The following is a 115,343-nucleotide window of genomic DNA, read 5'->3' on the forward strand; positions in this document are numbered from 1 at the left end:
CGCGCCGCTCGCGCCAGCCCCTCCAGCACTTCAAGGGAGTCGAGCGCCACGGTGAGCCTCATGCGCGAGGGCAGGGCCATCAGCCGCGCCAGCTTGCGCGCGCCCACCGGCGGATACGCGAGCAACACGTCGTCGGACACGGACGCCATGACCTCGGCTTCCAGGAGGGTGGCCACCGTGACGCCGGAGGCTCCCGCCGCGACCTGCATCGCGCCCAGCTCCGCCGTCTTGTGCGTCTTCGTGTGGGGACGCCAGCGCAGGCCGTGCTCGCGCGCATAGGTCGCGACGCGCTGGAGGTTCCGCTCCACGCGGTCCAGGTCCACGATGGCGGCGGGCGTGTCGAGGGAGTCGAAGAGGGGCGAGGACATACGGCGCATGCTGGCACTGCGCTCCTCGCCCCGTCATCCGAATCGCCGGCCTTGCGTTCGCGGGGCTACGCCGCCGGTTCGAAGCTCACCGTGGGCCGCTGCCAGCTCCAGCCGCCGCCCTTCAACGCTTCCGTCGCCTGCGCATCCAGCACGCGCAGCGCAGCGAGCACGTCCGCGGGCGGGCGGGGCGCTCCCGGCGCGCTCTCCACCTCGAAGCGCGGGGGGATGCCGGCGGCGTCACGGCCGCCCATCACCACGCGGATGCGGCAGTTCTGCGGGGACAGCTCCGTCTCCCCGGACCAGGACACGTCCTGGACGAAGAGGTCCACCGCGCCCGGGGCCTTCTGCCCGCGCAGCCGCGTCACCACCGCGTCCAGCGACCCCTTCGCGCGCGCGTTCCGCTTCTTGCCAAGGCGGGTGAGCGACCACCAGACCAGGCCGCCCGCGACGATGGGCGACAGAACGAAGTAGGGGATGAGCGGGCTCATGGGGCGGCAGGCTGCCACGAAACGCGGAAGAAGAAACGCCCGTCTCCAGGCCTCGGGGCTCCGGAGACGGGCGTGAAGAGAAGCACGGCTACTGCGGCGAGGGCGCGGAGACCTTCTTCGTCGCGTTGGGCTTGTACGTCATGCCCAGCTCGTTGAAGACGAAGGAGTAGACGTCCACCTCCTCCTCGATGCGCGCGGACAGCGGCGTGCCCATGCCGTGGCCCGTCTCCGCGTTGGCGCGCAGCAGGATGGGCTTGGGGGACGCCGACGCCGCCTGCATCCGGGCCACCATCTTGCGCGAGTGGAACGGATCCACGCGCGGGTCATTGGCCCCGGAGGTGAAGAGCACCGGCGGGTACTTCGTCCCGTCCTTCACGCGGTGCACCGGCGAATAGCCATACAGCGCCTTGAACTGCTCCGGGTCCTTCACCGAGCCGTACTCCGTGACGTTGAACTGGCCGTTGGGCGTCAGCTCCGTGCGCAGCATGTCGTAGATGCCCACGCGCGCCACCACCGCGCCGTACTGCTCCGGGTGCTGCGTCAGGGCCGCGCCCATCAGCAGGCCGCCGTTGCTGCCGCCCTGGATGGCCAGCTTCTTCGGCTGCGTGTACTTCTGGGCCACCAGCAGCTTCGCGCACGCGTAGAAGTCGTCGAACACGTTCTGCTTGTTCGTGAGCGAGCCGGCCTTGTGCCACTCCTCGCCGAACTCGGAACCGCCGCGCAGGTTCGCCACCGCGAACACGCCGCCCTGCTCCAGCCACATGCCCGTCAGCGGGCTGTAGCCCGGGTTGATGGACACGTTGAAGCCGCCGTAGCCGGTGAGCAGCGTGGGGTTGTTCCCGTTCAGCTTCGTGCCCTTCTTCTTCAGGATGGTGAGCGGCACCTTGGTGCCGTCCTTCGAAGTGGCCTCCGTGCGCACCACCTCCACGTCGCTCATGTCGATGGGCGCCGTGCGCGCCAGCGCCGTCTTCGTGAGCTTGTTGTCCGCCGCCGAGTAGCGGAACCACGCGGCCGGCTGGGTGAAGCTCCCGTTGACGATGAGCAGGTCGTCCGCGCCCTGGCGCACCAGGCCGCCCACCGCCGACACCGGCAGCGTGGGCACCAGCCCCAGCTCCTTGCCCGTCAGGTCCACCATGCGCAACTGCGAGGGGCCCCCCAACTGCTCCAGCAGGTACAGGCGGCTCTTCGTCGGCACCACGGCCTGCACCGTCGCCTTGCCCTCGGGGACGACCACGGTCGCCTTGTCCAGCGTGGGCGTGGCCAGCGGCAGGCGCAGCACCTTGCCGCGCGACGCGTCCTTGCGGCTGAGCAGGTACGCCGCGCCGTCGCTGCCGAAGCGCGCCGCCACCACCTTGTCCGCGTACTTCGCCACCTGCGTCCACGTGCCCTTGGGGCCGTGCAGGTACAGGTCGAACTCGCCGCCGTCGCCGTTGGCCACGCGCGCGAAGGTGTACTGACCGTCGTCGCTGGACTCCAGGTCCGTCATCGCGATGCGCGGGAAGTCCTTGCCCAGCGCGTACGTGTCCTTCTCCGTGGGCGTGCCCAGCGCGTGGAAGTACACCTGCTGGTACACCTCGCGGTCCACCGGTGGGCGCTCCTCGCCGCGCGGATAGCGCGTGTAGAAGAAGCCCGTGCCCTGCGCGTTCCACGCCAGGCTGCCGCCCGCCGTGCCGCCGTTGACGCGGGGGACCAGCTCGTTGGGCATCGCCTTCGCGGACGCCACGTCCCACACCGTCACGTCACCGCTCTCCGTGCCGCCCTTGGACATGGACACGGCGACCTTCTTGCCGTCGTGCGACAACTGGAACCAGTCGATGGTCGTCTTGCCGGACGTGTCCACGACCGTGGGGTCCACCAGCACGCGCTCCTTCGACGTGTCGTCCAGCGAACCCACCACGATGAGCGTGGGCTGCTGCTTGGGCGGCTGGAACTTCAGCCCCAGGAGCGTGCCGCCCTGTTCGTCCAGGCCGCCGTAGGAGGGCGACTTCCAGGACAGGAGCTCCGTGATGCGCTGGCGCAGGGGCTCGCGGCCCGGGAGCTTGTCCAGGTACGCGCGCGTGAACGCGTTCTGCGCGTCGGTCCACTGCTGCACCTGGGGGTCGGTCGCGGACTCCATCCACTGGTACGGGTCCGTCACGGTGGTGCCGTGGTAGGTGGCCTCCACGGGCTTCTTCTCCGCGGCGGCGGGCTTCGCGGGCGCCTTGCCCGCCGCTCCGGACACGAGCGGCAACAGCAGCGCGGCGGTCGTCACTGCGATTCTGGACTTCATGGTTCACCTCGCATGCGGGTGGTTCCCTGCGGGACGCTCAGCGCAGGGGCAGCTCCACCAGGGCGGTGGAGAAGGTGTCGAAGGTCTCGTTGGCGTTGGGCTTGGTGCCCTCGTCCATGTTGCCGAGCATCAGCGCGAAGACGACGCGCGGGTGCTCCGTGTCGTTCGGCCGCTCCGCCACGCCCACGAAGCACTTCTGGCCCGTGAGCGTGCCCGTCTTCGCGCGGAGGCGGCCCGCGGTGGACGCCGTCGTCTTGCGGCCCGCCAGCGTCCCGTCCACGCCCAGCACCGGCAGGCTGTCCACCAGCGCGGCGCCATACGGCTCCTGGAGGCTGGTGAGCAGCACGCGCGCCATGCCCCGGGGCGTGGCCAGGTTGTAGCGGGACAGGCCGCTGCCATCCACCGGACGCAGGTCCTTGGTGGGCACGCCCCGGCGCGCCAGCTCCGCCACCAGGGCCGTGCGCAGCGCGGTGTAGCCCTCCTGGCCGGTGCGCTCGCGGGCGAAGCGCATGCCCAGCCGCTCCGCGTACAGGTTGAGGCTCTCCTTGTTGGTCGCGCGCACCAGCTCCGACAGGGGCGGGCTGATCAGCTCCACCAGCGGTGACGGCATGGGGGGCAGGGGCGGGGTGGGGGCCTCCAGGGACAGCGGCAGCCGCGTGACTCCGTGCCGCGCCAGCGCGTCGTCCACGCACGCGGCGAAGAGGGCCTCCGGCGCGTCCACGGACAGCTTCACGGCGGCGGACTGCGGGCAGGGCCCGCCCGTGGGGGAACGCCACGTGCAGCGCACGCCGCCGCCTCCGCGCACGCAGGCCAGGTTCGCGCGCTCGGCGTTGACGTCCACGTTCACCACCGCGGACAGCGTGGCGAAGGCGGGGGTCCACTGCACGGAGGGCGCGTCCGCGCAGGTGGCGCCGGGGGCGCGCGCCAGCGCCAGGTCCACCACGTTCTCGCGGAAGACGAAGGGCGTGGGCGGCGCGCTGTAGGCGTACGCCGCGTCATCCCAGGCCCAGCCCGGCCCCATGCCGCCGTCCAGGCCGTCCGTGCCGGAGATGCGCACGTTGCCGCGCCACTGGTGGATGCCGCGCGCCTGGAAGGCCTCCGCGATGCGGTCGCACGCGAGCGCCGTCTCCGGGAAGCGCCACGAGCCCAGCGACGGGTCCCCGGACGCCTGCGCCACCACGTCGCCCAGGAACAGGCCTCCTGTCTGCGAGCCCTCCAGGAACACCGGCGTCGTGAAGCGGAAGTCCGCCCCCAGCGCGGACAGCGCGGCGGAGGTGGACACCACCTTCATGGTGGACGCGGGCAGAAGCCGCACGTTCTCGCGGTGGGTGAAGAGGGGCTCGCCGGTGCGCGCGTCCACCACGTACGCGCCCGCGAGCGCGCCGTCCGCCTCCAGGGTCTCCAGCAGGGCCTTCGTCACCCCGGGCAGGGTGTCGCGCGGGGCGCCGCCCGGCGTGGCGGGCGTGTGGGTGCAGGCGGACAGGAGGAGGGCAACGACGCTGGCGGGCAGGAGGGCGCGGCGCATGGCGGCGGCCACCGTATGTCGCGTGCCAGGGAGTGTCATGGATTCCCGCCAGCGGGGTGGGGCGGAAGAAGTGCACGGTTGGACGGCGCCCGGGCAAACGGCTTCTGGCGCGGCCTATTCCCGGCGCTTCGCGTCCAGCCACACCGAGTGCCTTGACGCGGCGTCACAGGCCCCCCATCCTGCCGCGCCCCATGCCTGTCCTACGTGGTGCCGTGACCTTTTCGCGCTTCCGGACCGAGCCGGCCAAGGATGCGCCGTCCGACGTCAAGCGCTGGATGACCAAGGGACTCAAGTCCCATGCGTTCGAGCCCATCGACCGCCGCTCCGAGGAGGAGCGCGCCGCGGGGTTTGTCGAGCTGGAGAACCCGGAGTCCTCCGAGTTCGCCACCGGCAACCTCTTCTATGGCGAGTACGCCCTCTTCGCCTTCCGCATCGACACGCTGAAGGTGCCCGCGTCGATGATGAAGTCGGAGCTGGACAAGTGGTCCGCCGCCTTCGCCAAGGAGAACGGCCGGCCGCCCGCGCGCGCGGAGAAGAACAAGCAGCGCGCGGAGCTCAAGCAGCTCCTGCGTCAGCGCGCGGTGCCGCGCACCAGCACGCTGGACGTGACGTGGAACCTGAAGACGCACACGGTGCAGGTCTGGGCCGCGTCGCGCAAGACGGTGGATGAGATCTGCGTGGCGCTGGAAGGCGCCCTGGCGGTGAAGGTGATTGGCATCACGCCCGCGTCCATGGCGCAGCGCGCGGGCATCGACGAGAAGGCCCTGGGCCCCACGGCGGAGCTCATTGGCATGGACCTGCCGGCGACGGCTTCGGTGGAGGGCGCCCATGGCGAGGCGTGAGCAGGCGAGGGAAGAGGCGGCGTTCGCGCGGGGCGATGTCGGCGTGGACGGCGCCGCCACGGAAGAGGAGAAGGACGAAGCCGAAGTCGAAAAAGGCAAGGCGCGCGAACAGCTCCTGCGCGGCCGGGCCTACCTGGGCCGCGAGTTCATGACGTGGCTGTTGTGGCGCTCGGAGTCGGGCGACCCGCTGGTCGAGCACGACGGCGCGGGCGTCGTCGTCCTCTTCCTGGGCAAGGTGGTGCTGCGGGGCGTGGCGGGCGACGTCACGGAGATGAGCGCCAAGGGAACGCTGGCGCCGTATTCGGAGAACGTGCGCCACTCGCTGGACCGGGGCCTGCTGGTATCGCAGGCGCGGCTGCGCCTGTCGCACGGCGAGCGCGAGTACGAAGTCACGCTGGATTCGGAGTTCCTGGACATCCGCGCCGCCAAGCTGCCCGCGCTCATGACGGAGGAAGAGGATGATCAGCTCTCCGAGCGTCTGGAGTTGACCGAGCAGCTCTCCGCCATCGTGGACGCGCTGGTGCAGGACTTCCTGGCCGTGCGCGCCGGCCGCGCCTGGAGCAAGCAGGTGGTGCCCGCGATGAAGGAATGGATGAAGGGCGAGGAGAAGGGGAGCGACCTGCTCTCCAAGGCCGCCCGAGCCCGGGGCCGTGACGCCCGCGCCGCCCGGGGCTGAGCGCCTCCTGTTTGTCCTGTGCTCCTTTCCCTGAAGGAGCACAGTGCGGCATTCGCGGTTCAACAGGGGGGCGCACACGACGCCCTCCGACCCAGATTCAGCCGCGCAATACCCCTTCTCCGCTGATGACGCTTCTGGTCGGGCACACTCAGCGTGCGGCCTGCCATGGCTCGAATCCAGTCTTCTGCATTTGACTGCTGGGCGGCCTTCATGGCGAGCGATAGCCTCCAGGGGCTCTTGAGGGGAGACTGGGACGCATGGACGTTTTCGCGCTGCGGGACAGCGTCATCGGCGAGTACGAGCGGTTCGCCACATCATTCACCACGATTCGCGCCGCGGACCTGCGCACGAAGCTCAAGGCCTTCTATGCGGCAGGGACCTACTGGCCGGAGCCCCTGATCCAGCTGAACCCGCACTACCAGGAAGGCCGCACGCAGGCTGAACTGGTCAAGGGCGATGTCCTGCACCCGAAGTGCCCCGACCTGTTCCGCTCGACTGCGGGCCATCCTCTTCCGCTGCACAAGCACCAGGAACTCGCGGCGATCCTGGCCACGACGGGGGCGAGCTACGTCGTCACCACCGGCACAGGCTCAGGTAAATCCCTGTGCTTCTTCGTGCCCATCGTCAGCGCCGTGCTGAAGGAGCGTGACGCCGGGGCTCCTCGCAGAACACGCGCCATCATCATCTACCCGATGAACGCCCTGGCCAACTCGCAGCTCGAGGAACTTGAGAAGTATCTGGGCAAGTCCGGCGATGCGCCGGTCACCTACGCTCGCTATACCGGCACGGAAAAGCAGCAGGAGCGGGAAGCCATTGCGCGCAATCCACCCGATATCCTCCTGACGAACTTCATGATGCTTGAGCTGCTGATGACGCGGCAGGATCCCGTCGATCGGCAGGTGATGGCGAACTGCGAGGGGTTGCGCTTTCTCGTCCTCGATGAACTCCATACCTACCGTGGACGCCAGGGGGCGGATGTGGCGCTCCTCGTTCGACGCGTTCGGGAACGCCTCGCTCCGCAAGGGCTTCAGTGCATCGGTACGTCAGCCACGATGGCGAGCGCGGACTCCCTGCAGCAGGGCAGGAGTACCAGCTCCGTCGTGAGCCGAGTCGCCTCACAGCTCTTCGGCGCGCAGGTGCCGGAGACGCACGTCATCACCGAGTGGCTGCGTCGCCAGACGACGGGCCCCCATCAGGTGGCAGCGCTGATGCCCTCACTCGCGAAGGCGCTCGAGCAGCCACTCGCGCGTGACGTGCGTGACTCGGTGTTGACCTCCCATCCGCTCTCCATCTGGGTGGAGACCCGCCTTGGCATTACAGTCAACCCCGACGACCAGACATGGCGCCGCGCGAGGCCCCTCTCCGTCAGCGCCGCGGTCCAGCTCCTGGCCCAGGAGTCAGGCTGCCCGGAGAGCCTCTGTCGCGAGCGCCTGCGCCACTTCCTCCTCCTGAGCAGTCAGCCGGAGAAGGATCGTCGCGGCGACAAGACGGGGGCGACGAATCCCTTCTTCGCCTTCAAACTCCACCAGTTCATCTCAGGTGCCTCGAACGCATACGCGACCCTTGAGCCGCCTGGCGCCCGGGCAGTAACGGTCGATGCGCAGAAGTTCCTCCCTGGGGCGGAGCAGAAGCGGCTCTATGCGGTCCATTTCTGCCGCCAGTGCGGCCATGAGTATCACCCGGTAAAGCTCAAGACGGACGGGCTGGCGCTCGAGTTCATCGACCGCTCCATCGATGATGCTCCTCCTGGCCGTGACGACGACGAGGAAGAGGAGACGTCCGCCGCCGAAAATGAAGAAGGAGAGCGGTTCGGATTCCTGACACGGGATGCGACGGAAGACCCCGAGTGGGACTTCAAGGGCAAGGATGAGACCTATCCAGAGTCGTGGCTGGATGGCAAGAACGCGCTCAAGGCTTCTCGTCGGCATCGGAGGCTTGAGCTCCATCGCGTCACGCCTACCGGCAAGACGGGATCCGAAGGGCAGCCCATGTGGTTCCTCCCCGGCCGCTTCGGCTTCTGCGTCGTGTGCAAGGAGGTCCATGGGGGTACCTCGCGCGACCGCACGCGGCTGGCATCGCTGACAGCGGAAGGGCGCAGCTCCGCGACGACGGTGTTGACGTTGAGCTCCCTGCGATGGATGCACGGAGCTGGATCGGGCCTGGATGTATTTACCCGGAAGATGCTCGGCTTCTCTGATAACCGGCAGGACGCCGCGCTACAGGCAGGCCATTTCAACGACTTCCTCTTCGTCTGCATCTTGCGCGCGGGCTTTCTCGGTGCGCTCGCAGCCGCAGGCGAAAAGGGCCTCTCGAGCGCGGAACTCGGGGAGGCGCAGCAGCGCGCGCTGGGCTTCCATCGCCTCGACGACAGAGGGTTGCGCGGCGAATGGATGAAGGATCCTGAAGCGAAGCCTTTCGCCCGGCTGTCGGCGGAGAAGTCCCTGCGCGAGGTCCTCGCCTACCGTGTGTGGTTCGACCAACGGCGCGGCTGGCGGTACACCAATCCCAACCTCGAGCAGCTCCGCCTGGTTGAAGTCGAATACGAGCACCTGGATGAGATCGTCTCGGACGAGTCTGCCTTCGCCCATGCGCCGGCCTTGCTCCGCGAGGCCACGCCCGACGTGCGCCGAGGCGTCTACCGTGTGCTGTTTGATCACATGCGTCAGTGGATGGCCGTCGAATCGTCGGTGCTGAACGCCACCTCGGTGGAGCAGCTTCGGGCCAATGCATTCTCCCAGCTCCGGACTCCCTGGGCCTTCGGGAGCGACGAGAAGACGCGGCCCTCCCGCTGGCTGATGGTGTCCGCACCATCCCGCAAAGGGCTGACCATGCGCGACGAGGACCTCGTCGTACGTGGTGGCAGCCGCAGCGCGTTGGGAAAGGCGCTCCGGTCGAGCCGGCATTGGGGGGGAGATGCGCGTGCCCGCACGCAGAGCGCCGCCGACCTGGAGCAGATCATCCAGGTACTGCTCGTCGCCGCCCGTGGCCTGGTCATTGAAGAGCCTACGCCCTTCGATGGGCACATGGGTTGGCGGCTGAAGGACGCCCACGTGCGTTTCAAGCTGGGCAGCGGGGAGGACCCGGAACGGCCTGATCGGATCAACCGCTTTTTCCGCGACCTCTACCGGTCCCTGGCGAAGCTGCTCGCATCCCCCTCGCACCCGCTGTTCGGGTTCGAAGCGCGCGAACACACCGCCCAGGTCGAGGACGCCCGCCGGATCATCCGGGAGAAACGCTTTCGTTACGGTGACAAGGAGCGGCAGGAGCTTGCCGCCGACGCCGTGACGCTTGCCCAGCTCGACGAACCGAAGGAATTCCTTCCCGTCCTCTTCTGCAGCCCGACGATGGAGCTGGGGGTCGACATCTCGCAGTTGAACACCGTCTATCTGCGCAACGTGCCGCCGACGCCTGCCAATTACGCCCAGCGCAGCGGTCGCGCCGGGCGCAGCGGGCAGGCGGCCCTGGTGCTCACCTACTGTGCGGCCCAGAGCCCACATGACCAGTACTTCTTCCGGGACCCGCCGGGCATGGTGCATGGCGTCGTGCGGCCCCCGATGCTGGAGCTGGCGAACCAGGACCTTGTCGAAAGCCACCTGCACGCCATCTGGCTCGCCAACACGGCGCGTCCGCTTGATGACTCCATTGCGAAGCTCGTGAGGCTCGAACAGCGCCCGGAGTGGCCGCTCCAGGCCGACCTGACCCAGGCCCTCTCCGCGCCCGAAGTGACGGCGCGAAGCGCGGAGGCCATGACGCGCTTCTTGTCCATGCTGGAGGACGAACTCACCCCCGAAGCCGCGCCCTGGTTCGACGGTATCGAAGCGCTGGCCCGGCGCACGGCGTCGAACGCGTTCAAGCGCTTCGACGAGGCCTTCCGCCGCTGGAGGGGCCTCTACGAGGCGGCACACCTCCAGAAAGAGGAGTCACGCCGCGTCATTGATGCGCATACCAGCCGGGCGACAGAGAGGCGGGCCGCCGAACGAAGACACGGCGAGGCCGTCAACCAGCTCAACCTGTTGGATCAGGGGACGGACTCCGGACGCAGCGACTTCTACACGTACCGCTACCTCGCGACGGAGGGTTTCCTTCCCGGGTACAACTTCCCGCGATTGCCGCTCATGGCGTACGTGCCGGCGACCGAAGATGGGCGGGGCCGGCAGACCTATCTCCAGAGACCGCGCTTCCTGGCGCTGTCGGAGTTCGGTCCCCGCAGCCTCATCTACCACGAGGGGCGTGCCTATCGTGTCGTGCGGGCGCTGCTCTCGCTCTCCCATCCGACGGGTGGTGCGGACGCCAGGTTGCCCACGCTGTCGGTAAGGCTCTGCCGCGGCTGTGGGGCAGGGCACTTCTCCGTGGACCCATCGGTCTGCCATGCGTGCCGTCAGCCGTTGGGGGACGCCCTTCACGTGCGCGAGGTCTTCCGTATCGACAATGTCGGTACGAAGCGCGCTGAACGCATCACCGCCAATGACGAGGAGCGGCAGCGGCAAGGGTTCGATTTGCAGACCACCTTCGCCTGGGCCGACCGTGAGGGGCGCCCGGACGTGCGCGAGGGCGTGGCCAGGCATGCGTCCGGCGGGTTGCTGTGGCTGACGTACGGCCCCAGCGCCACCATCACCCGGTTGAACCTCGGGCTGCGCCGGCGTGCTCGGCGCAGCGAGCACGGCTTCACCATCGATCCCGTGAGCGGTGATTGGGAGAAGGGGGGGGACGAAGAGAAGGATGGAAACGACGTCGGCAACCCCCGCCAGCGCATCGTGCCAATGGTGCAGGACCGGAAGAACGCGCTGCTCGTGCGGCCCGCCGCCGCGCTGGACGAGCGGTCGATGGCGACGCTCCAGTACGCGCTCCTCCGTGGCTTGCAGGCGCACTTCCAACTTGAGGAGGCGGAGGTGCTCGGCGAGCCCATGCCAAACCGTGACGACCGGCGCGGCATCTTCTTCTACGAGGCGACCGAGGGCGGGGCAGGCGTGCTGACGCAGGTGCTCGCCCAGCCCGAGGCGCTCGCAGTGGTGGCCCGGCGAGCGCTGGAGGTCATGCACTTCGACCTTGAGCAGGGGGTTCCGGCGGCGGCGGCGGAGCTGAAGGACAAGGCGGGCACGCACTGCGTCGCGGCCTGCTATCGCTGTCTCATGTCCTATTACAACCAGCCGGACCATGAGCAGATCGACCGCCGTGACGTTCCCGTCCGAGAGCTGCTCCTGCGTCTGGCCCGTGGCGTGACCGAGCTTCGCGAGCCGATTCCGGTCACGCCCGCCGAACTCCTCGGCGGGGGCCCCCGCGTGCGGTTCCTGCATCGCCTCGACAGGAAGGGGCTGCCGCGGCCCGAGGCCACGGACTGGGAGGGCGCCGATTTCGTATGGAAACAGGATCGGGTCGTCGTGTGTCTTGGAGCACCAGCACCCTCCTTGTTGGAGCGCTTTGATGCCCTGTCATTGACGTCCCTGGTCTTCGGCGATGAGGAGCAAGAGTGGGCGGGGCGCTTCGTCGAGCTGTCGAAGGCACTGGGCAAGGGCTGACCGGCGGGGTACCACCACACCATGAACACCATCACCTGGAGCCCGGGGAGCCTCGTACGGGCTCGTGGCCGGGAGTGGATCGTCCTCAACGGCGGCAGTGCGGAGACCCTCCGGGTCCGGCCGGTGGCTGGCAGCGAGGACGACGCCATCCTCATTCACCTCCCGCTGGAGGCGGAGCCGGTGTCGGACGCCGCCTTCCCCCCGCCGACGCTGGCCCAGCGCGCGAGCCAGGATGGGGCGCAGTTGCTGCGTGACGCGCTCACGCTCTCGATGCGACGGGGCGCGGGTCCCTTCCGCGGCTTCGGGCAGATCTCCATCCAGCCCCGCGCCTACCAGCTCGTGCCGCTGATGATGGCCTTGCGGCAGGAGACGGTGCGCCTGCTGGTGGCTGACGACGTTGGTGTTGGCAAGACCATCGAGGCGGCGCTCATCGTCCGCGAACTGCTGGACCGCGGCGACGTGGACCGGTTCAGCGTGCTGTGTCCGCCACACCTCGTGGAGCAGTGGGTGCATGAGCTGGACGTGGGCTTCCACCTGCGTGCGGTCGCCGTCACGGCGGCCAATGCGTCGCGCCTGGAAAAGGCAATCCCCCAGACGACGAGCCTCTTCGAGGTACATCCCTTCACCGTCGTCAGCCTCGACTACATCAAGAGCCAGAACCGCCGGGACGAGTTCCTCCGCAGTTGCCCCGGCTTCGTCATCGTGGACGAGGCGCACACCTGCGCGGCGACGGGTCAGGGACGGCATCAGCGCTATGAGCTTCTGCGCGCCCTCTCGCAGCGCGCGGACCGTCACCTCGTGCTGTTGACGGCCACGCCCCACAGCGGTGACGAGGCGGGCTTCTACCGGCTGCTCGGCTTGCTCGACCCTGCGTTCCAACGGCTGGAAGTGGTGCAGGGGGACGAGCGCAACGCATTGCGCGAGCGCCTGGCCCGGCACTTCGTGCAGCGGCGACGCCCGGATCTCGACGAGTGGCGAGAGGGAGAACTCTTCCCGGACCGGCAGACCCGGGAGCTGACGTACACCCTCTCTGGCGCCTGGGAGCGCTTCTTCGACGCGGTGCTCGACTACTGCGCCACCGTCATCGAGTCGGCCAGCGGGGATGCCCGGCGCCAGCGCCTGAATTTCTGGGGCACGCTGGCCCTCATGCGCTGCGTGGCGTCGAGCCCACGGGCCGCGGTGCAGGCCCTGCGGACCCACGCGACGCCAGGAGAAGAGGCTGAAGCGGAGCTGGAGGAGCGGCTCTTCGACGGAGGCGACGACGCCCTCCCGGAGGATGATCTTGAGCCCCCGGCGGCGACTGGAGACGCGGACCTCCAGAAGCTCATCGCCCAGGCCGAGGAGCTCAGCGGGCAGTCGGGAGATCCGAAGCTCAAGACCCTCGTGGGGCATGTGAAGGAGCTGCTCGGGGAGGACTTCGCGCCCGTCGTCTTCTGCCGCTACATCGCCACGGCGCATTACCTGGGCGCCCACCTCGCGAAGCAGTTCCCGGACGTGATGATCAAGGTGGTGACGGGCGAGCTGACGCAGGACGAGCGCAGGGAGGCCGTGGCGGCGCTGCGGGCTGAGGAAGGCAAGGTCCTCCTCATCGCGACCGATTGCCTCTCCGAGGGCGTCAACCTGCAGGAGTCCTTCAACGCGGTCATCCACTACGACCTCTCGTGGAATCCGATGCGGCATGAGCAGCGGGAAGGCCGCGTGGACCGCTACCTCCAGAGCCGGCCAGTCGTCCGGGCGACGCTCCTCTACGGTCAGAACAACCCCGTCGATGGCGCGGTGCTCGAGGTCATCCTGCGAAAGGCAGAGCGGATCCGCCGGGAACTCGGGGTGCCGGTGCCGCTCCCCGACGAGGGCCACTCGTTGACGCAGACGCTGATGCGCGCGGTGCTGCTGAAGCATCGGAAGCCTGGCAGACAGGCGATGCTCGACTTCGGGGGAGACGCGGCGGCCACCATCGAGGCCACGTGGCAGAGCGCGGCCGAACGGGCCCAGAAGAACCGCACCGTCTTCGCGCAGAAGCGCCTGCGGCCCGGCGACGTCCTGCCCGAGTACGAGCGCGTGCGTCAGGCCATCGGCGGGCGGGAGGACGTCGAGCGCTTCGTCTCACGGGCCATGGCCCGGCTTGGCGCCGCGCCGGAGCGCCTCAAGCGCGGCGTGCGTCTACAGCTCGCCGCGCTTCCGGCCGAGGTTCGCGAGCGGCTGGAGAATGAAGGGCTGGCAGGCTCGCTGCTGGTGGATTTCGAGCCTCCCGGTGGCGAGCACCGCCGACTTGTTCAGCGGGCCCATCCCCTCGTGGCGGTGCTGGCCGAGACCTTGCTCGAGCGGACCCTGACCTCCGCCGGAGACGGCACCTCGACCGACCCTTCCGTCCTGGGCCGCCTCGGGTGCTGGGAGTCCTCCGGCGTCACGGAGCGCACGACGGTGGTGCTCCTGCATCCGCGTCACCAGCTCACCACGGTGAAGGGCTCGCGGACCCACACGCTGCTGGTCGAGGAGTCGACGGCCGTCTCATGGGGCGCGAGCGGCCCGCCTCGTGAAGGGGCGGAGGCGTTGGCGCTCCTTGCGCTCCCTCCCGCAGGGGATCCCCCTGCGCACGTGCGTGACCGCGAGCTCACCCGGGCGCTCGCGTTGGTGGAGTCGTCGCGAGAGCAGCTCGCCGCCGTGGCGGAGGGCCGGGCCCAGGCCCTGCTCGCGGACCACCGGCGCGTCCGGGAGGCGGCAGGCGACCGGGGAAGCTACTCGGTCAAGGCGCTGCTCCCGGTGGATGTCATCGGTGTCTTCGTGCTGCTCCCGGAGGTGAAGTGATGGCGTCGAGACGTCTCCGCCGCGAGTCGCGGCTCGCCTTCGATGCGCTCGCCATCGAGGGCGGCCTCCTGTCTCCCGAGTGGCTCGCGAAGGTGGCGCAGCTCGAGGCGCCCCGGCAGGCGCCCGCGGACTACGACATCGAAAAGGGGTTGCAGATCCGCGACGAGATTGGCCGGTATTGGCGCATCGCGGAGCCGAAGTGGCGGGACTTCGTGGCCGCGCGGGCCGCGGGCGGTGACTCGCGGGCCGCCGCCGAGGACTTCGTCACCGGGCTGCTGTCCAAGGTGTTCGGGTTCGGGTCATTGAAGCAGGTGGGCACCGTCACCTCCGGCGAGCGCTCGTACCCCCTCGGGTGGGCGGCGCTCGATGGAAGAGTGCCTGTGGTCATCGCCGGGCCGCTGCCACCCGGCGCGAAGGAGAGCGCGCTCGACAAGCTCTCGGCCAGTTTTGGCGAGGAGTCCCGGCGGCGGACGCCCTTCGGCCTGTGTCAGGAGTTCCTCAACGCCAACGACGGCGCGATGTGGGGGCTCGTCACGGACGGGCTGACGCTGCGCGTGCTCCGCGACAATGTCAGCCTCACCCGGCCCGCATGGCTGGAGGTGGACCTGCAGGCCATCTTCACGGGCGGCCGGTTCGCGGACTTCGCCGCGCTCTGGCTGCTCATGCACCAGACGCGCTTTGGCCGGTCAGGACAGGCATCTTCGGAATGCCCGCTCGAGCAATGGCGCGCCCTTGGACGGGAGGAAGGGACGCGGGCCCGGGAGCAGCTCCGCGATGGCGTCGAGGCGGCGCTGCGGTCGCTGGGGCAGGGGTTCCTCGCCCACCGTGACAACCAGGCGCTGCGTCAGGCGCTCGACCAGGGGACGGTGACGGAGCACGACTACTTCCAGCAGCTCCTGCGGCTCGTCTACCGGCTGATCTTCCTGTTGACCGTGGAGGAGCGTGGGCTCTTGCATCCGGAGGGCACCCCGGATGAGGCGAAGGCGCTCTATGCCGGCGGCTACTCGCTCCAGGGAATGCGGGAGCGGGTGGTGCGCCGCAGCGCGCATGATCGCCACCACGACGCCTGGGAGGCAGTGAAGGTCTCCTTCCGGGGGCTGGCCACGGGACAGCCGGCACTCGGGCTGCCGGCGCTCGCGGGCATCTTCGCGCCCGCGCGGTGCCGGGACCTGGACGCGGGCCGCATCGAGAACCGCTTCTTCCTTCATGCGCTCTATCGTTTGTCCTGGCTGCAGGAGGCCGGCGGGCTGGCCCGCGTGAACTGGCGCGACATGGGCCCGGAGGAACTGGGGAGCGTCTACGAGAGCCTTCTCGAACTCACCCCGCGCGTCGTGAACGGGGGCCGTGAGTTCACCTTCGCCGAGGGCGCGGAGGGCAAGGGGCACGCCCGGAAGACGACGGGGAGCTACTACACGCCGGACAGCCTCGTGCAGGTGCTGCTCGACTCGGCCCTCACGCCGGTCATGGAGCGCGCGGAGGCCGCGCGTCCGGACGCGAAGGCAGAGGCGCTGCTGGGGCTGACGGTGGTGGATCCCGCGTGCGGGAGTGGTCACTTCCTGCTCGCGGCGGCGCGGCGGCTGGCTGCACGGGTGGCCCAACACGAAGCGAAGGGCACCGCATCACCGAAGCAGTACCAGCATGCCCTGCGCCAGGTCGTGAGCCGCTGCATCTTCGGCGTCGACCTGAACCCTCTCGCGGTGGAACTCTGCAAGGTGGGCTTGTGGATGGAGGCCGTCGAGCCCGGCCTTCCCCTCTCGTTCCTGGACTCCCACGTCCAGTGCGGCAACGCGCTGCTGGGCACCCTGCCGGGGCTCATGGACGGCGGCATCCCCGACGAGGCCTGGGCGCCTATTGGCGAAGATGACCGGAAGACGTCCAGCGCGCTGAAGAAGCGCAACAAGGTGGCGAAGAAGCAAGCCCCGTTGCCGCTTGGGGTGGCCCGCGAGGAGTCACTGGTGCTGGAGAAGGCCGTGGTGGCCCTCGATTCGGCGCAGGACCTGGACGTCACGGCCCTGGCGAAGAAGGAGGCGGACTGGGCGGCGCTGCGAGGGTCAAAGGAGTTCGCCCACCTGAAGCTCGTCGCGGACACCTGGTGCTCGACCTTCGTGTGGCCGAAGCCCGCGCCGACGGCGAAGGTGGTGGAGGTTGCCCCGACGGAGGATGGATGGCGGCTGCTGCGGGACGGGGAGGTCGAACCGTCCCCTCTGATGGTCGAGACGGTGCGAGGGCTCACTCGGCGGTATGGCTTCTTCCACTGGCAGCTCGCGTTCCCGCAGGTCTTCGCTCGTGGCGGTTTCGACGTCGTGTTGGGCAACCCGCCCTGGGAGCGGGTGAAGTTGCAGGAGCAGGAGTTCTTCGCGTCGCGCAGTGCGGCCATTGCGTCCGCAGAGAACGCGGCGGTGAGGAAGAAGCTCATCGCGAAGCTGCCGGAGGAAGACCCCCGCTTGTGGGAGGAGTGGAGCCAGGCCAGCCGGGAGGCGGAGGGACAAAGCCACTTCGTGCGGCAGTCGGGCCGGTTCCCTCTGTGCGGCAAGGGTGACGTGAACACCTATGCGCTGTTCGCGGAGCACAACCGAACCGTAACTGCCCGAAATGGGCGTGCCGGCTTTATCGTGCCCACGGGGCTTGCCACTGACGATACGACCAAGGAGTACTTCGGTACGTTGATCTCCGGACGTGAACTTGCGTCATTCTTCGGCTTCGAGAACGAGGAGTTCGTCTTTCCCGGCGTCCACCACGCATTCAAGTTCGCGCTGCTGACCATCGACCGTGGCGGTGGTACTGAAAACGCCGATCTCGTGTTCTTCGCGCGGCAGGTGTTGGCATTGGCCGATACATCAAGGCACTTCACGCTTTCCTCCGCTGACTTTGAACTCCTCAATCCGAACACGAAGACCTGTCCGACGTTCCGCTCGCAGCGGGACGCGGAGCTGAATCTGCGCATGTATTGGCGCGCAGGCGTATTGTGGCGTGAGGACGACGCGGCCGGAGGAAATCCCTGGGGTTTGCGCTTCATGGCCATGATTCATATGGCGAACGATTCAGCCCTGTTCTGGTCTCGCGATCGTCTTGAGGCTGCTGGATTCACCCTGCACGGCAACCACTTCAAGAAGGAGCTGGAGACCTGGCTCCCGCTCATGGAGGCCAAGATGGTCCACCAGTTCGACCATCGGTTCGGCACGTATGAGGGGCAGACCCAGGCGCAGGAGAATCAGGGGAAACTGCCAGAGTTCGATGACGCGGCGCACGCCGAACCAGAGCGACTCACGCACCCGTACTACTGGGTCGCCGCCACGGAGGTCCATGAACGCGTGAAGGGTGTTTGGGCCCAGGATTGGTTCATCGGCTGGCGGGACATCTGCCGGAGCACGGATCAGAGGACTGTGATTGGTGCAATCTTCCCCAGGGCCGCAATTGGTCATACGACTCCTCTCCTGTTCACCAAGCAGCCGCCGAGTATGGCTGCTGCCCTCTACGCGAACCTCATGGCGTTTGTTTTCGACTATGCCGCGCGTCAGAAGGTGGGGGGGACACACCTGACCTACGCATACTTCAAGCAGCTTCCCGCACTAAAGCCTGAGCAGTTCACTGCTGGATGCGCCTGGTCGAAGGAGGTCGGTGTTGCTGAGTGGATCGCTCCCCGTGTCGTTGAGCTGACCTACACGGCCTGGGACCTTGAAGGCTTCGGGACCGACGTGGGCTTCGAAGGGCCGCCGTTCCGCTGGGATCCCGAGCGCCGTGCGCTCCTGCGTGCCGAACTCGACGCCGCCTTCTTCCACCTCTATGGCCTCTCGCGCGACGACACGGACTACATTCTCGAAACGTTCCCGATCGTGAAACGGAACGACGAGAAGAAGCATGGCGAGTACCGCACGAAGCGCCTCATCCTCGAGCGCTATGATGCGCTGGCCGCCGCCAGCCGGACCGGCGCATACGAATCCCCGCTCGTCCCGCCGCCAGCGCATGCTTCGCAGCGCCATCCCTCGCGTTCCCGATGACGCTCACCCTGGTCCAAAGGTCGCTGCTGGAGAAGGTCGCCCAGGACAACGGCTTTGACGTCCCGGAGACGGCCGTGGACCCGTGGCTGTCCTTTGCGAGTACCCAGGTCCCGTTGCGGCTGTGGCTGGGCGCCATGGATGATGCGTGGCTCGTCGCGTTTTCACAGCCAGCCGTCGCGGCCGAACTGCTTCCGTTGACCGGCGAGACCTCCGCCGCGTTGCCTTCAGGGGCCGCGGCGGCCGGGCGGGTCGCGGACCTCATGCAGCTTCACCGCGTGGTCCGACGCGCGTACCAACTCTCGGGCACGTTGCCCGACGAGCTGTTCCACCTGTTCGAGCGCGTCACGAAGGACCTGCCTCAGACGACCGAAGTCGAGCGCCTCACGGTGCAGCGGGTGGGGCAGGACCTCTTCCGGGAGGGACTTCTGCGCTATTGGGAGGGCCGCTGCGCGGTCACCGGACTCTCCGAGCCCGAACTCCTGCGCGCCAGCCACATCAGACCGTGGGCGAAGTGTGAGACCGCCCAGGAGCGCCTCAACGTGTTCAACGGCATCCTGCTGGCGGTCCACCTCGACGCCGCGTTCGACCGCGGGTTCATCACTTTCGAGGACGGGGGACGAATGGTCATCTCCTCGGCCCTGTCCCCGGAGGACTCCCAGCGGTTGGGCTTGAATCCCGGACTCTCGTTGACGCGGATTGACCCACTGCACCGCACGGCGCTGGCGTGGCACCGGGCGAACTGTTTCCGAGGGCGTGTGAGCAAGGCGGATGACCTTCGCGGATGAAGCACCACCCAGGCCGTGGGATATCGAGAAGCAAGGCCTCCCATGAGGCTCATATCCCTGCCACTCGGATGACGGGAGCGCGGCTCGGGCAAGCTACGGGCATGGGCGGCAGGAGGCTGCCTGCTCCGCCTGCTGGTTCCGGATCCAGACAGGAATCGTGGCATGACACATCTGCCCATGGGCCGTCGTGGCCCCGGGTGGCTGGTGGCGCGCCCTCCGTGCAATGCATTGGCCCGCGCTCCGCGGCCCTGTCGGACCGAATGGGAAGACTCGGTCCTTTTCCCGGCTGGGCCTTCCAAGGAGACGCCGATGTTCATGCGCTGGAGTTGGGTCATCGTGCTGTTGCTGTTACCCGGCGCGGGAGGGGCGCAGGAGGTTGCCGTCCCAGAGGACCTTGACGCGACCGTGCGCAGGCTGGAGGAGGCGATTTCGGCCGAGTTTTTCGGCGAGGAAGAAGAGGGATCGGCACCTCCCGAAGAGGAGGCTTCACCGTCCGCCACGTCCGACTCGATGGCGCCATGGACGAACCTGCTGCGCATGGACGCGGCGACGTTGACGTTGCTGCCCCGAAGGGGAGCGGGTACCGCAGAAGGCTTCGTACAGGTGGAGCCCATGGTTGCCTTGGGGAAGGGGGAGTCGTCGCGCCTCATCCTCGGGGCGCCCGTGCGGCTTCGGCTGTGGGGTGGAGGGGAAGGGGCGGGCCTCGTGCGGAAGGAGGACTGGGACACGCTGTCCGACTGGGGGCAGGTGGTGCGCCTCTTCATGGTGGGTGGGGACACGCCCGACTCGGTGTGGTTGGGGATGATGGAGGGCTACTCCCTCTTGTCCGGGCACCTGGTGCGGCGCTACGGCAACCGCGTCAACCCCGACTCCCACCCTGCCGGCGTCATCGCGACGGGAACGCTGGGGCCCGTGTACGCGGAAGCCTTCGCCTCGGACGTGCTGAGCGCTCGCCTGATGGGAGCGGAGGTCGCCCTGGACGTGCAGCACATCCTCTTCGGCCGCCCCTCTGTCCCGGGACGCTACACGCTGGCGCTGTCGGCGGTGCATGACTGGGGGCGGGGAGGCGGTACTCCGAGGCCCAGGACGCTGGCGCACCTGGACGTCACCGCCGTGGTGCTGCGGCGCGGGGGCAAGGGCCAGAGGCTGGAGGCGCACCTGCTGGGCGGGTGGGGCGGCCGCCCGGCCGAGGGCGGAGCGTGGGGCGCGGTAGCGGGCGTGGGCGTGGATGCGTTGACGCCGACGGTGGACCTGCGGGCGCGTCTGGAAGGGCGCCTGCAGCGCGGAGGCTTCCGTCAGGGGGTCTTCGGCCCGGACCATGAGCTGGCGCGCTTCCAGGTGGCGGGCCCGGCCTCCGTGCCGCTCGCGGAGGCGTCCTTCCCAGAGGGGACTTCCGTCTACGGGGAGGTGATTCTCGGCTGGGACGCGGTGCGGCTGAGTGGCATGCGCCAGCGTCACCTCTTCCTTTCCCTGGGCGTGGAAGCCTTCTCCTGGGGCCGCGTGGACATGGACGGGCGGGTGGAGGCGCAACTCTTCCACCGGAACTTCAGCCTGGGGGTCGGCGGACTGGCGACGGCCATGGGCCAGTCCGGAGCGCGCTACCTCGTTTCGGGGGAGGCCCGGTGGCGCTTGCTGGGCGGCAACCTCTACGCGTTGGGGCAGGGCGGCACGCTGCTGTTCCCCTCGCCGGAGGGGACACTGCGGCCGGGGGCCTTCGCGGCCTTGGGGCTGGGGGTGGACAATGCGCGCTGAGCGACCGCCGCGCGGCGGAGCGGGCCTGGTGCTGACCCTGGCGCTCCTCACGGCGGGGTGTGCCTCGCTGCCCGCTGGGGCGGGCCGTGGAGGCACCCTGGCTGCCGTCTCGGGCTCGACGCCCATGGCGGCCCTGGAGCGGAGTGCCATCGCGAGTCTCCCCGAGGACGACGCACTCGAGGACTTCGATGACGAGGAGGCCGAGGGCGGAACGCTCCTGCACCGTCGCCGGGCCACGCCGTCCCCTCCGGGGCCCGGCGGAGGTGAGACGACGCCCCTTCGAGTGGCGGGTGCGTGCGGGGATGTCCCTTCGGGCTGGCCGCACCTGGACTCGTCAGAGGAGGAGGTGCTGGCGCCCTTCCTGGAGTGCACCACGCCAGCGGCCTTCCTGGCCTTGCAGCGCCAGGTGGACATGCCCCGGCTGGTGGAGGCCCTCTCGGACTGGAATGCCGTCCGGCTGGGCGCCCTGGGGCCCCTGGAGGCCGACGCCACCCGCGTCCTCCTCGAAAAACGCGCGGCCTTCCTCTCCACCGCCATCGAGAAGCACGGCCTGGCCAGGGCGGAGGTTCTGGCCCTCTTCGTCCTGCACACCACCCACGACGACGAGGTTCGGCAGCTCCTGCGTCTGCTGGCCGAGGACAAGCTGCTCACGCGCGCCCTGGGGGCCATGGAGATCGTGCGCGATGAGCTGAAACAGCGGGGCCTGCCCCTCACCGACTTCCCGGAGAGGGACTTCCGCGCGGGTGACATCGCGCGCGGGCTGGGCCGGGCCGCGGATGACGTCGCGGCCTCCATTCCCCTCGTCGGTGGAAGCCGGAGCGCGGACGCATCCGCGCTTCCCCTGCGGCTCCCTCCGCCCTACCGCGCCGCCTACGAGGAGGTAGAGAAGGCGCAGTACCTGGGAGCCTTCGCGCCGGGCAACGTGGCCCTGGCGTCCTTCGACCACCTCACCTTCGGTGTGCCGCTGGGTTTCTATCACCTGACGGCGGGGACAGCGCGGGGCGGGGTCTCCCTCGCCAAGGGGGAGTACGAGGAGGCCACGCGGCAGTTGGCGCCCGCGGCCCTCATGGTGGGCCTGTACGCGGGAGGAAAGGGGGCGCGCGCATTCTGTGAAGCCGGCCTCTCCCGACAGGAGGGAGCCCTGCTTCAAGCGGTGGTGCCCCGCGTGGAGGCGCTGAAGGCGGTGCTGGCGAGGTTGGAGGCGCGACTTGGAAAGAGCGCCGTAGGGGAGGTGGCCCGTCACCTCCAGCGGAACCGGGAGGCAGCCCTCCTCGTGGGGGAGTGGGGCGAGGCGGGTGCTCTGGCGCTGCACGAGGCGCGAGGCAATATCGCCCAGGCACAGGCCGCGTTGGCGGTGCGGCACCGCGAGCCCCCGGGTGCTGGGGGCACCAGCGGGGGCTCAGGGGGAAGGGGCGGTCCCCGGCTCCCCGTGCCCTCCGAGGCGGCCGGACTCCCGGCGGAGGTGGCGGAGGCGAAGTTCAAGCAGTGGGAGGCGGAGTTCCCGGGAGCGCGCCTGCCGATGAATGTGGATGCGCTGACGCGGCACCGCCAGGCCCTGCGAGAAGCTGCTCCTGCCGAGCTCAAGACGGATCCACTCTGGGCCGACTACGTGGCGTACCTGGAGACGCGGGCCGCTGAAATCAAGCAGGGGATCGCGGAGAAGGGGCCGCTGAAGTGGGCGGGCTACCGGCTCGTCCGCGATAGGTATGCCCGGGGCCTGGACTTCGAGAGAAGGATGATCGCCCTGCTGGAGGCGGACGCGGCCCTGCCGCGGGCGAATCGGCGGTGGCTCATGGACTTCGACCAGCCGCGCATCGAAACGCACGTGGGAGTGGCGAAGGCGGACCTTCGCTTCGCGGATGTGCTCGTCATCGAAGAGGGGCCCGCTGCTGGCCCGACGCCCCGGGTGGAGACGTTCAGCTTCAAGAGCCGGGACCTCCGCTTCTTGGAGCAGAGGGAGTTGGCTACACAAATGGCAGCGGACGCCTCCGCGGCCCTACGGTATTACGGTGAGACGGTGCGCATCCGCCGAGCTGGGCTCCGACTCAAGGTGAAGGTTCAAAGGGTCCGCCTCGTCTATGAAGGTAATCCGCTCAAGCCCAAGAAGGTGGGAGCGTTGGAGGCGGCCCTGGACGCTGTCATGGAGGAAGTCGATGGGGTGGAGGTGGTGGTCCAATGAGCTCTCCTGCGTTCCATGGAGTGAATATGGACGACAACCTTCTGCTCTCGTTCGAAGGTGCTCTCGCGCATCAGGCTGACTTCGAGCGCGAGTTGGAGCCCTTCCTGCAGGCGCTTGAGGCGGGTGCCGGCGAGTGGATGCCGGACATCGTCAAGGGGAAGCGGCCACAGAGCTACTCTCGTGCTGCCATCTGGAGAATCCTGAAAGAGGAGCGCGGCGAAAGAAGCACCTCCGTTGGGCTCTATCGCAAGAAGTGGCCCATGTTGGATATGTCGCTCCGGCTCAGGCTTCCGCCTCTTCCTTCGAGCCTTCAAATATGGCTCGACGTTCAACCCCTCTCACTCTTTTCGAAGACAGAGGAATGTTGGCGGTTCATTGAGATGGTCCGGTCATGGGCCATCCACTACCCGGCGCCGTATGCTTCGGCTCACAGCATGGCTGACCGTGAATTGGCGGGATTCCCCCATTTTGGCCGCGAAGCAGAGGTGTCTCGGAGGGATGGCTTCGACAAGGTTTACGAGGTGTGTTGGCTCAACGTCTTCGGTTCGAAGCTGGTCGAGTCCGTAGGCCGAGAGCGGATGCTCTCAACGCCTGCGCGCCTCGTGGAGGAGCTTCCCAACGGCTCCGTCCTCCTGATCCTGTGGCCTACCCCTGCGGACTTCGCGAGCGACGATGCGCGCGTTGCCCAGGCCCGAGCGCATGTCCACCTGCGGCCAGACCTCGACTTCGACACGGTGCTTCGCAGGCTGAGAGCGCGCAGCGCCGCGCTCGTCCCAGTGGTGCCCCACTTCCACCCGGACCTGGCGCCGCTGCTCTCTCGGTTGCCAGACACGTTCGCCATCAGCGAGCGGCAGCAGAAGATCGCCGAACTCAACGTCTTCCGGCCACCCGAGCCGGAGGAGTGGCTCCCGGCGGCGTTGCCATCAGACGTGGAGAGTCAGGAGCGCGTCCTCTCCTCCTACGGAGAGCTGTCCGAAGGACTCGTCGCCGCGCTGCACATCCACTTGCCATCCCTCATGGACGCAACGCCCGAGTCCCTCACGGACCTCGACTTCCACCTCTGGCGGGAGAACTTTCCGGAGCGCTACACAAGGGAACTCATCGACGCGCACACGGCCCCGGCCGTGGGTGCCTACCTGGGCGGCATCCTGGTGCGCCGGCTGGGGGGGGAATGGGTGCCACGGAAGAAGCTGGAGGAGTCCCAGGTGCGGGTCGGCGAGCGCGTCTGGCTGCCCTTCCTCCGAGCCCGCCGGTACATGCAGTCCCGCCAGTCGCTGCTGGACTACTCGCTCACCCAGTTCTTCCATGAGGTGGAGCGGTTTCGTTCCTGAGCCGGCGACGGCTTCGTTGAAGGACGGCCATCAGGGCGAGGAGAAGGGGAGCGACCTGCTCTCCAAGGCCGCCCACGCCCGGGGCCGTGACGCCCGGGGCTGAGTCGAGACGAAATGGAGCAGCCGCCCACGCCAGAGAGGCGATGGGCGGCTGTGCTGTTTCAGGACAGAGGCGCCGCGCGTCCACCGATTGCTGGGAAGCGCTCGTAGGTCCGCTTGAGCGCGTCCAGGTGGGCAGGGTTGTCGTAATCGAGCGGTGCCTCCGTGAGCTGCACGATCCACCCGCCTGACGGAGTGCGACGCGCCCGGGTGAGCAGTTCGGAATCGCGAGCTGGGTCCGGGAACCCGATGACCTCCGCGGCGGCAGCCGACCAGTAGTTCACCCACCCGAGGAAAGAGGGAATCTCAGGCGCGGGGAGCGTCTCTGGAAGGTTGAGCATGGGAAGCCCACGGTGAGAGAGCTCGGGGCCGTCCGGCGAACGGCGGAACTGCTGCGCGACTTCCGAGCCGTAACCCAACGGCGACGCATGGCCCCAGAACGACCGTGCCCCTTCCGCCACGCCCTCAAGCAGTGCCGCCGCTGCCGCGATCACGGGCTCGTCCAGTGGCAGCTTGGCGTGAACCTCGAACTGGGACTGACCGCCTGGACTCAAGAGTCCTGAGCTCTCCATTCCCCAGACCGTCACGGGATAACGCTCATCACCGTTGCACACGAACGGGAATCCACCGTCCTTGTTACTCGCCAAGAGCCATTCGTCGCGCTGCGGCAATGCAATGGGGCGCCCGCCTTCGTCCAGCTTCCAGTGAAGGCGTAGGCCGGGAAATGCTCTCTCCATCCCATGGACGACAGCGACCGGTCGGCCCTTGTCAGCCATGAGCGCAGGCGCGTAGACGATAAGGGTAATGGCGCTACGCTTGGTCATCGTGCCCACTCGCGACAACGAAGAAGAAATCAGGCATTGAGAGTGAAAAGCCTCCGTGACCTGGGACACGGAGGCTGATGGTTCACCGGTCTACTGAGGGTTGGTGCAGCGCCACACCCCGCAGGAACCCTCACGCGAGCCACAGTCATACTGGCTCGAGCAAGGCTTGCAACTGGCCGAACAGATCATCTGGACGGCCTGGGTGTCGGTCGTCTCCGCCGCCGAGCCGGGGACCATGGCCAGGGCCGTGCCCGCCATGATGCCGAGGATCAGCGCGAATCCAGGAATCGTCTGCTTCAGTCGCGATGGCTTCATGTGTGCTTCCTCCGGGTGGGTGCCATCGGGCCAGAGCATCCTGCCCGCGCACGGGATGCATTCGAGCAAACACGGAAGATCGCGCCAAGGCGGAACCGCTGTGCTCCGGAGGCTCAGCCGCGAATCCAGCGGAAGGTCACGCGGTCGCCGCCCACGAGCCGGTCCCAAGGGACCCCGGTGCGCTGGTCGTTCGAAATGCGCTCCAGTCTGGAACACCGCGCGCCGGATTGGAGCGAGCGCCCGCGCCAGTCCGGTGCGCCGCGGGACCGTTCCCGGGCGGCAATGGAGAGGCACGCGGCTCGCAATGACTCTCGGCCGAACCCCTCCACCGCGAGCAGGTGTGCCATGCCGTCCGCCCCCAGCACCGAAGCCATCCAGCGCATCTCCCTGAAGAACCGCGAGTATGCCTACATCGAGGATGCCAACCGGGGCGTCGTGCTCATGGAGGTCGGCCCGCGCGTGCTGACGTTGGAGGCGCACCTGACGCTCGTGGCGAAGGAGCGCATGGTGGAGGTGGGCGCCGGGAGCTGGTGCGTGGTGCGCAACCCCGTGGTGCGCCTGGAGGGTCAGGTGGCCCTGGATGACTTCGGCCAGGCCCGCGTCGCGGTGGGCGACCGCGAGGTGCGCGTGGGCCCCAAGGTCTTTCCGCTGTACCCCGGCGAGGAGCTGGAGGGAGACATCGTCCCGGAATACGTCCTGGGCGTGTCCGAAGCGCTGCGGCTGCGCGCGCTCACCGCGTTCACGGACACCCACGTCTCGGATGCCCACCGCCGCCGCGAGGCCGGTGACGAGTGGCTGGTGCGCGGCCCCGGCCGCTACGTGCCCGGCGAGTCCGTCACCGTCGTGTCGCTGGAGAAGGCCCGCGTCCTCAAGGAGACCGAGTACTGCGTCATCCTCAACCCCGTGGACCGCGCCACCGGCCGCGTCCAGGAGGGCCGCCGCAAGGTCGTCTCCGGTCCGGATGTCTTCTTCCTCGAACCCGGTGAGGCGCTGGAAGGAGACGTGCGCCGCAAGCACGTCCTGTCGGAGCTCCAGGGCCTGAAGCTCCAGGCGCTGGATGACCTGTCCGAGAACGAGGGCGGTGAGCCTCGCGCGCGCAAGGCCGGTGACACGTGGATCGTCCGCGGCCCGCGCACCTACGTGCCCAGCGAGAAGGTCCTCATCCACCGCGAGATCGCCGCGCTGTCCCTGGGTCAGGGGGAGGGCCTGTACGTGCGCGACCTGCGCTCGGGCAAGGTGTCGCTCGTCCAGGGGCCGTGCCAGTTCATGCCGGAGGCGCACCAGGAGCTGCACGAGAAGCGCCTGTCCCCGGACGCGGAGGCGCTGCTGGGCCTCACTCCGCCGCTGCCGCCCGCGGAGGCGAAGGACGCCCGCGCGCCGCGTCCCACCACCGCGACGGAGAAGGGGGACCGCACGCGCGCCATCGTGCTGCGCATCGAGGACAGCACGGCGGTCCTCATCAACGACTTCGAGACCAACCACGCGCGCGTGGAGTTCGGCCCCGCGAAGGTGATGCTGCGTCCGTACGAGGACGTCACCGTCCTGGACCTGTCCGGCGGCACGCCCAAGCGCCCGCGTCAGCTCAAGGTGCTGATGCTGCGGCTGGGGCCGGACTTCGCCACGGACCTCTTCGAGGTGGCCACGCGCGACCACGCCCGGCTGCGCATCAAGCTCTCCTACAAGTGGCAGTTCGACGTGCAGGGCGACGCAGAGAAGGACAAGGCCATCTTCCGGGTGAACGACTTCATCGGGTACGTGTGTGAGAACCTCGCCTCGCGCATCCGCCAGGTCGCCGCGGAGAACGAGTTCGAGACCTTCCACAAGAACGCCAGCGTGCTCATCCGCCGCGCCATCTTCGGCATGGACGACGCGGGCCGCGCGCGCAAGGACCGCCTCTTCTCGGAGAACCAACTGCGCATCATCGACATCGACATCAAGGACATCGCCCCCGTCGACGAGAAGACCGCCCTGAAGCTGCGCGAGGCCATCGACACCAACATCCAGATCCAACTGGACGCCTCACGCCAGGAGGCCCAGGCCGCCGCGGAGCTCAAGCGCATCCGCAGCGAGGAGGAGAAGCAGCTCGCGGACATCGCCAGCCACCGCAAGTCGGAGGCGGAGCGCCAGTCCCTCATCGAGCTGCAGAACCGCAACCACCAACTGGAGACGCTCAGCCGCGCCAAGGTGGAGGCGGAGGCCCAACTGGAGCGCGCCCGCGTGGAGAGCGAGGAGGCCCTGGCCCGCGCCGAGTCCGACGCCCGCGCCTCGCGCATCCGCTCCGAGGCGGAGGCCGAGCGCGAACGGCTCACCACCCAGGTGGCCCTGGAGCGCCAGCAGCGCCTCAATGACCTGGAGGTGGAGCGCCAGTCGCGCCTCGCGGAGGTGGAGGCCGCCCAGTTCCGTCAGCGCGTGGAGTCCCTGGGCGGAGGGGAGAACTTCGTGAAGGCCGTGGCCGCGCAGGCCCAGGCCGCCGTCGTCGGAGGCCTGGACAAGGTCGTCTTCCTCCCCAGCGGCGCCAACCTCAACCTCTTCGACGCCATGCAGGGCCTGCTGGGCCCCGGCGGCCCACCCCGCCTGTCCGCCACCCACGCGCCGAAGCCGGCGGACGGTTAGCGCTCGTACTCGTCACACCCCGTCTCCTGCTTGGACGGGAAGGCGGACTTCTTCTCCTGGCGCACGTAGTCGTGGCTCTGGGAGAAGAGGTCCGGGCTGTTCACGGACACGGTGCCCTTCGCGGCGTTGGCCGTCTTCCACTGGAGCGCCTCCGGCTTGCCGTCCGCGGCCGTGAGCCCCAGCACCCAGGCCCCGGCGCCCTTGCCGGGCTCCACGGACGTCACCTTCAGCGTCGTGGACTCCTGGCCCAACTGCACCTCCACCTCGCCCGTCGCGGGCTTGACGGTGAAGCTGCGCGTCGCGGCCGAGCAGGGCTTGAGCACCACGAAGCCCTTGCCCTGCCGCGTCAGCTCCACCCACGTCCCCGCGAAGGGCTGGAGCTTGTCCGCGGACACCGGCGCCTTCGTGGCCGTGGGCGCCGACTCCGCCGAGCAGTCCAGGTCCTCGCGCTTGAGCAGCCCCGCCGTGGCCTTCTGGGGCCCCTGGAAGCGCGCGGCGAGGAAGTCCGGCTCCACCGGGTCGACGTACGCCTCCACCGCGTCGCCGGACACCACGAACGCCTTGCGCGGCGTGTTGGCCGCGTCCGACGCGTGGAAGCCCGCCTTGGACACCTTCACCTTGCAGATGCCCAGCGGCTTGACCGTGCTCCGGGCGAACGTGTCCCTGCCCGGGTAGCCCGCCCCGCAACAGGACGGTGACGGACCGGACTCCAGCACGAACTGCTTGGGGTTGACGCGCAGCGTCCAGGCGTCCGCCTCGCCCGCCTGCTGAAGTGACCAGTTCGTTGCTGTCTTCTTCCGCACCACCAGGGCGCAATCGCAGGTGCCCGCGCTGCTGCCCTGCGGGAAGGAACCCGAGAAGTGCACCAGCGTCTCGTTGCTGCCCTCGACGATGGCGAGCGTCCCGCCCTTGTTCGAATAGACCCCCGTGAGTCCCTCGGACCCCTGGGCCGAGGCCTCCGTGACCGCGCTCGTGACGCAAATGGCAAACAGCAATGCCACACTTTTGAATTCCGGTTGGAACCTGGACATCCGATTGGCCCTCCTGGGCGGCCTCTCCAGTCTCAGCGGATCAGTCCGCTGAAACTGAAGTTGCCGGAATCACTGGTTTCACACGATTGTGACTGGGAATGCGAAACTGATCGCACTGCCTTTCGATAATCGAGGCAATCCAAGCACGTCCGCGGCGCCTTGTTCGCGGCCTGACATAGAGGGGTCTTCTCCGTGACCGTCTCCAACATCCGCGTCAACTCCGGCGACACGCTGTCCGGCCTCGCGAAGCGCTACAACACGACCGTCGACGCGCTGGCCAAGGCGAACAACATCAAGGATCCGAACAAGATCCTCGCCGGTCAGACGCTGAAGGTGCAGGACGGCTTCGACACGAAGGGGACGACGAAGTCGAGCGCCGGGACGAAGACGTCGGGCGACAGCTTCGCGCAGTCCACCAGCGGCGCGCAGAAGACGACGCCGGCCACGAACGGGGGCTCCACCAGCGCGACCAACGGGGAGCTGGGCGGGCTGAGCCGCAAGTACGAGGCGCGCGGCCCCGGCACGGTGTCCACGGGCAAGGGCGACAAGGGCGGCGTGTCCTACGGCTCCTACCAGTTCGCCTCCGCGAACGGCTCCGCGCAGTCCTTCGTCAACTCGCTGAAGAAGACGAACCCGGAGTTCCACAAGGCGCTGTCGGGCAGCAAGCCGGGCACCGCGGAGTTCTCCGCCGCGTGGAAGCAGCTCGCGGCGAAGGACCCGAAGGGCTTCGACAAGGCGCAGCACGACTACATCAAGGCCACGCACTACGACGTGGGCGCCGCCAACATCAAGAAGGCGACGGGCATCGACCTGGATCAGCGCTCCGCGGCGCTGCGGGACGTGGCCTGGTCCACCTCCGTGCAGCACGGCCCGGGCAAGGCGGATGACATCTTCAAGAAGGCGCTGGCCGGGCGCGACCCCGCGAAGGTGAGCGACGAGCAGCTCATCAAGGACATCTACGCCGAGCGCGGCCGCACCAACGCCAACGGCACCCTGGTGCACTTCTCCGGCAGCTCCAAGGACGTGCAGAAGGGCGTGGCCAACCGCTTCAAGTCGGAGGCGAAGGACGCGCTCGCGATGCTGAAGCAGGAGAAGTCGGGCGCCACGACGAAGCCGGCCAACACCAACACGGGCGTGGTCCCCCCGTCCGTGAGCGGCGACTCGAAGCCGGGCCGCGCGGAGGGCAAGGGCACGACGCCGGGCACGAACACGTCCAAGCCCACCACGGAGGCGGACCGCACGGACACGCAGCAGGTGGCCGGGGCCAAGGACAAGCCGGCCGTGCACGTGAAGGTGCCGTACTACAGCCAGTTCGAGAACGGCCACGGCTACACCGCGAGCGACACGGCGTGCTTCAAGGCCGCGACGGCGATGGCGCGCGACTCCGGCGCCACGGTGCTGGGCCCGGACCGCCGCATCCAGGTGGGCACGAGCGAGAACAGCGTCGGCGCGCTGAAGGTGGACTCGAAGAAGGCCGCCGAGGGCCGCAGCTACATCGACAAGCAGTTGGACGCGGGCAAGCCGGTGGTGGTGGGCGTCAGCCACAAGGACGCGAGCTACAACGCGGACGGCCTCACGGACCACTTCGTGACCATCACGGGCCGCGGCGTGGACGACAAGGGCCGCACCTACTACACGTTCCACGACCCGGGCACGACCAACGCCAGCAAGGGCAAGGACACGAACCCGAACAACCGCTTCTACGTGGATGACAAGACCGGGAACATGTACCGCCCCGGCAAGGCCGCGAACGGCTACGTGACGGACCGCCACTACGACGTGGCCATGGTGCGCATCAACAAGTAGTCCCCGGCGGCGAAGAGCCCCTGGAAGTGCTCCGGCCCGGCGGCCTCGTGAAGAGGTCGACCGGGCCGTCGCACGTCCGCCGGCTGTCCTTCGAAGCGCCGGGCCCTACGCGTGCGCCGCCTCGCGCCGGGAGGGCGCCTCGCCGCGCAGCTCCGCGACCTCCGCGCGCAAGAGCCAGTCGGAGGGGAAGTCCGTGCTCGCCCGGGCGATCTGCTCCAGCCGCTCGGGGGCCAGTTGCCCCGTCTCGCGGATGCGGCGCACCTCCGTGTAGAGGGCGGCCAGCGACGGGGGCAGGGCCTGCGCCTTGCGCTCGCGCGCCTGGGCCTCGCCGTCGCCCGCGGTGAAGGCGTCCAGCTCCCCGAACCACTCGTCCCACGTGCCCGGGTCGGCGGGGCCGCCCGCCACGGACGGCAGCCGCTCCGTCAGGTACAGGCGCGCCATGGACGGCAGCGTCAGCTCGCGGCCGGCCAGCGTGCCACGCAGGGCAATCACCTCGCCGCCGCCCACCGCGAAGCCCTCCAGCACCAGCCCGCTGTCGAGCGCGAGCTGGAAGTTCCCGCGCTCCGGCATCGCGCCCTGGCCAAAGGCGACCAGCGCCGCGCCGCTGAACGGCTTGTCCACGGCGTGGCCGTTCACGGACGTGAGGATGGGGCCCTCCAGCCGGGCCAGCGCGGTGGACAGGCCGGGGGCCACGTCCTTCGCGGCGGGCAGCAGCTCCACCACCTTGCCCGTCACCTCGCGGCCATCCGCGAGCACCAGGTGGTTGACCGTGCGCGCGCGCAGGGCCTCGTTCAGGCCGTGGTCCCCGCCGCGCTTCCACGCGAGCGTGGACTCGAACTCGGCCAGGACCTCGAAGAGGTGCTCGAAGTCGCGCGCCACGAAGAGCTGCGGCTGCATGCGGGTGATGTCGTAGTCCGTGTCCGCGCACGCCACGCCCAGGGGCAGCTTGTGCACGGCGGACGTCAGGCAGTGCCGGGCCTCGCCGATGCTGGACAGCAGGCCCGCGCCGTAGATGCGCGGGTGCTTCAGGTCGCCAATCAGCCCGTACTCCGCGGTCCACCAGTACAGGCGGCTCGCGCGGGTGCTCTCGCTGATGTAGCGGTGGCTGGCGTTGGCGGCCTCCAGGCGGGCCTGGGCGTGGGCGATCTCCTCTTCCGTCGCCGTGGGGTCCTCCTTCACCACGGAGAGGTTGCGGATGGCCTCGAAGACGGCCTGGTCCTCCACGCTGGCGATGGCCTTGAAGCCCACCAGCCCCACGGCCTTGAGGTACTGCGCATAGCGCGCGTTCGCGATGATGGGCGCGTGGCCCGCGCTCTCATGGACGATGTCCGGCGCGGGCGTGTACTGGATGTGCTCGTGCGTGCGGATGTCCGCCGCGATGGCGAGCACGCCCAGCGCCTGGAGCTCCGTGAAGACGGCCGGCGGGATGAAGCCGCGCACCGCCACGCAGGCCCAGCCCAGCTTGGACAGCTTCTCGTTCATCTCGTCCAGGCTGGGGATGGCCTCCGCGCCAATGCCCGTGGCCTCCAGGCCCTCCAGGTAGACGGGGTGCGCCTTGTCGCTCAGGTGCTCCCGCAACTGCCCCAGGATGTGCCGCCACACCGCCTGATCCCTGGGCGTGTACGCCGCGTAGTCCTGGCTCACCACGTAGCGGCGCAGGTGGGCGGGAAGGCGGGCAATGGTCCTCTCCGTGGGCGTCATCGCGAGCGGCTCCTTCAAGAGAAACAGGACCCCTGAAGAATACGCACCGGACTGCAAGACGGAAATCCGGCAGAATTCGACGTCTTCGTCGGATTATCGCCGTTTGTTCAGGCGGCGACGCAGCCCGTCAAGGATGGATTGGACGGCGGGGCTGAGGCCGCCGGAGGGCCAGACGGCCACGACCTCCACGACCTGGGGCTCCTGTTCGCGCAGGGGCCAGACGTGGAGGTCCGAGGGGAACGGCTGGGTGGGGCGCACGTCCGGGGCGATGGTGCACGCCTTGTAGGCGCGCAGCAGCTCGTAGAGGTGGAGGAAGCTCTCCACGCGGCCCACCTCCGTGACGGAGACGCCGTGCGCGGCGAAGCGCGCGCTGTTGGCGCCGCCGTAGGGGTCGTCCCGCAGCCAGTCCACGAAGCGCTGGTCCTGGAGGTCCTTCACGTCCAGGGAGCGGCGCGAGGCGTGCGTCCGGGCGAGCGCGGAGTCCGGGCCCGCGATGACGACGAAGGACATGCGCAGCAGGGACTCGGTGTCCACGCCCTCGTGCGGAGGGAGCGGGGTGAAGTCGAGCGCCAGGTCCTGCTGCCGCGTCTGCACCTGCCGCATGAGCTCGTGCGAGCCGCCGAAGCCCACCACCAGCTTGAGGTCGGCGGCGGCGGCGTCCTGCGCGATGCCGCCCAGCAGCGACATGGACAGCGTGGGGTTGAGGCCCAGGCGCAGGGTGGGCTCCACGCGGGCCAGGTCCATCAGCCGCTTCACGTCCAGTTGGTGCAGCGGCGTCTGGGTGCCCGCGTAGAGGCGCTCTCCTCGCGCGGACAGTTGCAGGCGCCGGCCGGGCCCCCGCTCCAGCAGGGCGGCGCCATCCGCGAGCGCTTCTTCCAGGGCGCGGATGTGCTCGCTCACGACGGAGCGGGCGACGCCCAGGTGCTCCGCGGCGGCTTCGATGCTGCCGGCCTCCACGGCGGCGGTGAAGGACTCGAGCCAGACCAGGTGTCGCTGGAGCTTGCGCGGGGGCATGGGGCCAAAGGCGCGCTAGAGGAAGAAGTCGGGCAGCAGCTCCGCGCCGGGGACGGACTGGTACGCGTCGAAGTTGGTGACGCCGGCGGCGCGCAGGACTTCCTCGTCGATGCAGAAGTTCCCGGTGAAGGAGCGGCTGGGCTTGGTGAGGATGGCGTACGCGGCGTCCGCCATGATCTCCGGCTTGCGGCTGCCCTTGATGGTGTCGTCGCCGCCCAGCAGGTTCTGTACGGCGGCGGTGGCGATGACGGTGCGGGGCCACAGCGTGTTGACGGCGATGCCGTCGTCCTTGAGCTCCTCCGCCATGCCCAGGGCGCACAGGCTCATGCCGTACTTCGCGATGGTGTAGGCCACGTGGGGGCCGAACCAGCGGGGCTCCATGTTGAGCGGCGGCGAGTTGTTGAGGATGTGCGGGTTGGAGGACTTCTTGAGGTACGGGATGCACGCCTGCGAGCACGCGAAGGTGCCGCGCGTGTTGATGCCGTGCATCAGGTCGAAGCGCTTGAGCGGCGTGTCCAGGGTGCCGGTGAGGCTGATGGCGCTGGCGTTGTTCACCAGGATGTCGATGCCGCCGAAGGTCTCCACGGCCTTGGCGACAGCGGCGTGGATCTGCGCCTCGTCGCGGATGTCCACCACGCAGGGGAGCGCCTTGCCGCCGGCCTCTTCAATCTCCTTCGCCGCCGAGTAGATGGTGCCGGGCAGCTTGGGGTGCGGGTCCGTCGTCTTCGCGGCGATGACGATGTTGGCGCCGTCGCGGGCCGCGCGCAGCGCGATGGCCTTGCCGATGCCGCGGCTGGCGCCGGTGATGAAGAGGGTCTTGCCTTGGAGGTTGGACATGGGCCGCATCCTCGCTCAATCGCGCGGCGCCGCAATGCCCTGAGCGGCCGGACCGGGGTGGATCCGGCCGCTGTTCAACGGAGTCTCAGGGGGACTTCAGGGGCTCGCGGGCGTGTAGACGAGCACGGCGCTGACGCTCGCAGGGGTGTCCCGGTCCCAACCGCCGATGAAGAGCACCTTGCCGTCGGGCAGCACGGTGGTGGCCATCAGGTAGCGGTTGGACGCCATGCTGGTGGAGAACGAGGACGTGCCGGTCGCCAGGTCGAAGAGCTCCGTCGTCAGGCCCACCGTGGAGTTGCCCCCCGCGAGCAACAGCCGCCCGGAGTTCAACTGGACCAGCGAGGCGTTGGCGCGCTCGTAGGTGAAGTGGCCCAGCGTGGCCTGCACGTTCAGCACCGGGTCGTATGTCGCGACCAGCGTCCCGTCCACCAGCACGAGCTTGCCGGATGGCTGGAGGAAGGCGTCCGTGAAGGTCCGCGTCGTCAGGCCGGTGGCGACGCTCCAGGTGTTGTTGGACGGATCGTAGAACTCCGACGGCAGGTTGCCGCCCACGGTGAGCACCTTGCCCGTCGGCAGCAGCACCGCGCGGTGGTTGGACCGGGCGTAGGTCGGGCTCGCCACGGGCAGCCAGGTGTTCGTGGAGGGGTCATAGAGTTCGGTGGCGCGGTTGCTGACGGTGTCCCCCGTGGTGACGCCGCCGATGACCAGGACCTTGCCGTTGGGCAGCAGCGTCGAGGTGTGTGCGCCGCGCGCGAAGGCCATCTGCGGGCCGGCCGTCCAGGTGTTGGTCGCGGGGTCGTAGAACTCCACGGCGCGCAGCGGCGTGGTGGCCGGGTACGCCGCGAAGCCGCCCGTGACCATGACCTTGCCAGACGGCAGCAGGATCACCGCGGGGTTGTAGCGCGCGGTCCCCAGCGTTCCAGCGGAAGACCAGGTCCCCGCCGCCGGATCGTAGAACTCCGCCGTGCCCAGGACGGGGTTGGAGGTCACCGACCCGCCGAAGGCGAGGATCTTCCCGGAGGCCAGGGGGATGACGCTCGCGCCGAAGCGGCGCTGCGTCAGGCTGGCCGTGAGGTCCCACCGGGCGACCGTCGTGGGCGGCGTGCACGACGGGGCGTTCTGCACCGCGACGGTGAAGGCCTGGGACGCGGAGAAGCCCTGGGCGTTGGTGACGGTGGCGGTGATGGTCGCGTTCCCGCCGGTGGGCGCGCAGGTGGGGGCCTTCCAGGAGACCTCGCTGGAGGTGAAGCCGGACGTGGGCGTCGCGAGCGTGCCCGTGCTCGAGGCCCAGTTGAAGGTGAGGGCGCCGCCGTTGCCGTCCTCGGCGAGGACGCGGAACGTCACGGCGCTGTCGCCCATCACGGACGCGCTGCTCTGGTGCGCGAGGACGATGCGCGGCGGGACGTTGGCGCTCGCGCCTTCACCCACGCAGATGCGCAGGGTGCCCTGCGTCTGGCCGCCCTTCGGGTCCTTCACGGTGACGGTGAGCGCGCAGTTGCCGCACGCGTCGCCCGCGGGAATGGCGGTCGGGGTGAAGGAGGCGATGTTGGAGGTGTCATCCGTCCAGGTGCCCGCGCAGGACGCGGCCCACTGGTAGGTCAGCGCGTCGCCGTCCGGATCCGTCACGTCCGCGGTGACGGTGGTGCTCTGGCCCACGGGCACGGGGGACCGGGACGCGGTGACGCGGGTGACCGCGGGGGAGATGTTGAACGTGACGGACACCTCGGCGGTGCCGGCCGTGGTGCCGCCGTCCTTGGAGACGACGGTGATGTCGATGCGGATGGTCGCCGTGGCGCCGCGCGAGTCGGTGACCGTCAGCGTCAGCGCGTACACGCCCGGCGTCGCGGGCGCGGTCCAGGTCGTCGACGTGAGCGTGGGCGAACCGAAGGTGCCATCCGCCGCCGTCCAGGCGTACGTGAGGGAGTCGGACGCATCCGGATCATGCGCGGTGGCCTGGAGGGAGATGGTGCCCCCGGGGAGGACGGTGCTCGCCGAGGCCACGAGCGAGTCGATGCACGGGGCCGAGTTGTCGAACGGGCCCGGGACATCCAGCGCCTGGAGGGTGATGGCCACGATGGAGGTCGTGCCCGCGGTGATGGTGACGTCCGAGGCCACGCCCCGGTAGCGCAGGGCGCCGTCCGCGGCGAAGGCCTCCGCGGTGAAGGTGCGCTGGGGACCGGCGGGCACCTGGTACATGGTGCCGCTCCACCCATCCGTCCCCCGGGTGAGCACGGTGGTGGCGGAAGGCACGCCGGAGGCCGTCAGGGTGACGGTCACGCGGGTGATCTCATCGCCCGCGAGCGCCTGGGGCACCGCGCTGACGAACCGGACGTTGCCGGTCTCCCGCTCCGGTTCGCCCCCCGTGTCGCAGGCCGTGACAGACATGACTGCGCTGATCAATGCGCAAAGCAGAACGCGAGACAGGGTGGCTTGTCGACGCATCGCACCTTCCTGGAGGAATGAGTGGAAGGTGCGATCTATCAGGTCGGGAGGATGAAGACAGACATGTTGTGAGGGGTTGCGGTGTCTATCCAAACCCGAACGGGTCTGTGAGTACCCTGCGGAGAGGAGCCGCGTGGGCTCCCCTCGTCCCTGCGGGGGCTACTGGGTGATGCAGGTGACGGTTTCGATCATCGTCACGTTGGAGTTGCCGGTGGTGTTCCAGCTACCGACGCCGTTCGTGCCCACGATGTACGTGTACGCGGTGCCGCGGATGGCGGTGGTGAAGCTGCTCACGTCGACGTGGCCCTGGTCCAGGCAGAAGCGGCGGGCGGTCGCCGCCGGGGTGCTGAAGTTGCCGGTGGGGTAGTTGGGCTGGATGGTGCCGATCTGGTAGCCGTTCACCTTCGGCGTCGCGTAGGTGAGGACCGGCGCGTTGAAGCAGGTGATGGTCTCCAGCATGGTCACGTTGGAGTTGCCGGTGGTGTTCCAGGCGCCGACGCCGTTCGTTCCGACGATGTACGTGTACGCGGAGCCCCGGATGGCGGTGGTGAAGGTGCGAGCGCCGGTGTGGCCCTGGTCCAGGCAGAAGCGGCGGGCGGTGTCGGCGGGCGTGCTGTAATTGCCGGTCGGGTAGTTGGGCTGGATGGTGCCGACCTGGTAGCCGTTGACGGTGGGCGTCGTGTACGTGACGTCAGAGCTGGAATTGAAGCAGATGATGCTTTCAATCATCGTCACGTTGGAGTTGCCGGTCGTGTTCCAGGGGCCCACGCCGTTCGTGCCGACGATGTACGTATACGCGGAGCCCCGGATGGCGGTGGTGAAGCTTTGCGCGCCGCTGTGGCCCTGGTCCTGACAGAAGCGGCGGGCCGTGTCGGCGGCGCTGCTGAAGTTCCCGGTGGGCTGGTTGGGCAGGTAGGTGCCAATCTGATAGCCATTGACCGTGGGCGTCACATAGGTCTGGTAGGTGTCGGCATTGGCTGACGACGCGAAGCCCACGACGAGAAGCAGGGACACGAAGAGGGTGGGGAGACCACTGCTGCGACGAAACATGTTTTTCCTCGGCTTGTGGCTGATGCGGGGGAAGCAGGACCGTAGCGGCTCCCGGGGTTGAGCGCACTGGAGACATTTCGGGACTGTGATGGGCGTTTCGTCGCGAAGACCGCCAGTGGACGTTGTTTGGTCTACGCTGCGGCCCTCATGCGACTGCTTCCACTCCTTGTGTTGGTGGTGTTGACCGTCCGCTGTGCCCACGCGCCGACTGCCTCCGCTCCGCCCACCGTCTCCTGGCCGGAGGCCCTGCCTCCCGCGCTGCGGTTGCCGGACACAGTGCGGCCCGTGCACTACGCGCTGGACCTGAAGCTCGTGCCCTCGGAGGACGTCTACCCGGGCAGCGTCACCATCGACGTGGAGGTCCGTGAGCCTGTTCGCCAGGTGTGGCTGCATGCTCAGGACGTGGAGGTGACGCGGGCTCACGTCACCGTGGGGAGCCGCACTTTCGACGCGAAGCCTGTCACCGCGCCTGAGGGACGTCTGGGATTGCTCCTGCCGGAGGAGTTGCCCGTTGGGAAGGCCCAGCTCGTGCTCGACTTCACCGGCAAGGTGGACCGCGAGCGCAGCCAGGGCATCTATGGCGTGGAGGAGGGCGGTGAGCCGTACCTCTACACGTTCTTCGAGCCCATCGACGCGCGTCGCGCCTTCCCTTGCTTCGACGAGCCGACGTTCAAGGTTCCGTGGCGCCTGCGCTTCACCGTGAAGGCCGGACACGTGGCGCTGGCCAATCATCCCGTCGTGTCCCGTGAGCCCCTGGCGGACGGCCTGGAGCGCGTCACCTTCGCGGAGAGCAAGCCGATGCCCAGCTACCTCGTGGCCTTCATGGTGGGGCCCTTCGACGTGGTGGAGGCCGGCACCGTGGGACGCACGAACGTGCCGCTGCGCTTCGTCGTCCCCAAGGGCCGGGGCTCGGAGACGCGCTACGCCGCGAGCATCACGCCTCGCATCGTGAAGGGTCTGGAGGACTTCTTCGACCAGCCGTATCCCTACGAGAAGCTCGATGTCGCGGTCGTGCCCCGGTACTGGGGCACCATGGAGCACCCCGGCCTCGTCGCGCTCGGGCAGCCGCTCACGCTCATTCCCCCCGGAGAGGAGACGCTGGCCCGCCGCAAGTCGTACGCCGTCATCGCCAACCATGAGCTGGGTCACTACTGGTTCGGTGACGTCGTCACCTGCTCCTGGTGGAACGACATCTGGCTGAATGAGTCCTTCACCGCGTGGCTGGACCGCCAGACGGTGGACCGGCTGGAGCCGTCCTGGGACTACCAGCAGGAGCGCGCCATGTCCGCGACCCGCTCCGCCCTGGCGTCGGATGAGCTGGCGTCGGCGCTGCCCGTGCGCAAGCCGGTGGAGAGCAATGACGACATCGTGGGCTCGTTCGACAACGGGACGACCTATGACAAGGGCTCGTCCGTCATCGCCATGTACGAGGCCTGGCTGGGACCGGAGCGCTTCCGCGACATCCTCCGGGGCTATGTCCGCAAGCACGCCTGGAAGGTCGCGACGATGGAGGACTTCCTCGCGGACCTCTCCCAGGCGGCGGGGCCGGAGGTGACGCAGTCCTTCGGCGGGTTCATCGAGCGGAGCGGGGCGCCTCGGATCACCGCGCGGCTGTCGTGCCCGGCGGGCGGCGCTCCGTCCGTGACGCTGTCGCAGGAGCGCTACCTTCCCCTGGGCTCCAAGGCGGACTCGAAGCAGGAATGGCAGGTGCCCGTGTGTCTTCGCGTGGGCACGGGCGCGCAGTCGTCGCGGGTGTGCTCGATGGTGCAGGGACCTTCGACGGAGGTCGCGCTGCCCACGAAGCAGTGCCCGGCGTGGGTGCTCCTCAACGCGGGCGGCGCGGGTTACTACCGCAGCGGGTACACCCGCGAGCAGTTGGCGAAGCTGCTCGCGACTCCGGCCGCCGCCTTCACTCCCGCGGAGCAGGTGGCGCTCTGGGCGGATGTGGACGCGGCGGTGGTCCGGGGCGACCTGCCGCTGGGCGAGGCGCTGAAGGCGGTGCCTGCCTCCGCGAAATCGACGAACCGGCTCGTGGTGCAGAGCGGCGCCACGCTGCTGGAACTCGTGCGCCTGGAGCAGCTCACGCCCGAGGAGCGCCAGCGCTTCCGCGCGTGGGTGGCGTCGCTCTACTCGGCGCGCGCCCAGGCCATGGGCTGGGTGCCGAAGCCGGGCGAGGACGACTCCGTGAAGGACTCACGCTCCCTGTTCCTCCGGCTGGCCGGCGGTCTGGGGGATGATCCGCGACTGGTGAAGGAGGCGCTGCCCCTGGTGCGCGCCTGGCTGGCGGACCGGAAGTCGGTGGATCCGGAGGCGTTCGGTGCCGCGCTGCCCCGCGCGGCGACGCACGGCGACGCGGCGCTGTTCGACGCGCTGCTGGAGGCGGCGAAGAAGGAGCAGGACCGCACCGAGCGTTCCCGGCTGCTGACGTCCCTGGCGTACTTCCGGAACTCGGAGCTGCTGTGGCGGGCGCTGGGGCTCGTGGTGTCGCCGGACTTCGACGTGCGGGACTCGCAGGTCATCCTCCGGATGGCGTTGATGTCGCCGGAGTCGCAGTCGCTGGCGTGGGACTTCTATCAGGCGCACTTCGATGCGCTGACCCAGCGGCTGCGTTCGGATGAGCTGGGCCGGCTGATTGGCCAGACGGGGAGCCTCTGCGATGACATCCACCTGACGCAGGTGGAGACGTTCTTCGCGTCCCGCGTGGACAGGATTGAAGGGGGGCCGCGCGCGCTCGCCCGGGCCCTGGAGTCCATCCGCCTGTGCATCGAGTCCCAGAAGCTCCAGTCCCCGAGCGTCAAGGCGTTCCTCCGCGCCCGGTGAGCCCGCGGGCCTGAAGCCTCACGGACCGTAGGGACACAACTGCATCGTCTCCGCGATGGGCGGGCGGCAGAGTTGCAGGAGCTGTGTCTCGTCCAGGAACGACGAGGCCCGCGCCTTGAGGAAGCAGGACGCGGGATCGTCCTCGGGCTGTGCGTACTGGCAGAGCTGGAGCGCCTGGGGGTCGGAGAGGAAGGCTTTCTCCTGGACCCGGTGGAAGCACCGCGCCGGGGTGTCGGAACGGGCACCCTGGCAGAGCTGCGCCGCGACGGTCTCCGTCACCGAGCCGCCCTGGCGCGCCGCTTCGAAGCAGGAGTATTGCGGCGCACCTTCGAGCGGTTCCAGTTGCGCCGCCGCTGGAAGCCCGAGCAGCGCGGCAGCCAGCCCCCAGACACCTCTCCAATGGCCTCGCTTCATCGTTCACCCCTCACAGAAGGTGGGGGAGTCATGGCCCTCGTGGGAGGGACGGGCCGGAAGACAGCCGCCGTGCGCCGGCCGCTTCAGCCGTGCACGGTGCGACTGTCGGCGGGCACGGCCGCCCGGTCCTCCAGGCCGTAATCCCTCACGACGTGCGCCACCCGCAGGCGGTAGTCGCTGAACACGCCTCCCCGGCCTTCGCGCTGGGCTTCACGGTGGGCCTCCTTGCGCCGCCACTCCGCCACCGCTGCCTCGTCGCGCCAGTAGGAAAGGGACAGCAGCTTGCCCGGTGCGCTGAGGCTCTGGAACCGCTCGATGGAGATGAAGCCGTCGATGTCCGCGAGCAGAGGCCGCAGCTCCGCCGCGAGGTCCAGGTACCGCTGCCGATGCGACTCGTGTGTCCAGACCTCGAAGATGACAGCGATCATTCCAGTCCTCCCAGGACGCGGGTGTTGGTCGAAGCACGCCAGGTGACGGGGCCCGCCAGGGGTGACAGGTCCAGGCCGCTCGCGAGCACGCGCTCCGCCGCCGCCGTGGTCATCGCCGTCGCGAGCAAGGCCCCGGGGCAGCCATGCGAGCCCAGGCCGAAGGTGAAGGTCTGACGCCCCTCGCGCCGTGGCAGGAAGGCATCGGGCTGGGGGTTGTCGCGCGGATCCCGGTTCGCGGCGGCGAGCACGACGACCACGGTCTCGCCGGCCTCCAGCGGCTGACCCGCGACGGTCGCCGCGGCGTGGGTGAAGCGTCGCGTGTTCTGGACCGGAGCGTCGTGGCGGGCCGCCTCCTGGACCACGTCGCCCACCGTGCACGCGCCTTGTGAAAGCGGTTCACGCAGCTCGGGCATGCGAGCGAAGGCCCGCAGCGTCGCGCTCAAAAGCCCGGCCGTCGCTTCATACGCCTGGGTGAGCAGGCCCACGGCATTGGGGATGCGCAGCTCGTCCGGGCCCTGGCCTTCCATGAGCCGGGCCGTGAACGCGGTCCTCGCGGTGGACTGGAAACAGGCCGCCACGCGTTCGTTCAGCCTGGCCACACCCTCTCTACCCACAGGGGGCCCGGCGACCGAGCGGACATAGGCATCCACGTCCCGCACGGCTGCCTCCAGCGTGTCTTCCGGGAAGCCCAGCAGCGAGCCCAGCACGAACACGGGGAACTGGAGGGCGGCGTCCGGCAGCCGTGACAGCGAGGGCGTCGCGAACAGGCGCTCCGCCCAGCGGCGGCTCTCCGCTTCGACCTCCCGCTGCGCCTCCAGCAGCGCGCGTGAGAGCGTCTGCTTCACGGCGGGGTAGGGGCCTCCGTCGTTCATCCGCACCAGCCGTCCAAAGAGCGCGCCTCCGGTGGTGCCCACCAGATGCGACGGCACCGGCTCCGACCGTGGCCGGACCCGGCAGTGCTCGCTCGTGAGCACCGCGCGGACGGTGGCCGCGTCCGCCGCGATCCATGGCCCGAAGCCGGGGACGCGGTGCAGTCCGCCCCGGGCTCGGAGCGTCGCGTAATAGGGGTACGGGTCGGGGTGGGTGACGGCCTGATAGGGGTCGGTGGGCGGTGTCATCGGTCCTCGTTGCCCGGCACTCTGCTGCCATCGACGTGTCGGCGTGCTAGGAAATGGTTCGTCATGGACCGAACGATGAATGCAGGACCGGACCTCACGACGCTGGCCTCGGCCGTGGGGGACGCCACGCGGATCCGGATGCTGGAGCTGCTCATGGAGGGCCGGGCGCTCGTCGCGAAGGAACTCGCGTTCGGCACGGGCGTCAGCCCCGCCACGGCGACCGCGCACCTCCAGCGGTTGGAGCAGGCCCGGCTGGTCCGCGCCACCCGGCAGGGGCGCAACAAGGTGTTCCGGATCGCCACGCCCACCGTGGCGCGGATGGTGGAAGCGCTGATGACCGTGGCGGTCCGGGGACCCCGTGCGTCAGCGACTCCGGAACCCCTGCGGGCCGCGCGCTACTGCTACGACCATCTGGCGGGCCGGCTGGGCATGGGCATCACCGATGCGCTCCTGCGGGCCGGGCACCTTGCCCTTCGCAAGCGCGCGCTCGCGCTCACGCCGAGCGGCGAGGCGTGGTTCCAGGAGTTCGGCATCGACCTGGCGCCCGTGCGCGAGCAGCGGCGCCACTTCGCCCACCGTTGCCTGGACTGGAGCGAGCGGCGCGACCACCTCGCGGGGGCGCTGGGCGCGGCGCTCGCCGCCCGGGTGTTCTCATTGGGGTGGGTGGAGCGTCAGCCCGACTCTCGCGGCCTCATCGTCACGCCGGGAGGCCAGCGCGGACTCAAGCGTCACTTCGGCGTGCTGTAGGCCGCGGCGTTCGCGTCCGCGCGCTCACGGGTGCGCTGGATGGCGACGGAGACCGCTTCACCCACGACGCGCGGGAGGCCATGGGCGTCCATTGCGGTGAGCCCCGCCTCTGTGATGCCTCCCGGGGTCGCTATCTCCGTGATGAGCCGAGGGGTGGTGGCGCCGGGTTCGGCCAGCAGCTTCGCCGCTCCAATGAGCGTCTCCTTCGCGAGCACCGCCGCTTCCGCCGCGTCCATCCCGTGCGCCATCGCGGCCTGGGCCAGGGTCTCCACGAAGCGGAAGACATACGCGGGGCCCGTGCCGCACACGCCCGTGCAGACCGTGAGCGCTTCCTCGGTCATCCACAGCGGCCGTCCCGTCGCGGCGAAGAGGGACTCGGCGGCCTGCCTCGCGGTCTCCGTCGCCCGGGTCCCGGCCGTCAGGGGCGTCACGCCCGCTCCCACGCGCACGGGGGTATGGGGCAGGGCGCGGATGACCGAGACGCTGGAGGGCAACGCCGCTTCCAACTGAGCGATTCGCACATCCGCGGAGAGCGACACCACGGTCTGCCCCGGTTCCAGGGCCGGCGAGATGACCGCCATCAGGTCCCGCAGTTGTGCCTGCCGCACCGCCAGCAGGATCACCCCGGCGCCCCGCACCGCCCGCGCGTTGTCCAGGAGGACGTCCACGCCATGCCGGGAGCGCAGCTCCTCTCCGCGCTCGGGCCGGCGCACCGTGACGCGAAGGTCCGACGGACGCACGTGGCCAGAGCGCAGCAGTCCCAGGATGAGGGCTTCGGCGATCTTGCCGCCTCCCAGGAGCACGACGGGGGCGGGGATGGGATGGGACGCCATGGCTGAAGCCTACCCTCAAGCGGGCCGCCCGGGGCCGTGCTCGCCCGCTGCGGACCTCAAAGCTTCACACCCACCGTGGTGCGCAGTTGCGTGTCCAGCGGCGGCACCGTCGCGGGCGGCGCGCTGTCGTAGGTGAGGTTGAAGCCGATGCCCACCGTGACGCGGGGATTGGGCGTCACCGCGAAGAGCGTCTCGTTGAGCACGCGCAGGTCGGAGGGGCGGGTGACTCGCGGCTGGAAGTAGACCGTCTCCACGAGGTGGATGTTCTCCATCAGCTTCACCCGGCCCAGCAGGTAGCTGGAGACGCGCGGGTCCGTGTAGCGGTCTCCCGCGTCCACCTCGCCGTCGTTGCGCAGCCGTTCGTACTCGAACATCAGCGCCACCCCGAAGGTGAGCCCCAGCTTGTCCTCGTTGAGCAGGAGGAAGCGTGGACCCGCGCCCAGCAGGGCCCGGAACTGGAGCCGGCGGAACTCGTTGTATTCGTGCTGGGCGAAGACTTCTCCCGAGACCCAATCCGAGAACTGGCGCCGGTAGCGCACGTGCTCCAGCACCTGGCTGACGATGCGCTCGCCACTGGCGAAGGAATACTCACCCCGGATGACGCCCAGCCAGACGTCGCGCTCGGAGCGCACCTGGCCCACCAGGGAGCCGCGGATGGAGAACAGCTCCGTGCTGCCCGTGCGCCAGTCGCCGCCCAGCTCGATGGCCGCGGCGGGCCCCAGCTCCGCCTTCTCGTCGAAGAGCGCCTGGACGTTGACGATCTGTGCCGCCGCGCCGCTCGCGTGGAGCAACACCCCCAGCACCACCCACCGGCCTGCCTTCAGGAGATCCATGCCTCCTTGCTGTGCCTGCTCGGGCGCTCCCGTTCAACCCTGTTGTGGGGCCTCCGGCGCTTGACGCCAACGGGGGAGCGGAGCATGCCTGCAGGGTTTCCAGGCCCCTTGCCCTGTCCGGAGCGCGCCCATGCAGGTCCACATCATCGATGCCTTCACTCGCACCGCGGGTGCGGGAAACCGCGCGGGCGTGGTGCTCGACGCCTCGGCGCTGGATGTCCCCACGATGCAGCGGACCGCCGCGGCCGTGAGCGCGTCGGAGACCGCGTTCCTCCTGTCCCGGCCCGGCGACGCCACCGTGCGCCTGCGCTACTTCACGCCCGTGGATGAGATTCCGTTCTGCGGCCACGCCACGGTGGCCACCTTCCACCTGCTCGCGGAGAAGGGGCTCCTGCGCGGCCCGGGGACGTACACGCTGGAGTGCCCCGGCGGGACGTTCGGCATCGAGCTGGAGCCTCGGGGGGCGCACGGGACGCGGGTGTGGATCACCACGCCTCCACCGCCCATGCAGCCGAACCCCGTGGAGCTGGAGGCGCTGATGGCCACGCTGGGGGGGACGGCGGCGCAGGTGGATCCGTCGCTGCCGGTGATCCGCCAGGGCCACCGGCTGGTGGTGCCCCTCCGGCGGCTCGCGGACCTGGAGGCCCTGACGCCGCGAGGCGCGGCGATGAACGCGCTGCTGATGCCGCACGGCCTGCGCGGCGTCTACCTCTTCACCCGCGAAGCGAAGGAGGAGGGGAGCGTGGCCCAGGCGCGCTACTTCGTCCCGGGCTTCGGCATCCTGGAGGACCCCGTGACGGGCTCCGCCGCGGGACCGCTCGCGGCCTGGCTCGCCGAGCACGGGAGCCTTCGCCTCCCCGAGCACGGCGGCACGGTGTCGAGCCGCATCGAACAGGGCGACACGCTCGGCAAGCCGGGCCGCATCGACATCCAGGTTACCGGCCGGCCAGGCCACATCGAGCGCGCCCGCGTCGGCGGCGTGGCCCTCACCGTGATGGACGCCACGCTGCTCGCGTAGCGAGGCCGCCGCGAATGACGCCCCCGGGGCCCGGCGGCCTGGCGGCCCTTGATGGCCCCGCCGCGCGCCTCCACGTTTGGGGTTGGGATGCTTCCATCCCCGCTTGAGTGACCGGTGCGGTCCGGCGGCCGGGCGCCAGCCGGCTCCACCGGGGGAGGACGTCATGGCAACGGACAACAGGAATGCAGGCGCGCAGGAGGGGTCCTCCTCGCCCGCCGTGAAGAACGCCCAGGCCGACGCGCCGAGCGCCACGTCTCAGGGACAGGCCCCCAGGACGGGCGCTGGCATCGCCCGCCGCGAGTCCCAGGCCCCCGCCATCAGCAGGGAGGCCGCACCCCTGAGCCCGTTCGGGCTGCTGCGCCGGGTGATGGAGGACATGGACCAGCTCTTCATGGGCTTCGGAGGACGGGGCCTCGCTGCCCGGAGCGACGTGCTGGACGAGGGCCTCTGGTCACCGCAGATGGACGTGGTGGAGCGGAACGGGAACCTCATCGTGAAGGCCGACCTGCCGGGGATGAAGCTGGAGGACATCCACGTCGAGCTGCTGAATGACCTGCTCATCATCGAAGGCGAACGCACCTTCGAGCTGGAGGAGGAAGAGGAGGCCGAAGGCGTCTGGAGCCTGGAGCGCAGCAGCGGTCTGTTCCGCCGCGCCATTCCGCTTCCGGAAGGCATCGACACGGAGTCGGTCCATGCGAACTTCGAGAACGGCGTCCTGGAGATCTCCCTGAAGCTCCCGGTGACGGTGCCCCAGGGCAAGCGCATCGAGGTGAAGGGAGGCTCGCGCGAGCAGGCCCGCCGGCTGACGCGCGGGAAGCCCATCCACTGAGGGTGAGGCGCCTTCCGGGTCAATGCGTGTGCCGGCGGCCCTCGTCCTCCACGACGGCCGCCGCCACCTGCTCCGCCGAACCGCGCAGCTCCTCGGTGGACGGCGAGTGCCAGGACTCGAAGGCGAACAGCTTCCGCATCAGCTTCCCGGCCTGATAGCCCGGGCGCAGCCCGATGGCGTCGAACATCCAGGCCAGCGCCTCGTCCGCGAAGGTGGACCAGGACTCCTCGCAGCCCGTGGCGTCCATGGTGAGGTTCATCGTGGTGACGATTGCATCCGCCAGGGCCAGCGTGCGGATGTCATTGTCGTCAGGGCCCGAGGGCAGGTCCCGCTTCAGCGCCTGGAAGTGGGCATCCAGCTTGAACAGCCATTCGCGCGACCGCTCCAGCGCGTCGAGGATGAGCTGGATGTTGTATTCCACGCTCATGTTCGGGGTGGGCTTCTGTCTGAAGAAGCGGTGGCACCAGCAGTAGCCGCCGAAGCTCTCATTGCCCAGAGACAGCCCCGTCTCCGTGTACCAGGGCCCCAGGTTCTGTTGGAGCATCCGCTGGAGGTGTTTCGCCATCGTGTCGTGCTGCTCGTCCGTGAGCTTGCGCGTCCCCGGGGGCACACGCGGCGTCAGGTATTCGCGCAGCATCCGGAGGAGCTTCTCCGGCTCATACCCATCCAGGCTGTCGCGGATGCGCCGCCAGTGCCCCAGGGCCGGTCTGCTCATACGGCCACCTCCGCCACCCGCGCCGCCGCGTCCCGGAGGGCCCTGTCGCCGGCCGCCGCGTCGAGCTGACGGCGCGAGGCCTGATACACGCCGTCCAGCGCGGCCAGCATGAGCTGGATGTCCTCATCCACATCCATCGTCCGGTGTGGCGGGTTCTGGTTGAAGAACGAGTGACACCAGCAATAGCCCCCCAGCACTTCATTGCCCAGGGGCAGGCCGCTCTCGAGGTACCAGGGCCCCAGCTCGGCCTGGAGCAGGTCCTGCACGGCGTTCTTCGCCTGCTTGAGCCGGCTGGCGTGGATGCTTCCGGTCCGCAAGGGAGCCAGGGCCTCCCTCAGCCGGGACGCCAGCGATTGCGATGAGTAGGCATCCAGGCTGTCGTGGATGCGGCGCCACGTGAAGGCCGACGCGTTGTTGTTCATTCGGGCACCTCGTTGCGGCACGGGGCGTCCGGCCCCGCGATGGTCCGGGCCAGCAGCCTCGCCAGCCGCGTGTAGTTCGCCGCGTCTCCCGGACGCTTGGGCCACAGCACCACGGGCGCCAGCGGCGGCGTGGGCAGCCGGCCCCGGCGCAGCATGTATTCCAGCCACAGCCGCGCCGCGCGGGCGTTGCCGTCCGGGAAGGGGTGGAAGAAACACAGGTCCAGGTACAACCGCGTGGCATGTGCCACCGGGTGGCGCTCCTCCCGCGCGTCCGCCTCCACCTTGTCGCGGAAGGCGGCCTCCAGGCCGGGCCCGTGCGCGTAGCGGTGGGCGCCCCCTCGCGCGAAGGCGTCCCCGGTGCGGAAGCCCGTGGGTCCGCCCAGAAGCTCCGACTGAACTTCCACCATCCGGGGGAAGGTCAGCGGCTCGCCCGCGTCCGCGAGCCGCCGCACCCGGGCCAGGGCCCGCTCGAAGCGCTCCGTGCGCGCCGGCCCCTGGACTTCATGGGCCGGTGCGTCATGCCGGTGCAGGAAGTCCTCCTGGGCGCCCGTCTCCCGGAAGGGCTGCCGCGCCGCCGCCGCCAGGTCCGCCCGGAGCGCGGGCAGCGCCCAGTCCAGGGCGCGCGTGGCCTCCCGGTGGGGCGCGAGCTGCTCGGTGGCGGACGGGGCCTTCACTCGGGGTCCAGGGCAAAAGGGGGGGGCGGGGAGCCCAGCATGGACGGGGCCGGGTGACAAACACCCCGGGCGATGTGGCCCTCCCGTGGGTCACGGAGTGGAGCCCCGGCGCACAATTGCGTAAACAGGCCGTTCTGGCAGCAGGGAGAAGGCACTGAATGAAGACGTTCCTCGTGGTCAACCCGCGCAGCGCCAACGGGCAGACGGGGAAGCGATGGGTGGAGATCTCCGCGCAGGTGGGCAAGGTGCTCGGTGACTTCGGGTACGGCTTCACCAGCGGCGGCATGGATGCGGCGCGTCTGGCGCGGCAGGCCATCGATGACGGTTATGAATGCATCGTCGCGGTGGGCGGCGACGGCACCCTCAACGAGGTCACCAACGGCTTCTTCCGCGACGGGCAGGTCATCAACCCCCGGGCCACGCTGGGGCTGTTGCCCCGAGGCACCGGCGGCGACTTCCGCCGCACCTTCGGGTGGGACCTGGAGCTGACGTCCGCGCTGGAGCGGCTGCGCACGGAGACGACGGAGCCCTTCGACGTGGGGCGGCTGGAGTTCACCGACAACGACGGCAAGCCGGCCTCGCGCTTCTTCGCCAACATCGCCTCGTTCGGCGTGAGCGCGGTGGTGGCCCGCGAGGTGAACCAGGGCAGCAAGGCGCTGGGCGGCCACCTGAGCTTCATGTGGGGCACCGTGAAGGGGCTCCTGAAGTACCAGGAGCAGCAGGTGCGCCTCACGGTGGACGGCGGCGAGCCGGAGACGGTGAGCGTCACCGCGGTGGCCGTGGCCAACGGCCGCTACTTCGGCAGCGGCATGTTCGTGGCGCCGGAGGCGGTGACGCACGACGGCCTCTTCGACGTCACCATCTGGTCCAACTACGGCCTGTCCGACTTCGTCCTCAAGTCCAAGGGCGTCTACAACGGCGACCACGTCACCTGGAAGGGCACGCGGCGGCTGCGCTGCCGCACGCTCCACGCGGAGGCGCTGACGGGCGACGTGTTCCTGGACGTGGACGGCGAGACGCCGGGCCGGCTGCCCTGCACCATGACGCTCCTGCCGGGCGCCATCCGCCTCAAGGTGTAGCGCCGGAGCGGGGCGCTCGCGGCGCGTCCGCCACGGACGCGCCGGCGCCGGGCGAGGCGGGCGTGGGGCGGTACCAGCTCGTCTGGCCAATCAGGTGCCGCGTGAAGCCGTCCTCCACCAGGGGCGAGGACTCCGCGGCGCCCAGCACCAGGTAGCCGTCCGCGTGGAGCATCCGCCGCACGCGGGCGAGCACCGCGCGCCGGGTGGGCACGTCCCAGTAGATCATCACGTTGCGCAGGAACACGAGGTCCACGGGCGCCTCCAGCGGGAAGTCGTCCATCAGGTTGAGCGGCCGGAACTCCACCGGCCTGCGCACGTGCTCGTTCAGGCGCCACCCGTCGCGCTCCTGGCGGAAGTAGCGCTGGCGCAGCTCGGGCGTCAGGCCCCGGTGGATCTCCTTCGCGTCGTAGCGGGCCTCGCTGGCCCGCACGAGCGCGCGGGTGCTGAAGTCGGTGGCGAGGATGCGCACGGTCCAGCCGGTGATGAGCAGCCCGGCCTCGGCCAGGGTCATCGCGATGCTGTAGGGCTCCTGACCGTAGGCGCACGCCGCGCACCAGACGCGCAGCGTCCGCGTGCGGACGCGCTTCGCCAGCAGGCCCGGCAGCACGGTGGCGCGCAGGGCCTCGAAGACGGGCGCGTCGCGGAAGAAGGCCGTCTCGTGGTTGGCCAGCGCCTCCGCCAGCCGCTGGTGCAACGGACTTCCCTCCGGTTGCGTGCGCAGCCGCGCGACCAGGGCGGAGAGGTCCGGCAGCCGCTCCTCGCGCATGAGGGGCGTGAGCCGCGTCTCCACCAGCGCGTACGTGTCGGGCTCCAGCACGAGCCCGGAGCGGCGCAGCACGCGCTGCCGCAGGTACGCGAAGTCGTCGGGAAGCAGGGACATGCTCAGGTCCTCCGTCCGCGCGCATCCACGCGCCGCGCCAGCTCCGGGGCCAGCACCTCCAGGGGCACCACGGCATCCGCGAGCCCCGCCTGTTCCACCGCGCCCGGCATGCTGCCGGCGACGCAGCTTGCCTGGTCCTGCACCACCACCTGTCCGCCCGCCTCGTTCACGCGCCGGCAGCCGCGCAGCCCGTCCTGGCCCATGCCGGTGAGCACCACCGCCAGCACCCCCGCGCCGTACACCTCCGCCGCGGAGCGGAAGAGCAGGTCCACCGCCGGGCGGCACGCGTTCTCCGCCGGCCCCTGGTGGGTGAGCAGCCGCACGCCCGCGGCATCCCGGCACACGGCCAGGTGGAAGTCGCCGGGAGCGACCCACACCTCGCCCGCGTTCACGGATGCGCCCGGCACCGCCTCGCGCACGGTGAGCGGCGTCACCCCCTGCAACCGCTCCGCGAGCAGCCGGGTGAAGACGGGAGGCATGTGCTGCACGATGAACACCGGCACCGGCAGGTCCGCGGGCAGCGCGGACACCAGGCGCACCAGCGCGCCCGGGCCCCCGGTGGACGCGCCGACGACGATGGCCTCCACCCGAGCGGGCATCCTCGGCCGGAGCGGGAGCTCGCGCGTCACCGGTGACAGTGGAGACGCGGCGGAGGGCGTGCGCACGTTCAGCGCCTTGAGCTTGCGCACCAGTTCGTCGCGCACGGCCTCCAGGGGGATGTTCATCCCGCCCGCGGACGTGGGCTTCGTCACGTAGTCGCGGGCCCCCAGCGCGAGCGCCTCCAGGGTCAACAGGCCCGCGCGTTCGGTGAGCGCGCTGAACATCACCACGGGCAGCTCCGGGGCGCGCTGGCGCAGGAGCTTCAGCGTCTCCAGTCCGTCCAGCTCCGGCATCTCCAGGTCCAACAGCACGACGTCGGGTTGGAACTGCTCCACCTTCGCCAGGGCGATGCGGCCATTGGGCGCGGTGGCGACGACCTCCAGTCCCGGCGCCGCGCCCAGCAGCAGCGACACCTGGCGCCGCACCACGGCCGCGTCGTCCACCACCAGCACCCGGATGGCGTTCATTCGCACCCGCGTCACCGCACCGCGTGCGCGACCGGGCAGCGGCCCGCGGGGGGGCTGGAGGCCCTCTCGCCATACACCTCGTGGCGCGGCCGGCTCGCGAGGATGGCGCTGGCGCCCCAGTCCGTCACGCGGTGGAAGGCCTCGGACGCGATGAAGGCGTCGAAGCCCTCGCGGCTGTGCCACTCGGAGACGATGAGGTAGCGCCCCGGCGCCCCCACGCTCTTGAACAGCTCCGTGTTCACGTGCGCCGGCAGCTCGCGCATCGCCTCCTGCACGAGCGCGAACTTCCGCTCGAAGGCCTCCGCCTTGCCCTCGCGCACCTCGTAGTTCATGCCGATGGTGACCATCCGTCACCTCCTTGTCCGTGTGTCATTCGAGCCAGACCCGGACACGCCGCTGGCCCTCGTCCAGGTGGAACAACTCCGATGGCCGCAGCCCCGCCGCGACCGCCGCGGTCCCCATGGCCACCGGATCCAGGCCCCGCGCCGCCAGCTTTCGAGGCAGGTCCTCCGGCAGCAGGTCCTCCAGGTGCGCCGTCACGTCCGCGCGGAAGGTCAGCGCGACGCGCGTGTGCCCTCCCTCCGTCACCTGGACCTTCAGGTAGCGCGCGGCGCCCTCCGCCCGGACTTCCGGCGGTGACGGAGGAGGCGGCAGCGACGGGGCGCGGGCCTCGTCCAGCAGCGGCCCCCAGGCGATGGGCGCATCCAGCACGTCCAGGTGGCGGACCAGCCCGTGGAACGCGCGCAGGACGAACAGGAGCGATGCGGGCCCCGCCGCGCGGAAGTTCCAGCGGTGCGGCCCCAGCGCCTCGGTGAGCCGCGCGCCCAGCCGCCAGCTTCGCGCGTGGAAGGGGCGGTCCAGGAGGAAGGGCTCCAGCAGCACGCGGCTGACGGCGGGCAGCGCCTCCGCCATGGGCTCCAGCAGCTCCGGCGCGAAGCCCAGCATCACCCACGCGGACAGGAGCTGCTCGGGGCGCGGCGGAGTGCCCGGACCCTTGAGGAGCGCAATCAACCGTCCCAGCCCCACGGCCAGCTCCGGGGGCAATGGCTTCACACAACCGAAGTCGAGCACCCCCAGCACGGGCTTGCCGTCCGGGCCCCGTGACACGCGGTAGTTGCCCGGGTGAGGATCCGCGTGGAGCGCGCTCCACGTGAAGCAGCCGTGGAGGAACAGCCGCACCAGCGTCGTGGACAGCGCGCGGCGATCCGCTTCGCTCCAGCGCCAGCCCTCCGCCAGCGACGTGCCCTCCACCCAGGTCATCACCAGCAGGTCTTCCCGCGTGAGCGCGTCCACCGGCTCGGGGATGACGACGCCGGGCACGTCCGCCATGCGCGTGCCCGCGTCCCGCAGGGACTGGGCTTCGTGGTGATAGTCCAGCTCGCCCTGGAGCATGCGGGCCAGCTCGTGGCGGTAGGCGGAAAGGTCCAGCTTCCCGCGCCAGCCTCCCACCGGCGCGGCCAGCCACCCCAGCGCGCGCAGATCCTCCCGCACGGCCTCCGCGATGCCCGGGTGCCGCAGCTTCACGGCCACGGCGCGGCCGTCATGCAGCACGCCCCGGTGCACCTGGCCCAGGGACGCGGCGATGCCCACGCCCTCCAGCGACTGGAACACCTCCCGCCACGGACGGCCCATCCGGCGGGACACCTCCGCCAGCGCGGCCTCCGGCGCGAGCGGGGAGGGCGCCTCCGCGAGCGAACCGAACCCCGGTGTCTCCGCGCCCAGCTCCGCGAGCGTGAGCACCTGGCCCACCTTCTGGGGCAGCCCGCGCAGGCCCAACAGCCGCTGGGCCAGCTCATGCCGAGCCTCTTCCACGTCCAGGGGCCGGGACACCCGCTTCATGCGCGTGGAGGCACGGGCCACCTGGCCCAGCGCCCACCATCGCTTCAGTCCGGTTCGCATGTGCCGTGGCTCCGTGGGCCTGACGCCGTCCGCGCTACTTCGTCCGCGCCTGCTTGTCGGTCGTGTCCACCTGCACGACCAGCCGTTGCAGCGACTGCGCCATGTGGGCCAGCTCCACCGCCGAACGCTGCGTGCTGCCCGCGCCCTCGGTGGTGCTGCGCGCGGCCTCCGCCACGGCGGCCATGTTCTCGGAGATCTGCTGGCTGCCCTTGGCGGCCTCGCCCACGTTGCGCAGGATTTCTCCCGCGGTGGCCGTCTGCTCCTCCACGGAGGAGGCGATGGACGTCTGCAGCTCGTTGATGCGGCCGATGGTGGCGCCGATCTCCAGGATGGCGTTGACCACCTCCTCGGTGTCGCCCTGGATGCTGCCGATCTTCTGGCCGATGTCCTCCGTGGCGCGGGCCGTCTCGCGCGCCAACTCCTTCACCTCGTTGGCCACCACCGCGAAGCCCCGGCCCGCCTCACCGGCGCGCGCGGCCTCGATGGTCGCGTTGAGCGCCAGCAGGTTCGTCTGCTGCGCGATGGAGGTGATGACCTTGATGACCTTGCCGATCTCCTGGCTGCTCGTCCCCAGCTTGCCGACGACGCTGGACGTGGAGTCCGCGAGCTTCACCGCGGACGCGGCCACCTTGGCGGCGGTGCTCGCGTTGCGCGCCACCTCGCGGATGTTCGCGTTGACCTCCTCCATGCCGGACGCGACGCTCTGCACGTTGCGGCTGACCTGTTCGGCGCCGGCGGACACCTGGGTGGCCTGCGCCGCGGTCTCCTGCGCGTTGCTCACCATCTGCTGGCTCACGCTGGACAGCTCCTGCGACGACGCGGCGAGCGTCTGCGAGTGCTGCGTCACCTCCTGGAAGATGCCGCGCAGGGTGGCGTCCAGCTCCTTCTCGCGCTGCTGCACCGCGAGCTTCTCCGTGATGAGCTCCCACGTCACCATGGGGCCCAGGTAGCGGCCCTGGCCGTCGTACACCGCCGTCACCAACAGGTCCGCGGTCTCCGGGCCAATGGGGATGTTCGCGCGCACCGGCAGGTTCTTGTCGTTGGCCAGGATCTTCCGCTGGTACGTCGAGTCGCGGTGGAAGATGTCGATGCTGGACCCCAGCACCCGGTCCGCCGTGACGGGCAGGTGCTTCTCCACGCGCTGCAACAGCCGGCGCGAGGCGGGGTTCAGGTAGACGATCTTCAGGTCCACGTCCGCCACCATCACGCAGGTGGGCGCGTTCTCCAGCATGGCCCTGAGGCGAGCCATCTCCGTGTCCGCGCGCTGCTGGTCCGTGATGTCCGTCCACGTCACCACGTAGCCGGTGAGCGCGCCGCCCCGGCCCTCGATGCCGTCGATGCGCGCCTTGAGCAGGGTGGGGCCCACCGCGAAGTGGGTCTCGTGCGGCAGCGACGACGGGTCGCTCAGCCGCTCCTCCTCCAGCCGCAACTGGTGCTCGAAGTGGGCGAGGAAGTCGCTGCCTCCGTCCCCCCCGCCGTCGCGGAAGGCGGCCGTCTGGCTGATGCGCTCGATGGCCTCCGACGCGGACGCGTTCGAGAAGACGATGGCCAGGTCCGCGTCCAGGACGAACAGGTTGACCCGCGCCGCGTCCAGTACGGCCTCGCTCAGCGCCCCTTCGAGCGGCGTGGCCGTGCGGCGTCGCGAGGACCGGCCCGCGGGCGCGGACGCCACGGCGACCCGGCGTCCCTCCGTCCGGGAGGCGCGCGCCGGAGCACGCTTCACGGCGGCGGTCCGCGAGGCGGCCTTCGCCACGGGCCTGCCCACGCCGGCATCCCGCGACGAGCCCGCGGCCGCCAGCACCTCGCGGGCGACGGGGCCCGGCACGTCCAGCTCATCCAGCACGCTGGCCAGGTGCTCGGTGACGCGCTCGAAGTGATGGGGCTTGAGCTCCAGGCGCGCGTGCAGGTCGCGCATGGACGGGCCCTTGTAGACGGCCGTTCCGCCCAGGAACCGGGTGAGGAACGCGACCATCTGGCGCTGAATCTCGACCAGGTCCTCGCGGCGGAAGTAGGGCTTGAGCAGCGCGTCCGTCATGACCCGCGCGTAGAGCCTCTGCACGGCGGCCGTCAGGGGGGCCTTGCCGCCCAGGCGCTGGAAGGGAGTGGTTTTCACGGCGGGCGCGGTCGGGCGGGCCATCAGCGGGGCTCCTGGGCAAGCACGGGGAAGGAAGGGGAGGCGGGAGCGCTGGACGCGGGCGAGAGCCCGTCCACCACCGCGTCCGCGGACAACACGAGCAGCAGCCGGTCCGGCAGCGCGTGGACCCCCAGCAGCAGCGAGCGCAGCGGCCCGCGCAGGTTGTCCGGCAGCGGCGCCAGGTCCGACTGCTCGAAGGGCAGGATGTCGCCAATGGCATCCACGCGAAGGCTCACCGCGCCCTCGTCGCCGCGCAGGACGACGTGGGGCGCGTCCGCGGGGGCGGTGCCTTCGGGCAGGTCCAGGCGGCGGCGCAGGTCGATGGCGGGGACGATCTGCCCGCGCAGGTTGAGCAGCCCCGCCACCTCCGGCGGCGCGCCGGGGACGCGCGTGAGCGGCGGCGGCAGCAGGATCTCCTGCACGCGCTCGATGTCCAGGCCGAACAGGTGCTCGCCCACCTGGAACGAGCACAGTTGGCGGAGGCCGCTCATGGCGCACCGCCTGTCAGCAGCTCCGGGTGCACGGCGCGCACGGTGCCCTCCACGTCCAGGAACTCGGTGGCCCGGGCCTGCACCACCATGGAGCCCAGCACGCCCGGACGGCGCGTCTCCCGCTGGAGCGCGAGCTCCACCTCCGCGACGTCGAGGATGGCGTCCACCACCAGCCCCACGCGCGCGTCCGCGTGCTGGGTGACGACGACGGACAGCGACTCGCCCGGGGCGGCCTGGAGCTGCCGTGCCATCCGCTCCGTCGCGCCGGGCGTCGCCTCCAGCACGGACGCCACGCGCACCAGCGGCAGCAGTTGCCCGTGGTAGCGCGCCATCTCCATGCCGCCGCTCAGCCGCTCCACGTCCGAGGAGGGCAGCTCCTCCAGCCGGGCCACGCGCGACAGGGGAATCGCCACGCGGCCCTCCGCGCCATGGCGGCACAGCAGCACCCGCTCGCGTGTCTCCTCCGGCGCCGGTGCCTCCACGGCGGCCTCCGGGATGACGACCTGGGCCTGTGCCTCGTTGACGGTGCCCACGCGGCGGCCCAGGCCCATGGCGTCCAGGATGAGCGCCACGCGCCCGTCGCCCAGCACCGTCGCGCCCGCGTAGCAGGCCAGCCCCTTCAGGTGCTTCCACAGCGGCTTGACGACGATCTCCTCCGTGTCATGGATGGCGTCCACCCACAGCCCGAAGGCGCGCTCGCCGGCCTGGAGCACGACGACGGTGGCGCCCTCGTCCAGGTCCGGCATCGCCGGCCCCACGCCCAGCTCGGCGGCGAGCACGACCAGCGGCAGCAGCTCCCCGCGCAGCCGCAGCACGCACGCGCCCTGGAGGCGGGTGATGTCCCTGCGCGCCTGGGCCGGCTCCAGGAACACCACCTCCCGCAGGGAGGCCTGCGGCAGCGCGTAGCGGTCTCCCCGGCAGGTGACGAGCAGCGCCGGGATGATGGCCAGCGTGAGGGGAATCTTCAGGGTGAACGTGGTGCCCTGGCCGGGCCGGCTGTGCACCTCCACGGTGCCGCCAATGCGCTCCACCTGCGTGCGCACCACGTCCATGCCCACGCCCCGGCCGGACAAGGACGTGACGCGCTCCGCGGTGCTGAAGCCCGGCATGAAGATGAGCATCAGCGCGTCCGCGTCCGGCAGCCGCGCCGCCTGGTCGGCCGTGAGCAGGCCCCGCTGCACCGCGACCTGCCGCACGCGCTGCACGTCGATGCCCGCGCCATCGTCAGACATGCCCAGGTGCACGAGCCCGCCCTCGTGCGACGCGCTCAGCGTCAGACACCCCACGGGCGGCTTGCCGGCGGCGCGGCGCTGCTCGGGCGTCTCCACGCCGTGGTCCACGGCGTTGCGCAGCAGGTGGGTGAGCGGATCATGCAGCGCCTCCACCAGCGTCTTGTCCAGCTCCGTGTCCGCGCCCTGCAATTGCAGCCGCACCTGCTTGCCGCACCCGTGCGCCAGCTCGCGCACCAGCCGGGGGAAGCGGTTCCACACCTGCCCCACCGGCTGGAGCCGCGTCTTCATCACCACCTGCTGCACCTGCGTGGTGACGACGTCCAGCCGCTGCGACGCGGTCGTCAAATCCGCGCCCGGCGTGGGCGAGGCCGCGCACTGGAGGATGCGGTTGCGCGCCAGCACCAGCTCGCCCATCAGGTTCATCAACCGGTCCAGCAGCGCCACGTCCACGCGCAGCTTGGAGTCCACCCCGGTCGCGGCGCCGCGCCAGGGCAGGGCGCCCGGAGGCGCCAGGGGCTCGGACACCTCCAGCGGCGCGGAGCCCGCCGCCGCGCCCGCCATGCGCGCGAGCAGCGCGGAGTGGTCCACCGCGGGCTCCAGCCCCGTCGCCTCGATGTGCTCCAGCGTCCCGCGCGCCGCGTCCGCCAGCGCCAGCAGCGTGGACACGCGCTCGCGGTCCAGCACCAGGCGCCGGTCGCGCGCCAGCCCGAGCATCTCCTCGGCGGCGTGCATCAGCGCCTCCAGGCGGCTGAAGCCCAGGAAGCCGCAGGTGCCCTTCACCGTGTGCAGGGCCCGGAACAACTGCGCCAGCAACGGCTGCGAGCCCGGCTGCGCCTCCAGCTCCAGCACCGTCGCCTCGATGGCCTGCACGTGCTCGCGGGACTCCAGGAGGAACTCCCGCATCACGTCATCCCAGCCCGGAGTGTCACCCACGGACAGGCGCCCTCTGGACGGAAGTCCACGCGGACTGTATGTCTTTGATGATACGGCTTTGACCGGCGCTGCCCATGGGCAACGGCCCCCCCGACCCACAGGACTCCGGAGTCGAAATCACAGCATCCTCCAACGTCAACGGCGTGAAACCTGTCCCGGAGGGAAGGGTCCCTGCTTAGAAGAACAGGCGAAGCAGGTCGTACCGGGTCTCCGCGCCCAGCTTCCGGAGCAGGTTGGCCTGGTGGAACTTCACCGTGCGCTCGGTAATCCCTAGCACCGTCGAAATGTCGGTGGGCGAGCGGCCGAGCGCGAGATATCGCAAGACATCTCCCTCCCGCTCGGACAGCCGCGCGGCGTTCGCCATGCGCCGCACCTTCGCCTCGAAGAGGCCGCTGAGCGTGTCATCCCCGATGGTGTGCACGCTGACGCGCGCGGTGCCGGCGCCCGTGGGCGTGGCGGTGATGACCTCATAGCCCTCGGCGTGCCCGGCGGCCTGCCGCACGACGGTGTGCGGCCAGGAGGAGGGCGCCGCCGCCATCAGCGGACAGTCCAGGCAGGGCGCGTCGCGGTGCGCGAAGGCGCCGAAGCACGGCCGGCCCACCATCTCCTCCAGCCGCGCCTCCCCGGAGGTCCACACCGCCTTGAGGGTCCCGAAGGACGACAGCTCGGTGGAGATTTCGTAGCTCAGGTCCCCTCGGGGCCCGTGGGCCGCGGCCACGTCGGGAACGGCGCCTGGCTCGGGGACGGGGAGGGGCGGCGCCGAGCGCGTGACGATGGCCACCAGCCGCAGGGGAGGGCGGCCCACGGCGGCCACGTCCAGCTCCACTGGCAGCCGCTCACCGTCGCGCGTGAGCACCTGTGTCTCCATCCGGGGCTCGGCGCTGGTGAAGAGGGCCCGCAGCGCCCGCCCCACCTCGCGCCCGTGCTCGCGCGGCGTGCAGACCTCCGCCCAGCGGCGCCCCAGCAGCTCCTCACGGGGCCGGCGCAGGAGCGCGGTGAACGCGCTGTTCGCCAGCTCGATGCGGCCTCGCCGGTCCATCACGACGATGGGCCGCGTGTCCCGCTCCGCGAGCAGCGACGCGGTCAACGACCAGTCCATGATGCCCCCCAGCCGTTGCAACCCCGTGCAAGCCTCACACGGGTAGTGCTGAATTACTCGCTTTGAGAAGCTTACCGCGAGACGCCTGCGTTTGCATTTGGACAAACGTTCAATCACAGACCGTCGCGTTCAGGGGAGGACGGTCCGTGTGCGCGCCTGTCCGCCTGGGGGGCGTGCCGGAAACCTGGAACGTCCCCCTGAATCCGGGCAACCTGCTGCATCGCCTGGGCCCGGGGATTACTCCCAGGGCTTCCCCGCCGTCCCCTCCGTGGGAGAGGAGCTGCACGCATGAGCGCACCGCGACGACCCGCGCAGTTCGACCTCTTCACCGGCGCGCTGGAGGAGCCACCCGCTTCGTCGCGGCGCAGGACCCAGCCGGTCGGGCCCGCCGCGCCGTCCGACAGCCTGCGCATGTTGGGGGAGCAGCTCCCGCGCGGCGTCTACCTGGGCACGTCGTCGTGGACGTTCCCGGGGTGGAACGGGCTCGTCTACGACCATGAGGCCAGCACGACCCAGTTGGCGCGCGAGGGCCTGGCCGCCTACGCGCACCACCCGGTGCTGCGCACGGTGGGCATCGACCGGACCTTCTACGCGCCGGTGCCGGCCAGCACCTTCGCCGAGTACGCGCAGCAGGTCCCGGACGGCTTCCGCTTCCTGGTGAAGGCGCATGAAGCCTGCACGCTGGCGCGCTTCCCCGTGCACGAGCGGTACGGCGCGCACCGGGGGCAGGTGAATGACCGCTTCCTCCAGGCGGCCTACGCCGTGGACCACGTGGTGGCGCCGTTCCTGGAGGGGCTGGGCGACAAGGCCGGGCCGCTCGTCTTCCAGTTCCCGCCGCAGGACCCCGCGGCGCTGGGCGGCGCGGGCCGCTTCGTGGAGCGGTTGCACGCGTTCTTCTCCGCGCTGCCCCGGGGGCCGCTGTACGCGGTGGAGGTGCGCAACGAGGAGCTGCTCACGGAGGGCTTCGCCCAGGCGCTCGCGGACACGGGCGTGAGCCCGGTGCTCGCGGTGTGGGCCCACATGCCGCCCGTCGCGCGGCAGGCGAAGCTCACGCGCGCCTTCGAGGCCCGCGCCGTGGTGGTGCGCTGGATGCTGCCGCCGAACCTGGGCTACGAGGAGGCCTACGCCCGCTACGCGCCCTTCAACCGGCTGGTGGACGAGGACGTGGGCACCCGCGACGTGCTGGCCCGGGTGTGCATGGCCGCGGTGCGGCGCGACCGGCCCGTCTTCGTGACCATCAACAACAAGGCGGAAGGCAGCGCTCCCCTGTCCGCCGTCCGGCTCGCGGAACGCGTCGTGTCACACAAGGAGGAGGGCGGCCAGCGAAGCGTTGCTCACGCAACATGACTTGCGCGCGAGCACGGCGCTTGCTTACGTGATTGGCCATGAAGGTGATGACCCTGGCCGCGCTGTTGATGCAGATGACCTCCGCCGGTGGCGCCGGCTCGGAGGGCAGGCGTGCGGGCAATCACGTGGACCTGGTGGGTGAAGGCCACCCGCGCGCGGTGAAGGAGGACATCACCTCGCTCAAGGGGGAGATCACCAGCCTGAAGGAGCAGTTCCGGCTGGCGCGCGAGCGTCAGCGCCTGGCGGCCGAGGAGAAGCAGCGCCAGGAGGAGGCCCGCTACGGTGTCACGCCGAAAGCCACCCCCGCCGCTGCCACCCGAGGGGCCGGAGCCTCCACCCACCCCTGAGGAGCTGGGGGCGGTAGAAATTCCGGTCGATGGGAACCTCGACCTGCATCTCTTCCAGCCTCGCGAGGTGAAGGAACTCGTCGCCGAGTACCTCTGGGCCTGCCGCCAGAAGGGCGTGCTCGACGTGCGCATCATCCACGGCAAGGGCACGGGCGCGCTGCGGCGCACCGTGCAGTCCCTGCTGCCCACGCTGCCGGAGGTCGAGAGCTTCCGGACGGCCTCCGAGGCGGACGGAGGCTGGGGCGCGACGTGGGTGCGGCTCAAGCCCCTGTGACGGGGCCCGCGGTCCTCAGGACAGCCAGAAGTACGCGGAGGCGATGAGGGTGCGCTTCTCCGTCACGCGCGCCTTGTTCGCCAGCTCCGCCATCTGCCGGTCCTTGGAGGCGTAGCGCTTCTCCTCTTCGTTGCGCAGCGACGCCAGCTTGCGGCGGTAGTCGCGCTCCATCCGGTCCGAGTGCGCCCGCGCCTTCGCGCGCTCCGCGACGTCCTCGATGCCGGACACCTCCTTGCGCGCGTCGAACCACGCCTGGCGGGCGGCCTCCACCACCTCGCGCGACTCCATCAGGCAGTCCTCGACGTAGCGGTCCGCGCGCTCCTTGGCCTTGTCCAGCTCCAACGCGTTGCGCCGTTCCGCGGCCCGAATCAGCTCATCCTTGGCGGTCATGAGCGACTGCTCTTGCATGAGCTGGACCGACACCGGCGCGGGCTGCCGCCGCTTCTCCTCCTTGGCGTCGAGCTTCGTGAAGTGGACCCCGTCCGTCAGCGGCAGGGCGCGGAAGCCGCCGTCCCGGTCCTTCACCAGCACCAGGTGGACCAGCTTCTCCTCCGGCTTCAGGCCCGTGGTCTCGAACTTGTAGACGAACCACCAGCCCTCGCTGCCGGCCAGCCGCGCCAGCCGCGAGGGCAGGCCAGCCGCGTCCAGTTGCAGGTAGCTGACGGTGTCCTGGGTGCGGTCGCGCACCGCGTAGGCGGCCTTGGCCACCTGGAGCCGTCCGGAGGTGCGGCTGCCCAGCACGGAGCCGGTGAGCGCCTTCGCCTCCTGCTGGCGCCTGGCAACAACCTCCTTGGCGGCGTCTCCCGCCACGCGCAGGCGGCGGCGCACGTCACCGTCGAAGCGCTCCAGCACCACCGAGCGCATCGACGTCATGCGCTGGTTGATGCTGCCCTCCAGCTCCTCGCGCAGCTTGTCGAAGGCGCTGTTGATGTCCTTCGGGTCGCGGCAGGACTGGTAGATGTCCAGCACGCGCCGCTCGAAGTCGACGCCGCTCTCCAGCGCGCCCAGGATCTCGTCGGACGCGCCGAACACGCCGTCGAAGAGGTTGAGCTTCTTCTCCAGGAGCTCGAACAGGCGCGCGTCCGCCGCGTTCTGCCGGTTGAGGAAGTTCACCACCAGCACGTCGCGCTGCTGGCCGTAGCGGTGGCACCGGCCGATGCGCTGCTCCACGCGCTGCGGGTTCCACGGCAGGTCGTAGTTCACCACCAGGTTGCAGAACTGGAGGTTGAGGCCCTCCGCGCCCGCTTCCGTGCAGATGAGGATCTGCGTCTTGTGGCGGAACTCCTCCACCAGCGCCCGGCGCTCCTCGGGCGTGCCGCCGGCGTCGCCGGAGAGCAGGGAGATCTTCCCCTTGTAGCCGTGCTCCGACAGCAGGTTGAACAGGTACTGCTGCGTGCGCTTGGACTCCGTGAAGATGAGCGCCTTCTCCGGCCAGGAGTGCGTGCGCATCACCGCGAAGGTGCGGTCCAGGGCGCGCTTGAGCGCCTCACCCTTGGCGTTGATGCGGATGGAGTCCGCGAGGTCCGCGTACTGCCGCAGCTCCCAGACCTCCTGCTCCAGCGTGCGGACCTGGGGCGCCTTGGCGGGGTCGTCGGACCACTCCTCGCCTTCCTCCACGAACTGCTTGGCCTCTTCCGGCTCGAAGAGCGACAGGGCCTGCTGTCCCAGCCGCGCGGCCGTCAGGCGCTTCTCCAGGTTCTCCGACAGCCGCCGCAGCGTGGGCGCGATGGCGAACGTGGAGGAGGCCAGCAGCTTGCGGTAGCACAGCGTCAAGAGCGTCTTCTTGCCCGGCTCGATGGCCGCGGCCTCCGAGCGCTGCAGGTACTCGCTGACCTTCTCGTAGAGGTCGTGCTCCTCCGGGGAGGGGTGGAAGTCCTCCACGATGCTGCGGCGGTTGGTGTAGCGGACGTACTCGCGCACCTGCCGGCGCAGCGTGCGCTGCACCACCGGGGCCAGCCGCTCCTTGAGCTCGCAAGCGGCGGCCTCCGTCATGCCGCCGCCCTCGTCCGCGCGGTAGCGGCTGCGGAAGGCGTGCTCGGGGCCCAAAATCTGCTCGTCCAGGAGCGACATCAGGCCGAACAGCTCCATCAGGTCGTTCTGGAGCGGGGTGGCGGTGAGCAGCAGCTTGGGGCGGCCCGCGAGCGACGCGCGCAGCGCCTGGCCCGTCTTGTTGTTGGCCCGGTGCGCGTTTCGCAGGCGGTGGGCCTCGTCGATGATGACCAGGTCCCAGGGGATCTCCGCCACGAGCGCGGACTTGTTCGCCGCGAACGGGTGCGAGCAGATGACGGGGAAGGGCTGGTCGAAGCAGTTGTTGTGCTTCTTCACATCGCGGCCGTCGACGAGGACGCTGTCCAGGTCGAACTTCTCGCGCAGCTCCGCGTTCCACTGCGCGCGCAGCACGGCGGGGGCCAGGATGAGGATGCGGTTCTTGCCCTCCGCCATGAGCTGGGCGACGACGAGGCCGGCCTCGATGGTCTTCCCCAGGCCCACCTCGTCCGCGAGCATGCAGCCGCCGCGCGACAGCGTGTCGAGCGCGAACATCGCGGCCTCGACCTGATGCGGGTTGAGGTCCACCTTCGCCTCGGCCAGCGCGTTCGCCAGCCGCTGCTGCGTGTCTCCGCTGCGCGCGAGCAGCTCCTCGGCGAGGAGCCGCTCGTGGAAGGGCGTCAGCCCCGCCTCCACCAGCTCCTCCGCGGCGCGGGCCGCGATGGCCGCGGCGTCCGCCTCGACCTCCAGCTTCAAACCCCTCACGACCTCCGCCAAGTCCCGCCTCCCGTCCGGTTTGGAGCGTGCGCGCGTGCGCGCGAACAGTTGAGGCGCGCCATTCTGGGCAGCGATCGGCATCTGTAAAGGGGGTCCTCCCGGAGGCCGAAAACTCGGCCTCCGCGCGATTGGCAAGCCCGCTGTTCGGCGGAGCGACGCATGCGCGCGCGAGCACTGGAATGTCTCAAAGGGCTTGACGAATGCGCCGTGAGCGCTCAGAGCCGCCCGCGCGCCTTCACGTCCAGGTACACGTTGAGTGCAGCGGCGCCGAAGCCGCGTGCCGGCGCGCGCACCACCAGGGCCCCCGCGTCGCGCAGCGTGGTGGCGGTGCGGCGGTACTCGGCCTCCATGCGGGAGGCGGCCTGCCGCGCGTAGGCGGACGTCGCGTCGCCGGGCACGTCCGTGGCGGCGGCCTCCAGGTCCTCGTCCAGCAGCGACGCGACGACGGGCAGGTGCCGGGGGCGCAGGGCCAGCGTGCGCGTGAGGAGCGCGGAGGACGCGTCCGGATCCACCAGGTCGGTGAAGAGCACCACCAGCGCGCGGCGCGTCTGGCGGGCGAAGGCGAAGTCGAACGCGCGGCCGTAGTCGCTCTCCTCCAGGCCGGCCTCCGCGCGGTAGAGGGACTCGGTGATGAGGCGCAGGTGCTCCGCGCCCTTGCGCGGGGGCAGGAAGGCGCGCACGTCGCTGGCGAACGCGAGCACGCCCACCACGTCGCCCGCGTCCAGGCTCACGCGCGCCAGCCGCAGCGCCGCGTCCACCGCGTGGTCCAGCTTCCTTCGCCCCTGCACCCGGCCCGCCATGTGACGGCCGCAGTCCAGGAGCAGCAGCACGGGCTGGTTGCGCTCCGGCTGCCACGTGCGCACCAGCGTGTGGCCGTGGCGCGCGGAGGACTTCCAGTCGATGTGGCGGTAGTCGTCGCCGGGGCGGTACTCGCGCAGCGATTCGAACTCGCGGCCCTCCACGGACTTGCGCGGCAGCGTGCGCGCGGACACGGCCTCCGACGCGCGCGCCAGCGTCAGCGCCTCGCGCGACAGGGCGCGCAGGTCCGGATACACCTTCACGTCCTGGCCCGCGGGCAGCCGCACCTGCCGTGAGCACAGGCCCAGCGGCCCCATCAGCCGCAGGTTCACGTCGCCGAAGCGCGCGTCGCCCCGGGAGAGCGGGTGCACGCGGTATGTCAGCCGCGTGGCGTCGTGGGGCTCCAGCGTGAAGGGCTGACGGTGGCCATGGCTCTCCACGTCCAGGGGCGGCTCGTCTCGCAGCTCGCCGCGCACGGGCCCGTCCGCGCGCGAGCGCAGCTCCCAGCGCACGGTGTTGTCCACGCCGGAGGAGAGGATGGGCTCCACCTCGCGGCGCGCGTCGACGTCACGGGCCTGCGGCGCGCGCAGGAAGTCCACCGCGCACAGGAGCAGGACGGCCACGTCCACCGCGAGCGCCAGCCACCCGAAGGCGGGGCTCGCCACCGCGAGCGCGGCGGGCACGAGCGCCCCGGCGAACAGCGCCACGGCGAGGCCGCTGGGGACGGGGCGCCCTGGGCTCACCGGGGCACTCGCACCCGTTCGAGCAACTGCTTCAGCACGTCGTCCGCGGTGACGCCCTCCACCTCCGCCTCGGCCTTGAGGAGGAGCCGGTGGTTGAGGACGCTGGGCGTCACGGCCTTCACGTCGTCCGGGGTGACGAAGTCGGTGCCCCGGAGCGCCGCGTGCGCCTTGGCCGCCGCGAGCAGGGCCTGGGCGGCGCGGGGGCTCGCGCCCAGCCGCACGCGGGGGTGGGCGCGGGTGTCGCGCACGAGCTGCACCACGTACTGGAGGATGGAGTCGTCGCACGCGACGCGCGCCGCGCGGTCCTGCAGCTCCGTCAGCGTCCCCGCGTCCAGCACGCGGGACACGCCGGGCGGGCGGCCCTCGCGCTGATGGAAGGCGCGCAGGAGCGACGTTTCGGCGTCGCCGTCCGGGTAGCCCACGCGCACGCGCATGAGGAAGCGGTCCAACTGCGCCTCGGGGAGGGGATAGGTGCCCTCCAGCTCCAGCGGGTTCTGCGTGGCCACGACGAAGAAGTGGGGCGGCAGCGCGTGGGTGACGCCGTCGATGGTGACCTGCCGCTCCTCCATGGCCTCCAGGAGCGCCGCCTGCGTCTTGGGCGGCGTGCGGTTGATCTCATCCGCGACCAGGACCTCCGTGAAGACGGGGCCCTTCATCAGGCGGAAGGACTGCGACTGCGGCTGGAAGACGTTGGTGCCCAGGATGTCCGCGGGCATCAGGTCCGGGGTGAACTGCACGCGGGAGAAGGACAGGCCCAGCGCCCCCGCCATGCTGCGCGCGGTGAGCGTCTTGGCGACCCCGGGCACGCCCTCCAGCAGCACGTGACCGCGCGCGAGGAAGGCCGTCACCAGGTCGGCCAGCACGCGGGGCTGACCCACGACGGCCGAGCCCAGCGCGTCGAGGAGGCGGGAGAGGGGCGTGGCGTCGGACATGGTGGCGGGCGACGGTAGCCCGCCTCACGTCCGGCGCGGCAGCGAAAAACCGGTGGGGGCCTACTCCTGGCGCTTCAGCCCCATCAGGCTGCCCAAAACCGCGATGACGCCGCCGAGGATGCCCAGGAAACAGCCGATGCTCGGCGACGAGTTCATCATCTCCGAGTTGCCGAGCGGCGACGGCACGAGCGTGGTGTCCGAGGACAGCTTCAGGAACACCAGCGACCAGACGAGGGTCACCACGCTGCAGACCATCTGCGCGCCCCACGGCAGCATGGGGTTCACCCAGGTCATCACCTGACGCGCCCGCAGGCCCACGAAGACCATGGTCGCCACGGCGAAGAGGAAGGAGATGAACCCCAGGCTGATGAGGCCCAGGAAGTCGCCGTCCGCCGCCGTCTCCTTCCACGGCATGAAGCAGGAGAGCACCACCAGCGTCGCGCCCCAGAACGCGATGCGGTCTCCGCCCTCCAACTCGCGCAGGAACGAGCGCGCGTCGTCCAGCAGGACCTCCGGATCGTCGATGGGCGAGCGCGGCGACTCCAGCTCACGCGCCTCGCGGGACCAGGGATCCGCCACCGCGTCGCCCACGTCGTCCTCGTCCTCCTGGACGGGGGCGGGAGCCGGGGCGCGGCGGGCCGGCGCGCGAGCGGCCTTGGCGGCGCCACCGGCCCGGGCGGGAGCGGCGCGCTGGGCCTTCTCCCGGGCGATGTCGTCCATGCTCCGCACGTTGGTGGCGTCATCGCTCGGCGGCGGCGCGGCGGGGCGGGCGCCCGTCCTGGCGCGGGCCGGGGCGGGGCGTGCACGGGGCTCCGGAGCGGCGCGGGCCGGAGGGGGCCGCGAGCGCGGCGGAGGACGGACGCCGGTGCTCTCGTCATCGCCGCCGGAGTTCCCCTCATCCCCGGTTCCCCCAAGGAAGGACTCGTCGATGATGTGGTCGCAGTGGGGGCAGATGGCGGTGTCTTCCGCGACCTTGCGATTGCAGCCTGGGCAGTTCAGGGCCGGTGCTCCGGGAGGGGGGAAACGGCCCGGCATCTTCCCGGCCCCGGCGCGCGGCTGTCAAACCCGTTCAGCGCCATAACCCCTGGATTTTCGCGGGGAATTGACCTAGCCCCTCGGGCATGGCCCGCCTGCCCGCCGCAGTGTCCGCCGGAGTCCTCCTCGTGAGCGCCTGTGTCCGCTCGGTGCCGACGCCCGACGTGCCTCCGCCCCCGGTCGAGCCCTCGAAGGTCATCGCCCAGATTCAGGACTGGGAGGACCGCCGGTCGCTGGGAGGCGGTGAGCTGCCGCGGCTCGCCACCTCCGCGCCGGAAGCGGCCGTGCGCGTGCGTGCGCTCCGGGCCCTGGCGCGCATCCAGGACGTGGAGACGCTGGAGGCCGTCCTCGTCGGGCTGACGGCGCCGCGCAATGCCGTGCGCGACGAGGCCGCCTTCGCGGCGGGTGAGCTGGCGCAGTCGTGGGAGCCGCTCCCGGAGGCCGCACGGACGGCGCTCACGGAAGCGCTGGTGCGCGCCGAGGCCTCGGAAGCCTACGCCCGGGTGCACAACACGCTGCTGGTGTCCCTGGGCAAGCTGGCCACGCCTGGCGCCGTGGAGGTGCTGACGGCCCGGCTGTCTCCGGCCAATGGCCCCTGGGCCGCGGCCGCGGCGACGGCGTTGGGCGTGGCTGCGCGCAAGGCCGGACCCGCGGTCGTGGCGAACGTCCCCCTGGAGACCATCCGCGCGCTGCTGGATCCCCGCTTGCGGAGCGAGGTGAACGTCGCCGGGGCGTACCTCCTGGCGGCGTCGAAGCGGCTGGACGGCGTGGATGCGCTCCGCTCCTGCATGGCCAGTTCGATACCGGATGTGATGGCCCCGTGCGTGAAGAGCCTGGGCGACCTGGGCAGCCCGCGGGACGCGCTGGCGCTGAACCTGATGTCGGGCGAAGCCACGTCCCGCGCGTCGGCGGAGGTGGCGCGTGCGCTGGCGAAGCTCGCCGCGAAGTGCGAGGCCGGCTCGCCCTGTGAGCCGCTGAGCGCACTGGAAGGCCAGGCGCACCTGGCGAAGCAGGTGGCGGAGGGGAAGGCGGCGAAAGGCCACGTGTTGCTGGCGGTGGCGCAGCAGGGCCTTCCGCTCCAGGGCCGGCCGGTGCTGTCGCGCCTGAGGCGTGCGCTGGCGGAAGCCGACCTCGCCGCCGTGTCCGAGGAGGCCCACGCGGACCTCGCCTGGCTGGACTGCCGTTTCGCGGCGGCCATGGACCGGCAGCAGGGCGCGCTGGAGCAGGTGCGCCAGTGCGGCTACGGCCGCGTCCCCGAGGCCCGATGGCTCGCGCTGGGACTGCACGAGGTGGCGCAGTCCAAGGGACAGCCCGCTGGAGCCGCGTTCGCGGTGCCCTACCTGGACCACGTCAGCCCCATCGTGCGCGGCGCCGCGCTGGACGCGCTCTCCGAACGCCCGGTGCCCGAAGCGATGGCGCCCATCCGCGCGCTCATCGGCGGAGGGGACGCGGTGGTGGCGGGGCTGGCCGCGTCCGCCGCCGGCAAGCTGAAGGACGCCGAGGCCCTGACCGCGGTGCAGGCCCTGGCCGACCGCGTCCCCAAGGAGCCGGATCTGGCGGAGGCGGTGGCCGGCGCGCTCGTCGCGTTGCAGGGGCAGGCCGCGGAGCCCCGCCTGCGCGAATGGCTGAACCACCCGCACGCGAACGTGCGCCGGGTCGCGGCCGAGTCCCTCACGGCGCTCACGGGCGCTCCCGTCCGCTCCGCCCGCGTGGAGCTGCCTCCGGAGACGTACCGCCCGCCGGCCGCGTCCCCCGGGACGACGCTCACGCTGCGCACGCGCAAGGGCGACATCAAGGTCCTTTTGGATCCGGAAGCGCCGCTCACGGGCGGCAACCTGGCGGCGCTCGCGAAGCAGGGCTACTTCCGGGGCGTCACCTTCCACCGCGTGGTGCCGGACTTCGTCGCGCAGGGCGGAGACCCGCGCGGAGACGGGGAGGGTGGCCCCGGGTACTCCATCCGCTGCGAGATGACGCGCCGGCCGTATGCGCGGGGCACCGTGGGGATGGCGCTGTCGGGCAAGGACACCGGCGGCAGCCAGTTCTTCTTCACCCACTCGCCGCAGCCGCACCTGGACGGCCGCTACACGGCCTTCGGCGAGGTCGTCCAGGGCATGGACGTGGTGGACGCGTTGCTGGAGGGCACGGTCATCGACGACGTCATCGTCGGCACGCGCGCCCCCTGAGGCGAAGGCCCTCGCGCGTCAGGCCCCGGCGGCGCGCGCGGGCATGGGCTGGCCGTTCGCGTCGAGCTTCGCGCCCGTCCAGCGGTGGCTCTCCGCCTCCTCCATCATCTCCACCTCGCGGCGGATGCGGGCCCACTCCGTCTCCGGCAGGCCGAGGAACGCCTCCGCGAGCATCGGGTCGAACTGCGTGCCCGAGCAGCGGCGGACCTCGTCGCGCGCCACGCTCATGGGGCGCCCCTTGCGGTAGGGCCGGTCGGACGTGATGGCGTCCAGCGTGTCCACGAGGCAGAAGATGCGCGCCCCGATGACGATCTCCTCGCCCTGGAGCCCCAGCGGGTAGCCCTTGCCGTCCCAGCGCTCCTGGTGCTGCAGGACGATGAGCGCCGCCTCGTGCAGGTAGGGCATCTTCGCCAGCATCCGGTAGCCGAACTCCGGGTGCAGCTTCATCTCCACCCACTCGTCCGGCGTGAGCGGCCCGGGCTTGAGCAGGATGGAGTCCCGCACGCCGATCTTCCCGATGTCGTGCAGGAGCGCGCCCTGCTCCACCACGTCCAGCGCCGGCCCGGTGAGGCCGATCTCCTGCGCCAGCCGCCGCGCGTACAGCGACACCCGCCGCGAGTGCCACTGCGTCTCCGTGTCCCGGTAGTCCAGCGCGCTGATGAGCCCGTCCAGCAGCCCCGTGGTGCGCTCGATGACCCGGCGCTCCAGCCCCTCGTTGATGGACAGGAGCTCCGCGTTCTTCTCCGCCACCTCGCGCGTCAGCCGCTCGTTGGCCGCCACCAGCCGGTGGTGCTCGATGGCCTGCCGCACGCTGCTGGTCAGCTCGCTCAGCGCCCACGGCTTGCCCAGCAGCCGGAAGACCTCGCCCCGGTTCACCGCCTCCGACGCCGTCTTGAAGTCCGCCGCCGCCGTCAGCATCAGCCGCACCGCGCGGGGGTTCTTCTCCCGCAGCGCCGACAACAGCTCGATGCCGTTGAGGTACGGCATCATGAAGTCCGTCAGCACGACGTCGAAGCCCTGCTCCCGCGCCGCCACCACCGGGTCGCTGTGCGTCACGACCTCGTAACCCTCCGCCTGGAGGATCCGGGACAGCGCGGCGAGGATGAGCACGTCGTCGTCCACCACGAGGATTCGGGCCATGGGCTGATACGCTCCGAGCGAGTGGGCTGCGTTTTTTCTCAGAGTCTTATAGCCGGTCCGCAGACGGGCAAACAGGCCCCCCCAAGCTTTCCAGTGCCGCTAAACTGCCGGAATTCTTGAGGTTTCCCCGAAACAGGCGGTCGCCGGATTCCACGTCCTGCTTGCCTGCCCGAGGAGCCGTGTTCTATGGTGGCCTCCTACCCGACGTAAATGGCTGTAACCCCTTGGAATTCGGGAGCAATCTCCGATGGCTAGAGCCCCTGAAGGGCCGGTGCCGGTGGTGGTGATGGGGCTGGGGTTCATCGGGCAGGAAATTGCCAGGGCCGCCCTGTCGTCCCCCGAAGTGGAGCTGATGGGCGCGGTGGACTCGCAGGCCTCCCTGGTGGGTCGTCCCCTGGGCGACGTGCTGGGGCTGGCCGGTCCGCGCTTCAAGGTCGCGGACTCGCTGGAGCGCGCCGTGGGGCGCCGCAAGGGCGTGGTGGTGCTGCACGCCACCAGCTCCCGGCTGTCCCAGGTGATGGATCAGCTCCTGGACGCGCTGAAGCTGGGCCTGCCGGTGGCCAGCACCTGCGAGGAGCTGGCGTTCCCGCACCTCAAGTACCCGGAGCTGGCGGACAAGCTGGAGCGCGCCGCGCAGAAGGCGGGCGTCGCCATCGTGGGCACGGGCGTGAACCCGGGCTTCGTGCTGGACCGCCTGGTGGCCACCGCCGGTCAGGTGTGCGGCCCCGTGCGCAAGGTGCTGGCCAGCCGGGTGGTGGACGCCCGCACGCGCCGTGAGGCCCTGCAGCGCAAGGTGGGCGCGGGCCTGACGGAGGAGGAGTTCTTCGACCTGGTGGACCGCGAGGAGCTGGGCCACGTGGGGCTGGTGGAGTCCGCGGCGATGGCGGCGGTGGGGCTGGGGCTGGACTGCGACGACTTCGAGGAGGAGGTCGCGCCCGTGTTCGCCGAGGAGGACATCACCGGCGGCGCATTTGTCGTGAAGAAAGGCCGCGTCGCGGGCATGTTCCAATCCGTGGTGGGTTTGGAGGAGGGGCAGGAGCGGGTCCGCCTGGAGCTGACCATCGCGATGGGGGCGGACAACCCACGGGATCGCATCGAGATCGACGCGGATCCCAAGCTGGTGCTGGAGATACCGGGGGGAGTGGCGGGTGACCGGGCCACCGCGAACGCGCTGGTGAATGCCGCGCCACGTTTGACGGCCGCGGAGGCCGGGCTCCTGACGGTGCTCGAGCTTCCGGCAGGCCGCTGAAGACTCATCAGGAGAGGGAAATGCTGGATAAGAACGCGATTGGCCGCGCCTCGCCGCCGACGCTCAACGAGGTGGAGAAGGGCGCCATCCGGCGCTTCGCCGAGGCAATCGGCGACTACAATCCCATCTACTACGACGAGGAGTACGCCCGCGCGTCGGGCTACCCCACCATCGTCGCGCCTCCCACGTTTCCCGCGTCGTTCCATTCCGCCGCGGACCTCCGGGAGCTGTTGGGGGTGGGCATCAAGAGCCTGCTGCACGCCGAGCAGGGCTTCGACTACGAGCGGCCCATCTTCGCGGGGGACCGCATCTACGTGTCCACCCGCGTGTCGGACGTCTTCGAGCGGCCGGGCATGTCCGGCAAGATGGACATCGCGGTCATCGAGGACGAAGGCCGGGACGAAGAGGGCAACCTCGTCTTCCGCGCCCGCCGGACCCTCGTGGTGCGTGCCGCCAAGGAGAACGCCTGATGCCCGCGCGCAAGCTCTACTTCGAATCCATCCGCGTCGGTGACGAGCTGCCGGCGCTGGCCAAGGCCCCGGTGGACCGCGTCCAGTTGTCGCGCTACGCGGGCGCCTCCGGCGACTACAACCCCGTGCACGTGGACGAGCTCTACGCCAAGAGCGTGGGCATGCCGTCCGTCTACGCCCCCGGCATGCTCGTCATGGGCATGTTGGGCCAGCTCATCAGCGACTGGGCCCGGGGCGGCCAGCTCCGGCGCTACAACGTCCGCTTCATCAAGATGGTGTGGCCGGGCGACACCGTGGTCTGCAAGGGCCGCGTGAGCGACCGCCACGGCTCCGGCGGCCGCTACTTCGTCGAAATCGACCTCTGGGCGGAGAACCAGAAGGGCGAGCTCGTCATGAAGGGCGGCTCGCAGATCCAGCTCTTCTACTCGCTGGAGGACGAGAACCGGCAGCGCTCCGGCCAGTCCCCCATCGTGGTGGAGGTGCCGCGCGAGAGCCTGGTCGTCCCGGCGCCCGCCGCCCCGGAGGCCACGAGCGCCCAGGCGCCCGCCGCCCCGGAGCGCGACCGGGACGAGGACGACGAGGACGATGACGAGGAGACGGGCGAGCCCCGCTCCGGCGCCTCGTCCAAGAAGACCGCCCCCCGGGAGAAGCCCGCCGCGAAGACAGCGTCCCTCCCGGCCGCGAAGAAGGCCAGGAAGTAGGCCTTCCAGGGGCGTCCCAAGGCGAATTCCCGCGTTCGAGAAGGGCGGCTTCGACCGCTCGTCAACGCGGGGTGTCATCTTGGGTTGACTCAAAAATCAGTCGACGCCACACTTCCTGCGTCACATGGGCCGCTGACCCTTACTTTTTCCCGCCCTGCGGGAAGCAGGCAGGCAGCGAGCCCCTACGCAGGAGTGGCCATGTCCGCGGGCATCAACACCTACAAGACCGACCTTCGAGAGATCTTCTTCACGCTGTTCGAGCAGTTCGGCTTCGGCCAGGTGGCGGGCACGGCCCCCTATGACGCCTGGGGCCCGGACGAGGCGAAGGCGGTCCTCACGGAGACGTACCGCTTCGCGCGCGAGGTGCTGGGGCCCCTCAACTCGGTGGGTGACCGGGAGGGCTGCCGGGTGGAGAACGGCTCGGTCTTCACGCCCAAGGGCTTCAAGGACGCGTGGGGCAAGCTCTACGAGCAGGGCTTCAAGACGGTGGCGGTGAGCCCCGACCACGGCGGCCAGGGCGCGCCGATGATGCTCCAGGTGACGGTGGAGGAGATCCTCTCCGGCGCCAACACGGCCTTCAACATGTACCCGGGCCTGGCGTTCGGCGCGGCGGAGGTCATCGCCGAGTGTGGCACCCCCGCGCAGCAGAAGCAGTTCGTGGAGCGCATGCTCAACGGCACGTGGGGCGGCACCATGTGCCTCACCGAGCCGCACGCCGGCTCCGACGTGGGCGCGGCCAAGTCCACCGCGAAGCGCAACGCGGACGGCACCTACAGCATCAAGGGCACGAAGATCTTCATCTCCGGCGGCGACCATGACATGGCCGGGAACATCATCCACCTGGTGCTCGCGCGCATCGACGGCGCGCCGGTAGGCACCAAGGGCCTGTCGCTGTTCATCGTCCCCAAGCTGCGCATCAACGCGGACGGCTCCTCCGGCCAGTCCAACGACGTCACCGTGGCGTCCATCGAGCACAAGATGGGCATCAACGGCTCGGCCACGTGTGTCCTCAACTTCGGTGAGAACGACGGCTGTCTGGGCGAGCTCGTGGGCACGGTCGAGCACGTGGGCATGAGCCAGATGTTCAAGATGATGAACGGCGCGCGCATCGCCGTGGGCATCCAGGGCGTGAGCCTGGCGTCGGCCGCGTACTACAACGCGCTCGACTACGCGAAGGACCGCAAGCAGGGCTCCCACTTCACCAAGTGGAAGGACCCGTCCGCGCCGCGCGCCGCCATCATCGAGCACCCGGACGTGCGCCGCATGCTGCTGGACATCAAGGCGCACGTGGAGGGCATCCGCGCGCTGGTCATCAAGCTGGCCATGCACCTGGACAAGGCGAAGCAGCTCGCGGGCAAGGACGACGACGCGGCCACCTACCACAAGGGCCAGGTGGAGGTGCTGACGCCGCTGGTGAAGTCCTACGGCTCCGACCAGGCCTTCCGCCTCTGCGCGCAGGCCATCCAGGTGTACGGCGGCGCCGGCTACATCCAGGACTACCCGGTGGAGCAGTACACGCGCGACTCGAAGATCTTCTCCATCTACGAGGGCACCAACCACATCCAGGCCATGGACCTGGTGGGCCGCAAGATGGGCCAGGCGGGCGGCGCGCACTTCCAGCAGTTCATGGGCGACGTGGGCAGCTTCGTGGAAGCGCACCGCGAGCACCCGGTGCTGGGCGAGGCCGTGAAGACGCTGGCCGGCGCGCAGGAAGGCCTGATGTCCAGCGCGATGGCGCTGTTCGGCTGGTCGCAGGACGCGGGCCGCTTCCCGCTCATCCCCCTGTCCGCCAACCGCTTCCTCAACATGATGTCGGAGGTCGCCGTGGGCTGGCTGCTCCTGGACGCGGCCGTCATCGCGGAGAAGGCCGCCGCCAACGTGGCCGCCGACCACCCGGACAAGGCGTTCTACGAGGGCAAGAAGTTCAGCGCCCTGTGGTACGCGCGCAACGTGCTGCCCAACGTGGAGTACGCCGCGCGCCTCATCGCCACCGAGGACACCTCCCCGATGGACATCACCGACGCGGCGTTCGGCGGCGTCTGAGGCACCTGAAGTCCTGAAGTGAAGAAGGCCCTCCGGCACATGCGCCGGGGGGCCTTTTGCTTAGTTGCCTTCGCGCACGCCGATGGCGAGCTGCGCGAGGCCGGCCTTCTTCGCCAGCTCCATCACCTGCACCACGGTGCCGTGGGGGACGCCTTCGTCCGCCTGGACGATCACCACGGTGTCGGGGTTCTGGTTCTTCGCGGCGTCGAAGGCCTGCTTCAGCTCGGCCTCGGCGACGACGTTGCCCGCGAGAACGAAGCGGCCGTCCGCCAGCACCGCCACGGACAGGTCCGTGGTGCGCGCGGTGACGTCCGCGGCGCCGCCCTTGGGCAGGTTCACCTTGAGGCCCGCCTTCGCGCCGCCGCCCGGTCCCTGCTGGGTGATGACCGAGCTGGTCACCATGAAGATGATGAGCAGCACGAGCATCACGTCCGTCAGCGGCGTGATGTTGATCTCCGCGAAGCCCGCGCCCTCCACCTCGTCGTCGCCCGAGCCGGGCGTCTTTCCCATGGCCATGGTGGGCGTGTCTCCTTACGAGGCGGGCTGCGGATCCGGGCGGGCTGCGGATCCGGGCGGGGTGCTCTCGCGCGGGGGCGGCGTGGCCTCCGGCAGCGGGCCGCCGGCGGAGCGCTCCTTGAGGACCTCCGCGAACTCGTCGCCCAACAGGCGCAGCTCCACCAGCACGCGGGACAGCCGGGCCTGGAAGTAGTTGTAGAAGACCATCGCCTGCACGGCGACGAGGATGCCCACGGCGGTGGCGACGAGCGCCTCGGAGATGCCCGTCATCACGGCCGCGGAGCCGCCGGTGCCGCCGGCCTCCACGTCCACGCCCAGGTCCTTGAAGGAGCGCATGATGCCGGCCACGGTGCCGAAGAGGCCCACGAAGGGCGTCGTCGAACCGATGGTGGCGAGCAGCCACAGGTTGCGCCGCAGCTTCAAGCCCACCTGGGCGCGCTCGCGCTCCACGGCGGACTCAATGCCGTTGCCGCCGCTGGAGCGGGAGCGCTCCCAGCGATCGAACCCGGCGAGGAAGATGTCGGCCGCCACGGCGTCGGAGCGCTCGGCGGCGGTGCGGGCGGCGGCCACGTCCCCCCGGAGGAGGTGCTTCTGGACGATCTCCCCCAGGTTGCGGGAGCGCTCGCTCACGCCCCAGAGGGCGATGAGCCGCTCGATGGCCACGCCCAGGGCCACCACGGAGGCGCCCAGGAGGAGGGCGAGGGTGACGCCGCCCAGGCGAAGGTAATGAAGTAGATCGTTCAGGCTCATGATGGATGACCGGGCAGGCGGCCCTGGCTCACACTAGGACATATGAACCGCGCAGCCGCCGCAATCTTCCTGGCCCTCCTCTGTTCGGCCTGCCCCAAACGTCTCGAGTTCGGTCCGGAGGGCCGCATCGAGGACGCCCAGACGCTCTACCAGCACGTGCGCGAGCGGCAGGCGAAGGTGGTGAACCTGGAGGGCGACGCCAAGCTCCACGTGGACTCCCCGCAGGGCAGCGGCACGCTCTCCACCTATCTCTCCATCACCCGCCCGGCCCTCATCCACCTGGAGACGTACGACTTCTTCAACCGCCCGGTGGCCTCGCTCGTCTCCGACGGTGAGCGCTTCGGCATCTACCAGGCGCGGGAGAACACGTACCTCCAGGGCCCCGCGAGCGCGGAGAACGTGTCCCGCTTCCTGCCCGTCGTCCTGCCGAGCGAGGAGCTGGTGGCCGTGATGCTGGGCCAGGTCCCCCTCCTGCCGCCGGAGTCCATGACCCTGGAGCTGGACGAGAAGGAGCGGGTCTACGTGCTCAATCTCCAGCGGGGGCCGGCGACACAGACACTGCGCGTGGACCCCAAGCACCTGCGCGTGGTGAAGAGCGAGGTCCGGGGCGTGCCGGGCTACGACCTGGCGTTCGAGGACTTCCAGCAGCGGGGCGACCAGTTCTTCCCGGACAAGGTGCACCTCATCGCCGCCTCGGCGGACACGAAGCTGGACCTGAAGTACACGGACATCCGCCTCAACGGCCGCCCGGACCTGACGCTCTATGAAATGGGCGCGCCCGAGGGGGCGAAGGTGGTGGACGTCGACGCGCGGGGCCAGGAGGTCCGCCCGGAAGGGGCGGTGTCGCAGCCGCCCCCTGCGCCGGGTTCCTGAGCTTCCAGGCGTCGAAAGGCAGCGTCCCGGCGCAAACCGGGTACTATGGCGCGCACGACATGGCACAGATCAAGCTTGGAGAACTGCTGATCAAGGCGAACGTCCTGCAGGAGAGCCAGCTCAAGGCGGCGCTCGCCGAGCAGGCCAAGTGGGGCGGGAAGCTGGGCGAGATCCTCGTCCGGATGAACCTCGTCTCCGAGGACATCCTCGTGCGCGCCCTGTCGAAACAGTTGGGCATGCCGGCGGTGAACCTGGACTCCGTGCAGATGGTTCCGCCGCACGTGAAGGCCAAGATTCCGGCGCAGACGGCGCGCGACTTCTCCGTGGTGCCGCTGCAACTGCGCGACGACGGCAAGACGCTGGTCGTCGCCATGTCGGATCCGCTCAACGTGCGCGTCCTGGACGAGCTGCGCGCCCTGTCCAAGTGCCGCATCGTGGCCAACGTGGCCGGGCGCACCTCCGTGGCGCGGGCGTTCGCGCGCCTCTACGAGGAGACGGCGGAGCTGGAGGACGCGGACACCAACTTCAAGGTGGTGGACGCCCAAGGGCGCACCGTCGTGAAGAACCTCAAGGACCTGGACCCGGCCGCCGCCGTCGCCATGTCCCCCAAGCCCGCCGCCGCTCCGCCGCCCCGCCAGGCCCCCCCGCCGGAGGCGCCGCGCGCGGCCTCGGGCAGCCCCGCGGAGCTGCTCAAGAGCGTGGAGGAGGTCCAGCGCAAGGAGGTCGCGGCGCTGAAGGCCATGGTGGAGCTGCTCATCGAGAAGGGCGTTTTCTCCCGCGAGGAATACCTCGCCAAGGTCAAGCGGTAGCCCCCGGCCATGCGCAAGAAGATTGGTGAACTCCTCGTCCAGGCCGGAGTGGTGACGGACGAGCAGGTGAAGCAGGCCCTCGCGTCCGGACGGCGCGGACAGGGCCGCAAGCTGGGTGAGGTGCTGGTGTCCATGGGCCTGTGCACGGGCCGGGACATCGCGCGGGCGCTGGCGGCGCAGCACGAGCTGCCGTTCGTGGAGATCCCCGAGTACATCCCGCATGCGGTGTCCTCGCTGGTGTCCATGGACTTCCAGACCGAGCACCGGGTGCTCCTCTTCGCGGCGGAGCAGGACGGCCGCAGCGAGAAGATCCACGTCGCGGTGGAGGACCCGGGCAACCTGATGCTGGTGGACGAGCTGCGCTTCCAGCTTCGCAAGCCGCTGAAGGTGTTCGTCGCCGCGCCGGATGACCTGGAGCAGGCGTTGTCGCGCGGCCGGGGCGAGCCCCTGGACATCGTGGAGGCTGAACCGATGGACATGGACGAGGACGATTCGCCGGACATCCTGACGTCTCCGCCGCCCCCGCCCGCCGCCGCGCGCGCGCCCACGCCGCCGCGTCCGCCCGCGCCGGCGCTGGACTGGGACCTGCCGCCGCCGCCGCCCAACGAGTCGGGCGTGGACGGCGCGGAGGTGCTGGAGGACATCCTGGGCTCCACGCCCCGTCCCAAGGTCCCCAAGGCCCCGCGTCCGCCGCCCCCGCCCGCCGCGGCCCGTCCGCCGCCGCCTCCGCCCCCCGCGGAGCCGGAGGACCCGAGCAAGCCGCGCGTCCCGGTGGTGCTCTTCGGCGGCGCCGCGCAGGGCGTGAAGCCGTCCGTGGCGCTCACGCCCAAGCCGGACTTCTCCGAGGAGGACCTGGCGGTGCTGGACGACATCGACCGCATCTCGCGCGGCGAAGAGGCCAGCCTGGACACGGAGAAGGTGAAGCCCGCGCGCATGGTCGCGAGCCTCATCCGCCTGCTCATCCGCAAGGGGCTCATCCAGGAGGCGGAGTTCCTGGAGGAGCTGGCCCAGAAGTGACCGGCGCCGCGCCGTCCCCCGGGGCCTCCGCCGTTGCCCCGCTCCTGGACGTGCGGGGGCTCGTCACCCAGTTGTCGCTCCCCCGCGGCACGGTGCGCGCGGTGGACGGGGTGTCCTTCTCCGTTCCCCCCGGCGGCACGCTGGGGGTGGTGGGGGAGAGCGGCTGCGGCAAGAGCCTCACGGCGCTGTCGGTGATGCGGCTGGTCCCCCAGCCGCCCGGCCGCGTGGTGGGCGGCGAGGTGCGCTTCCGGGGCGAGGACCTGCTGGCCCTCCCGGAGAAGCAGATGCGGCGCGTGCGCGGCCGGCACGTGGCCATGGTCTTCCAGGAGCCCATGACGTCGCTCAACCCGGTGTTCACCGTGGGCGAGCAGATTGGCGAGGGCGTCCGGCTGCACCTGGGCGCCACGAAGGCCCAGGCGCGTGAGCGCGCGGTGGAGATGCTCCGGCAGGTGGGCATCCCGGCGCCCGGCGAGCGCGTGGACGCGTACCCGCACCAGCTCTCCGGCGGCATGCGCCAGCGCGTGATGATCGCCATGGCGCTCGCGTGCGATCCGGCGCTGCTCATCGCGGACGAGCCCACCACGGCGCTGGACGTCACCATCCAGGCCCAGATTCTCGAACTGCTCAAGCGCCTGCAGGCCGAGCGCAACATGGCGGTGATGCTCATCACCCACGACCTGGGCGTGGTGGCGGGGAGCTGCGACGCGGTGGTGGTGATGTACGCGGGCCGCATCGTGGAGCAGGCCCCGGTGCGCGAGCTGTTCGCGCGGCCCGCGCACCCGTACACGGCGGGCCTGTTGCGCTCCATCCCGTCGCTGCACGACGCGGGCGCGGCGGTGGAGGGCGGACGTCAGCGCCTGAAGGCCATTCCCGGCATGGTGCCGTCGCTCACCGCGCTGCCGTCCGGGTGCGCGTTCCGCGACCGCTGCGACCGCGCCACGGAGCTGTGCGCCCGCGTCACGCCCGCGCTGGAGCCGAAGCGCGGAGGCCAGTCCGCCGCCTGCCATCATCCGGTGCCCGCGCCATGAGCGAGCCGCTGGTCCAGGTGCGCGACCTGAAGGTGCACTTCCCGGTGAAGGGCGGCCTGCTGGGCCGCACGCGCGGCACGGTGCGCGCGGTGGACGGCGTGTCCTTCGACGTCGCCCGGGGCGAGACGCTGGGCCTGGTGGGGGAGAGCGGCTGCGGCAAGAGCACCCTGGGGCGCGCGGTGCTGCGCCTCATCGACCCGACCTCCGGCTCCATCCGCGTGGCCGGGCGTGAGCTGACCGGCCTGTCGCAGCGCGAGCTGCGTCCGCTGCGCCGCCAGATGCAGCTCGTCTTCCAGGACCCGTACGCGTCGCTCAACCCGCGCATGACGGTGGGGGACATCCTCGCGGAGCCCTTCGCCATCCACGGCCTGGCGAAGGGCAAGGCGCGCGAGGACGAGGTGCTGGCGCTGCTCGACGCCATGGGGCTGCCCCGCGAGGCGCGCCAGCGCTACCCGCACGAGTTCTCCGGCGGCCAGCGTCAACGCATCGGCATTGCACGTGCCATCGCGTTGCGTCCGGACCTGGTGGTGGCGGACGAGCCCATCAGCGCGCTGGACGTCTCCATCCAGGCGCAGATCGTCAACCTGCTGGTGGACCTGCAGCGCGAGCGCGGGCTCACCTACGTCTTCATCGCGCACGACCTGAAGATCGTCGAGTACGTGTCCACGCGCGTGGCGGTGATGTACCTGGGCCGCATCGTGGAGGTGGCGCCGTCGCGGGCGCTGTATGCCGGGCCTCGCCACCCGTACACGCAGGCCCTGCTGTCCGCGGTGCCGGTGCCGGATCCGGAGCGCCCCGGCACGCGCCTGCTGCTGCCGGGAGAGCCGCCTTCGCCCCTGTCGCCGCCGTCCGGTTGCGCGTTCCACCCGCGCTGCCCGCATGCGATGGAGCGCTGCCGCCGCGAGTCACCGCCGCTGTATCCCCTGGGCGGTGGCCACGCCGCGGCGTGCTTCCTGGCCGAAGGGGATTCGCGCGACGTACAGGACGGGCCCGCTGTTTCCGCGTCCGGAGGAGGTGCCGGTGTTCTGGCTCAGCCATCATCACGCGGATGAGTACAACCGCACGTACGTGCTCGCGGGCGTGCGCGTGTGCGCGCGGTGCCTGGGCACGTACCCGGTGCTCGCGGGCGTGTTCCTCGCGTTGTTCGCGCTGAAGGCGCCGCTGCGGTGGGAGTGGGACGTGCCCGGGGTGCTGGCCCTCACGCTGCCCGCGCTCGTGGACTGGGCGGTGGGACGCTTCCGGCCCGCTTCGGGTTCCAACGCGGTGCGCACGCTGACGGGCGTCCTGCTGGGAGTGGGGCTCGGCCGCTCGCTGTACGTGCATGTGCAGCGCCCGCTGCCGGCGGTGCTGCTGGCGCAGGCACTTCTGGTGACAGGGGTGGCGGTCCCTGTCATTCTCGCCACTTACCGGCGGCCACGGCCGGAATAGACCTTTCGCGCACGGCTGTCCGTTACAGGCCGTGGGCGGTGAAGGGGATGGCACCCGTGGCTTCATGGGCACTGGGGGAAGTTTGGCACCCGAAACCTCAGACGAGCAGTTGATGCTCGCCTTCCAGGCGGGAAACGCGCGTGCGTTCGAAGCGTTGGTGCGCAAGCACCGCGCGCCGGTGTTCAACTTCATCCTGCGCTTCGTGGGCCACCGGGCGCGGGCGGAGGACGTGCTGCAGGAGACCTGGCTCAAGGTGGTCCGCAGCGCCCGGGAATACGAGCCCAAGGCCCGGTTCACGACCTGGCTGTACACCATCGCGAGGAACCTCTGCGTGGACAGCACGCGCAAAGAGAGCTACCGCCAGGCGACGTCCCTGGAAGCCCCCTCGGCGGGTGCCGACGGCGACGAGGGACGTCCGCTGGGCGAGGGGCTGCCGGACGCCGGGGCCAGCCCGGAGCGCGGCGCGCACAACGCCCGCCTCCGGCCCCTGCTGGAGCGGGCCCTGTCGGCCCTGCCGGAGGAGCAGCGCGAGGTGTTCGTGCTGCGCGAGTACAGCGGCATCCCGTTCAAGGAGATCGCCGAGGTGACGGGCGTGTCCGAGAACACGGTGAAGAGCCGCATGCGCTACGCGCTGGAGGGACTGCGCCGCCGCCTGGGTGAGCTGGGCGTGGACGGCGACCTGTCGGAGGATGGAAGGACGGTGGCGGGATGAATGCCCAGAATGCCCACGCGCACGAGGACCGGCTCCTCGACTTCGCCTACGGCGAGCTCCCCGCGTCGGAGGCCCACGCGCTGGAGCAGCACGTCCAGGGCTGCGCGCGCTGCACGAAGGCGCTGGCGGACATCCGCGGCGTGCGCACCACCATGGCGCAGTTGTCCTCGGAGCCCGCGCCGGACGCGGGCCTGGAGTCGCTGCTCGCGTACGCGCAGCAGTCCGCGCGCCGCGCCGCCGCCGGCCCCGAGCCGAAGCCCTCGCGCTGGCGCCGCTTCCTCTTGCCCGCGGTGGGCCTGGCCACGGTGGGCACCTTCGGCCTCCTGACGTTGACGGTGCGCGAGAACCTCGACCTGTCGCCGAACCTGTCACAGCGGGCCGCCCCCAGCGCGGCGATGGAGGCGGCGAAGGTCGCCCCCGTCGCCCCGGCCCCCGCGCCGTCGAGCGCGCCCCTCGAAGAGGACGCACCCGAGGGCGGCTCGGAGGCCCTGGCGGCCGCGCCGGGCGCGATGGAGCTCAACCGCAATCAGATGGAGACCAAGGCCCAGCGCAAGGGCACCGCCGCGGCCCGCCCGTCGGACTGGATGAACGCGGGCAGCGGGGGCGCGCTGCTGGAGCGCCGCGCGGACGCGGAGGCTCCGAAGAAGAAGGTGGCCAAGGCCGTCCGGGACGCGGACGGCGAGTTCGCCGCGCTCGAGCCGCCTCCGGCCGCGCTGGAGGCGCCGTCGAAGGAAGCGGAGGCCCATGACAGCTTCCTCGCGAAGGACGAGCCCGCGCGGGGGCGCGCCTCGGCCAAGGTCAGCGACAAGGCGCTGGCCACGAAGGGCGACTCCCTGCGGTTGGGTGAGGCGGCCTATGGCCGTGGGCTCGTCTCGGATGACGCCGAGGACACGTCCGCGAGCGCGCCTCCGCCGCCGCCTCCTCCCGTTGCCTCCGCGCCCGTGGTCCAGGCCGTGCCCATGGCCCCCGCCAGCGTGGGCTCCCTCGGCGGTGCGTCGCCGCCGTCCACGCGCGCTCCCGCCGCGCCCAAGGAGGAGTCCGCCCGGGCCGAGGCCGCGAAGCCCGCTCCCATGGAGAAGTCCGCGTCCCAGGAGGCGATGACGGCGCGCGACCTGTCCGCCCAGGCCCAGGCCGCCGCGAACCAGGGTGACCGCGCCCGGGAGGCACGGCTGCTGCGCGCCGCGCTCGCGGCCGGAGCCAGCGGCAGCGAGCGGCTGGCCCTGCTCTCACGGCTCTGCGAGTCCGAGTCCGTCCAGGGCCGGACCCGGGAGGCCGCCGCCGTCTGCGGGCAGATCATCAAGGAGGCCCCCGGCTCCAGCGCGGCGCAGCTCGCCCAGCGCCGCCTGCGTCAGGCCTCGCCCCCCACGGCGCCGGCCAAGGCCGCTCCTTCCCAGCCCGCGCAGTAGGGAAGGGCGGCAGTCCACATGACCGATGCGGCCGGGGCCCGGGTCCTGGATAATGGGGACATGACGTCGGACGTGCACGCTCCCCCCGTGAACAGCCCCCGGAAGTCGCCGCCGCGCTCCCCGCGCCGGGCCCGCCGTGGCCAGGCCATGGTGGAGTACTCGATGATCAACTGGGTGTTGATCGTCGGGCTCGTCATCGGCGCCACGGTGAAGATCCGCTGGACGGACGACCGGCAGACCAACGTCATCGACCTGTTCCTCGAGGCGTATCAGATTTATTACGACTCGTTTTACTTCGTGCTGAACCTGCCGTTCCCCTGAGGGACGCCAGGGCCGCGGATCAACCCGCTGCGTCGAGCCGTCCTCCCCCTGGGCGGGCAGGCTCCGTGAGCGCTGGAGGTCCCGGGATTCCGCTTTGTCACGAGAGGTGGTTTTGACACCCGATGTGGGGCATGGCTAACATCTTGCTCCGTTCGCGCCCTGGCATCGCCCCCTCGTCCAAAGCAGTCCTGCCGCCACGACGGCGCCCCACCGTTCTGGAGGACCTTGAACCATGTTGAAGGGTAAGACCCCGCTCGTCGTCGCACTGGTGCTCGGTTTGCTCGCGGGCATCGTGGCCTACTCGGCCATCAAGAAGAAGGAATCGGATGTGCGCCGCGGGTGGAACCTGGTGCCCGTGGTGGTGGCGGGCCAGGACATGCCCGAGGGTTCGGTCATCACGTACGAGATGATCTCCCAGCGCTCCGTGCCGGAGCAGTTCGTCACCTCGTCGGTGGTGAAGCCGGACTCCGCCAACTACATCGTGAACCAGAAGGTGCTGGTGGCGCTGCAGGCCGGCGACCCCATCCTCTGGAGCCAGTTCGAGACGACGAAGGCCGCCGAGCGCCTGTCCACGAAGGTGCAGAAGAAGGCGCGCGCCATCACCATCGAGGCGAAGCAGACCACGTCCGTGGGCGGGTGGATCCGCCCCAACGATCACGTGGACATCATCGGCACGTTCCGCGATCCGCAGACGGACGAGAGCGTCGCGGTGACGCTGCTGCAGAACATCATCGTGGTCGCCACGGGCAAGATCACCGGCACCACGAACATCAACCTCATCCCGGAGAACCAGCGCGAGTACTCCAACGTCTCGTTGATGGTGCTGCCGGAAGAGGCGGAGATCCTGGTGCTGGCGGCGGAGCTGGGGCAGTTGACCCTGTCCCTGCGCAACGAGGACGACGTGGACCTCATCGAGGAGCGTGGCCGCGCGACCATCAGCACGCTGCTCTCCGGTGAGCGCACCCGCGTGCTGGAGCAGAAGCGCCGGGAGATCATCCAGATCATCAAGGGCAGTGGCGGCGGCGAGAAGGCCTCGGCCGGAGCTCCGTAGTCGTCGCGCGCGGGGCCGCTTCGCCAACGCTGAAGCGGCCCTGCCGACCCCTCCCTCATCCCCCGGGGATTCGCGCCCATGCTCGCAGGTATCGTCCTCCTTCTCGTCACCGGCTCGGTGTTCTTCTTCAGCCTGGTGATCTTCAGCGTCCTGTCGAAGGCGTATGAGCAGTACCAGGAGCGCTACGTCGCCAAGTCGATGAACGACTTGAGCGACATGTTCCTCTTCATCGACGCGCGGCAGATGTTGATCCTCAACATCGCCTGCATGTGCCTTCTGGGCATCCTCAGCTACATCATCTTCAACCCCATCCTGGCGGTGCTCGCGACCATCTTCGGCTTCTTCCTGCCGATGCTGCTCGTGAAGCACTACCGCAAGCGCCGCATCAAGAAGTTCAACGTGCAGTTGGTGGACGCGCTGCAGGCCATGGCCAACGCGTTCAAGGCGGGCCTCACGTTCCCGCAGGCCATCGAGCACGTGGCGCGCGAGGCGCTGCCGCCCCTGTCCCAGGAGTTCGGCCTCTTCGTGAAGGAAGTGAAGCTGGGCGTGCCGCTGGAGGAGGCGCTCATCAACATGGGCCGCCGCGTGGGCAGCGACGACCTGGAGCTGGTGGTGGTGTCCACCAACATCGCGCGCCAGTTGGGGGGCAACATGGCGGAGATGTTCGAGACCATCTCCACGGTGATCCGCGAGCGCTTCCGTCTGGAAGGCAAGATCGACGCGCTGACGTCCCAGGGCAAGCTTCAAGGCTGGATCGTGGCGGCCATGCCGGCGGTGCTGGGCATGGTGCTCAACTACATGCGTCCGGACCTGATGGAGCCGATGATGAACCACATCTTCGGCTACATCCTGGTGACCCTGATCGCCATCATGGAGATCATGGGCATCCTCATCATCCGGCGCATCGTCAACATCGACATCTGAAGCGAGGCGCACCGTGCAGGAAGTCCTGACATTTCTGCTGATGGGCGGCTCGGCACTGCTGACCGCGGGCGCGGTGGCGTTCCTGGGCATTGGCCTGTACACCAACCTCCTGGAGCGCTTCCTCACGGAAGTCCGCGACGAGTCCGCGGGCGGCATGAAGGGCGCGGGCTCCGTCGCCATCCGCAAGCTGGGCGCGATGAACCGGCGCTTCATGTGGCCGGGCTACGAGTCCAAGACGCGCCGCAAGCTGATCAAGGCGGGCGAGCCGTCCCAGTACAAGCCCGAGGACATCATGGCGCTGCAGGAGGTGAGCGCCTTCCTGGGCCTGCTGGTGGGCCTGTTCGTCGCCAACGGCATCGGGGCGAACCTGGCGTGGTCGCTGCTGGTGATGCTGCTGGGCCTGTTCTATCCGCTCATCTGGTTGAACGACCAGGTGAAGCGCCGTCACCTGGCCATCAGCCGCGCGCTTCCGTACAACCTGGACCTGCTGACGCTGTCGGTGGAAGCGGGCATGGACTTCACGGGCGCGCTGGCGAAGGTGGTGGAGAAGGGCCGCCAGGGGCCGCTGCGCGAGGAGCTGCAGTTGGTGCTCAAGCAGCTCAAGATGGGCAAGACGCGTGAAGAGGCGCTCAAGGGCATGATCGTGCGCGTGGACCTGCCGTCGCTGACGACGTTCGTCACGGCGCTGATCCAGGCGGACAAGATGGGCACGAGCCTGGGCAAGGTGCTGCGCATCCAGTCCACGCAGATGCGCATCGACCGCACGCAGCGCGCGGAGAAGCTGGCGGGCGAGGCACCGGTGAAGATGCTCTTCCCGCTCATCGCGTGCATCTTCCCGACGGTGTTCATGGTGCTCTTCGGGCCCATCGTGTTCCAGTTCATGTTCGGCAACGTCGGGGGCTAGTCCTCTGCCCATCCTGCTCACCATCACCCAGGGGCTCCAGGTTGGACGGGAGCTCGCCTTCGAGCAGGCCGAAGTGAAGATCGGCCGGACCTCGGAGAACGACCTGGTCCTGCATGACCACGGTGTCTCCCGGCGTCATGCCCGCATCACGGCGAGGGATGGGCGTTACTTCGCCGAGGACGTTGGCAGCGCGAACGGCACGCAGTTGAACGGCCAGCCGCTGGGCGGCCAGAAGCAACTGCGCGACGGCGACCGCATCACCGTGGGGCCGGTGGAGTTCACCTTCGTGTGGGTGGCGCCGGAGGATGACGACGACGTCACCCGGCCCATCCGGCGGATGCTCGCGCCGCCGCACGCGAAGGTGTCGCCGCAGGGCGTGGAGCAGGCCTCGCTCGCGGAGATCGAAGCGGCGCCCACGAGCTACCAGCCGTCGATGCCGGCCATGGCCCGGCCCGCGTCCCCGCCGCGCCCGGGGATGGCCGTGCCCGCCGCGAAGGGTGGGGCGATGCCGATGCCGGCCGCCACGCCGAAGCGGCCCTCCGCTCCGGATCTACCGGCGGTCGGTGCCTCCGCGCCGGGGGCGGCTGCTCCGGCCCGGACGCCACCGGGGCCTCCCGTGCTTGGTGCCTCCGCGCCGGGCCGGGCTGCACCGGGAACTCCCGTGCTGGGAACACCCACGCCGGGGGCGGCGACTCCGCCCAAGCCTGGTGTGCAGGGAGCCTCTGTTCCGGCGACTCCGCCCCGGCCTCCCTCGGGTCCGCCTGCGCTGGGCGCCGCTGCGTCCTCTGCTTCGGGCAAGGTTCCCGCCGCGCCTTCCGTGGTGGGGAGCCTGGGGCAGGGCGCGACCGCGCCGGCCAGGACTCCCGCGGGCCCTCCGGTGTTGGGTTCCGCGGCTCCCAACGAGGGTTCCCCGGCCAGGGCTCCTGCTGCTCCCCCGGTGCTGTCGGCCGGGAACAAGGCCTCGGGAGCTTCCGCCGCCGTCCGTGCCTCCGGGCCGGGACCGTCCTTGGCGGCCCGGGGCGCAGCGGCTTCGTCACCCGGCCTGCCGTTGATGTCTCCTCCGGGGCTGATGGTTCCGCCTCCTCCCGCCCGGCCTCTCGCCGTGCCTCCTCCCGTGGAGCTGGCCCCCGTGGCGCCGGACGAGCCCGAGGAGCGCACGCTGATGGCGATCTCCACGGTGGACTCGCCCGTGCCCGCCGCCACGCCGCCTCCCGTGCTGTCCCTCCCGGACATGGACGAGCCCGAGGAGCGCACGCTGATGGCGATCTCCACGGTGGACTCGCGCGTGCCCGCCGCCGCGCCGCCTCCCGTGCTGCCTCTCCCGGAGCTGGACGAGCCCAACGAGAGCACGCTGATGGCGATTCCCACGGCGGACCTGGCCGTGCCCGCCGCCACACCGCCCCCGGCGCTCTCCTTCCCGGAGCTGGACGAGCCCGAGGAGCGCACGCTGATGGCGATTCCGGCGACCCCGGAAGCGCCACCGGTTCCCGTCGCGCCGCCGCCGCAGGAGGCCCCGCCCGCGCTGCCCCCGCCGGCGATGGAGGAGCCCGAGGAGCGGACCGTCCTCGACCTCCGGCCCATCACGCCGGTCAAGCCGCTCGTGGCCCCTCCGGTGCGCATCGTGAGCGCGCCCGCCGCCGCGATCGACTCCAGCGAGCCCTCGACCTTCGTCGGCCAGGACGATGACCTCTCCGCGGCCCCCGAGGAGACCCGGGCCTCCGGGACCTTCTCGGGCCAGGTCGCGCCCGGACCCGCCGCACCGGCCGCGGCGCCTCCGCCGGCCTGGAGCCCTCCCGTCCCGCCGCCTTCCGAGGAGCCGGTGACGTTCGTCGGCCACGACCGCGCCCCGCCTGCCCCGGCCCTGGACCCCGGGCTGCTGACGGGCGAAATCCCACTGCTGGCCCATGTGCCCGCTCCGGACGCGGAGGGTGAAGCCACCCTGCCCGTGCCGGCCAACCTGGATGAGTCCGCCACCCAGCCCGCGCCAAGGGGCCCGGTGACGGTCGTCGCGAAGGTCGAGCCCTCGTCCGCCGCCGACAAGGCCCGCCAGCGGCGCCAGTTGGGCAAGACGCTCAAGGGCCGGTTCCTCCTCTTCTGGCAGCGCCAGTCGCTGCCCAGGCGCATCGGCTTCGCGTCGCTGGCGGGCGTGGCCGTGCTGGGCGTGCTGACGCTGCTCGTGGCGCTCGCGGCCCCCTCGGCCATCCGGCTCCCGGGCCGCGAACCCTTCACGCTGGGCATGGAGCCGGTGCCGGACTCCTTCGGCCTGGGCGAAGGGGTGCGCTGGGTCCACGCCGACGACAAGCTCTTCGACTTCCGCTTCGTGTCCCCCACGCGCGCCGTGGCGGTGCTGCACTACCAGGCCAGCAACATCGCCCGGGACGAGGTCAACCTGTCCCTCAACGGCGTGTCCCTGGGCTGGGTGCCCCCGGATACCGCCCAGACGGCCGAGCGTGAGCTGGAGCAGGTCCTCCCGCCCAGCCTCCTGCGGCGCAACGCCAACAACCAGCTCCTCTTCGACAACGCCCTCAACCCGCCCGGCCGAGACCCCTGGCGCATCTGGAACCTGCGGCTGGAGATCATCCCGGTGCCGGAGCTGCCGCCGGATCAGCTCATCACCTCCGCCCGGGAGGCCGCCAAGGCAGGGGCCCGCTTCTACGAGCTCAAGGACGTGGGCGCGGAGAACCTGTTCAAGGCGTGGCGGGAGTACCGCGCCGCGTGGATCACCCTGGAAGCGCTGGACGACAAGCCGGAGCTCTACGAGGACGTCCGGGAGCGGATCGCCCAGATTTCAACGGAGCTGGACCACCGCTGCAGCCAACTGATGATGCAGTTCCAGCGGGCGGTTCAGTTCCGCAGCCGACGGGATGCGGTCGCCACCCTGGAAGACGTACGGAGACGCTTCCCTACGGCCGAGCATCGCTGCCACAATCTCGCGCTGGAAAAAGCCTATGAGCACGAGCTTTAGGGCCCGTGCCCCCCTCAGCAGGACGCGGTGACCTCCATGTCGAACGCACCACCCCCCGCCCGCCGACGGCCTACATCTGGCACGCCCTCCTCCGGGACCGGTTCGCGCGCGCCGGTCCGCCGGTCGTCCGCCGGTGCCGCCGCGGCCCGCCCCGCGAAGCTCGTCGTCATCGCCGGCCCCATGGAGGGTGAGGAGTTCGCGCTCTCCGAGCTCGAGTACACGGTCGGCCGCTCCACCGACAACCCCATCTGCATCCAGGACACGTCCGTCTCCCGCAAGCACGTGACGCTGCGCAAGGAGTCCGCCGGCTGGATGGTCAGTGACATGGGCTCCGGCAACGGCACCATCGTCAACGGCGAGCCCATCTCCGAGGAGACGCTCCTCGCCAACGGCGACGTCATCACGCTGGGCGACTCGGAGCTGCGCTACGAGGACACCGCCAACAGCACCGCGAAGGTGCAGGCCCCCACCGGCCCCCGGCCCCGTCCGTCCTCGGCGGCGGGCCGCGGTTCCACGGCCGTGCCCCCGCGCCCCGCCCGCGAGGGCCGCGCGCGCCCGCAGACGTCGCGGGCCGCCGCCGCCGCGGAGCTCTCGCCGGAGGTGCAGCGCAAGCGCATGCGGATGAAGCTCGCGGGCGCCGCCGTGCTGGTGGTGCTCTTCGCGGGCCTGGGCGTCGCGCGCTCGCGCATGCGGCAACAGGCGGAGGAGCAGGGCCGCATCGAGGCGGAGCAGCGCAGCTACCGCGAGCAGTTGGGCGGCCTCTTCCAGGAGGCGAAGAACCTGGTGCGCGAGGGCCAGTGGCAGCAGGCCAAGGCGAAGCTGGAGGAGCTCCACGCGCAGGCGCCGGACTACCCCGGCGTGGCGGACTACCTGAAGGCCGCGGAGCGGGAGATCCCCAACCAGAACCACCTGAGCACGGCCCAGGCGGCGCTGGACAAGGGCCAGTTGGCCAGCGCGAAGGCGTCCATCGAGAAGGTGACCAGCGACACCCAGCTCTACGAGCAGTTGAAGACGGCGCGCAAGAACCTGACGGACGCCGCCGACACGCGCACGAAGGAGGCCAAGCGGCTGCTGGACACCCGCCAGTTGGAGAACGTGCAGCAGGCCAAGGCCATCACCGACGACGTGCTCGCGACCTTCCCCGAGCACCGCGACGGCAAGCTGGTCAACGACGACGCCGTGCGCGTCATCGCGGACCTGACGCGTCCGGACCCCGTGCGCGTGGCCGCGGCGCCCAAGCCGTGGGAGCCCGCCGTGGACCGCTTCCGCGACGGTGACATCACCGGCGCGGTGGCCATCCTCAACGCGTGCGCGGCCAAGACGTCCCAGTGCAAGCAGTTGATGGCGCAGGTGACGGAGTTCGGCAACCTCTACAAGAAGCTGGAGGACCTGGACGCCAAGGGCCTCACCCGCCTGCTCGCGCTGGACAAGGACATCACCGACGGGCGCGCCAGCAAGATGGCGCGCAACGCGGGCACCCGCGCGGGCAACATCTATTACAAGAGCGCCGCGGGCGCGAAGGCCGCCGGCCAGTGGTCGCGCGCCATGGAGTTCGCCCGCCGCGCGCTCCAGGCGGACCCCAGCCACGCGGGCGCCGCCAACATCGTCAACGACCTCAAGGGCAAGGCGAAGGACCTGTACATGCAGGCCTACTCCATCAAGGACTCCAGCCCGGAGGACGCGCTGCCCAAGTTCCGCGACGTCGTCGCGATGACGCCGCCCGACGACGAGCTGCACGGCAAGGCCCAGGGCTGGGTCGAGAAGCTGTCGCGATGAAGAAGCGCAAGGGGTTGGAGCCGCCCCCGGCCGACGAGCCGGGGCAGGGCGACCTGTTCGGCACGTCGCTGCTACCCCCCTTGCGTCCCGCGCCGGCGAAGGCCGCCAGCGGAGGCAGGCCGCCCCCGGCCCCGCCCACCGCGCCGGTGGCTGAAGTCGCCGCGCCGCCGCCGCCCGCCGCAGTCACCCCGCCGCCGCGCCCCGAGCGCACGGTGCTGTCGGTGGGCGAGCTCACCCGGCAGATCAAGCAGACGGTGGAGTCGCGCTTCCCGCGCGTGATGGTGCGCGGCGAGGTGTCCAGCTTCCGGGGCGCCAACGCGCGCGGCCACTGGTACTTCACGCTCAAGGACCCGGACGCCTCCATCGACGCGAAGGTGTGGGCGTCCATGGCCAGCCGCATCCGCTTCGCGCTGCGCGACGGCATGGAGGTCGTGGCCGAGGGCAGCGTGGACCTGTACGAGCCGCAGGGCCGCTACAGCCTCATCGTGTCCCGGCTGGAGCCGGTGGGCGAGGGCGCGCTGGCGCTCGCGTTCGAGCAGCTCAAGCAGCGGCTGGCGGCGGAGGGGCTCATCGGCGACCGGCGCGTGCGGCCGCCCCGGCCCGTGCCGTTCCTACCCCGGCGCATCGGCGTCGTGACGAGCCGCACCGGCGCGGCGCTCCAGGACTTCCTGCGCGTGCTGCACTCGCGCAACCCCCGGCTGGGCGTGCTGCTGGCGGACGCGCGCGTGCAGGGGGAGGGCTCCGCGGAGGACGTGGCGCGGGCCATCGAGCGGCTCTCGCGCACCGACGTGGACGTCATCGTCGTGACGCGCGGCGGAGGCTCCGTGGAGGACCTCTGGACGTTCAACGAGGAGCGGGTGGCGCGCGCCATCTTCGCCTCGCCCGTGCCGGTGGTGTCCGCCATCGGCCACGAGATCGACTTCACCATCTCCGACTTCGTCGCGGACCTGCGCGCGCCCACGCCCAGCGCGGCGGCGGAGCGGCTGGCGCCGGTGCTGGCGGACCTGGAGCTGACGCTGGCCACGCAGTCCGGCCGGCTGCGCCGGGCCATGGAGCGCCGGGTGCTGGAGCTGCGCGAGCGCCAGGGCCAGCTCCGCGCGCGGCTGCCGGACCCTCGCCGCGAGGTGAACCACCAGCGCCTGCACCTGTCCGAACAGGTGGAGGCGATGATGCGCGTGCTGCGCCCCCGCGTGCGTCAGGACCGGGAGACGCTGCGCGCCCTGCAGGAGCGGCTGCAGCGGGCGCGGCCCCAGACGCGGCTGTCGGAGCAGCGGGCGCACCTGCTCAAGCTGGCCATGCGCCTGTCGGACGCCGCTCGCGCGGGCGTCACCCGGCGGCGGGGCGCGCTGGCGGACGCGCGGCTGGGGCTGGAGCGGCAGTCCCCCACGGCGCGGGTGGCGGCCGAGCGGGCGAAGGTGGCCCAGGCGCGAGCGCGGCTCCTGGAGCTCCAGCGGGGAATGCTGGCCTCCGCGCAGACGCACTTCGGACGGCTGGGCGGCCGCCTGGACGCCCTGAGCCCCCTGAAGGTGATGTCGCGCGGCTACGCGGTGACGTTCCGCCAGCGGGACGGCGTGGTGGTCCGCTCCATGGCGGACGTGGTGGTGGGGGACGTGCTGGGCATCAAGCTGGCGGCCCACGGGGCGAAAACGCTGGGTGGGTGTGAAGAAATCGAAGCGACCGTTACCAGCCTGAAAGGCCCGGTGGACTGCTAGCGGGCCACCCTCTACATTCCGCGCCCCGCTCGGGGAGGTGGATGGCCGTGGCGAAGTCGGACAAGAACCCCAAGGTGGAGCCCGCTCCGGAGCAGTACGGAGACGTGGTGTCGCGCCTGGAAGAGACGGTGGCGCGGCTGGAAGGCGGCGACCTGTCGCTGGAAGAGTCGCTCAAGGCGTTCGAGGAGGGCATCCGCCTCGTCCGCCGGGGCGAGAAGCTGCTCACGGAGGCCGAGCAGCGCATCGAGCAGTTGCTGGTGGACGAGGACGGCCAGGACGTCGTGGCGCCGCTGGCGGTGGCGGCCCGGCCCGCTCCCCAGGCTGCCCCCCGGACGACCGCGCAGGCGCGTCCGCCACCGGAGGACGATGTCCCGTTCTAGGCATCAGGGGAAGGGCGGAGGCCGGGCATGTCGAAGCCGAAGATTACGATTGTCGATGATGACCGCGACACGCGCGAGCTGCTCGCCGAGGCCCTGGGGGCCGAGGGCTTCGAGGTCATGTCCGCGGCCAACGGCCTGCGGCTCGTCGCGTCGCTGGAGCTGCACCGCCCGCACGCCATCCTCCTGGACGTGAACATGTCCTGGATCAACGGCTTCGAGCTGTGTCAGGCCGTGAAGCAGAACAAGCAGTTCCGGGACATCCCCATCATCTTCATCAGCGGGCGGGGAGACCCGGAGGACAAGCGGCGTGGCATGGAGGTCGGCGCGGCCGACTACTTCGTGAAGCCGCTGGAGCTGGACGCGCTCGTCAAGCGCATCCGCGAACTCATCCCCGCCGACGTGGCGAAGGAGCCCTGACGCCGATGGCCGCATTCAACCTGGAACCCTTCATGCGCACGCACCAGGCGCGGGTGGAGGCGCTCCTGCTCGAACGCGCGGACCGCCTGGGTCCCGCGGGCACGCCGCCCCGGCTGGCGGAGGCCATGCGCTACTCGCTGCTCGCGGGCGGCAAGCGCCTGCGCCCCGTGCTCTGCCTGGCCTTCGCGGACGCGGTGGCGAAGGCGAGCACCGACAGCGCCGTGGTGTTGGATGCGGCGTGCTCGCTGGAGTACGTGCACACCTATTCGCTGGTGCATGACGACCTGCCCTGCCTGGACAACGACGACCTGCGCCGGGGCCGGCCCACGAACCACAAGGTCTACGGTGAGCCGCTGGCGCTGCTGGCCGGGGACGGGCTGCTCACGGAGGCCTTCCACGTGCTCGCCGGAGGGCCGGAGCCGGTGCGCGGCCTGCTGTGCGCGGAGCTGGCGCGCGCGGCGGGCGCGAGCGGCATGGTGGGCGGGCAGGTGCTGGACATCGCGGCGGACCGGGCCGCGGCGCTGGACTACCTGCTGCGGCTGCACCGGATGAAGACGGGCGCGCTCATCCTCGCGGCGTGCCGGATGGGCGTCCTGGCGGCCGGGGGCGACGCGGCGGCGCTCGCCAGCGCGGTGACGTACGGTGAGGCGGTGGGCCTGGCCTTCCAGATTGCAGATGACGTGCTGGACGTGACCTCCAGCGCGGAGGCGATGGGCAAGCCGGTGGGCGCGGACGCGGAGGCCGGGCGCTTCACCTTCCCGGCGGTGGTGGGGCTGGACGAGTCCCGCCGCATGGCCGACGAGCTGGTGGCCCGGGCGGAGGCCGCGGTGCGCCCGCTGGAGGGCGTGGACGGTCCGCTGGCGGCGCTGGCGCGCTACTCGGTGGAGCGGAAGTCCTGATGGCGGACGTGCTGTCCGGTGTCGAGTCTCCCGCGGATGTGCGCGCGCTCCCCGAGGACGCGCTGCCCGGCCTGTGCGAGGCGCTGCGCGAGGCCATCATCACCACGTGCGGACGCGTGGGCGGCCACCTGGGCGCGTCGCTGGGCGCGGTCGAATTGATCGTGGCCCTGCACCGCGTCTTCCACACGCCGCAGGACGCGCTCCTCTTCGACGTGGGGCACCAGGCGTACGCGCACAAGCTGCTCACCGGCCGGCGGGACCGGATGCACACGCTGCGGCAGGCGGACGGCATCGCGCCGTTCCTGGATCCGCGCGAGAGCCACCACGACGCGCTGGCGGCCGGGCATGCGTGCACGGCCATCTCCGCGGCGCTGGGCCTGCTCTCCGGCCGGCGGCAGTTGGGCCACACGGGCCACGTGGTGGCGGTGGTGGGCGACGGCGCGCTCACCGGGGGCCTGAGCTTCGAGGGGCTCAACAACGCGGGGGGCAGCCCGCTGCCGCTCGTGGTGGTGCTCAACGACAACCAGATGTCCATCAGCGCGAACGTGGGCGCCATCCCGGCGCTCCTGCGCACGCGCAACGCCCGCGCCTTCTTCGAGTCGCTGGGCTTCACCTACCTGGGCCCGGTGGACGGGCACGACCTGGGCGTGCTCACGCGGGCCCTGCGCGAGGCAAAGGCGTCATCCCGCCCGGTGGTGGTGCACGCGCTGACGAAGAAGGGGCGCGGCTTCCCTCCCGCGGAGGCGGACGAGCAGACGCGCGGCCACGCGATGGGGCCGTACGAGTGGCGCGACGGCAAGCTGGTGCGCTCGCGCGGGGGACGGCCCACGTTCAGCGAGGCCTTCGCCCAGGTGCTGGGCGACGCGCTGGAGCGCGACCCGCGCGTGGTGGCGGTGACGCCCGCGATGCTGGAGGGCAGCGCGCTCACTGGTTTGAAGGAGCGTTTCCCGGACCGCGTGCACGACGTGGGCATCGCGGAGCAGCACGCGGTGACGTTCTGCGCGGGGCTGGCCGCGGCGGGCGCGAAGCCGGTGTGCGTCATCTACTCCACCTTCCTCCAGCGCGCGTACGACCAGGTGGTCCACGACGTGTGCCTGCCGGGGCTGCCCGTCGTCTTCGCGGTGGACCGGGCGGGGCTCGTGGGCGCGGACGGCGCCACGCACCAGGGGGCCTACGACGTGTCCTTCCTCCGGCCGTTGCCGGGCCTCACGCAGTGGGCCCCGGTGGTGGGGGAGGACCTGGAGCCCATGCTCGCCACCGCGCTCCAGGCCTCCGGGCCCTCCGTGCTGCGCTTCCCGCGAGGCACACTGCCGGACCTCCCGCCGGAGCTGGCACAGGGCGACACGGAGGCGCAGGGGCCGTCCTCGCCCGGACAGCCGACCCACGACACGCGCGCTGGCGCGGCAGGGGCCATGGGCTCCGCGGCCTCACGGGTGACGCAGGCCGCGCTCCCCATGCCGGGGGCCCGCTGGCTGAAGCGCGTGGCCGGATCGCGGCTGACGCTGGTGACGCTGGGCCCCCTGGGCCTTTCCGCGCTGGAGGCCGCGCGGAGCGAGCCGGACTGGAGCGTGCTGGACGCGCGCCGGGCCTGGCCCCTGGATGAGGCCGCGCTCCTGGAGGCCGCGGCGGGCGGGCATGTGGTGGTGGCCGAGGAGGGCACCACCCGCGGCGGCCTGGGCAGCGCGGTGCTGGAGCTGTACGCGGCCTGCGGCGTGTCCCCCCGGGTGACGCTGCTGGGCATGCCGGATGTCTTCCTGCCGCACGGGGACGCGCGGGTGCAGCGGACGCAACTGGGACTGGACGCGGCGGGCCTGCGGCGCGCGGGCCGTGCGCTGCTGGGAGAGGAGCACCGGTGAAGCCGAAGAAGGAACGCCTGGACGTGCTGGTGGTGGAGCGCGGGCTCGCCGAGTCGCGCACCAAGGCCCAGGCGCTCATCCTCGCCGGACAGGTGGTGGTGGCGGACCAGCGCGTGGACAAGCCCGGCTCCCTGGTCCCCGTGGAGGCCGAGCTGCGCCTCAAGGGCGAGGTCCTGCCGTACGTGTCGCGCGGCGGCCTCAAGCTGAAGGCGGCCATGGACCGCTTCGGCCTGGACGTGACGGGCCGCGTGGGCGCGGACATCGGCGCCAGCACCGGCGGCTTCACCGACTGCCTGCTCCAGCACGGTGCGGTGCGGGTCCACGCCATCGACGTGGGCTACGGCCAGCTCCACGAGAAGCTGCGCGTGGATCCGCGCGTGCGCTCCCGCGAGCGGGTCAACGCGCGCTACCTCACGGACGAGGACCTGCCGGAGAAGGTGGGCGTGGTCGTCATCGACGTGAGCTTCATCTCGCTCACCCAGGTGCTGCCGTCGGTGCTGCCGTTCCTCTCACCGGGCGGCCTGCTCATCGCCCTGGTGAAGCCCCAGTTCGAGGTGGGCCCGGAGCGCGTGGGCAAGGGCGGCGTGGTGCGCGACCCGGAGGCGCGCCAGGACGCCATCGACACCGTGACGGCCTTCGTGCGCGAGCACGGGCTCACCGTGCGCGGGGTGATGGACTCACCCGTGCCCGGGCCCGCCGGCAACGTGGAGGCGCTCCTCGTCGCCGACAGGCCCTGAGGGCCGCCGTCACTGCCTGACGGCGCGGTACTCGGGCAGCGTGAGGGCCTGGACCAGGTTGTTGCCCACGCGCATCCACAGCCGCCCGCCGTCATCCACGGAGCAGGACAGGCTGCTGGAGACCTCGTAGCGGAACAGCTCGCCCTGTTCCGCGGAGTCCACCGCGACGATCTCCTGGGGCAGGGCGCCCGCCACGTTCGGGCCGGTGAGCAGGTAGAACTCCGGGCTCGTCGGCAGGCCCAACTGCACCTGGTGGATGCGCAACTGCCCGGACGCGTCCACGGACGTGCCGCCCTTGTTCATCACCAGGCCGCTCGTCGAGTTCAGGAACCACACGCGCTGGTCTCCAATGGCCGCCACCTTCGAGCCGCCATGGAACGGGAGCAGGAAGCGGATGGGCACCGGGAACGTGGTGCTGGACCAGCGGTACGCGTTGCCCTCGCAGCCCGCGGCCTCCGTGGAGCAGGCCTCGATGCGCGACTGGTTGTTGGCGAAGTCGAAGGACATGTAGAGCGTGGACCCGTCCACGCTGAACGACGCGGGCGGCGGCGCGCTGATGAGGCCGTTGTACGTGTAGATGATGCGCGTGCTCACCGGCTGGAGGTCCGCGCTCGTGGCGTTCGCGTCCAGCGTGGCGATCTCGATCTGCAGGGCGTCCCCGCCCCCCCCCGCGTTGTTCGGGTAGGCCACCAGCACCTGCTGGCCCTTCTCCTTGGGCGGGGTGATGGGCTGCAGCGGCGCGTTCTCGAACGTCCACTGGAAGGAGCCGCCGGACGCCGTGTGCTTCAGGCGCGACACCGTGTACAGGTCGTTCACCAGCGCGTCGCCGTTGGCCATCACGGACAGGTTCTGCAGCTTGTACGTGGGCGCGGTGCGGCCGGTGATGGCGAAGTTGGCGTCCACCGCCACCGCGCCCGTGCCGGGCGTCCACACCCACCGCTTGCCGCTCTGGGCGTTGACGCTGGTGATGACCGTCGCGGAGCTGCACGGGATGCCCATCTCCACCGAGTTGCGCACCACGCCCGCCGAGTCCACGCGGAAGAGCGTGCCGGAGCCCGTGGTGGGGTTGCCGCACCCGATGAAGGCGACGTTCGTGCCGCTGCCCTCGGCGATGAAGAAGTCCGTCACCACCTGGCCGTTGGGGTCCGGATCCTTGATGACCTTCGCCACCGGCAGGAACGTGGCCGCCTGCGGCTGGGACACGTTCGTCCGGCCGTCCGCGCACGTCGCCCGCGCGTTGAGCGACAGGCTCGCGGCGAGCCCGCGGGTGTACTTGATCTCATTCGAGGCCAGCTCGAAGTCCATGGACCCGCTGGTGTAGGGCACGGTCTTCAGGAACGTGTCCCGGTCGTAGATGTCCACCCGCGACACGGCGTCACACCCGGACACGATGACCCGCACCGTCAGCGACGGGGCCGCCGTGTTGGGCTGCGGCACGGTGAGCGTCACCGTCGGCGGGTCCGGAGTGGGGGCCGGCTTCTCACCACCACAGGCGGTGAACACGGAAGCACAGAGGGTCAGCGAGGCCAGGAGGGCCCGCGGCGCGAACGGGCGCGAAGGGACGGAGTGCATGGTTTCGCACTCTAGCGCGCTCCCTCGGGAAGCGGGCGGGGCCACCTCCCCCGCGCCTTCCCCCGGCTCCCTGATCGCGAGATCCCCTGAAAACCCCCAGCGGGGGCCTGCCCGCCCGCCCTGCCTCCGGCCGGACGAAGAGGGTGGTATTGGAAGAAAGTGACAGCCTGGCTGTTTTCATGGGATTCCCGCCTGGCAAGGGCTGGGCGGGCGGTTTCCGGTCACCGGACCGTCACGCGCGTGCGGGATTCCGGAGGAAGAAGGCCGGTCCGGGGTATACGTCGCGCGCCTTTTCCCACCCCTCTCTCATGAGGAGAGCCCCGTTCATCCGCTGGCCCGCGGACGGGTTAGACGGCATGATCCGGAATCGACCATGACTCCTTTCGCACCCAACGGGTTTCCGCGACGTCGTTCCCTGTCTGGGCGGGGCGGAGGCGCGCCGTGAGGATCGAGATGTTGTCGTCGGAGCAGCGGGGGCGGGTGCTCGTGCTCGCGGCGAAGGCCGCGGGTGACGCGTTGGTGGAGCGGCTCACGGCGAGTGGCTACCAGTGCGCCTCCACGGAGCGGGAGACCGGGCTGGCGGAGATGGTGGATCAGCTCCAGCCGGAGGTGGTGCTCCTGGCCGTGACGGCCAAGCGGGCGGCGGAGCTGCTGGAGACGGTGCGCAAGACGGACAAGCTCCAGCGCCTGCCGGTGCTGGTGGATCAGGGCCGCGCGCGTTCGGCGGAGGCCTTCAAGCGCCTGGCGGTGGATGACTTCGTGCGCGGCGCGGATGAGCTGGTGCCCCGGCTGGAGTCCGCCCTGCGCGCCTGGAGGCTCAAGGAGCGCGAGGAGCGCATCCGGATGCGCATGGGGATGCTGCTCGAAATCACCCAGGCGGCCACCAGCTCGCTGGAGCTGGAGGAGATCCTCCGCATCGCGGTGGAGAAGGTCGGCCAGGTGACGGGCACGGACCGCTGCTCCGTGGTGCTGGTGGAGGGCAGCCACGCGCGCACGGCCACGGTCGTCGCGACGCAGGAGGACCCCAGCCTCGTCCAACTGGACATCGAGGTGGCGCGCTACCCGGAGCTGCGCCGCGCGCTGGAGACGCGCCAGCCCGTGCTGATTGAAGAGGCGCAGCGCGACCCGCTGATGGCGGAGGTGCGCACGTCGCTGTTGCCGCAGGGCGTGAAGTCCATCCTGGTGCAGCCGCTCATCTGCCAGGACGACCTGCTGGGCGCGCTCTTCCTGCGCGTGTCCAAGGGCGAGGCGTCCATCGGGCGCGACGAGCAGGAGTTCGCGGAGGCGGTGGCGGGCGTGCTCGCCAACTCCATCCGCAACGCGCGCCTGCACACGGCGGTGAAGAAGAAGCGCGAGGACCTGGAGCTGGCGTACGTGGAGCGCTACCGCGAGCTCAACGACGCGAACCGCCGCCTCAAGGAGCTCAACCGCCTCAAGGACGAGATCATCGCGGTGTGCAGCCACGACCTGCGCGCGCCGCTCCAGGTGCTCCTGGGGCACGGCCGGCTGCTCCTGGAAGGGCCGCTGGAGGCGCAGCAGAAGCAGTCCGCGGAGGCGATGATCCGCCAGGGCCGGAAGATCCTCACCCTGGTCGAGTCCCTGCTGGAGAAGGGCAAGGGCGAGGCGGCGCGCCTGTCCATCGAGCCCCGCGTGCTGGACGTGGCGCAGTTGTGCCGCGACGCCGTGGCGGAGCTGGAGATCCTGGCGGCGGAGAAGGCCGTGTCGCTGCGCTCCGAGTGCCCCGACAGCCTCATGCTGATCGGCGACGAGGTGAAGCTGCACGAGGTGCTGCAGAACCTCATCAGCAACGCCATCCAGCACGCCAGCGACCCGGGCGTGGTGGTGGTGCGCACGCAGCGGCTGTCCCGGCCGGACGGCGACGCGGTGCGCGTGATGGTGAGCGACAACGGCGTGGGCATCCCGCCGGACGAGCTGCACCTCGTCTTCGACCGCTACCGCCACGGGCCCAAGGGCACGGGGCTGGGGCTGGCCATCTGCAAGGAGTTCGTGGAGCTGCACGGCGGTGAGATCTGGGCGGAGAGCCCGGCGGACGGCGGCTGCACCTTCGTCTTCACGCTGCCCCTGGCGCAGGAGGCCGCGCGCAACCCCCGGCCGCAGCCCGCGCCCGGCGCCGCCCCCGAGCAGCCGCGCGTGCTGGTGGTGGAGGACGAGCCGGAGATCGCCGCGGTGCTGTCGGAGGTGCTGCGCTCGAAGTACCGCGTGGAGGTGGCGCGCGACGGCGCGGAGGGCCTGGCGAAGGCACGCGCGTCCCGGCCGGACCTGGTGGTGATGGACGTGTTCCTGCCCAAGCTGGACGGCCTGGACGCGGCCATGGCGCTCAAGTCCTCGTCGGACACGGCGCACATCCCGGTCATCCTCCTGTCCGCCCACCAGGGCGTGGCCGACAAGGTCCGCGCGCTCAACCTGGGCGCGGTGGACTACATGGCCAAGCCCTTCAACGCGGTGGAGCTGCTCAACCGCACCGAGCGCGCGCTCAAGCTGCGCCAGGGTGAGAAGGAGCAGGACACCAAGACGAACTCGCTCCAGCGCCGCACCGGCAGCGACCCCGTGACGGGGCTGCACGACCGCCGGGGCCTGCTCCTGCGCCTGGAGCAGGAGGTGGCCCGCAGCCGCCGCTACCACCGCGCCCTCACGCTGGCGGTGCTGCGTCCGGACCGCGAGCTGGAGGTGATGCCCTCCAACATGGGGGACGTGATGCGCAAGCGCGTGCGCCACCCGGACGCCATCGCCCACCTGGGGCAGGGCGTCTTCGCGGTGGTGCTGCCCGAGTGCAACGCGGACGCGGCGCGCACGGTCATCAACCGCCTGATGCCGGACGTGGAGCAGGTGACCTCCATCGAGTACCGGGCCGCCATGGCGGACGTCAGCCAGGACAGCGATCCGGTGGAGAAGCTGCTGGAGAAGCTGGGGGCGCCCCCTCCCGAGGTCCACTAGCCCGCGTGCGCCCGCTCCCGCTCCTCAGCCGTGCCGCGGTGATGTGCCTCGCGCTGGCCGCCGGAGGTTCGGGGGCCGCGCCCGCGAGGAGGGCCCCGGCCCCGCACGTCGACCGCGAGGCGATGCGCGAGGCCATGGACTCGAGCAGCCGCGACGACGAGCCGTCCGCGTCGTCCGCCAGCTACGCGCACTACCTCCAGGCGCGGCTGATGCACCTGGAGGGCAACCACCGGGCCTCGGTGGACGAGCTGCGGCTGGCGCTCGCCACCGACGACGGCAACCCGACCCTCCTCACCCAGTTGGGCGAGGAGTACGCGCGCCTGGGCGACCTCACGCGCGCCGAGCGCGAGCTGCGCCGGGCCGTGGAGAAGGCCCCCACGCACTACGCCGCCCACGTGCTGCTGGGCCGGGTGCTGCTGGAGTCCGGCCGCACGGCGCGCGCGAAGCAGCACCTGCGCCGCGCGGTGGCGCTGCGCCCCCGCGAGCCGGAGGCGTACCTCGTCCTGTCGCAGTTGTACCTGGACGCGAAGGACCCCGACGAGGCGGTGAAGGTGGTGGAGGCGCTGGCCCACGCGCTGCCCGGAGAGGCCTCCGGCTACCGCCGGCTGGGGCTCGTCCTGGCCGAGCGCGGCGACGCGCCCCGCGCCGAGCGCCTGCTCGCGAAGGCCGCCGAGCGCGACCCGGGCGACGTGGAGGTGTGGTCCACGCTGGCCCGGCTCTACGAGGGCTCCGGCCGGCCGAAGGAGGCGGAGGACGCGCTGGCCCGCGCGCTGGAGGCGGATCCGGACAGCCGCGAGGTGCTCCTGTCCGCGGGCCGCGCCGCGCTCAAGGGCGGGTCGGTGACCCGGGCGCGGGCGTACTTCGACCGGCTGCTGTCGCTCTCCGCGTCGCCGGAGCTGGCCGTGCGCGTGGCCTTCAGCTACCTGGCCTCCGGAGAGCCGGCCCCCGCGCGGGAGGTGCTGGACGCCGCGCGCAAGGACGCGCCGGACGAGCCCCGGCTGGCGTACTACGCCGGCCTCGTCGCGGAGCGCACCCGCCGCTTCTCCGTCGCCGCCCAGGACTTCGCGGGCGTGCCCCCGGACTCGGAGGTGTTCCCGGACGCCCGCGTGCGCCAGGCCCGCTGCCTGTCGCTGGCGGGAGACCACCCGCGCGCGCTGGCGCTCTACCGCGCGGCCATGTCGGACGCGCCTGACGACGTGGAGGTGCGCGTCGGCTACGCCCGGGCGCTGGAGCGCGGCGGGGACGCGGCGAGGGCGGAGGGCGTGCTGCGCGAGGCGCTGGCGGGGGAGGGCGGGGCGCTGGCGTACGACGCGCTGGCCAGCCTGCTGGAGCGCCAGGGCCGGGCCCCGGACGCGCTCGCGCTCCTGCGGGACGCCGTCGCGAAGGCGCCGAGGAACCAGGACCTGCAGTTCGCCCTGGCCACCCTGCTGGAGCGCCAGGGCGACGTGGCGGGGGCGCTGTCGCGCATGCGGGCGGTGCTCGCGCTGAAGCCGGACCACTCCGCCGCGCTGAACTTCATGGGCTACGTGATGGCGCAGCGGGGCCGGGACCTGGACCAGGCGGAGCGGCTGGTGCGGCGCGCGCTGGCGCTCCGGCCGGACAACGCGGCCTACGTGGACTCGCTGGGGTGGGTGCACTACCAGCGCGGTGACGCCCGGAAGGCCGTGGAGGTCCTGGAGCGCGCGGTGGAGCTGTCCCCGGACGACCCCGCCATCCTGGAGCACCTGGGAGACGCGTACCTCAAGGCGGGCCGCGCCCCGGAGGCCGTCCGGACCTGGAAGCGCGCGCTGGAGGTGCTGATGCTGGAGCCGGAGGCCGCCGAGCCCGCCAACCAGCGCACCACCCTGGAGCGCAAGTTGAAGGCGCTACCCTCGACCGCGCTGGGCCGCTAAGGTCCCGGGCTCATGGCCCGCCACGACGAAGGCTTCTTCACCGGGAAGGACAACACCCGGCTGTTCTGGACGCTGGACCTGCCGGACACGCCCCCCCGCGCGCACGTCGCCATCGTCCATGGCTATGGCGACCACATCGGCCGCTACCGGCCCGTCATCGACGCGCTGGTGAAGGACGGCTTCGCCGTGCACGGCTTCGACTACCGGGGCCACGGCCGCGCGGACGGCCGGCGCGCCTACGCCGCGAAGTGGACCGAGTTCCTCGACGACCTGGACGGCTTCTGGCAGCGCGTGCGCAAGGCCGCGGGCAACGAGAAGATCTTCCTGCTCGCCCACAGCCACGGCGGCCTGATGGCCGCGCACGCCCTGACCGGGAGGCTGGAGGGGCTCTCCGGCGCCATCCTCTCCGCGCCCTACCTCAAGCTCGCCATCACCCCGCCGGCCGCGAAGGTGCTCGCAGCGCGCATGGTGGGCTCCGTGGTGCCCTGGATGAAGGTGCCCTCCGGCCTGGCCCCGGACATGCTCAGCACCGACCCGGAGATTCAAAAGGCGGTCGGGGCGGACCCGCTGTACGTGCCCTTCGCCACGCCCCGCTGGTTCGTGGAGTCCACGGCCGCCCAGGCGCAGACGCTCTCGCTGGCGCCGAAGATTCAAGTGCCGCTGTTCGTGCTGTGCGGCCAGGAGGACGGGGTGGCGCTGCCGGCGGCGGCGCGGGCCTTCTTCGAGGCGGCGGGGACGGCGGACAAGAAGTTCAAGGAGTACCCCGGAATGCGGCATGAGCCGCTCAACGAGCGGGACCGCGCGACGGTGTTCCAGGACATCTCCGGCTGGATCTCCGCGCATCTCTGACATAATCAGGTCGCCCCGCTCCCGACGGAGCAGGCGCTGGCGAGGATCACCTCATGGCACAGGGTGAAACGGGCATCATTGGCAAGGGCATCGTCATCAGGGGCAACCTCACGGGCGGAGGGGACCTGGTCATCGAGGGGCGCGTGGAGGGGCAGATCGCCCTGAAGAACCACCTCACCATCGAGGGCACCGGCAAGGTGCAAGCGGACATCCGCGCCGAGGAACTGACCATCAACGGCGAGGCGAGCGGCAACATCGACGCCTCCACGCGCGTGGCCATCAACGCCTCGGCGAAGGTCGCGGGCGACATCAAGGCCCCGCGGGTCATCATCGAGGACGGCGCCGTGTTCAACGGCTCCATCGAGATGGACGTGAAGTTGCCGGACGACATCTAGCATCCACCGGGGACCGACCCACGGCCCCCCATGCGCACAGCTTCGAGAAGGCGGACACACTCATGGCGAATACGATCATTGGCTCGAGCATCGTCATCGACGGAGAGATTTCCGGTGACGAGGACCTGGTCATCCAGGGCACCGTGAAGGGGAAGATCTCCCTCAAGGAGAGCCTCTACGTGGAGGGCTCCGGCGTCGTCGAGGCGGACATCGAGACGCAGAACGTGGAGATCGCCGGCCGCGTGACGGGCAACATCGCCGCCAGCGACAAGGTGGAGCTGAAGACGGACTGCCGCGTGGTGGGCGACATCAAGGCCCCGCGCATCCTCATCGCCGACGGTGCCTCCTTCAAGGGCAACGTCGACATGGACATGAAGGAGCGCTGATCCGTGGCGACCGCGAAGGATCTTGCAGGCAACGCCGTCGACAACACCGTGGTGGGGCCCTCCATCCTCATCAGCGGTCGGCTCACGGGTGACGAGGACCTCACGGTCCGCGGGCGCGTCGAGGGTGAGCTCACCCTCAGCCGCACCCTCATCGTGGAGCCGTCCGGCGTGGTGAAGGCCAACGTGGCGGTGAAGAACGCCATCGTGAGCGGCGTGGTGGTGGGCAACATCAACGCCACGGAGAGCGTGGAGCTCACCCGCGAGGGCCGCATGGTGGGCGACATCCGCGCCCCCCGCGTCATCATCGTGGACGGGGCCAGCTTCCGCGGCCGCGTGGACATGGGCGACGTGGAACCGGGCCGGCTGCCGTCCGAGCGCCCCGCCGTGGCCCGCCCCCAGGCGGTGACGCGCCCCACGGTGCGTCCGGGCGCCACCCCGCCGCGTCCTCCGACGCCGCCGGCAGCCCCGCCGCGCGCCGCTCCGACGCCGCCGCCCCCGCCTCCCGCGCGCACGCAGCCCGCGACGACGGCGCCGGCCACCGTCGTGGCCCGTCCGTCGGCCAAGCCGCTGCCGCCGCCCCCGCCGCCCGCCGCCACCACGACCCGGGCGCCGGAGCCTCCGCGTCCGGCCGCCACTGAGCAGGCGAGCAGTGCTGGCGCGCCCGTTCCCCGCGTGATGGGTGCTGGCGCGAAGAAGAAGGTCGTGGTGAAGAAGTCCCGTTAGAGCCCGCCCGCCGCGCCGTCGTTTCCGGCGGCGCGGGGGTGGAACAACCGGGGGTGCCACCATGGACGCCGAGCACAGGGCCGAGGGACAGGAAGGGATGCCGGGCACACCTGGAGAGAACGCGACGCCGTCCCAGCAGGAGGGCGCGGCCGACGCGTCCGCGCCGAAGCATGGCGAGGGCGCGAGTGGAGACGTGACGCCGGAAGGGGCCGCCCGGGCCGAAGCGGCTGGGGCCCAGACCGGCCTGCCGGCGGAAGGTGGTCAGGTGACCGGAGCCAGCGGTGAGGGCAACGCACCCCCGCACGGCACCGCCGCGAGCGAGGCCAGCGCCTCCGCCCACGGCACCGAGACGAGCACGGCCAGCGGCGAGGGCAGCGCTTCCGCCCACGGAGCCGACTTGAGCACGGCCAGCGGCGAGGCCAGCGCCTCCGCCCACGGCACCGACGCGAGCGAGGGCAGCGCCTCCGCCCACGGAGCCGACACGAGCGCGGCCGGTGGCGAGGGCAACGGATTGGATTCCAGCGAGGCACGCGACGCAGGCGCGGGGACGGATTCCAGCGCGGCCGGTGGTCAGGGCGCGCCGTCTTCGACCGGAGCGGACGCGGCAGGGCAGGGCGAGGGCACCCGTGCGGACGCGGAGGCCTCCGCGGGCCCCGGCCGCTACGTGGAGCTGTCCTCGGGCGAGCGCGTCCAGGACGCCTCCGGCACGGGCAGCGACGGTGGCGGCGAGGCGAAGGACGTGCTGGCGGAGCCGCGCTCCGGTCCGGTGTCGGGCGCGGACGACGCGCTCTTGGGCGCCGGCATCTGGGACGTGGCGAGCCGGGCGAGCCAGGAGGACGCGGGCTCCGGCGAGGGGACGGAACAGGGCGCCAACGACGGCGCGGCGACTTCGGAAGGGGAGCCCCACGCGCAGGCCATCGAGCCGCGCGTGATGGGACAGGTGACGGCGATGGTGCTGCCGCTGGAGCGACTGGAGGAGGACACGACCTTCCGCCTGCGGGACGAGGGCGACGTGTCCGAGCTGGCCACGGACCTGGCGCGTCTGGGCCAACTGTTCCCGGTGGACGTGCGCCCGCGGGGCGAGGACCGCTACCAGCTCATCTGCGGCTTCCGGCGCGTGGCGGCGCTGCGCTTCCTCAAGCGCGACCAGGTCCAGGTGCGCGTGCACGAGGAGCTGTCCGACGAGGACGCGCTCCTGTTGTCCCTGGCGGAGGCCATCCACGCCTCGCCGGTGGAGCACGACGTGCTGGAGGCCAAGCGCGAGTCGCTGGAGGCCGAAGGCCGGCTGACGGCGCCGGTGCGCGACATGCTGGAGAAGGCGCTCGCCACCGAGGAGACGCTGGCCCCGGAGGGCGTCGAGGAGGAGATCGACGCGGACGAGCTGGCGGTGGACGTCGCGCAGCGCATGGGCGCCCTCAACCAGGACCTGTCGCTGCTCGCGGACGTGTTCGCGGCGCTGGACGAATCGCGCAAGGCGGAGCTGCTGATGCAGTTGCGCTACTCGGCGCAGTTGGTGGCGTACCTGGAGGGCCTGTAGGCCATGGCGGAAACGCTCGAACGTGACCGCGCCCGGCTGCTGGAGGTGCTCACCCAGCGCTCCTTCGAGCGCCGGCGCGTGGTGCTCTCCTCCGGCAAGGAGTCGGACTTCTACATCGACTGCAAGCGCACGGCGCTGCTCGCCGAGGGCCACTACCTCATCGGCCGGCTGCTGCTGGAGGCCATCCGGCGCGACGCTCCGTCGGCGGTGGCCGCGGGCGGGCTGACGCTGGGCGCGGATCCGCTCGCGTCGGCGGTGAGCCTGACCAGCTTCCTGGAGGGCGGCGGCCAGAAGCCCCTGCACGCGTTCATCGTGCGCAAGGAGCCCAAGGGCCACGGCACCGGCCAGTGGATTGAAGGCCTGTCCGCGCTGGGCCCCGGCGCCCCGGTGGCCATCGTGGAGGACGTCGTCACGACGGGCGCGTCCACGCTCAAGGCCATCGAGCGCGCGAAGCTGGAGGGCCTGACGGTGCTGGGCGCCTTCGCGCTGGTGGACCGGCTGGAGGGCGGACGCGAGGCCGTGGAGTCCGCCGGCCACCGGCTCACCACGCTGTTCACACGCAAGGACTTCATCCCGTGAGAAGGCTGCTGGTGGCCGCGGTGCTGCTGGGCGCGCTGGGCGGCTGCTCCACCGCGCCCCCCGTCGTCGGTGAGCCCGCGCCCACGCTGGATGATCCGAAGCAGGAGTCGGCCTACCTCGCGGTGCTGGACAGGTACTCGGACCGCAAGGAGATCTACGACGGCTTCGACACGCGCGTCTTCGCGGGGACCACGTTCCAGACCCCCGCCTTCCGCGAGGCCCGCGTCCACCGCCGCGCCATCTTCCAGACGCTGCCCGCCGCGAAGGTGGAGCAGCTCCTGGAGGAAGAACAGGCCGACGCGGCGAAGTTCCACGAGTTCTTCCTGGCGGTGCACGTCAACGACTACCGCTACGACGACTTCGCCCACCGCAACAGCATCTGGCGGATCGCGCTGGTGACGCCCGCGGGCGAAATCACGCCCATGGAGATCCGCCGCCTGGGCCGGGCGGACCTCAACGTGCGCGCCTACTACCCCTACGCCAGCCTCTTCTGGGTGGGCTACCGCGTGCGCTTCCCGAAGACCTTCGCCAACGGCCAGCCCGTCATCCCCGAGGGCACCGAGCAGGTGATGCTCCGCGTCGCCTCGTCGCTGGGCAACGCGGCGCTGAAGGTCCACGCGCGCTGAGCCCGAGGAGCCCGGCCGCGGGCCCTCAGGTCTGCTGGCCGTCCTTCAGCCACTTCGACGTGAGCGGCATGGTCGGCCCCGCGAGTAGGCGGTCCAGGAGCGCGTCCGGCGAGGCGTTCACCGCGAAAGGTGTGCCCTGCGTCTCCGGGACGAAGCCCGCCTCCACCATCTGCTTCGCCATCGCGAGCAGCGGCTGGAAGAAGCCGTCCACGTCCAACAGGCCCATGGGCTTGCGGTGCAGGCCCAACTGCGCCCAGGTGATGATCTCGAAGAGTTCATCCAGCGTGCCGAAGCCGCCGGGCAGGGCGACGAAGGCGTCCGAGCGCTCGGCCATCAGCGCCTTGCGCGCGTGCATGGAGTCCACCCGGTGCAGCTCCGTCAGCCGCGGGTGGGCCAGCTCCTTCGCGTCCATGAAGTGGGGCAGCACGCCCACGGCCTTGCCGCCGTTGGCGATGACGGCGTCCGCCACCGCGCCCATCAACCCCACGCTGGCGCCGCCGTAGACGAGCGTCAGGCCCCGCTTCGCCAGCGCGGCGCCCATCCTGGACGCGGCCTCGCGGTACTCGGCGCGCACGCCGGAGCGCGAGCCACAGAAGACGCAGACGCTGCGCACGGGGGTCTCAGCCATCGTCAAAGGCCTCCAAGGCGCCCGGGATGGGCGGCGACCACGGCCAGCGCCGCGGCGATGAACAGCAGGACGGGGATGGCGCGAGCGAAGAACTTCGGGCCCTGGCGCAGCGCCATGCCGCACGGCAGGCCGAAGACGAAGCCGCCCAGGTGCCCCGCCCAGCTCACGCCGGGCAGCAGGCTGATGACCGCCACCTGCAACAGCCAGAACATGTGCTCCTTGCGGCCCTGCTGGGTGAGGATGGGCAGCATCGCGCCGCCCCAGCCGAGGATCATCCCGGACGCGCCCACCGTCACGGTGTCGAAGTTGAAGAAGAGCGCGAACGCGGAGCCGCCCAGCGCCGTGACGAGCGACAGCCCCAGGAACCTCAGGCTCCCGATGCCGCGCTCCAGCGACGCGCCCAGCGAATACACCGCGAGCATGTTGAAGAGCAGGTGCATCGGGCCGCCGTGCTCGAACACCGTGCCCAGCAGGCGCCAGTACTCGCCCGCCTGGACCCACGGCCCGTAGAGCGCCAGCGGCCCCACGATGCCGTAGTTCGTCCCGCCGATGACCAGCGGGCGGCCCAGGGACTGGCTGACGAAGAACATCCCCACCGCGCCCGCGATGATGGCGTAGCAGACGTAGGGCGTGGGCAGCACGCGCCGCGGCTGCGGCGGACCCGGCGGCGGACCGTTCCCGTCACCGGGGCGCGGCGCGCCGTCCTGCGTGTCTCCCAGCCCGGAGGGGCCGGGGAGGTCATCCAGCATGTTGCGGGGACGGGACATGGGTGCTCACAGCTCCCGGGAGAGGACGGTGTCGCGCGTGCCCTGGTGCTCGTCCGTGTGGGGGTAGTCCAGGGTGTAGTGCAGGCCCCGGCTCTCCTTGCGGCGGCTGGCGCAGTCCACGATGAGGTGCGCCACCTCCGCGATGTTGCGCAGCTCGATGACGTCGCGGGTGACCTTGAAGCGCCAGTAGTAGTCGCGGATCTCCTCGCGCAGCAGCTCCAGCCGGCGCCTGGCGCGCATCAGCCGCTTGTCCGTGCGGACGATGCCCACGTAGTTCCACATCAGCCGGCGGATCTCATCCCAGTTGTGGGTGACGACCACGCTCTCGTCGGAGTCCACCGCGCTGCCGGAGTCCCAGGCCGGCGGGTCCTCCTTCGGCAGCGTCAGCGACGCCAGCTCCTCGGACGCCACCTGCACCGCGCGGTGGCCGAAGACGAGGCCCTCCAGCAGCGAGTTGGACGCGAGCCGGTTGGCGCCGTGCAGGCCCGTGCAGGACACCTCTCCAATGGCGTAGAGGCCCGGGATGTTGGTGCGCCCGTGCAGGTCCGTCACCACGCCGCCGCACTGGTAGTGGGCCGCGGGCACCACGGGGATGGGCTGCACGGCCATGTCGATGTTGAAGGCCTTGCAGGTGGCGTAGATGTTGGGGAAGCGCTCGGTGAGGTACGCGCGGCCCAGGTGCGTCATGTCCAGGTAGACGCAGTCGTTGCCCGTGCGCTTGAGCTCCGCGTCGATGGCGCGCGCCACCACGTCGCGCGGGGCCAGGTCCTTCATGGGGTGGTAGCGGTCCATGAACGTCTGGCCGCCCTTGAGCCGCAGCTTGCCGCCCTCGCCGCGCAGCGCCTCGCTGATGAGGAAGCTCTTGGCCTCCGGGTGGAAGAGGCACGTGGGGTGGAACTGGTAGAACTCCATGTTCGCCACGCGCGCGCCCGCGCGGTACGCCATGGCCACGCCGTCGCCCGTCGCGACGTCCGGGTTGGACGTGTAGAGGTACACCTTGCCCGCGCCGCCCGTGGCCAGCACCGTCACCTTGGAGAGGAAGCGCTCGATGGAGCCGTCCTCCATCAGCGCGTACGCGCCCAGGCACCGGCTGCCGGCCGGCATGTGCGGACGCCGGTCCAGGATGAGGTCGATGGCGGCCGTGTTCTGGAAGAAGGTGATGTGGGGCTGCTCGTCGCACGCGGCCAGCAGCGCGCGCTGCACCTCGCGGCCGGTGATGTCGCCCGCGTGGATGATCCGGCGGGCGGAGTGGCCACCCTCGCGCGTGAGGTCGAACTCGCCGCCGCGCTGATCGAACGCCGCGCCCAGCGCCACCAGCTCCTTGAGGCGCGCGGGGCCCTCCCGCACCGTCACCTCCACCGCGTCGCGGTGGCACAGGCCCGCGCCCGCGACGAGCGTGTCGTCGATGTGCGCGTCGAAGGTGTCCGTGGGGGACAGCACACCGGCGATGCCCCCCTGGGCGTAGGCGGTGTTGCCTTCACCGCGCTCGCGCTTGGTGAGCACGGCGACCGTGCCGTGCCGGGCCGCCTGCAGGGCGAACGACAGTCCGGCCACGCCGCCGCCCATGACCAGGAAATCAAACCGATGGGGCATGGCCAACAGGCTTAATGGCGGTAAGTGCTGGAAACAAGGCGTTTTCTTGAGGACTTTCCGGGCGTTGTCTAAGGTTTCGCCCGCCGCCATGCGTGTCCTGCCCGCCCTCGTCGTCCTGCTGACCTGTGCCCTCCCGGCCGCCGCCGCGGACGGCATCTACAGCTACGTGGAGAAGGACGGCACCATCGTCTACACGAACGTGCCGCCTGGAGGCGCGCGCAAGGCCCGCAAGCTGTCCGGGACCTTCACGCCCGCGCCGGCCAAGTCCGCGCCCGTGCGGGGCCGCTCGCGGACGCCCGCGGAGCTGGATCCGCACATCACCAACGCGGCGCTGCGCTACCGCATCCCGCCCGCGCTGGTGCGCGCCATCATGCACACGGAGAGCAACTTCAACCCGAACGCGCTCAGCCACAAGGGCGCCAGCGGGCTGATGCAGCTCATGCCGGGCACCGCGTCGGAGATGTACGTGAAGGACATCTTCGACTCGAAGGACAACATCGAGGGCGGCGTGCGCTACCTGCGCGTGCTGGCCAACATGTTCGACGGCGACATGGTGAAGATGGTCGCCGCGTACAACGCGGGCCCGGACGCGGTGAAGAAGTACGGAGGCCAGGTGCCGCCGTACGCCGAGACGCAGGAATACGTGCGCAAGGTCCTCCAGCTCTACCAACACTACAAGGAGCGCGAGCGGCTCGCCCAGGCCGAGGCCAGCAGCCGTGAGCCCACACCCGAGAATGACGACGCGCACGAAGGGGACGAAGCCGCCGGGCCCCGCTGACGAGGAGTTCCTGCAGCAGCTCCAACGCGGGAGCGAGCTGCTGGGCGCCGGCAAGGTCACCGAAGCGAAGGACTTCCTGGAGCGTGCGCACCAGCTCCAGCCGCGCCACGAGAAGGCCCAGAACCTCCTGGGCCTGACGTATTTCAAGCTGGGCCTCTTCGACCGCGCCGCCGACCTGTACGAGATGCTCGTGCGGGACAACCCGGTGGACCCCACGCTGCGGGTCAACCTGGGGCTCGTCTACCTGAAGACGAACGCGCTCCAGCGCGCGGCGCGCGAGTTCGAGACCGCCACCGACCTGGCGCCTGACCACAAGAAGGCCCACAACTACCTGGGCCTGACCTTCGCCCAGATGGGCGAGTACGGCCGCGCGCGCGAGCACTTCCTCCTGTCCGGCAGCGACGCCATGGCGGAGAAGATGTCGCGCGCCATCGCGGGCGAGGTCTACAGCCGTCCGCCCGCGGCCCCCTCGCCGGCCCGCCCGCGCGAGGAGGAGGACGAGACCGCCGTCGTCGTCGCGCCGCCCGCGCCCACGCCGGCTTCCGGTGAGAGCGACTGGGGGGCCCAGTTCGGTCTGGATGAGACGCCCCGCGCTCCTCGCGCCGCCGCGCCGCCCCAGGCCGCCGCGAAGGCACCGGAGGACGACCTGCTCTTCGCGGAGGACGAAGGCCCGCCGGCCCCCACGGATGACCACGCGTTCACCTTGCCCGCCGCGACGCAGGTCCAGGAGGACGAGGACCCCAGCCTCGCCGCTGGCGCGAGCACCTTCGAGGATTCGGACGCGGAGCTCGCCGCCACCACGGACGCGGACACCTCCGGGGCCGACGTCGAGGTCGCCGACGAGCTGCCCCCCACGCCGGTGTCGGAGGAGATTGAAGTCTCCGAGGAGCCGCCCGTGCTCGCGTCCGACCTGGAGTCGGGCCCCGGAGACGCCTTCGCGGAGACCTTCGCCGCGCTGGCCACGAGCGAGCCGCCCCCCACGCCCCGGCCCTCCGCGCCGATTCCGGAGCCCCGGCCCTCCGCGCCGCCTTCCGCGCCTGACGCCGGCACGGGCGTGAACCCGCCCGTGCTCACCGCGTGGGTGCCCTCGGTGGCGCTGCCGGGCGCGGCGCCGGGCCAGCCCTTCACCCAGGGCGCGTCCGCCATGGCGCTCTCGGTGGAGGGCGAGCTGCTCACGCGCCTGGAGGGGCTGATCGCCGTGCGCGGCCAGGTCACCTTCGAGCCGGAGATGAAGCGCTTCCGGGGCCGGGCCACGGACAAGCCCTTTGGCGAGGGCGACCAGGCCATGGTGCGCGCCCGGGGGCAGGGGACGCTGCACCTGGAGCCCGTGTCCGGGCGCCAGTGGGTGGCCGTCTCCCTGGACGACGAGTCCGTCTACCTGCGCGACGCGTGCGTCTTCGCCTTCGAGGAGCCCGTCGTCTTCGAGAACGGCCGCGTGCCGTCGGACCTGGCCCAGGACCTGGACCTGGTCCACCTGCGTGGGCAGGGGCGGGTGCTGCTCAGCCTGACGGGCCCGCTGCGCTCGGTGCCGGTGGCCATGGACCAGCCGGTGACGGTGCCCCTCACGCACCTGGTGGGCTGGGTGGGCAACCTCACGCCCCGCGTGGTGCCGCTCGTGACGACCGC

Annotated in this window: 94 protein-coding genes (2 of these 94 cut by a window edge); 55 read left to right on the forward strand and 39 right to left on the reverse strand. The window is 70.8% G+C overall.

The window, feature by feature from the left end; genetic code table 11:
- The 4 genes from K8612_RS11820 to dacB form a co-directional block, all read right to left on the reverse strand.
- Positions 1-377, reverse strand: partial view of an alanine racemase gene (locus K8612_RS11820; RefSeq protein WP_223762339.1) — the beginning only. It extends 718 nt beyond the left edge of the window; only the first 377 of its 1,095 coding nucleotides appear in the window; the start codon lies at positions 375-377; the stop codon falls past the left edge of the window.
- A gap of 56 nt (positions 378-433) precedes the next feature.
- On the reverse strand, positions 434-856 hold the full coding sequence (locus tag K8612_RS11825; protein WP_223741356.1) for a hypothetical protein: 423 nt from the start codon (positions 854-856) through the stop codon (positions 434-436).
- An 88-nt stretch (positions 857-944) separates the two neighbouring features.
- Positions 945-3,125, reverse strand: coding sequence for a prolyl oligopeptidase family protein (locus K8612_RS11830; protein ID WP_223762340.1), 2,181 nt, complete (start codon positions 3,123-3,125; stop codon positions 945-947).
- A 37-nt stretch (positions 3,126-3,162) separates the two neighbouring features.
- Complete coding sequence (gene dacB / locus K8612_RS11835) at positions 3,163-4,650, reverse strand: D-alanyl-D-alanine carboxypeptidase/D-alanyl-D-alanine-endopeptidase (RefSeq protein ID WP_223762341.1); 1,488 nt, start codon at positions 4,648-4,650, stop codon at positions 3,163-3,165.
- Between the two features lie 191 nt (positions 4,651-4,841).
- Here dacB and rdgC point away from each other — a divergent pair, with 191 nt between their 5' ends.
- The 9 genes from rdgC (at position 4,842) to K8612_RS11880 (ending at position 24,534) form a co-directional block, all read left to right on the forward strand.
- Complete coding sequence (gene rdgC, locus K8612_RS11840) at positions 4,842-5,492, forward strand: recombination-associated protein RdgC (protein WP_223762342.1); 651 nt, start codon at positions 4,842-4,844, stop codon at positions 5,490-5,492.
- Positions 5,479-6,168, forward strand: a complete 690-nt coding sequence (locus K8612_RS11845; protein ID WP_223741360.1) for a hypothetical protein — start codon at positions 5,479-5,481, stop codon at positions 6,166-6,168. The genes rdgC and K8612_RS11845 overlap by 14 nt, the downstream gene beginning before the upstream one ends.
- A gap of 257 nt (positions 6,169-6,425) precedes the next feature.
- Positions 6,426-11,684, forward strand: coding sequence for a DEAD/DEAH box helicase (locus tag K8612_RS11850; RefSeq protein ID WP_223762343.1), 5,259 nt, complete (start codon positions 6,426-6,428; stop codon positions 11,682-11,684).
- A 21-nt stretch (positions 11,685-11,705) separates the two neighbouring features.
- Positions 11,706-14,489, forward strand: coding sequence for a helicase-related protein (locus K8612_RS11855; protein WP_223762344.1), 2,784 nt, complete (start codon positions 11,706-11,708; stop codon positions 14,487-14,489).
- A complete protein-coding gene (locus K8612_RS11860) occupies positions 14,489-18,487 on the forward strand; it encodes an Eco57I restriction-modification methylase domain-containing protein (protein ID WP_223762345.1) in 3,999 nt (1,332 codons plus the stop codon). Before K8612_RS11855 ends, K8612_RS11860 begins: the two co-directional genes overlap by 1 nt.
- On the forward strand, positions 18,484-19,272 hold the full coding sequence (locus K8612_RS11865) for an HNH endonuclease (protein WP_223762346.1): 789 nt from the start codon (positions 18,484-18,486) through the stop codon (positions 19,270-19,272). The genes K8612_RS11860 and K8612_RS11865 overlap by 4 nt, the downstream gene beginning before the upstream one ends.
- Before the next feature lie 309 nt (positions 19,273-19,581).
- Positions 19,582-21,024 carry a hypothetical protein gene (locus K8612_RS11870; RefSeq protein ID WP_223762347.1) on the forward strand — a complete coding sequence of 481 codons (1,443 nt, stop codon included), beginning with the start codon at positions 19,582-19,584 and terminating at the stop codon, positions 21,022-21,024.
- A complete protein-coding gene (locus K8612_RS11875; RefSeq protein ID WP_223762348.1) occupies positions 21,014-23,203 on the forward strand; it encodes a hypothetical protein in 2,190 nt (729 codons plus the stop codon). The genes K8612_RS11870 and K8612_RS11875 overlap by 11 nt, the downstream gene beginning before the upstream one ends.
- Positions 23,204-23,229: 26 nt before the next feature.
- On the forward strand, positions 23,230-24,534 hold the full coding sequence (locus K8612_RS11880; protein ID WP_223762349.1) for a hypothetical protein: 1,305 nt from the start codon (positions 23,230-23,232) through the stop codon (positions 24,532-24,534).
- 161 nt (positions 24,535-24,695) lie between these two features.
- Here K8612_RS11880 and K8612_RS11885 read toward each other — a convergent pair whose 3' ends face one another.
- Positions 24,696-25,457, reverse strand: a complete 762-nt coding sequence (locus K8612_RS11885) for a DUF5953 family protein (protein WP_223762350.1) — start codon at positions 25,455-25,457, stop codon at positions 24,696-24,698.
- 90 nt (positions 25,458-25,547) lie between these two features.
- Positions 25,548-25,772, reverse strand: a complete 225-nt coding sequence (locus K8612_RS11890; RefSeq protein WP_223741362.1) for a hypothetical protein — start codon at positions 25,770-25,772, stop codon at positions 25,548-25,550.
- Positions 25,773-26,117: 345 nt separating this feature from the next.
- On the opposite strand from K8612_RS11890, the gene K8612_RS11895 reads away from it, so the two are divergent.
- Positions 26,118-28,385: a hypothetical protein gene (locus tag K8612_RS11895; protein ID WP_223762351.1), complete on the forward strand. Its 2,268-nt coding sequence runs from the start codon at positions 26,118-26,120 to the stop codon at positions 28,383-28,385.
- Here the strand turns inward: K8612_RS11895 and K8612_RS11900 are convergent.
- Positions 28,382-29,386, reverse strand: coding sequence for a hypothetical protein (locus K8612_RS11900; protein ID WP_223762352.1), 1,005 nt, complete (start codon positions 29,384-29,386; stop codon positions 28,382-28,384). The genes K8612_RS11895 and K8612_RS11900 overlap by 4 nt on opposite strands.
- A 222-nt stretch (positions 29,387-29,608) precedes the next feature.
- Between K8612_RS11900 and K8612_RS11905 the strand changes: the two genes are divergently transcribed.
- The gene (locus K8612_RS11905; RefSeq protein ID WP_223762353.1) at positions 29,609-31,222 is read left to right on the forward strand and encodes a LysM peptidoglycan-binding domain-containing protein; all 1,614 of its coding nucleotides are present in this window, start codon (positions 29,609-29,611) and stop codon (positions 31,220-31,222) included.
- Between the two features lie 105 nt (positions 31,223-31,327).
- Here the strand turns inward: K8612_RS11905 and K8612_RS11910 are convergent, their stop codons facing one another.
- From K8612_RS11910 to K8612_RS11930, 5 genes are all read right to left on the reverse strand, one after another.
- Entirely contained in the window at positions 31,328-32,923 is a 1,596-nt protein-coding gene (locus tag K8612_RS11910; protein WP_223762503.1) for an aromatic amino acid hydroxylase, read from the reverse strand.
- 93 nt (positions 32,924-33,016) lie between these two features.
- Entirely contained in the window at positions 33,017-33,937 is a 921-nt protein-coding gene (locus K8612_RS11915; protein WP_223741366.1) for a LysR family transcriptional regulator, read from the reverse strand.
- Positions 33,938-33,952: 15 nt separating this feature from the next.
- The gene (locus tag K8612_RS11920; protein WP_223762354.1) at positions 33,953-34,774 is read right to left on the reverse strand and encodes an NAD(P)-dependent oxidoreductase; all 822 of its coding nucleotides are present in this window, start codon (positions 34,772-34,774) and stop codon (positions 33,953-33,955) included.
- Between the two features lie 96 nt (positions 34,775-34,870).
- Positions 34,871-37,159, reverse strand: a complete 2,289-nt coding sequence (locus K8612_RS11925) for a kelch repeat-containing protein (protein WP_223762355.1) — start codon at positions 37,157-37,159, stop codon at positions 34,871-34,873.
- A 216-nt stretch (positions 37,160-37,375) separates the two neighbouring features.
- The gene (locus tag K8612_RS11930; RefSeq protein WP_223762356.1) at positions 37,376-38,266 is read right to left on the reverse strand and encodes a hypothetical protein; all 891 of its coding nucleotides are present in this window, start codon (positions 38,264-38,266) and stop codon (positions 37,376-37,378) included.
- A 147-nt stretch (positions 38,267-38,413) separates the two neighbouring features.
- Here K8612_RS11930 and K8612_RS11935 point away from each other — a divergent pair, with 147 nt between their 5' ends.
- On the forward strand, positions 38,414-41,086 hold the full coding sequence (locus tag K8612_RS11935; protein WP_223762357.1) for a M1 family metallopeptidase: 2,673 nt from the start codon (positions 38,414-38,416) through the stop codon (positions 41,084-41,086).
- Positions 41,087-41,104: 18 nt separating this feature from the next.
- Here K8612_RS11935 and K8612_RS11940 read toward each other — a convergent pair whose 3' ends face one another.
- The 3 genes from K8612_RS11940 to K8612_RS11950 form a co-directional block, all read right to left on the reverse strand.
- Complete coding sequence (locus K8612_RS11940; protein ID WP_223741371.1) at positions 41,105-41,500, reverse strand: hypothetical protein; 396 nt, start codon at positions 41,498-41,500, stop codon at positions 41,105-41,107.
- Positions 41,501-41,583: 83 nt separating this feature from the next.
- Positions 41,584-41,928, reverse strand: coding sequence for an antibiotic biosynthesis monooxygenase (locus K8612_RS11945; protein ID WP_223741372.1), 345 nt, complete (start codon positions 41,926-41,928; stop codon positions 41,584-41,586).
- Entirely contained in the window at positions 41,925-43,046 is a 1,122-nt protein-coding gene (locus tag K8612_RS11950) for a cytochrome P450 (RefSeq protein WP_223762358.1), read from the reverse strand. Before K8612_RS11950 ends, K8612_RS11945 begins: the two co-directional genes overlap by 4 nt.
- 63 nt (positions 43,047-43,109) lie before the next feature.
- Between K8612_RS11950 and K8612_RS11955 the strand changes: the two genes are divergently transcribed.
- Positions 43,110-43,793: a helix-turn-helix transcriptional regulator gene (locus tag K8612_RS11955; protein WP_223762359.1), complete on the forward strand. Its 684-nt coding sequence runs from the start codon at positions 43,110-43,112 to the stop codon at positions 43,791-43,793.
- On the opposite strand, the gene proC is transcribed toward K8612_RS11955, so the two are convergent.
- Entirely contained in the window at positions 43,775-44,626 is an 852-nt protein-coding gene (gene proC / locus K8612_RS11960; RefSeq protein WP_223762360.1) for a pyrroline-5-carboxylate reductase, read from the reverse strand. The two genes, K8612_RS11955 and proC, sit on opposite strands and share 19 nt — an antisense overlap.
- A 56-nt stretch (positions 44,627-44,682) precedes the next feature.
- Positions 44,683-45,459 (reverse strand): YdiY family protein, encoded by a 777-nt coding sequence (locus tag K8612_RS11965; protein ID WP_223741376.1) that lies wholly within the window; start codon positions 45,457-45,459, stop codon positions 44,683-44,685.
- Between the two features lie 130 nt (positions 45,460-45,589).
- On the opposite strand from K8612_RS11965, the gene K8612_RS11970 reads away from it, so the two are divergent.
- Positions 45,590-46,477 carry a PhzF family phenazine biosynthesis protein gene (locus K8612_RS11970; RefSeq protein WP_223762361.1) on the forward strand — a complete coding sequence of 296 codons (888 nt, stop codon included), beginning with the start codon at positions 45,590-45,592 and terminating at the stop codon, positions 46,475-46,477.
- A gap of 163 nt (positions 46,478-46,640) precedes the next feature.
- Positions 46,641-47,306 carry an Hsp20/alpha crystallin family protein gene (locus tag K8612_RS11975; RefSeq protein ID WP_223762362.1) on the forward strand — a complete coding sequence of 222 codons (666 nt, stop codon included), beginning with the start codon at positions 46,641-46,643 and terminating at the stop codon, positions 47,304-47,306.
- A 19-nt stretch (positions 47,307-47,325) separates the two neighbouring features.
- Here K8612_RS11975 and K8612_RS11980 read toward each other — a convergent pair whose 3' ends face one another.
- Genes K8612_RS11980 through K8612_RS39530 form a run of 3 tightly spaced genes read right to left on the reverse strand, consistent with a single transcriptional unit; the run spans position 47,326 to position 49,117 of the window.
- A complete protein-coding gene (locus K8612_RS11980; RefSeq protein ID WP_223762363.1) occupies positions 47,326-48,021 on the reverse strand; it encodes a hypothetical protein in 696 nt (231 codons plus the stop codon).
- Positions 48,018-48,443, reverse strand: coding sequence for a hypothetical protein (locus K8612_RS11985; RefSeq protein ID WP_223762364.1), 426 nt, complete (start codon positions 48,441-48,443; stop codon positions 48,018-48,020). The genes K8612_RS11980 and K8612_RS11985 overlap by 4 nt, the downstream gene beginning before the upstream one ends.
- Positions 48,440-49,117 carry a Fic family protein gene (locus tag K8612_RS39530; protein ID WP_223762365.1) on the reverse strand — a complete coding sequence of 226 codons (678 nt, stop codon included), beginning with the start codon at positions 49,115-49,117 and terminating at the stop codon, positions 48,440-48,442. The genes K8612_RS11985 and K8612_RS39530 overlap by 4 nt, the downstream gene beginning before the upstream one ends.
- 158 nt (positions 49,118-49,275) lie before the next feature.
- On the opposite strand from K8612_RS39530, the gene K8612_RS11995 reads away from it, so the two are divergent.
- Positions 49,276-50,196, forward strand: coding sequence for a diacylglycerol kinase family protein (locus K8612_RS11995; protein WP_223741382.1), 921 nt, complete (start codon positions 49,276-49,278; stop codon positions 50,194-50,196).
- On the opposite strand, the gene K8612_RS12000 is transcribed toward K8612_RS11995, so the two are convergent.
- The 8 genes from K8612_RS12000 to K8612_RS12040 all read right to left on the reverse strand — a co-directional run bounded on the left by K8612_RS12000 (position 50,186) and on the right by K8612_RS12040 (position 59,931).
- A complete protein-coding gene (locus tag K8612_RS12000; protein WP_223762366.1) occupies positions 50,186-51,076 on the reverse strand; it encodes a protein-glutamate O-methyltransferase CheR in 891 nt (296 codons plus the stop codon). The two genes, K8612_RS11995 and K8612_RS12000, sit on opposite strands and share 11 nt — an antisense overlap.
- 2 nt (positions 51,077-51,078) lie before the next feature.
- A complete protein-coding gene (gene cheB / locus K8612_RS12005; protein WP_223762367.1) occupies positions 51,079-52,143 on the reverse strand; it encodes a chemotaxis-specific protein-glutamate methyltransferase CheB in 1,065 nt (354 codons plus the stop codon).
- A gap of 11 nt (positions 52,144-52,154) precedes the next feature.
- The gene (locus tag K8612_RS12010) at positions 52,155-52,490 is read right to left on the reverse strand and encodes an antibiotic biosynthesis monooxygenase family protein (protein WP_223762368.1); all 336 of its coding nucleotides are present in this window, start codon (positions 52,488-52,490) and stop codon (positions 52,155-52,157) included.
- 22 nt (positions 52,491-52,512) lie between these two features.
- A complete protein-coding gene (locus K8612_RS12015; protein ID WP_223762369.1) occupies positions 52,513-54,042 on the reverse strand; it encodes an AarF/ABC1/UbiB kinase family protein in 1,530 nt (509 codons plus the stop codon).
- Between the two features lie 34 nt (positions 54,043-54,076).
- Entirely contained in the window at positions 54,077-56,179 is a 2,103-nt protein-coding gene (locus K8612_RS12020) for a methyl-accepting chemotaxis protein (RefSeq protein WP_223762370.1), read from the reverse strand.
- Complete coding sequence (locus K8612_RS12025; RefSeq protein ID WP_223762371.1) at positions 56,179-56,667, reverse strand: chemotaxis protein CheW; 489 nt, start codon at positions 56,665-56,667, stop codon at positions 56,179-56,181. The genes K8612_RS12020 and K8612_RS12025 overlap by 1 nt, the downstream gene beginning before the upstream one ends.
- Entirely contained in the window at positions 56,664-58,832 is a 2,169-nt protein-coding gene (locus K8612_RS12030) for a chemotaxis protein CheA (RefSeq protein WP_373692100.1), read from the reverse strand. Before K8612_RS12030 ends, K8612_RS12025 begins: the two co-directional genes overlap by 4 nt.
- A gap of 175 nt (positions 58,833-59,007) precedes the next feature.
- Positions 59,008-59,931, reverse strand: a complete 924-nt coding sequence (locus K8612_RS12040) for a PAS and helix-turn-helix domain-containing protein (RefSeq protein ID WP_223741389.1) — start codon at positions 59,929-59,931, stop codon at positions 59,008-59,010.
- 288 nt (positions 59,932-60,219) lie between these two features.
- Here K8612_RS12040 and K8612_RS12045 point away from each other — a divergent pair, with 288 nt between their 5' ends.
- Genes K8612_RS12045 through K8612_RS12055 form a run of 3 tightly spaced genes read left to right on the forward strand, consistent with a single transcriptional unit; the run spans position 60,220 to position 61,899 of the window.
- Entirely contained in the window at positions 60,220-61,278 is a 1,059-nt protein-coding gene (locus K8612_RS12045) for a DUF72 domain-containing protein (protein ID WP_223741390.1), read from the forward strand.
- Between the two features lie 38 nt (positions 61,279-61,316).
- The gene (locus K8612_RS12050; protein ID WP_223741391.1) at positions 61,317-61,625 is read left to right on the forward strand and encodes a hypothetical protein; all 309 of its coding nucleotides are present in this window, start codon (positions 61,317-61,319) and stop codon (positions 61,623-61,625) included.
- Positions 61,561-61,899 carry a Smr/MutS family protein gene (locus K8612_RS12055; protein WP_223762372.1) on the forward strand — a complete coding sequence of 113 codons (339 nt, stop codon included), beginning with the start codon at positions 61,561-61,563 and terminating at the stop codon, positions 61,897-61,899. Before K8612_RS12050 ends, K8612_RS12055 begins: the two co-directional genes overlap by 65 nt.
- A 15-nt stretch (positions 61,900-61,914) precedes the next feature.
- Here the strand turns inward: K8612_RS12055 and K8612_RS12060 are convergent, their stop codons facing one another.
- The 4 genes from K8612_RS12060 to K8612_RS12075 form a co-directional block, all read right to left on the reverse strand.
- Positions 61,915-64,662, reverse strand: coding sequence for an SNF2-related protein (locus K8612_RS12060; RefSeq protein WP_223741393.1), 2,748 nt, complete (start codon positions 64,660-64,662; stop codon positions 61,915-61,917).
- Positions 64,663-64,877: 215 nt separating this feature from the next.
- The gene (locus K8612_RS12065; RefSeq protein ID WP_223741394.1) at positions 64,878-66,203 is read right to left on the reverse strand and encodes a DUF58 domain-containing protein; all 1,326 of its coding nucleotides are present in this window, start codon (positions 66,201-66,203) and stop codon (positions 64,878-64,880) included.
- Complete coding sequence (locus K8612_RS12070; protein ID WP_223762373.1) at positions 66,200-67,135, reverse strand: MoxR family ATPase; 936 nt, start codon at positions 67,133-67,135, stop codon at positions 66,200-66,202. Before K8612_RS12070 ends, K8612_RS12065 begins: the two co-directional genes overlap by 4 nt.
- Before the next feature lie 60 nt (positions 67,136-67,195).
- A complete protein-coding gene (locus tag K8612_RS12075; protein ID WP_223741396.1) occupies positions 67,196-68,170 on the reverse strand; it encodes a zinc ribbon domain-containing protein in 975 nt (324 codons plus the stop codon).
- Between the two features lie 128 nt (positions 68,171-68,298).
- Here K8612_RS12075 and K8612_RS12080 point away from each other — a divergent pair, with 128 nt between their 5' ends.
- Entirely contained in the window at positions 68,299-70,353 is a 2,055-nt protein-coding gene (locus tag K8612_RS12080) for a peptidylprolyl isomerase (RefSeq protein WP_373692101.1), read from the forward strand.
- A gap of 18 nt (positions 70,354-70,371) precedes the next feature.
- Here K8612_RS12080 and K8612_RS12085 read toward each other — a convergent pair whose 3' ends face one another.
- Positions 70,372-71,493, reverse strand: a complete 1,122-nt coding sequence (locus K8612_RS12085) for an HD domain-containing phosphohydrolase (RefSeq protein WP_223741398.1) — start codon at positions 71,491-71,493, stop codon at positions 70,372-70,374.
- Between the two features lie 247 nt (positions 71,494-71,740).
- Between K8612_RS12085 and K8612_RS12090 the strand changes: the two genes are divergently transcribed.
- The 4 genes from K8612_RS12090 (at position 71,741) to K8612_RS12105 (ending at position 75,956) form a co-directional block, all read left to right on the forward strand.
- Positions 71,741-72,742 carry a dihydrodipicolinate reductase gene (locus K8612_RS12090; RefSeq protein WP_223741399.1) on the forward strand — a complete coding sequence of 334 codons (1,002 nt, stop codon included), beginning with the start codon at positions 71,741-71,743 and terminating at the stop codon, positions 72,740-72,742.
- A gap of 20 nt (positions 72,743-72,762) precedes the next feature.
- Positions 72,763-73,212, forward strand: coding sequence for a MaoC family dehydratase N-terminal domain-containing protein (locus tag K8612_RS12095; RefSeq protein WP_014397671.1), 450 nt, complete (start codon positions 72,763-72,765; stop codon positions 73,210-73,212).
- The gene (locus K8612_RS12100; RefSeq protein ID WP_223762375.1) at positions 73,212-73,913 is read left to right on the forward strand and encodes a MaoC family dehydratase; all 702 of its coding nucleotides are present in this window, start codon (positions 73,212-73,214) and stop codon (positions 73,911-73,913) included. Before K8612_RS12095 ends, K8612_RS12100 begins: the two co-directional genes overlap by 1 nt.
- Before the next feature lie 198 nt (positions 73,914-74,111).
- Positions 74,112-75,956, forward strand: coding sequence for an acyl-CoA dehydrogenase (locus K8612_RS12105; protein ID WP_223762376.1), 1,845 nt, complete (start codon positions 74,112-74,114; stop codon positions 75,954-75,956).
- Positions 75,957-76,016: 60 nt separating this feature from the next.
- Here the strand turns inward: K8612_RS12105 and K8612_RS12110 are convergent, their stop codons facing one another.
- Both K8612_RS12110 and K8612_RS12115 read right to left on the reverse strand, forming a co-directional pair.
- On the reverse strand, positions 76,017-76,472 hold the full coding sequence (locus K8612_RS12110) for a biopolymer transporter ExbD (RefSeq protein WP_014397668.1): 456 nt from the start codon (positions 76,470-76,472) through the stop codon (positions 76,017-76,019).
- A 15-nt stretch (positions 76,473-76,487) separates the two neighbouring features.
- Entirely contained in the window at positions 76,488-77,222 is a 735-nt protein-coding gene (locus K8612_RS12115) for a MotA/TolQ/ExbB proton channel family protein (RefSeq protein ID WP_223762377.1), read from the reverse strand.
- Between the two features lie 42 nt (positions 77,223-77,264).
- Between K8612_RS12115 and K8612_RS12120 the strand changes: the two genes are divergently transcribed.
- The 20 genes from K8612_RS12120 to K8612_RS12215 all read left to right on the forward strand — a co-directional run bounded on the left by K8612_RS12120 (position 77,265) and on the right by K8612_RS12215 (position 98,437).
- Positions 77,265-78,095 carry a DUF4292 domain-containing protein gene (locus K8612_RS12120; protein ID WP_223762378.1) on the forward strand — a complete coding sequence of 277 codons (831 nt, stop codon included), beginning with the start codon at positions 77,265-77,267 and terminating at the stop codon, positions 78,093-78,095.
- Positions 78,096-78,154: 59 nt separating this feature from the next.
- On the forward strand, positions 78,155-78,904 hold the full coding sequence (locus K8612_RS12125; RefSeq protein WP_223741404.1) for a general secretion pathway protein GspE: 750 nt from the start codon (positions 78,155-78,157) through the stop codon (positions 78,902-78,904).
- Between the two features lie 9 nt (positions 78,905-78,913).
- Positions 78,914-79,921 (forward strand): general secretion pathway protein GspE, encoded by a 1,008-nt coding sequence (locus tag K8612_RS12130; protein ID WP_223741405.1) that lies wholly within the window; start codon positions 78,914-78,916, stop codon positions 79,919-79,921.
- Positions 79,918-80,949, forward strand: a complete 1,032-nt coding sequence (locus tag K8612_RS12135) for an ABC transporter ATP-binding protein (RefSeq protein ID WP_223762379.1) — start codon at positions 79,918-79,920, stop codon at positions 80,947-80,949. Before K8612_RS12130 ends, K8612_RS12135 begins: the two co-directional genes overlap by 4 nt.
- Complete coding sequence (locus K8612_RS12140) at positions 80,946-82,001, forward strand: ABC transporter ATP-binding protein (protein ID WP_223762380.1); 1,056 nt, start codon at positions 80,946-80,948, stop codon at positions 81,999-82,001. Before K8612_RS12135 ends, K8612_RS12140 begins: the two co-directional genes overlap by 4 nt.
- Positions 81,970-82,377 carry a DUF2085 domain-containing protein gene (locus K8612_RS12145; protein WP_223762381.1) on the forward strand — a complete coding sequence of 136 codons (408 nt, stop codon included), beginning with the start codon at positions 81,970-81,972 and terminating at the stop codon, positions 82,375-82,377. The genes K8612_RS12140 and K8612_RS12145 overlap by 32 nt, the downstream gene beginning before the upstream one ends.
- Before the next feature lie 64 nt (positions 82,378-82,441).
- Entirely contained in the window at positions 82,442-83,089 is a 648-nt protein-coding gene (locus K8612_RS12150) for an RNA polymerase sigma factor (protein WP_206793212.1), read from the forward strand.
- On the forward strand, positions 83,086-84,495 hold the full coding sequence (locus K8612_RS12155) for a zf-HC2 domain-containing protein (RefSeq protein ID WP_223762382.1): 1,410 nt from the start codon (positions 83,086-83,088) through the stop codon (positions 84,493-84,495). The genes K8612_RS12150 and K8612_RS12155 overlap by 4 nt, the downstream gene beginning before the upstream one ends.
- A 60-nt stretch (positions 84,496-84,555) precedes the next feature.
- Positions 84,556-84,816, forward strand: a complete 261-nt coding sequence (locus K8612_RS12160) for a hypothetical protein (RefSeq protein WP_120565599.1) — start codon at positions 84,556-84,558, stop codon at positions 84,814-84,816.
- 232 nt (positions 84,817-85,048) lie between these two features.
- Positions 85,049-85,867: a Flp pilus assembly protein CpaB gene (gene cpaB / locus K8612_RS12165; protein WP_120622540.1), complete on the forward strand. Its 819-nt coding sequence runs from the start codon at positions 85,049-85,051 to the stop codon at positions 85,865-85,867.
- A gap of 78 nt (positions 85,868-85,945) precedes the next feature.
- Positions 85,946-86,791, forward strand: a complete 846-nt coding sequence (locus K8612_RS12170; RefSeq protein ID WP_223741410.1) for a type II secretion system F family protein — start codon at positions 85,946-85,948, stop codon at positions 86,789-86,791.
- Between the two features lie 13 nt (positions 86,792-86,804).
- The gene (locus K8612_RS12175) at positions 86,805-87,695 is read left to right on the forward strand and encodes a type II secretion system F family protein (RefSeq protein WP_223741411.1); all 891 of its coding nucleotides are present in this window, start codon (positions 86,805-86,807) and stop codon (positions 87,693-87,695) included.
- Positions 87,696-87,717: 22 nt separating this feature from the next.
- A complete protein-coding gene (locus K8612_RS12180) occupies positions 87,718-90,660 on the forward strand; it encodes an FHA domain-containing protein (RefSeq protein WP_223762505.1) in 2,943 nt (980 codons plus the stop codon).
- 36 nt (positions 90,661-90,696) lie between these two features.
- Positions 90,697-92,436 carry an FHA domain-containing protein gene (locus tag K8612_RS12185; RefSeq protein WP_223741412.1) on the forward strand — a complete coding sequence of 580 codons (1,740 nt, stop codon included), beginning with the start codon at positions 90,697-90,699 and terminating at the stop codon, positions 92,434-92,436.
- Positions 92,433-94,148, forward strand: a complete 1,716-nt coding sequence (gene xseA, locus K8612_RS12190) for an exodeoxyribonuclease VII large subunit (protein WP_223741413.1) — start codon at positions 92,433-92,435, stop codon at positions 94,146-94,148. The genes K8612_RS12185 and xseA overlap by 4 nt, the downstream gene beginning before the upstream one ends.
- Positions 94,149-94,189: 41 nt before the next feature.
- On the forward strand, positions 94,190-94,528 hold the full coding sequence (xseB, locus tag K8612_RS12195; RefSeq protein ID WP_120565593.1) for an exodeoxyribonuclease VII small subunit: 339 nt from the start codon (positions 94,190-94,192) through the stop codon (positions 94,526-94,528).
- A 27-nt stretch (positions 94,529-94,555) separates the two neighbouring features.
- Positions 94,556-94,945 (forward strand): PleD family two-component system response regulator, encoded by a 390-nt coding sequence (locus K8612_RS12200; protein WP_014397650.1) that lies wholly within the window; start codon positions 94,556-94,558, stop codon positions 94,943-94,945.
- A 5-nt stretch (positions 94,946-94,950) separates the two neighbouring features.
- Positions 94,951-95,844 carry a polyprenyl synthetase family protein gene (locus tag K8612_RS12205; RefSeq protein WP_223762383.1) on the forward strand — a complete coding sequence of 298 codons (894 nt, stop codon included), beginning with the start codon at positions 94,951-94,953 and terminating at the stop codon, positions 95,842-95,844.
- Positions 95,844-97,700, forward strand: a complete 1,857-nt coding sequence (locus tag K8612_RS12210; protein ID WP_223762384.1) for a 1-deoxy-D-xylulose-5-phosphate synthase — start codon at positions 95,844-95,846, stop codon at positions 97,698-97,700. The genes K8612_RS12205 and K8612_RS12210 overlap by 1 nt, the downstream gene beginning before the upstream one ends.
- Complete coding sequence (locus tag K8612_RS12215) at positions 97,697-98,437, forward strand: TlyA family RNA methyltransferase (RefSeq protein WP_014397647.1); 741 nt, start codon at positions 97,697-97,699, stop codon at positions 98,435-98,437. The genes K8612_RS12210 and K8612_RS12215 overlap by 4 nt, the downstream gene beginning before the upstream one ends.
- Before the next feature lie 9 nt (positions 98,438-98,446).
- Here the strand turns inward: K8612_RS12215 and K8612_RS12220 are convergent, their stop codons facing one another.
- Entirely contained in the window at positions 98,447-100,009 is a 1,563-nt protein-coding gene (locus K8612_RS12220) for a hypothetical protein (RefSeq protein WP_223762385.1), read from the reverse strand.
- Between the two features lie 456 nt (positions 100,010-100,465).
- Between K8612_RS12220 and K8612_RS12225 the strand changes: the two genes are divergently transcribed.
- From K8612_RS12225 to K8612_RS12265, 9 genes are all read left to right on the forward strand, one after another.
- Complete coding sequence (locus K8612_RS12225; protein WP_223741532.1) at positions 100,466-102,964, forward strand: ATP-binding protein; 2,499 nt, start codon at positions 100,466-100,468, stop codon at positions 102,962-102,964.
- 5 nt (positions 102,965-102,969) lie between these two features.
- Positions 102,970-104,856 carry a tetratricopeptide repeat protein gene (locus K8612_RS12230; RefSeq protein ID WP_373692102.1) on the forward strand — a complete coding sequence of 629 codons (1,887 nt, stop codon included), beginning with the start codon at positions 102,970-102,972 and terminating at the stop codon, positions 104,854-104,856.
- Between the two features lie 12 nt (positions 104,857-104,868).
- On the forward strand, positions 104,869-105,705 hold the full coding sequence (locus K8612_RS12235) for an alpha/beta hydrolase (RefSeq protein ID WP_223741417.1): 837 nt from the start codon (positions 104,869-104,871) through the stop codon (positions 105,703-105,705).
- A gap of 53 nt (positions 105,706-105,758) precedes the next feature.
- A complete protein-coding gene (gene bacN / locus K8612_RS12240; protein ID WP_014397642.1) occupies positions 105,759-106,100 on the forward strand; it encodes a bactofilin BacN in 342 nt (113 codons plus the stop codon).
- Positions 106,101-106,162: 62 nt separating this feature from the next.
- Positions 106,163-106,486: a polymer-forming cytoskeletal protein gene (locus K8612_RS12245; protein WP_120565586.1), complete on the forward strand. Its 324-nt coding sequence runs from the start codon at positions 106,163-106,165 to the stop codon at positions 106,484-106,486.
- 3 nt (positions 106,487-106,489) lie between these two features.
- Entirely contained in the window at positions 106,490-107,209 is a 720-nt protein-coding gene (locus tag K8612_RS12250; protein ID WP_223741418.1) for a polymer-forming cytoskeletal protein, read from the forward strand.
- A gap of 61 nt (positions 107,210-107,270) precedes the next feature.
- Positions 107,271-108,746, forward strand: coding sequence for a ParB N-terminal domain-containing protein (locus K8612_RS12255; protein ID WP_223762386.1), 1,476 nt, complete (start codon positions 107,271-107,273; stop codon positions 108,744-108,746).
- A 3-nt stretch (positions 108,747-108,749) separates the two neighbouring features.
- Positions 108,750-109,325 carry an orotate phosphoribosyltransferase gene (pyrE, locus tag K8612_RS12260; protein WP_223741420.1) on the forward strand — a complete coding sequence of 192 codons (576 nt, stop codon included), beginning with the start codon at positions 108,750-108,752 and terminating at the stop codon, positions 109,323-109,325.
- Positions 109,322-109,951 (forward strand): hypothetical protein, encoded by a 630-nt coding sequence (locus K8612_RS12265; protein WP_223741421.1) that lies wholly within the window; start codon positions 109,322-109,324, stop codon positions 109,949-109,951. The genes pyrE and K8612_RS12265 overlap by 4 nt, the downstream gene beginning before the upstream one ends.
- 25 nt (positions 109,952-109,976) lie before the next feature.
- Here the strand turns inward: K8612_RS12265 and K8612_RS12270 are convergent, their stop codons facing one another.
- Genes K8612_RS12270 through nadB form a run of 3 tightly spaced genes read right to left on the reverse strand, consistent with a single transcriptional unit; the run spans position 109,977 to position 112,939 of the window.
- Positions 109,977-110,579, reverse strand: a complete 603-nt coding sequence (locus tag K8612_RS12270; protein WP_223741422.1) for a TIGR00730 family Rossman fold protein — start codon at positions 110,577-110,579, stop codon at positions 109,977-109,979.
- Positions 110,580-110,581: 2 nt separating this feature from the next.
- Positions 110,582-111,346: a rhomboid family intramembrane serine protease gene (locus tag K8612_RS12275; RefSeq protein WP_223741423.1), complete on the reverse strand. Its 765-nt coding sequence runs from the start codon at positions 111,344-111,346 to the stop codon at positions 110,582-110,584.
- Between the two features lie 6 nt (positions 111,347-111,352).
- Positions 111,353-112,939 (reverse strand): L-aspartate oxidase, encoded by a 1,587-nt coding sequence (gene nadB / locus K8612_RS12280; protein WP_223741424.1) that lies wholly within the window; start codon positions 112,937-112,939, stop codon positions 111,353-111,355.
- Between the two features lie 88 nt (positions 112,940-113,027).
- Here nadB and K8612_RS12285 point away from each other — a divergent pair, with 88 nt between their 5' ends.
- Positions 113,028-113,717, forward strand: a complete 690-nt coding sequence (locus tag K8612_RS12285; protein WP_223741425.1) for a lytic transglycosylase domain-containing protein — start codon at positions 113,028-113,030, stop codon at positions 113,715-113,717.
- Positions 113,674-115,343, forward strand: the 5' portion of a protein-coding gene (locus K8612_RS12290; protein WP_223762387.1) for a tetratricopeptide repeat protein. It continues 76 nt past the right edge of the window; only the first 1,670 of its 1,746 coding nucleotides appear in the window; it begins with the start codon at positions 113,674-113,676; the stop codon falls past the right edge of the window. The genes K8612_RS12285 and K8612_RS12290 overlap by 44 nt, the downstream gene beginning before the upstream one ends.

The sequence above is a fragment of the Corallococcus sp. AS-1-6 genome (genome assembly GCF_020037015.1).
Classification (GTDB): domain Bacteria; phylum Myxococcota; class Myxococcia; order Myxococcales; family Myxococcaceae; genus Corallococcus.

Coding starts and splice junctions, on each gene's coding strand:
- K8612_RS12155 (WP_223762382.1), top strand. CDS start 83,086: ATGAATGCCCAGAATGCCCACGCGCACGAGGACCGGCTCCTCGACTTC.
- K8612_RS12150 (WP_206793212.1), top strand. CDS start 82,442: ATGGGCACTGGGGGAAGTTTGGCACCCGAAACCTCAGACGAGCAGTTG.
- K8612_RS12090 (WP_223741399.1), top strand. CDS start 71,741: ATGGCTAGAGCCCCTGAAGGGCCGGTGCCGGTGGTGGTGATGGGGCTG.
- K8612_RS12125 (WP_223741404.1), top strand. CDS start 78,155: ATGGCACAGATCAAGCTTGGAGAACTGCTGATCAAGGCGAACGTCCTG.
- K8612_RS12140 (WP_223762380.1), top strand. CDS start 80,946: ATGAGCGAGCCGCTGGTCCAGGTGCGCGACCTGAAGGTGCACTTCCCG.
- K8612_RS12000 (WP_223762366.1), bottom strand. CDS start 51,076: ATGTCCCTGCTTCCCGACGACTTCGCGTACCTGCGGCAGCGCGTGCTG.
- K8612_RS11915 (WP_223741366.1), bottom strand. CDS start 33,937: ATGCCCCCGCGCAAGCTCCAGCGACACCTGGTCTGGCTCGAGTCCTTC.
- K8612_RS12270 (WP_223741422.1), bottom strand. CDS start 110,579: ATGGCTGAGACCCCCGTGCGCAGCGTCTGCGTCTTCTGTGGCTCGCGC.
- K8612_RS12015 (WP_223762369.1), bottom strand. CDS start 54,042: ATGCGAACCGGACTGAAGCGATGGTGGGCGCTGGGCCAGGTGGCCCGT.
- K8612_RS11975 (WP_223762362.1), top strand. CDS start 46,641: ATGGCAACGGACAACAGGAATGCAGGCGCGCAGGAGGGGTCCTCCTCG.
- K8612_RS11865 (WP_223762346.1), top strand. CDS start 18,484: ATGACGCTCACCCTGGTCCAAAGGTCGCTGCTGGAGAAGGTCGCCCAG.
- K8612_RS12255 (WP_223762386.1), top strand. CDS start 107,271: ATGGACGCCGAGCACAGGGCCGAGGGACAGGAAGGGATGCCGGGCACA.
- K8612_RS12105 (WP_223762376.1), top strand. CDS start 74,112: ATGTCCGCGGGCATCAACACCTACAAGACCGACCTTCGAGAGATCTTC.
- K8612_RS12045 (WP_223741390.1), top strand. CDS start 60,220: ATGAGCGCACCGCGACGACCCGCGCAGTTCGACCTCTTCACCGGCGCG.
- K8612_RS11895 (WP_223762351.1), top strand. CDS start 26,118: ATGCCGTCCGCCCCCAGCACCGAAGCCATCCAGCGCATCTCCCTGAAG.
- K8612_RS12210 (WP_223762384.1), top strand. CDS start 95,844: ATGGCGGACGTGCTGTCCGGTGTCGAGTCTCCCGCGGATGTGCGCGCG.
- K8612_RS11995 (WP_223741382.1), top strand. CDS start 49,276: ATGAAGACGTTCCTCGTGGTCAACCCGCGCAGCGCCAACGGGCAGACG.
- xseA (WP_223741413.1), top strand. CDS start 92,433: ATGAAGAAGCGCAAGGGGTTGGAGCCGCCCCCGGCCGACGAGCCGGGG.
- K8612_RS12100 (WP_223762375.1), top strand. CDS start 73,212: ATGCCCGCGCGCAAGCTCTACTTCGAATCCATCCGCGTCGGTGACGAG.
- K8612_RS11925 (WP_223762355.1), bottom strand. CDS start 37,159: ATGTCTGTCACGGCCTGCGACACGGGGGGCGAACCGGAGCGGGAGACC.
- rdgC (WP_223762342.1), top strand. CDS start 4,842: ATGCCTGTCCTACGTGGTGCCGTGACCTTTTCGCGCTTCCGGACCGAG.
- nadB (WP_223741424.1), bottom strand. CDS start 112,939: ATGCCCCATCGGTTTGATTTCCTGGTCATGGGCGGCGGCGTGGCCGGA.
- K8612_RS11885 (WP_223762350.1), bottom strand. CDS start 25,457: ATGACCAAGCGTAGCGCCATTACCCTTATCGTCTACGCGCCTGCGCTC.
- K8612_RS11950 (WP_223762358.1), bottom strand. CDS start 43,046: ATGACACCGCCCACCGACCCCTATCAGGCCGTCACCCACCCCGACCCG.
- pyrE (WP_223741420.1), top strand. CDS start 108,750: ATGGCGGAAACGCTCGAACGTGACCGCGCCCGGCTGCTGGAGGTGCTC.
- K8612_RS12040 (WP_223741389.1), bottom strand. CDS start 59,931: ATGGACTGGTCGTTGACCGCGTCGCTGCTCGCGGAGCGGGACACGCGG.
- K8612_RS12130 (WP_223741405.1), top strand. CDS start 78,914: ATGCGCAAGAAGATTGGTGAACTCCTCGTCCAGGCCGGAGTGGTGACG.
- dacB (WP_223762341.1), bottom strand. CDS start 4,650: ATGCGCCGCGCCCTCCTGCCCGCCAGCGTCGTTGCCCTCCTCCTGTCC.
- K8612_RS11945 (WP_223741372.1), bottom strand. CDS start 41,928: ATGATCGCTGTCATCTTCGAGGTCTGGACACACGAGTCGCATCGGCAG.
- cheB (WP_223762367.1), bottom strand. CDS start 52,143: ATGAACGCCATCCGGGTGCTGGTGGTGGACGACGCGGCCGTGGTGCGG.
- K8612_RS11980 (WP_223762363.1), bottom strand. CDS start 48,021: ATGAGCAGACCGGCCCTGGGGCACTGGCGGCGCATCCGCGACAGCCTG.
- K8612_RS11910 (WP_223762503.1), bottom strand. CDS start 32,923: ATGACGCCCACGGAGAGGACCATTGCCCGCCTTCCCGCCCACCTGCGC.
- K8612_RS12020 (WP_223762370.1), bottom strand. CDS start 56,179: ATGGCCCGCCCGACCGCGCCCGCCGTGAAAACCACTCCCTTCCAGCGC.
- K8612_RS11825 (WP_223741356.1), bottom strand. CDS start 856: ATGAGCCCGCTCATCCCCTACTTCGTTCTGTCGCCCATCGTCGCGGGC.
- K8612_RS12205 (WP_223762383.1), top strand. CDS start 94,951: ATGGCCGCATTCAACCTGGAACCCTTCATGCGCACGCACCAGGCGCGG.
- K8612_RS11860 (WP_223762345.1), top strand. CDS start 14,489: ATGGCGTCGAGACGTCTCCGCCGCGAGTCGCGGCTCGCCTTCGATGCG.
- K8612_RS11850 (WP_223762343.1), top strand. CDS start 6,426: ATGGACGTTTTCGCGCTGCGGGACAGCGTCATCGGCGAGTACGAGCGG.
- K8612_RS12110 (WP_014397668.1), bottom strand. CDS start 76,472: ATGGCCATGGGAAAGACGCCCGGCTCGGGCGACGACGAGGTGGAGGGC.
- K8612_RS12010 (WP_223762368.1), bottom strand. CDS start 52,490: ATGGTCACCATCGGCATGAACTACGAGGTGCGCGAGGGCAAGGCGGAG.
- K8612_RS12120 (WP_223762378.1), top strand. CDS start 77,265: ATGAACCGCGCAGCCGCCGCAATCTTCCTGGCCCTCCTCTGTTCGGCC.
- K8612_RS12170 (WP_223741410.1), top strand. CDS start 85,946: ATGCTCGCAGGTATCGTCCTCCTTCTCGTCACCGGCTCGGTGTTCTTC.
- K8612_RS12115 (WP_223762377.1), bottom strand. CDS start 77,222: ATGAGCCTGAACGATCTACTTCATTACCTTCGCCTGGGCGGCGTCACC.
- K8612_RS11970 (WP_223762361.1), top strand. CDS start 45,590: ATGCAGGTCCACATCATCGATGCCTTCACTCGCACCGCGGGTGCGGGA.
- bacN (WP_014397642.1), top strand. CDS start 105,759: ATGGCACAGGGTGAAACGGGCATCATTGGCAAGGGCATCGTCATCAGG.
- K8612_RS12070 (WP_223762373.1), bottom strand. CDS start 67,135: ATGTCCGACGCCACGCCCCTCTCCCGCCTCCTCGACGCGCTGGGCTCG.
- K8612_RS11930 (WP_223762356.1), bottom strand. CDS start 38,266: ATGTTTCGTCGCAGCAGTGGTCTCCCCACCCTCTTCGTGTCCCTGCTT.
- K8612_RS12235 (WP_223741417.1), top strand. CDS start 104,869: ATGGCCCGCCACGACGAAGGCTTCTTCACCGGGAAGGACAACACCCGG.
- K8612_RS11880 (WP_223762349.1), top strand. CDS start 23,230: ATGGACGACAACCTTCTGCTCTCGTTCGAAGGTGCTCTCGCGCATCAG.
- K8612_RS11875 (WP_223762348.1), top strand. CDS start 21,014: ATGCGCGCTGAGCGACCGCCGCGCGGCGGAGCGGGCCTGGTGCTGACC.
- K8612_RS11845 (WP_223741360.1), top strand. CDS start 5,479: ATGGCGAGGCGTGAGCAGGCGAGGGAAGAGGCGGCGTTCGCGCGGGGC.
- K8612_RS11940 (WP_223741371.1), bottom strand. CDS start 41,500: ATGAAGCGAGGCCATTGGAGAGGTGTCTGGGGGCTGGCTGCCGCGCTG.
- proC (WP_223762360.1), bottom strand. CDS start 44,626: ATGGCGTCCCATCCCATCCCCGCCCCCGTCGTGCTCCTGGGAGGCGGC.
- K8612_RS11965 (WP_223741376.1), bottom strand. CDS start 45,459: ATGGATCTCCTGAAGGCAGGCCGGTGGGTGGTGCTGGGGGTGTTGCTC.
- xseB (WP_120565593.1), top strand. CDS start 94,190: ATGGCCGTGGCGAAGTCGGACAAGAACCCCAAGGTGGAGCCCGCTCCG.
- K8612_RS12095 (WP_014397671.1), top strand. CDS start 72,763: ATGCTGGATAAGAACGCGATTGGCCGCGCCTCGCCGCCGACGCTCAAC.
- K8612_RS12285 (WP_223741425.1), top strand. CDS start 113,028: ATGCGTGTCCTGCCCGCCCTCGTCGTCCTGCTGACCTGTGCCCTCCCG.
- K8612_RS12220 (WP_223762385.1), bottom strand. CDS start 100,009: ATGCACTCCGTCCCTTCGCGCCCGTTCGCGCCGCGGGCCCTCCTGGCC.
- K8612_RS11985 (WP_223762364.1), bottom strand. CDS start 48,443: ATGAACAACAACGCGTCGGCCTTCACGTGGCGCCGCATCCACGACAGC.
- K8612_RS11855 (WP_223762344.1), top strand. CDS start 11,706: ATGAACACCATCACCTGGAGCCCGGGGAGCCTCGTACGGGCTCGTGGC.
- K8612_RS12200 (WP_014397650.1), top strand. CDS start 94,556: ATGTCGAAGCCGAAGATTACGATTGTCGATGATGACCGCGACACGCGC.
- K8612_RS11830 (WP_223762340.1), bottom strand. CDS start 3,125: ATGAAGTCCAGAATCGCAGTGACGACCGCCGCGCTGCTGTTGCCGCTC.
- cpaB (WP_120622540.1), top strand. CDS start 85,049: ATGTTGAAGGGTAAGACCCCGCTCGTCGTCGCACTGGTGCTCGGTTTG.
- K8612_RS12025 (WP_223762371.1), bottom strand. CDS start 56,667: ATGAGCGGCCTCCGCCAACTGTGCTCGTTCCAGGTGGGCGAGCACCTG.
- K8612_RS11870 (WP_223762347.1), top strand. CDS start 19,582: ATGTTCATGCGCTGGAGTTGGGTCATCGTGCTGTTGCTGTTACCCGGC.
- K8612_RS12075 (WP_223741396.1), bottom strand. CDS start 68,170: ATGCCGGGCCGTTTCCCCCCTCCCGGAGCACCGGCCCTGAACTGCCCA.
- K8612_RS12275 (WP_223741423.1), bottom strand. CDS start 111,346: ATGTCCCGTCCCCGCAACATGCTGGATGACCTCCCCGGCCCCTCCGGG.
- K8612_RS12185 (WP_223741412.1), top strand. CDS start 90,697: ATGTCGAACGCACCACCCCCCGCCCGCCGACGGCCTACATCTGGCACG.
- K8612_RS11935 (WP_223762357.1), top strand. CDS start 38,414: ATGCGACTGCTTCCACTCCTTGTGTTGGTGGTGTTGACCGTCCGCTGT.
- K8612_RS11955 (WP_223762359.1), top strand. CDS start 43,110: ATGGACCGAACGATGAATGCAGGACCGGACCTCACGACGCTGGCCTCG.
- K8612_RS12085 (WP_223741398.1), bottom strand. CDS start 71,493: ATGGCCCGAATCCTCGTGGTGGACGACGACGTGCTCATCCTCGCCGCG.
- K8612_RS12160 (WP_120565599.1), top strand. CDS start 84,556: ATGACGTCGGACGTGCACGCTCCCCCCGTGAACAGCCCCCGGAAGTCG.
- K8612_RS12050 (WP_223741391.1), top strand. CDS start 61,317: ATGAAGGTGATGACCCTGGCCGCGCTGTTGATGCAGATGACCTCCGCC.
- K8612_RS11890 (WP_223741362.1), bottom strand. CDS start 25,772: ATGAAGCCATCGCGACTGAAGCAGACGATTCCTGGATTCGCGCTGATC.
- K8612_RS11920 (WP_223762354.1), bottom strand. CDS start 34,774: ATGTCCAACCTCCAAGGCAAGACCCTCTTCATCACCGGCGCCAGCCGC.
- K8612_RS12245 (WP_120565586.1), top strand. CDS start 106,163: ATGGCGAATACGATCATTGGCTCGAGCATCGTCATCGACGGAGAGATT.